Origin of the sequence: Ensifer soli, assembly GCF_041928815.1 — a bacterium.
In the GTDB taxonomy this organism is placed as follows: domain Bacteria; phylum Pseudomonadota; class Alphaproteobacteria; order Rhizobiales; family Rhizobiaceae; genus JBHFEI01.
Map to the genome: position 1 here is coordinate 115344 of NZ_JBHFEI010000008.1, position 110406 is coordinate 225749.

The 110406-nt window shown below is 65.2% G+C and carries 111 protein-coding genes and 4 tRNA genes (1 of these 115 cut by a window edge); 33 read left to right on the forward strand and 82 right to left on the reverse strand.

Annotated elements, in window-relative coordinates:
• Positions 1-5: 5 nt before the first annotated feature.
• The 5 genes from frr to ACEVQ6_RS13715 all read right to left on the reverse strand — a co-directional run bounded on the left by frr (position 6) and on the right by ACEVQ6_RS13715 (position 4451).
• Positions 6-566 carry a ribosome recycling factor gene (gene frr, locus ACEVQ6_RS13695; RefSeq protein ID WP_374889553.1) on the reverse strand — a complete coding sequence of 187 codons (561 nt, stop codon included), beginning with the start codon at positions 564-566 and terminating at the stop codon, positions 6-8.
• Between the two features lie 57 nt (positions 567-623).
• Positions 624-1346 carry a UMP kinase gene (pyrH, locus tag ACEVQ6_RS13700; protein WP_374889554.1) on the reverse strand — a complete coding sequence of 241 codons (723 nt, stop codon included), beginning with the start codon at positions 1344-1346 and terminating at the stop codon, positions 624-626.
• 139 nt (positions 1347-1485) lie between these two features.
• Positions 1486-2409, reverse strand: a complete 924-nt coding sequence (gene tsf, locus ACEVQ6_RS13705; protein WP_374889555.1) for a translation elongation factor Ts — start codon at positions 2407-2409, stop codon at positions 1486-1488.
• Between the two features lie 247 nt (positions 2410-2656).
• Positions 2657-3427, reverse strand: coding sequence for a 30S ribosomal protein S2 (gene rpsB / locus ACEVQ6_RS13710; RefSeq protein WP_374889556.1), 771 nt, complete (start codon positions 3425-3427; stop codon positions 2657-2659).
• A 196-nt stretch (positions 3428-3623) separates the two neighbouring features.
• Complete coding sequence (locus tag ACEVQ6_RS13715) at positions 3624-4451, reverse strand: cell envelope integrity EipB family protein (RefSeq protein ID WP_374889557.1); 828 nt, start codon at positions 4449-4451, stop codon at positions 3624-3626.
• A 151-nt stretch (positions 4452-4602) separates the two neighbouring features.
• Between ACEVQ6_RS13715 and ACEVQ6_RS13720 the strand changes: the two genes are divergently transcribed.
• The 4 genes from ACEVQ6_RS13720 to ACEVQ6_RS13735 all read left to right on the forward strand — a co-directional run bounded on the left by ACEVQ6_RS13720 (position 4603) and on the right by ACEVQ6_RS13735 (position 7503).
• Positions 4603-5070 carry a RidA family protein gene (locus ACEVQ6_RS13720; protein WP_374889558.1) on the forward strand — a complete coding sequence of 156 codons (468 nt, stop codon included), beginning with the start codon at positions 4603-4605 and terminating at the stop codon, positions 5068-5070.
• Between the two features lie 11 nt (positions 5071-5081).
• Positions 5082-5825, forward strand: coding sequence for a glycerophosphodiester phosphodiesterase (locus ACEVQ6_RS13725; protein WP_374889559.1), 744 nt, complete (start codon positions 5082-5084; stop codon positions 5823-5825).
• A gap of 2 nt (positions 5826-5827) precedes the next feature.
• On the forward strand, positions 5828-7018 hold the full coding sequence (locus ACEVQ6_RS13730; RefSeq protein WP_374889732.1) for a GNAT family N-acetyltransferase: 1191 nt from the start codon (positions 5828-5830) through the stop codon (positions 7016-7018).
• A 62-nt stretch (positions 7019-7080) separates the two neighbouring features.
• The gene (locus ACEVQ6_RS13735; RefSeq protein ID WP_374889560.1) at positions 7081-7503 is read left to right on the forward strand and encodes an HIT family protein; all 423 of its coding nucleotides are present in this window, start codon (positions 7081-7083) and stop codon (positions 7501-7503) included.
• Positions 7504-7736: 233 nt separating this feature from the next.
• On the opposite strand, the gene ACEVQ6_RS13740 is transcribed toward ACEVQ6_RS13735, so the two are convergent.
• From ACEVQ6_RS13740 to ACEVQ6_RS13775, 8 genes are all read right to left on the reverse strand, one after another.
• On the reverse strand, positions 7737-8081 hold the full coding sequence (locus ACEVQ6_RS13740) for an AzlD domain-containing protein (RefSeq protein ID WP_374889561.1): 345 nt from the start codon (positions 8079-8081) through the stop codon (positions 7737-7739).
• A complete protein-coding gene (locus ACEVQ6_RS13745) occupies positions 8078-8815 on the reverse strand; it encodes an AzlC family ABC transporter permease (protein ID WP_374889562.1) in 738 nt (245 codons plus the stop codon). Before ACEVQ6_RS13745 ends, ACEVQ6_RS13740 begins: the two co-directional genes overlap by 4 nt.
• Before the next feature lie 621 nt (positions 8816-9436).
• Positions 9437-11926, reverse strand: a complete 2490-nt coding sequence (gene clpA, locus ACEVQ6_RS13750; protein ID WP_374889563.1) for an ATP-dependent Clp protease ATP-binding subunit ClpA — start codon at positions 11924-11926, stop codon at positions 9437-9439.
• A 9-nt stretch (positions 11927-11935) separates the two neighbouring features.
• On the reverse strand, positions 11936-12286 hold the full coding sequence (gene clpS / locus ACEVQ6_RS13755; RefSeq protein ID WP_374889564.1) for an ATP-dependent Clp protease adapter ClpS: 351 nt from the start codon (positions 12284-12286) through the stop codon (positions 11936-11938).
• Between the two features lie 242 nt (positions 12287-12528).
• Positions 12529-12891: a phasin family protein gene (locus tag ACEVQ6_RS13760; RefSeq protein ID WP_374889565.1), complete on the reverse strand. Its 363-nt coding sequence runs from the start codon at positions 12889-12891 to the stop codon at positions 12529-12531.
• Positions 12892-13080: 189 nt separating this feature from the next.
• The gene (locus tag ACEVQ6_RS13765; RefSeq protein ID WP_374889566.1) at positions 13081-13284 is read right to left on the reverse strand and encodes a DUF3126 family protein; all 204 of its coding nucleotides are present in this window, start codon (positions 13282-13284) and stop codon (positions 13081-13083) included.
• A gap of 103 nt (positions 13285-13387) precedes the next feature.
• Positions 13388-14215, reverse strand: a complete 828-nt coding sequence (gene cysE / locus ACEVQ6_RS13770) for a serine O-acetyltransferase (RefSeq protein ID WP_374889567.1) — start codon at positions 14213-14215, stop codon at positions 13388-13390.
• A gap of 137 nt (positions 14216-14352) precedes the next feature.
• Positions 14353-15138: an alpha/beta fold hydrolase gene (locus tag ACEVQ6_RS13775; protein WP_374889568.1), complete on the reverse strand. Its 786-nt coding sequence runs from the start codon at positions 15136-15138 to the stop codon at positions 14353-14355.
• A 162-nt stretch (positions 15139-15300) separates the two neighbouring features.
• Here ACEVQ6_RS13775 and ACEVQ6_RS13780 point away from each other — a divergent pair, with 162 nt between their 5' ends.
• Together ACEVQ6_RS13780 and ACEVQ6_RS13785 are read left to right on the forward strand one after the other, a co-directional pair.
• Entirely contained in the window at positions 15301-15546 is a 246-nt protein-coding gene (locus tag ACEVQ6_RS13780; protein WP_374889569.1) for a zinc-finger domain-containing protein, read from the forward strand.
• Between the two features lie 46 nt (positions 15547-15592).
• Positions 15593-16741, forward strand: a complete 1149-nt coding sequence (locus ACEVQ6_RS13785) for an FAD-dependent oxidoreductase (RefSeq protein WP_374889570.1) — start codon at positions 15593-15595, stop codon at positions 16739-16741.
• Positions 16742-16750: 9 nt separating this feature from the next.
• Here the strand turns inward: ACEVQ6_RS13785 and ACEVQ6_RS13790 are convergent, their stop codons facing one another.
• Positions 16751-17941, reverse strand: a complete 1191-nt coding sequence (locus ACEVQ6_RS13790; protein WP_374889571.1) for a cystathionine beta-lyase — start codon at positions 17939-17941, stop codon at positions 16751-16753.
• 338 nt (positions 17942-18279) lie between these two features.
• Here ACEVQ6_RS13790 and ACEVQ6_RS13795 point away from each other — a divergent pair, with 338 nt between their 5' ends.
• From ACEVQ6_RS13795 to ACEVQ6_RS13810, 4 genes are all read left to right on the forward strand, one after another.
• Complete coding sequence (locus tag ACEVQ6_RS13795; RefSeq protein WP_374889572.1) at positions 18280-19308, forward strand: amino acid ABC transporter substrate-binding protein; 1029 nt, start codon at positions 18280-18282, stop codon at positions 19306-19308.
• A 91-nt stretch (positions 19309-19399) separates the two neighbouring features.
• Positions 19400-20593 (forward strand): amino acid ABC transporter permease, encoded by a 1194-nt coding sequence (locus ACEVQ6_RS13800; RefSeq protein WP_374889573.1) that lies wholly within the window; start codon positions 19400-19402, stop codon positions 20591-20593.
• A 1-nt stretch (position 20594) separates the two neighbouring features.
• Positions 20595-21749 (forward strand): amino acid ABC transporter permease, encoded by a 1155-nt coding sequence (locus tag ACEVQ6_RS13805; protein WP_374889574.1) that lies wholly within the window; start codon positions 20595-20597, stop codon positions 21747-21749.
• Positions 21750-21767: 18 nt separating this feature from the next.
• Positions 21768-22544, forward strand: coding sequence for an amino acid ABC transporter ATP-binding protein (locus tag ACEVQ6_RS13810; RefSeq protein WP_374889575.1), 777 nt, complete (start codon positions 21768-21770; stop codon positions 22542-22544).
• Between the two features lie 287 nt (positions 22545-22831).
• Here ACEVQ6_RS13810 and ACEVQ6_RS13815 read toward each other — a convergent pair whose 3' ends face one another.
• From ACEVQ6_RS13815 to ACEVQ6_RS13835, 5 genes are all read right to left on the reverse strand, one after another.
• Positions 22832-24274, reverse strand: coding sequence for a caspase family protein (locus ACEVQ6_RS13815; RefSeq protein ID WP_374889576.1), 1443 nt, complete (start codon positions 24272-24274; stop codon positions 22832-22834).
• Positions 24274-25818 carry a caspase family protein gene (locus ACEVQ6_RS13820; protein ID WP_374889577.1) on the reverse strand — a complete coding sequence of 515 codons (1545 nt, stop codon included), beginning with the start codon at positions 25816-25818 and terminating at the stop codon, positions 24274-24276. The genes ACEVQ6_RS13815 and ACEVQ6_RS13820 overlap by 1 nt, the downstream gene beginning before the upstream one ends.
• Positions 25819-25822: 4 nt before the next feature.
• A complete protein-coding gene (locus tag ACEVQ6_RS13825) occupies positions 25823-26737 on the reverse strand; it encodes an OmpA family protein (RefSeq protein WP_374889578.1) in 915 nt (304 codons plus the stop codon).
• Between the two features lie 4 nt (positions 26738-26741).
• Entirely contained in the window at positions 26742-29966 is a 3225-nt protein-coding gene (locus ACEVQ6_RS13830; protein ID WP_374889579.1) for a c-type cytochrome, read from the reverse strand.
• A 105-nt stretch (positions 29967-30071) separates the two neighbouring features.
• A complete protein-coding gene (locus ACEVQ6_RS13835) occupies positions 30072-31325 on the reverse strand; it encodes a ferredoxin reductase family protein (RefSeq protein WP_374889580.1) in 1254 nt (417 codons plus the stop codon).
• Positions 31326-31656: 331 nt separating this feature from the next.
• Between ACEVQ6_RS13835 and msrP the strand changes: the two genes are divergently transcribed.
• From msrP to ACEVQ6_RS13850, 3 genes are read left to right on the forward strand one after another with little or no spacing between them, the layout of a single operon-like run.
• Positions 31657-32604 (forward strand): protein-methionine-sulfoxide reductase catalytic subunit MsrP, encoded by a 948-nt coding sequence (gene msrP / locus ACEVQ6_RS13840; protein ID WP_374889581.1) that lies wholly within the window; start codon positions 31657-31659, stop codon positions 32602-32604.
• Positions 32604-33257 carry a protein-methionine-sulfoxide reductase heme-binding subunit MsrQ gene (gene msrQ, locus ACEVQ6_RS13845; RefSeq protein WP_374889582.1) on the forward strand — a complete coding sequence of 218 codons (654 nt, stop codon included), beginning with the start codon at positions 32604-32606 and terminating at the stop codon, positions 33255-33257. The genes msrP and msrQ overlap by 1 nt, the downstream gene beginning before the upstream one ends.
• Before the next feature lie 37 nt (positions 33258-33294).
• Positions 33295-33951, forward strand: coding sequence for a hypothetical protein (locus ACEVQ6_RS13850; protein WP_374889583.1), 657 nt, complete (start codon positions 33295-33297; stop codon positions 33949-33951).
• A gap of 181 nt (positions 33952-34132) precedes the next feature.
• Here the strand turns inward: ACEVQ6_RS13850 and ACEVQ6_RS13855 are convergent, their stop codons facing one another.
• From ACEVQ6_RS13855 to rpsL, 32 genes are all read right to left on the reverse strand, one after another.
• Positions 34133-34582, reverse strand: coding sequence for a GNAT family N-acetyltransferase (locus tag ACEVQ6_RS13855; protein WP_374889584.1), 450 nt, complete (start codon positions 34580-34582; stop codon positions 34133-34135).
• Positions 34583-34680: 98 nt separating this feature from the next.
• The gene (gene rplQ, locus ACEVQ6_RS13860) at positions 34681-35106 is read right to left on the reverse strand and encodes a 50S ribosomal protein L17 (protein WP_374889585.1); all 426 of its coding nucleotides are present in this window, start codon (positions 35104-35106) and stop codon (positions 34681-34683) included.
• A gap of 119 nt (positions 35107-35225) precedes the next feature.
• Positions 35226-36236, reverse strand: coding sequence for a DNA-directed RNA polymerase subunit alpha (locus ACEVQ6_RS13865; RefSeq protein ID WP_374889586.1), 1011 nt, complete (start codon positions 36234-36236; stop codon positions 35226-35228).
• A 106-nt stretch (positions 36237-36342) separates the two neighbouring features.
• Entirely contained in the window at positions 36343-36732 is a 390-nt protein-coding gene (rpsK, locus tag ACEVQ6_RS13870) for a 30S ribosomal protein S11 (RefSeq protein ID WP_374889587.1), read from the reverse strand.
• A gap of 237 nt (positions 36733-36969) precedes the next feature.
• Entirely contained in the window at positions 36970-37338 is a 369-nt protein-coding gene (gene rpsM / locus ACEVQ6_RS13875; RefSeq protein WP_374889588.1) for a 30S ribosomal protein S13, read from the reverse strand.
• Positions 37339-37649: 311 nt separating this feature from the next.
• A complete protein-coding gene (locus ACEVQ6_RS13880; protein WP_374889589.1) occupies positions 37650-38300 on the reverse strand; it encodes an adenylate kinase in 651 nt (216 codons plus the stop codon).
• Positions 38297-39637: a preprotein translocase subunit SecY gene (gene secY, locus ACEVQ6_RS13885; protein WP_374889590.1), complete on the reverse strand. Its 1341-nt coding sequence runs from the start codon at positions 39635-39637 to the stop codon at positions 38297-38299. The genes ACEVQ6_RS13880 and secY overlap by 4 nt, the downstream gene beginning before the upstream one ends.
• Positions 39638-39872: 235 nt before the next feature.
• Positions 39873-40346, reverse strand: coding sequence for a 50S ribosomal protein L15 (rplO, locus tag ACEVQ6_RS13890; RefSeq protein WP_374889591.1), 474 nt, complete (start codon positions 40344-40346; stop codon positions 39873-39875).
• An 11-nt stretch (positions 40347-40357) separates the two neighbouring features.
• A complete protein-coding gene (gene rpmD / locus ACEVQ6_RS13895; RefSeq protein ID WP_374889592.1) occupies positions 40358-40546 on the reverse strand; it encodes a 50S ribosomal protein L30 in 189 nt (62 codons plus the stop codon).
• 12 nt (positions 40547-40558) lie between these two features.
• Entirely contained in the window at positions 40559-41128 is a 570-nt protein-coding gene (gene rpsE / locus ACEVQ6_RS13900; protein WP_374889593.1) for a 30S ribosomal protein S5, read from the reverse strand.
• Between the two features lie 127 nt (positions 41129-41255).
• Positions 41256-41618 (reverse strand): 50S ribosomal protein L18, encoded by a 363-nt coding sequence (gene rplR, locus ACEVQ6_RS13905; protein WP_374889594.1) that lies wholly within the window; start codon positions 41616-41618, stop codon positions 41256-41258.
• A 12-nt stretch (positions 41619-41630) separates the two neighbouring features.
• Complete coding sequence (gene rplF, locus ACEVQ6_RS13910; RefSeq protein WP_374889595.1) at positions 41631-42164, reverse strand: 50S ribosomal protein L6; 534 nt, start codon at positions 42162-42164, stop codon at positions 41631-41633.
• 46 nt (positions 42165-42210) lie between these two features.
• On the reverse strand, positions 42211-42609 hold the full coding sequence (gene rpsH / locus ACEVQ6_RS13915) for a 30S ribosomal protein S8 (RefSeq protein WP_374889596.1): 399 nt from the start codon (positions 42607-42609) through the stop codon (positions 42211-42213).
• Between the two features lie 12 nt (positions 42610-42621).
• Positions 42622-42927: a 30S ribosomal protein S14 gene (gene rpsN / locus ACEVQ6_RS13920; protein ID WP_374889597.1), complete on the reverse strand. Its 306-nt coding sequence runs from the start codon at positions 42925-42927 to the stop codon at positions 42622-42624.
• Positions 42928-42960: 33 nt separating this feature from the next.
• Entirely contained in the window at positions 42961-43518 is a 558-nt protein-coding gene (gene rplE / locus ACEVQ6_RS13925; RefSeq protein ID WP_374889598.1) for a 50S ribosomal protein L5, read from the reverse strand.
• A complete protein-coding gene (gene rplX, locus ACEVQ6_RS13930; protein ID WP_374889599.1) occupies positions 43511-43822 on the reverse strand; it encodes a 50S ribosomal protein L24 in 312 nt (103 codons plus the stop codon). The genes rplE and rplX overlap by 8 nt, the downstream gene beginning before the upstream one ends.
• Positions 43823-43836: 14 nt before the next feature.
• Complete coding sequence (rplN, locus tag ACEVQ6_RS13935; protein ID WP_003495199.1) at positions 43837-44205, reverse strand: 50S ribosomal protein L14; 369 nt, start codon at positions 44203-44205, stop codon at positions 43837-43839.
• Between the two features lie 370 nt (positions 44206-44575).
• Complete coding sequence (gene rpsQ / locus ACEVQ6_RS13940) at positions 44576-44812, reverse strand: 30S ribosomal protein S17 (RefSeq protein ID WP_374889600.1); 237 nt, start codon at positions 44810-44812, stop codon at positions 44576-44578.
• An 11-nt stretch (positions 44813-44823) separates the two neighbouring features.
• Positions 44824-45024: a 50S ribosomal protein L29 gene (gene rpmC, locus ACEVQ6_RS13945; RefSeq protein ID WP_374889601.1), complete on the reverse strand. Its 201-nt coding sequence runs from the start codon at positions 45022-45024 to the stop codon at positions 44824-44826.
• 12 nt (positions 45025-45036) lie between these two features.
• Positions 45037-45450, reverse strand: a complete 414-nt coding sequence (gene rplP / locus ACEVQ6_RS13950) for a 50S ribosomal protein L16 (RefSeq protein WP_374889602.1) — start codon at positions 45448-45450, stop codon at positions 45037-45039.
• Positions 45451-45488: 38 nt separating this feature from the next.
• Positions 45489-46202 (reverse strand): 30S ribosomal protein S3, encoded by a 714-nt coding sequence (gene rpsC, locus ACEVQ6_RS13955; RefSeq protein WP_374889603.1) that lies wholly within the window; start codon positions 46200-46202, stop codon positions 45489-45491.
• The gene (rplV, locus tag ACEVQ6_RS13960) at positions 46202-46591 is read right to left on the reverse strand and encodes a 50S ribosomal protein L22 (RefSeq protein WP_374889604.1); all 390 of its coding nucleotides are present in this window, start codon (positions 46589-46591) and stop codon (positions 46202-46204) included. The genes rpsC and rplV overlap by 1 nt, the downstream gene beginning before the upstream one ends.
• Positions 46592-46593: 2 nt before the next feature.
• Complete coding sequence (gene rpsS / locus ACEVQ6_RS13965) at positions 46594-46872, reverse strand: 30S ribosomal protein S19 (protein ID WP_374889606.1); 279 nt, start codon at positions 46870-46872, stop codon at positions 46594-46596.
• 14 nt (positions 46873-46886) lie between these two features.
• The gene (gene rplB, locus ACEVQ6_RS13970; RefSeq protein ID WP_374889607.1) at positions 46887-47723 is read right to left on the reverse strand and encodes a 50S ribosomal protein L2; all 837 of its coding nucleotides are present in this window, start codon (positions 47721-47723) and stop codon (positions 46887-46889) included.
• A gap of 25 nt (positions 47724-47748) precedes the next feature.
• Positions 47749-48042 carry a 50S ribosomal protein L23 gene (locus ACEVQ6_RS13975; RefSeq protein ID WP_374889608.1) on the reverse strand — a complete coding sequence of 98 codons (294 nt, stop codon included), beginning with the start codon at positions 48040-48042 and terminating at the stop codon, positions 47749-47751.
• On the reverse strand, positions 48039-48659 hold the full coding sequence (gene rplD / locus ACEVQ6_RS13980; RefSeq protein WP_374889609.1) for a 50S ribosomal protein L4: 621 nt from the start codon (positions 48657-48659) through the stop codon (positions 48039-48041). Before rplD ends, ACEVQ6_RS13975 begins: the two co-directional genes overlap by 4 nt.
• Positions 48659-49354 (reverse strand): 50S ribosomal protein L3, encoded by a 696-nt coding sequence (gene rplC / locus ACEVQ6_RS13985; protein ID WP_374889610.1) that lies wholly within the window; start codon positions 49352-49354, stop codon positions 48659-48661. The genes rplD and rplC overlap by 1 nt, the downstream gene beginning before the upstream one ends.
• A 193-nt stretch (positions 49355-49547) precedes the next feature.
• Positions 49548-49856 carry a 30S ribosomal protein S10 gene (gene rpsJ / locus ACEVQ6_RS13990; protein ID WP_003507767.1) on the reverse strand — a complete coding sequence of 103 codons (309 nt, stop codon included), beginning with the start codon at positions 49854-49856 and terminating at the stop codon, positions 49548-49550.
• A gap of 118 nt (positions 49857-49974) precedes the next feature.
• Complete coding sequence (tuf, locus tag ACEVQ6_RS13995) at positions 49975-51150, reverse strand: elongation factor Tu (RefSeq protein WP_374889611.1); 1176 nt, start codon at positions 51148-51150, stop codon at positions 49975-49977.
• Positions 51151-51223: 73 nt separating this feature from the next.
• Positions 51224-53323 (reverse strand): elongation factor G, encoded by a 2100-nt coding sequence (gene fusA / locus ACEVQ6_RS14000; protein WP_374889612.1) that lies wholly within the window; start codon positions 53321-53323, stop codon positions 51224-51226.
• A gap of 30 nt (positions 53324-53353) precedes the next feature.
• The gene (rpsG, locus tag ACEVQ6_RS14005) at positions 53354-53824 is read right to left on the reverse strand and encodes a 30S ribosomal protein S7 (RefSeq protein WP_374889613.1); all 471 of its coding nucleotides are present in this window, start codon (positions 53822-53824) and stop codon (positions 53354-53356) included.
• A gap of 82 nt (positions 53825-53906) precedes the next feature.
• The gene (gene rpsL, locus ACEVQ6_RS14010; RefSeq protein WP_003507760.1) at positions 53907-54278 is read right to left on the reverse strand and encodes a 30S ribosomal protein S12; all 372 of its coding nucleotides are present in this window, start codon (positions 54276-54278) and stop codon (positions 53907-53909) included.
• Positions 54279-54815: 537 nt separating this feature from the next.
• Between rpsL and ACEVQ6_RS14015 the strand changes: the two genes are divergently transcribed.
• Positions 54816-55109: a transcriptional regulator gene (locus ACEVQ6_RS14015; RefSeq protein WP_374889614.1), complete on the forward strand. Its 294-nt coding sequence runs from the start codon at positions 54816-54818 to the stop codon at positions 55107-55109.
• 48 nt (positions 55110-55157) lie between these two features.
• Here ACEVQ6_RS14015 and ACEVQ6_RS14020 read toward each other — a convergent pair whose 3' ends face one another.
• The 14 genes from ACEVQ6_RS14020 to ACEVQ6_RS14085 form a co-directional block, all read right to left on the reverse strand.
• Positions 55158-56633, reverse strand: a complete 1476-nt coding sequence (locus ACEVQ6_RS14020; RefSeq protein WP_374889615.1) for a calcium-binding protein — start codon at positions 56631-56633, stop codon at positions 55158-55160.
• Positions 56634-56825: 192 nt separating this feature from the next.
• Positions 56826-61028 (reverse strand): DNA-directed RNA polymerase subunit beta', encoded by a 4203-nt coding sequence (gene rpoC, locus ACEVQ6_RS14025; RefSeq protein ID WP_374889616.1) that lies wholly within the window; start codon positions 61026-61028, stop codon positions 56826-56828.
• 185 nt (positions 61029-61213) lie between these two features.
• Positions 61214-65350: a DNA-directed RNA polymerase subunit beta gene (rpoB, locus tag ACEVQ6_RS14030; RefSeq protein ID WP_374889617.1), complete on the reverse strand. Its 4137-nt coding sequence runs from the start codon at positions 65348-65350 to the stop codon at positions 61214-61216.
• Between the two features lie 264 nt (positions 65351-65614).
• The gene (gene rplL / locus ACEVQ6_RS14035) at positions 65615-65992 is read right to left on the reverse strand and encodes a 50S ribosomal protein L7/L12 (protein ID WP_374889618.1); all 378 of its coding nucleotides are present in this window, start codon (positions 65990-65992) and stop codon (positions 65615-65617) included.
• Between the two features lie 63 nt (positions 65993-66055).
• Positions 66056-66577: a 50S ribosomal protein L10 gene (gene rplJ, locus ACEVQ6_RS14040; RefSeq protein ID WP_374889619.1), complete on the reverse strand. Its 522-nt coding sequence runs from the start codon at positions 66575-66577 to the stop codon at positions 66056-66058.
• Positions 66578-66918: 341 nt separating this feature from the next.
• Positions 66919-67617 (reverse strand): 50S ribosomal protein L1, encoded by a 699-nt coding sequence (gene rplA, locus ACEVQ6_RS14045; protein WP_374889620.1) that lies wholly within the window; start codon positions 67615-67617, stop codon positions 66919-66921.
• Positions 67618-67621: 4 nt separating this feature from the next.
• Entirely contained in the window at positions 67622-68053 is a 432-nt protein-coding gene (rplK, locus tag ACEVQ6_RS14050; RefSeq protein ID WP_374889621.1) for a 50S ribosomal protein L11, read from the reverse strand.
• Positions 68054-68290: 237 nt separating this feature from the next.
• Positions 68291-68821 carry a transcription termination/antitermination protein NusG gene (gene nusG, locus ACEVQ6_RS14055; protein ID WP_374889622.1) on the reverse strand — a complete coding sequence of 177 codons (531 nt, stop codon included), beginning with the start codon at positions 68819-68821 and terminating at the stop codon, positions 68291-68293.
• A gap of 16 nt (positions 68822-68837) precedes the next feature.
• A complete protein-coding gene (secE, locus tag ACEVQ6_RS14060; RefSeq protein ID WP_374889624.1) occupies positions 68838-69038 on the reverse strand; it encodes a preprotein translocase subunit SecE in 201 nt (66 codons plus the stop codon).
• Between the two features lie 191 nt (positions 69039-69229).
• Positions 69230-69305: transfer RNA gene (locus ACEVQ6_RS14065), tRNA-Trp, on the reverse strand.
• 136 nt (positions 69306-69441) lie between these two features.
• A complete protein-coding gene (locus ACEVQ6_RS14070) occupies positions 69442-70098 on the reverse strand; it encodes a hypothetical protein (protein ID WP_374889626.1) in 657 nt (218 codons plus the stop codon).
• A 300-nt stretch (positions 70099-70398) separates the two neighbouring features.
• Positions 70399-71574, reverse strand: a complete 1176-nt coding sequence (gene tuf / locus ACEVQ6_RS14075; RefSeq protein ID WP_374889611.1) for an elongation factor Tu — start codon at positions 71572-71574, stop codon at positions 70399-70401.
• A gap of 162 nt (positions 71575-71736) precedes the next feature.
• Positions 71737-71810, reverse strand: a tRNA-Gly gene (locus ACEVQ6_RS14080).
• A gap of 24 nt (positions 71811-71834) precedes the next feature.
• A tRNA-Tyr gene (locus ACEVQ6_RS14085) sits at positions 71835-71919 on the reverse strand.
• 246 nt (positions 71920-72165) lie between these two features.
• On the opposite strand from ACEVQ6_RS14085, the gene ACEVQ6_RS14090 reads away from it, so the two are divergent.
• Positions 72166-73044: a TrmH family RNA methyltransferase gene (locus ACEVQ6_RS14090; protein ID WP_374889628.1), complete on the forward strand. Its 879-nt coding sequence runs from the start codon at positions 72166-72168 to the stop codon at positions 73042-73044.
• A gap of 51 nt (positions 73045-73095) precedes the next feature.
• Here the strand turns inward: ACEVQ6_RS14090 and ACEVQ6_RS14095 are convergent, their stop codons facing one another.
• Positions 73096-73701 carry an FMN-dependent NADH-azoreductase gene (locus ACEVQ6_RS14095; protein ID WP_374889630.1) on the reverse strand — a complete coding sequence of 202 codons (606 nt, stop codon included), beginning with the start codon at positions 73699-73701 and terminating at the stop codon, positions 73096-73098.
• Positions 73702-73838: 137 nt separating this feature from the next.
• Between ACEVQ6_RS14095 and ACEVQ6_RS14100 the strand changes: the two genes are divergently transcribed.
• The 3 genes from ACEVQ6_RS14100 (at position 73839) to ACEVQ6_RS14110 (ending at position 75985) form a co-directional block, all read left to right on the forward strand.
• Positions 73839-74795 (forward strand): LysR family transcriptional regulator, encoded by a 957-nt coding sequence (locus ACEVQ6_RS14100; protein WP_374889631.1) that lies wholly within the window; start codon positions 73839-73841, stop codon positions 74793-74795.
• Between the two features lie 185 nt (positions 74796-74980).
• Positions 74981-75712 carry a YoaK family protein gene (locus ACEVQ6_RS14105; RefSeq protein ID WP_374889633.1) on the forward strand — a complete coding sequence of 244 codons (732 nt, stop codon included), beginning with the start codon at positions 74981-74983 and terminating at the stop codon, positions 75710-75712.
• 198 nt (positions 75713-75910) lie between these two features.
• Positions 75911-75985, forward strand: a tRNA-Thr gene (locus tag ACEVQ6_RS14110).
• A 4-nt stretch (positions 75986-75989) separates the two neighbouring features.
• Here the strand turns inward: ACEVQ6_RS14110 and ACEVQ6_RS14115 are convergent.
• From ACEVQ6_RS14115 to ACEVQ6_RS14125, 3 genes are read right to left on the reverse strand one after another with little or no spacing between them, the layout of a single operon-like run.
• Complete coding sequence (locus tag ACEVQ6_RS14115) at positions 75990-76427, reverse strand: hypothetical protein (protein WP_374889737.1); 438 nt, start codon at positions 76425-76427, stop codon at positions 75990-75992.
• Positions 76355-76798: a hypothetical protein gene (locus ACEVQ6_RS14120; protein ID WP_374889635.1), complete on the reverse strand. Its 444-nt coding sequence runs from the start codon at positions 76796-76798 to the stop codon at positions 76355-76357. The genes ACEVQ6_RS14115 and ACEVQ6_RS14120 overlap by 73 nt, the downstream gene beginning before the upstream one ends.
• Positions 76799-76846: 48 nt before the next feature.
• On the reverse strand, positions 76847-77065 hold the full coding sequence (locus tag ACEVQ6_RS14125; RefSeq protein ID WP_374889637.1) for a hypothetical protein: 219 nt from the start codon (positions 77063-77065) through the stop codon (positions 76847-76849).
• Between the two features lie 86 nt (positions 77066-77151).
• Between ACEVQ6_RS14125 and ACEVQ6_RS14130 the strand changes: the two genes are divergently transcribed.
• Positions 77152-77343, forward strand: coding sequence for a hypothetical protein (locus tag ACEVQ6_RS14130; RefSeq protein WP_374889733.1), 192 nt, complete (start codon positions 77152-77154; stop codon positions 77341-77343).
• Here ACEVQ6_RS14130 and ACEVQ6_RS14135 read toward each other — a convergent pair.
• The 7 genes from ACEVQ6_RS14135 to ACEVQ6_RS14165 form a co-directional block, all read right to left on the reverse strand.
• The gene (locus tag ACEVQ6_RS14135; protein WP_374889638.1) at positions 77277-77588 is read right to left on the reverse strand and encodes a DUF2934 domain-containing protein; all 312 of its coding nucleotides are present in this window, start codon (positions 77586-77588) and stop codon (positions 77277-77279) included. The two genes, ACEVQ6_RS14130 and ACEVQ6_RS14135, sit on opposite strands and share 67 nt — an antisense overlap.
• A 307-nt stretch (positions 77589-77895) precedes the next feature.
• Positions 77896-78558, reverse strand: coding sequence for an HAD family hydrolase (locus ACEVQ6_RS14140; RefSeq protein ID WP_374889639.1), 663 nt, complete (start codon positions 78556-78558; stop codon positions 77896-77898).
• A gap of 14 nt (positions 78559-78572) precedes the next feature.
• The gene (locus tag ACEVQ6_RS14145) at positions 78573-80915 is read right to left on the reverse strand and encodes a glycoside hydrolase family 65 protein (RefSeq protein WP_374889640.1); all 2343 of its coding nucleotides are present in this window, start codon (positions 80913-80915) and stop codon (positions 78573-78575) included.
• Between the two features lie 57 nt (positions 80916-80972).
• Positions 80973-81956: a carbohydrate kinase family protein gene (locus ACEVQ6_RS14150; RefSeq protein ID WP_374889642.1), complete on the reverse strand. Its 984-nt coding sequence runs from the start codon at positions 81954-81956 to the stop codon at positions 80973-80975.
• 215 nt (positions 81957-82171) lie between these two features.
• Positions 82172-83293, reverse strand: coding sequence for a sugar ABC transporter permease (locus ACEVQ6_RS14155; protein WP_374889644.1), 1122 nt, complete (start codon positions 83291-83293; stop codon positions 82172-82174).
• On the reverse strand, positions 83290-84843 hold the full coding sequence (locus tag ACEVQ6_RS14160) for a sugar ABC transporter ATP-binding protein (protein ID WP_374889646.1): 1554 nt from the start codon (positions 84841-84843) through the stop codon (positions 83290-83292). The genes ACEVQ6_RS14155 and ACEVQ6_RS14160 overlap by 4 nt, the downstream gene beginning before the upstream one ends.
• Positions 84844-84985: 142 nt before the next feature.
• A complete protein-coding gene (locus ACEVQ6_RS14165) occupies positions 84986-86041 on the reverse strand; it encodes a sugar ABC transporter substrate-binding protein (protein ID WP_374889647.1) in 1056 nt (351 codons plus the stop codon).
• A gap of 172 nt (positions 86042-86213) precedes the next feature.
• On the opposite strand from ACEVQ6_RS14165, the gene ACEVQ6_RS14170 reads away from it, so the two are divergent.
• On the forward strand, positions 86214-87401 hold the full coding sequence (locus ACEVQ6_RS14170; RefSeq protein ID WP_374889648.1) for a sugar-binding transcriptional regulator: 1188 nt from the start codon (positions 86214-86216) through the stop codon (positions 87399-87401).
• A 564-nt stretch (positions 87402-87965) separates the two neighbouring features.
• Here ACEVQ6_RS14170 and ACEVQ6_RS14175 read toward each other — a convergent pair.
• On the reverse strand, positions 87966-89294 hold the full coding sequence (locus tag ACEVQ6_RS14175; protein WP_374889649.1) for an NAD(P)/FAD-dependent oxidoreductase: 1329 nt from the start codon (positions 89292-89294) through the stop codon (positions 87966-87968).
• A 428-nt stretch (positions 89295-89722) separates the two neighbouring features.
• On the opposite strand from ACEVQ6_RS14175, the gene ACEVQ6_RS14180 reads away from it, so the two are divergent.
• Together ACEVQ6_RS14180 and ACEVQ6_RS14185 are read left to right on the forward strand one after the other, a co-directional pair.
• Positions 89723-90463 carry a cytochrome c oxidase assembly protein gene (locus tag ACEVQ6_RS14180; protein ID WP_374889650.1) on the forward strand — a complete coding sequence of 247 codons (741 nt, stop codon included), beginning with the start codon at positions 89723-89725 and terminating at the stop codon, positions 90461-90463.
• Positions 90460-90969 (forward strand): CopD family protein, encoded by a 510-nt coding sequence (locus ACEVQ6_RS14185; RefSeq protein WP_374889651.1) that lies wholly within the window; start codon positions 90460-90462, stop codon positions 90967-90969. Before ACEVQ6_RS14180 ends, ACEVQ6_RS14185 begins: the two co-directional genes overlap by 4 nt.
• On the opposite strand, the gene ACEVQ6_RS14190 is transcribed toward ACEVQ6_RS14185, so the two are convergent.
• A complete protein-coding gene (locus ACEVQ6_RS14190) occupies positions 90947-91447 on the reverse strand; it encodes a DUF2231 domain-containing protein (RefSeq protein ID WP_374889652.1) in 501 nt (166 codons plus the stop codon). The two genes, ACEVQ6_RS14185 and ACEVQ6_RS14190, sit on opposite strands and share 23 nt — an antisense overlap.
• Here ACEVQ6_RS14190 and coxB point away from each other — a divergent pair.
• The 5 genes from coxB to ACEVQ6_RS14215 all read left to right on the forward strand — a co-directional run bounded on the left by coxB (position 91442) and on the right by ACEVQ6_RS14215 (position 96563).
• On the forward strand, positions 91442-92179 hold the full coding sequence (gene coxB / locus ACEVQ6_RS14195) for a cytochrome c oxidase subunit II (RefSeq protein ID WP_374889654.1): 738 nt from the start codon (positions 91442-91444) through the stop codon (positions 92177-92179). The genes ACEVQ6_RS14190 and coxB overlap by 6 nt on opposite strands.
• Entirely contained in the window at positions 92176-94686 is a 2511-nt protein-coding gene (gene ctaD, locus ACEVQ6_RS14200) for a cytochrome c oxidase subunit I (protein WP_374889655.1), read from the forward strand. Before coxB ends, ctaD begins: the two co-directional genes overlap by 4 nt.
• Positions 94683-95000: a hypothetical protein gene (locus ACEVQ6_RS14205; protein WP_374889656.1), complete on the forward strand. Its 318-nt coding sequence runs from the start codon at positions 94683-94685 to the stop codon at positions 94998-95000. The genes ctaD and ACEVQ6_RS14205 overlap by 4 nt, the downstream gene beginning before the upstream one ends.
• Before the next feature lie 175 nt (positions 95001-95175).
• On the forward strand, positions 95176-95949 hold the full coding sequence (locus tag ACEVQ6_RS14210) for an NAD kinase (protein WP_374889658.1): 774 nt from the start codon (positions 95176-95178) through the stop codon (positions 95947-95949).
• Between the two features lie 89 nt (positions 95950-96038).
• A complete protein-coding gene (locus ACEVQ6_RS14215) occupies positions 96039-96563 on the forward strand; it encodes a hypothetical protein (RefSeq protein ID WP_374889659.1) in 525 nt (174 codons plus the stop codon).
• Between the two features lie 70 nt (positions 96564-96633).
• Here the strand turns inward: ACEVQ6_RS14215 and prfB are convergent.
• From prfB to ACEVQ6_RS14230, 3 genes are all read right to left on the reverse strand, one after another.
• Positions 96634-97765, reverse strand: a protein-coding gene (gene prfB, locus ACEVQ6_RS14220) for a peptide chain release factor 2 (protein WP_374889660.1) whose coding sequence is annotated in 2 segments (ribosomal slippage) — positions 96634-97695 and positions 97697-97765 — 1131 coding nt in all. Because the reading frame shifts where the segments join, the coding sequence is not laid out codon by codon here.
• A gap of 144 nt (positions 97766-97909) precedes the next feature.
• The gene (locus ACEVQ6_RS14225; protein WP_374889661.1) at positions 97910-100360 is read right to left on the reverse strand and encodes a penicillin-binding protein 1A; all 2451 of its coding nucleotides are present in this window, start codon (positions 100358-100360) and stop codon (positions 97910-97912) included.
• Positions 100361-100730: 370 nt separating this feature from the next.
• Positions 100731-101936, reverse strand: a complete 1206-nt coding sequence (locus ACEVQ6_RS14230) for an N-acetylmuramoyl-L-alanine amidase (RefSeq protein ID WP_374889734.1) — start codon at positions 101934-101936, stop codon at positions 100731-100733.
• A 728-nt stretch (positions 101937-102664) separates the two neighbouring features.
• Here ACEVQ6_RS14230 and ACEVQ6_RS14235 point away from each other — a divergent pair.
• The 6 genes from ACEVQ6_RS14235 to aat all read left to right on the forward strand — a co-directional run bounded on the left by ACEVQ6_RS14235 (position 102665) and on the right by aat (position 110045).
• Positions 102665-105697: an Rne/Rng family ribonuclease gene (locus ACEVQ6_RS14235; protein ID WP_374889662.1), complete on the forward strand. Its 3033-nt coding sequence runs from the start codon at positions 102665-102667 to the stop codon at positions 105695-105697.
• A 432-nt stretch (positions 105698-106129) separates the two neighbouring features.
• Complete coding sequence (locus ACEVQ6_RS14240; protein WP_374889663.1) at positions 106130-106897, forward strand: DsbA family protein; 768 nt, start codon at positions 106130-106132, stop codon at positions 106895-106897.
• Between the two features lie 178 nt (positions 106898-107075).
• Positions 107076-107510, forward strand: a complete 435-nt coding sequence (gene aroQ, locus ACEVQ6_RS14245; RefSeq protein ID WP_374889664.1) for a type II 3-dehydroquinate dehydratase — start codon at positions 107076-107078, stop codon at positions 107508-107510.
• A gap of 87 nt (positions 107511-107597) precedes the next feature.
• Positions 107598-108068 carry an acetyl-CoA carboxylase biotin carboxyl carrier protein gene (accB, locus tag ACEVQ6_RS14250; protein ID WP_374889665.1) on the forward strand — a complete coding sequence of 157 codons (471 nt, stop codon included), beginning with the start codon at positions 107598-107600 and terminating at the stop codon, positions 108066-108068.
• A gap of 9 nt (positions 108069-108077) precedes the next feature.
• Positions 108078-109427 (forward strand): acetyl-CoA carboxylase biotin carboxylase subunit, encoded by a 1350-nt coding sequence (gene accC, locus ACEVQ6_RS14255; protein WP_374889666.1) that lies wholly within the window; start codon positions 108078-108080, stop codon positions 109425-109427.
• Positions 109428-109430: 3 nt separating this feature from the next.
• Positions 109431-110045, forward strand: coding sequence for a leucyl/phenylalanyl-tRNA--protein transferase (aat, locus tag ACEVQ6_RS14260; RefSeq protein WP_374889667.1), 615 nt, complete (start codon positions 109431-109433; stop codon positions 110043-110045).
• Positions 110046-110137: 92 nt separating this feature from the next.
• On the opposite strand, the gene ACEVQ6_RS14265 is transcribed toward aat, so the two are convergent.
• Positions 110138-110406: the 3' portion of a DUF2155 domain-containing protein gene (locus ACEVQ6_RS14265; RefSeq protein ID WP_374889668.1), read on the reverse strand. The gene runs 193 nt beyond the window's last position; only the last 269 of its 462 coding nucleotides appear in the window; the start codon falls outside the window, past its right edge; the stop codon is at positions 110138-110140.

Here is a 110406-nt window from a genome sequence, read left to right on the forward strand (position 1 = left end):
GCCGACTAGACCTGCATGATTTCCTTTTGCTTGTCCGCCAGCAAGCGGTCCACTTCGGAAATCGTTTCGTCAGTCATCTTCTGAACACGCTCGGATTGCGCGCGGCTGACGTCCTGGCCAATGGCACCGTCCTTTTCGGCCTTTTTCAGGTCGTCCATACCGTCACGGCGTACATGCCGGATCGCGACCTTGCTTTTCTCCGCATATTCGTGCGCGACCTTGACCAGCGACTTGCGCCGCTCCTCGTTCAGTTCCGGCAGCGGAATGCGCAGGTTCTGTCCGTCGATGATCGGGTTGAGGCCGAGATTCGATTCGCGAATCGCCCGGTCGACGGCGCCGACCATCGACTTGTCCCAGACGGATACGGCGAGCATGCGCGGCTCGGGCACCGAGATGTTGGCGACCTGATTGAGCGGCATGCGCGAGCCGTAGGCCTCGACGGTGACCGGGTCGAGCACGTTCGCCGAGGCGCGCCCGGTGCGCAGCGATGCGATATCGCTCTTGAATGCAGTGATCGCGCCGTCCATGCGGCGCTTGATTTCCTTGAGGTCGATACCTTCGCTCATGGTTCAGCTCTCCATCTTTCTGCCTGCGGCGGTCTGACAGGCCGCCGGGAATACATCCTAGCCGTCCGTGACGATCGTCGAGCGCCCGCCGCCTTTCAGGATCGCGCCGAAGCCACCCTTCTCGTGGATCGAGAAGACGATGATCGGGATCGAATTCTCGCGCGCGAGCGCGACGGCCGACACGTCCATGACGGCAAGACCCCGTTCCAGCACCTCGCCGTGGGTAAGCCGGTCGAAGCGCGTCGCGTCCGGATGCTTCTTCGGATCGGCGGAGTAGATGCCGTCGACCTGCGTGCCCTTGAAGATCGCCTCGGCACCGATCTCGGCGGCGCGCAGCGCCGCGGCGGAATCGGTGGTGAAGAACGGGTTGCCGGTCCCGCCGGCGAAGATCACCACGCGTCCGAGCGAGAGATGGTAGAGGGTCGCGCGCTGCGAGAAGCTTTCGCAGATCTCCGGCATGGCGATGGCAGAGAGCACGACCGTGTCGATGTCGCGCTTGCGCAGCGATGTGGCGAGCGCCAGCGCGTTGATGACGGTGGCAAGCATGCCCATGTGGTCGCCGGTCACCCGGTCGCCGCCCTTCGAGGCCACCGCGACGCCGCGGAAGATGTTGCCGCCGCCAACGACGACCCCGACCTCGACGCCCATGGCGCGCGCCTCGGCGATGTCGCCGGCGATCCGGTCGGCGACCGCGACGTCGATGCCGAAGCCCTGGCTTCCCATCAGCGCCTCGCCCGAGGCCTTCAGAAGCACGCGTTTATAGAGAGGGTCTGCCGCCATCGTCGCTCCCGCATCGTCATCGCGCGGCATGCGTCATGCCGTCGTCATGCCGCCCGCATGAATGTGCTTGCCGGATACACGAAGGGCACCGCGTTGTCACGCGATGCCCTTCGGCTTTTCATCGGAAAGGATGAAGAAATCAGCCCTTGGCGACGGCGGCGACTTCCGCCGCGAAGTCGGTCTCTTCCTTCTCGACGCCCTCGCCGACCAGCAGGCGGGCCATGCCGGTGATCTCGATCGGCGCGCCGACCTCCTTCTCGGCGGCCTTGACGGCGGCCTCGACGGTCAGGTCCGGATTGATGACGAAGGCCTGCGACAGAAGGGCGACCTCCTCGAAGAACTTGCGCATGCGGCCGTCGACCATCTTCTCGATGATGTTGTCCGGCTTGCCGGAGGCGCGCGACTGCTCGATGAAGACGTTGCGCTCGCGCTCGGCGACGGCCGGGTCGACCTCGCTCGAGCGGATGGCGAGCGGGTTGGTGGCGGCGATGTGCATGGCGACCTGGCGGCCGATGGCGGTCAGCGCCTCCTTGTTGCCGGTCGACGACAGAGCGACGAGCACGCCGAGCTTGCCGAGGCCGTCGGCGACGGCATTGTGGACATAGGTCGCGACGACGCCGTCCTCGACCGAAAGCAGTGCGGCGCGGCGCAGCGTCAGGTTCTCGCCGATCGTGGCGACGGCGGCGGTAACCGCCTCGCCGACGGTGGTGCTGGTCGCCGGATAGCTGGCGGCACCGATGCCGGCAACCGTGCCGTCGGTGTTAAGCGCGACGGCGGCAACGCCGCGGACGAGGTCCTGGAAGGCGTCGTTGCGGGCGACGAAGTCGGTTTCCGAGTTGATCTCGACGACGACCGCCTTGGTGCCGGCCGAGGCGATGCCAATCAGGCCCTCGGCGGCGGTGCGGCCGGACTTCTTGTCGGCCTTGGCGATGCCCTTGGCGCGCAGCCAGTCGATGGCCGCCTCGATGTCGCCATTGGTCTCGGCCAGCGCCTTCTTGCAGTCCATCATGCCTGCGCCGGTCTTGTCGCGCAGTTCCTTCACCATTGCAGCGGTAACGCTCATCTTCTCGCCTCTTCGATTTTGGGCCGGTGTGCAGCCGGTCTGGCCGGCGCGCCTGCCGGCGCCTTGGGGGCAGGGAATGGTCCCTGAATGTAACACCGTCATGAAGCGCGGCCCCAAGGGCCTGCCTCGCATTTTCGCCTCGCCCAGAAACCGCGAAGGCCGTTCACAGACATGCAAACGGCCTCGCATGCATCCCGGCGGGGCGCACGAGGGGCGGACCGGCGTCCGCCTTCCCCGGCATGCCCGATCAGGCGTCGGCGCTCTCGTCGAGGGCCGGCTCCAGCAGTTCGACATCGGCGGAGGCGCCGAGGTCGCGGCCGGACGCGCCCTGCTGGCGGGCGATGCCGTCGAGGGCGGCGCGCGCGATCAGGTCGCAGTAAAGGGCGATGGCGCGCGAGGCGTCGTCATTGCCAGGGATCGGGTAGTCGATCTGGTCCGGATCGCAGTTCGAATCGATGATGGCGACGACCGGGATGCCCAGGCGCTTGGCTTCATCGATGGCGATCGATTCCTTGTTGGTGTCGATGATGAACATCAGGTCCGGCGTGCCGCCCATGTCGCGGATGCCGCCGAGGGCGCGGTTCAGCTTCTCGCGCTCGCGCTCGAGGTTCAGGCGCTCCTTCTTCGAATAGCCCGAGGCGTCCGAAGCGAGGATCTCGTCGAGCTTGCGCAGGCGCTGGATCGAATTGGAGATCGTCTTCCAGTTGGTCATCATGCCGCCGAGCCAGCGGGCGTTGACGTAATACTGGGCCGAACGCTTGGCGGCGTCGGCGATGATCTCCGAGGCCTGGCGCTTGGTGCCGACGAAGAGAACGCGACCGCCACGCGAGACCGTGTCGCTGACCTGCTGAAGCGCGCGGCTTAACAGCGGAACGGTCTGGGCGAGGTCGATGATGTGAACGTTGGAGCGCTCACCGAAGATGTAGGGCTTCATCTTCGGGTTCCAGCGATGGGTCTGGTGGCCGAAGTGAACGCCGGCTTCCAGAAGCTGGCGCATGCTGAAATCAGGCAATGCCATGCCTTTTTCTCCTTTTCCGGTTGAACCTCCGCAAGGCGAACAGCGCGACCGAGACCGCGCCACCGGGCGGAACAGAGCGGATGTCTCCCGCAATGCCCCAAGCCTTACGTGTGGAATGCGGGCGCCATACCCGCTTGACCCGATGAAATCAAGGCCTGGGCGGGATTTTCGCGCGTATTTTCGGGAATGAGCGTCGCTATTCGCAGCTTTCCTGCTTGAAGAGTTCCAGATCGGTCAACCGGCCGGAGAGGACGAAATCGCCATAGTCCATCGTCAGGTCGCGCGTGACACCGTTCTCGTAAAGCTTGAAGGTCATGCGGTAGATCGGCAGGGAATCGCCGCTGCTCTTGTCGTCGAAATAGGCGATCGTCACCGGCCAGTAGGCGGCGGTCGCCAGTTCGTCGGCCTTGCTCGCTTCTGCATCGTCCCCCTTCGGCGCGGTGCGCGCGCCGATCGTCGTCGTCGTCAGAAGCGTCTTGTCGCCGGCATCCGACCCGTCGAAGATGCGCTGCTCGAAGAATCGCTCGCCCTTCTTCGCCCGGTCGATGACCGCCATCATGTGCGCGGTCGGGAACAGGCCGTCGGCGAGGCTGACCTCGCGCTTTTCCGGCGCGCTCAGATCGACCTTGACGCCGTCCGGTCCGTCATGGGCGGAGCCGCGTACCTCCTTGTCCAGCGCCTCGTCGGTGAAGGTGCGGGTGAGGAAGCGGAAGTTGCGGCCCTTCAGATCCTCGTAGGTCGTCGTCTGCTGGTCGCTGAGGCGCACGCCCTCGCCATTGTCGACCTGGGTGACGAAACGGAAGGAGACGGTATAGCCCTCGCAGGGCGAGCCGTTGAATTCGTAGACCATGCGACCATACATGCCGGCGATGCCGGAGCGCTCGGAGGCGTCCTTGAGCTCCAGATCGTAGACGGCGCGATGCGGCACGAGCAGGCCGGTTGTGGCCGCGCCCGCCGCCCCCGTCAGAGCGGAAACGAAGGGAGCCAGGGCGAGGATGGCGACGATCGGGCGACGGCGAAACATCCGTTTCCTCCTGTTGGATTTGCCGCATGATGCTATATGAGCAACTGCGGCGGCGTCGAGGCGAAACCAGCGAAACGACGGCCGCACCTTGAGGGCATGCCCGCCTGCATGCCGGATTTGGACCCAAAAGACAACCGAGCGGGAGACGACCATGTCAGCAGAGATCGAGGCACGCCTTCAGGAGCTCGGCATCACCCTGCCCGTCGCGGCCGCGCCGGCGGCGAACTACGTGCCGACCGTGATCAGCGGCGCGATGCTCTACGTGTCCGGGCAACTGCCGATCGAAAACGGCAAGGTCGCCGTCACCGGCCATCTCGGCGACGGCGTCGACGTCGCGCAAGGCCAGCGTGCCGCCGAGCTCTGCGCGATCAACATCCTCGCCCAGGCCAAGGCCGCGCTCGGCGGCGATCTCGGCCGCATCGTCCGCGTGGTCAAGCTCAACGGCTTCGTCGCCTCGAGCCCGCGCTTCATCGAACAGCACCTCGTCATCAACGGCGCCTCGAACCTGATCGCCACGGTGCTCGGCGACAAGGGCGTGCATGCGCGCGCCGCCGTCGGCATGGCCGCCCTGCCCTTCAACGCCGCCGTCGAGATCGACGCGGTGATCGAGATCGCCTGAGCGGACCGGCCATGACGGATCTTTCCTGGCTCACCGCCCAGCCGATCGCCCATCGCGGCTATCACGACATGAACCGGACCGTTTGGGAAAACACGCTTTCGGCGTTTTCCCGCGCGGCCGAAGCCGGCTTCGCCATCGAATGCGACCTGCACTACGCCGCCGACAGCGTCCCCGTCGTCTTCCATGACGACGGGTTGAAGCGGCTCTGCGGCGTGGAGGGCGACGTGCGCGAGAAGACCGCGGGCGAGCTCGGCATGCTCGCGGTCGGCGGGACGGCGGACAGGGTGCCGACGCTCGGCGCGCTGCTGCGCCTCGTCCGCGGCCGGGTGCCGATCGTGCTGGAACTGAAGGGCCGCGAAGGCGACGACGAAGGTTTTGCCGCCGCCGTGCTCGAAGCGCTGGAGGATTATTCCGGCCCCGTCGCGCTGATGAGCTTCGACCCTTGGCTGCTCAAGGACCTGCGCGCGCTCGGCACGACGCTGCCGCTCGGACTGACGGCGGAGGGCGCACGACCCGAGCAGGTCGCGCAGCATGAGAAGGCCATGGCCTTCGGCCTTGATTTCATGTCGTTCTACTATGGCGACCTGCCGAACGGTTTCGTCGAGGCGGCACGGGCGCGCGGCATGAAGATCATCACCTGGACGGTGCGGGACCGGGCGGCGATGGCACACAGCTACGCAAATGCCGACCAGATCACCTTCGAGGGATTCGATCCCCGCGAGAGCCTCGATCGCCCCGAAAGCCTGATCGCGTGAGCATGGCCGGCGAGATCACCCTGCGCGTCGAGACGCACGTCTCCGCCATCGGCGCGGAACGATGGGGCGGGCTCAACGGCACCTCGCGAAACGATTCCGCAACGCCCTACAATCCCTTCATCTCGCACGCCTTTCTCTCGTCGCTCGAAGATTCGGGATCGGCGACGGCCGAAACCGGCTGGCTCGGTCAGCACCTCCTGATGGAGGATGCGGCGGGCCGGCTCCTCGGCGCCGTACCCTGCTACGTCAAGACGCACAGCCAGGGCGAATACGTCTTCGACCATGGCTGGGCCGATGCGCTGGAGCGGGCGGGCGGGCGCTACTATCCGAAGCTGCAATGCTGCGTGCCCTTCACGCCGGCAACCGGTCCGCGCCTGCTCCGGAGCCCTGACGTCGACGCCGAAAGCGCCCGCGCCGCGCTGGCCGGTGGCCTCAAGGAACTGGCCCGCCGGCACAGGCTCTCCTCCGTCCATGTGACCTTCGCGCCGGAAGACGAGGTGGAAAGCCTCGCCGGGCACGGCTTCTTCCACCGCACCGACCAGCAGTTCCATTTCGTCAACGACGGCTATCGCAGCCATGACGACTTCCTCGAGACGCTCGCATCGCGCAAGCGCAAGGCGCTGAAGAAGGAGCGGCGCGCCGCGCTCGACGCCGGCATCACCATCGACTGGCTGACCGGCCGCGACCTCACCGAGGAGATCTGGGACCAGTTCTTCGCCTTCTACATGGATACGGGCAGCCGCAAATGGGGCCGTCCCTACCTGACCCGGCGCTTCTATTCGCTGATCGGCGAGCGCATGGCCGACGACATCCTGCTGGTCATGGCAAAGCGCGACGGACGCTACGTCGCCGGCGCCATCAACTTCATCGGCGGCGACGCGCTCTACGGCCGGCACTGGGGAGCGATCGAGGATCATCCCTTCCTGCATTTCGAGGTCTGCTACCATCAGGCGATCGACTTCGCCATCGCGCGCGGGCTGAAGCGGGTGGAAGCGGGCGCGCAAGGGGAACACAAGCTGGCGCGCGGCTACCTGCCGGTCACCACCCACTCCGCCCACCACATCACCCATCCGGGCCTTGCCCGCGCCGTCGAGGCCTATCTGGACCGTGAGCGGCGTGACGTCGAGGCGATGGGCGACATCCTCCTGGAGCATGCCCCCTTCCGCAAGGGGCCGCGACAGGACGAGGATTGAGACGTTTCCGGCCGGGGGCGATCCCGCGTCGGCTCCGCATGAAGACAGAGAGGGTTCTTTCCATGGCCTATGACAGCGGCAATATTTTCGCGAAGATCCTTCGTGGCGAGATCCCCTGCCACCGGATCTACGAGACGGACGAGGTTCTGGCCTTCATGGACGTGATGCCGCAGGCGAACGGCCATGCGCTGGTGATCCCGAAGGCGGCGAGCCGCAACCTGCTCGACGCGGATCCCGCGACGCTGCCGGCGCTGGTCGCGGCCGTGCAGACAGTGGCGAATGCGGCGATGGAGGCCTTCGACGCCGACGGTGTCACGGTGATGCAGTTCAACGAGGCGCCGGCCGGCCAGTCGGTCTTCCACCTGCATTTCCATGTGATTCCGCGCGTCGAGGGCGCACCGATGAAGGCCCATTCCGGCGCGATGGAGGACGGCGCCGTGCTTGCGGCCAATGCGGAGAAATACCGCGCGGCACTTGCCGGCTGAACGCGGAAAACGGAGTCCTTTCCGTCGTTTGCCTCAAAATGCTGGCAAAATGAATCCGGTTCTTCATTGAGAGCACGTTCGGTGACGACCGGTTCACCGAACGGGCTCTCTCCTTTTGTCCTTGCCGCAGTATCCGATGCCGAAGCGATCCCGGTTCGGCTGGAAATGCTCTAAATCCTTCTTTTTATCGCATTGTCCGACGCCGAAGCGATCCCGCTTCGGCTGGAAATGGGTTAGGAACCGAGCACATAAAGCCCGGCGGCGAGGCTCGCGATCGCAGAGGCGATGCCGATCGCGGGCCGGCGGCCGAAGAGGAAGAAGGCCGTGGCACCGACCGCAACCGCGCCGAGCCGCAGCCACAGCGGCGAGGTTTCCAGCGTGCCGGTCGGATAGAGGATCAGCTTGGCGACGACCGCCGCGACGAGGGCCGTCGCCACCGCTCTCACCCAGTTCAGCGCCTCGGAATCCTCCCTGAGCCTGTTGCCGGCAATCACCCCCAGCCAGCGCCAGAGATCGGTCGCGAGCCATCCGGCTATGGCGATGAAACCATAGGCCCACCAGCCGTCCTGCCAGATCATGTGCGGGCCTCCCGGCGCCTTCGCCACGCGCGCTCGATCGCCCAGGCCGCCGTGCCGCCGATCAACCCGGCGAGCAGGATGTCGAATTCCGGCGCCAGCAGGTAGAAGACCGGCCCGGCGACAAGACCGACCGCCAGCGCGACATGGATGACCGGATGGCGGGCCGAGGTCCAGATTGAGGCGAGGAAATAGACCGGCGTCAGGAAGAACAGGCAGCCGGCGACGATCGGCGGGAAGGCGGAGACGAGATTGTAGACCAGGGCCACGAGGACCATGTTGACCAGCACCAGCGTGGTGCCGAAGCCGGCGAAAAAGCTGACCCTGTGTTCACGCGGCACGTCGCGCACCCGTTCCATGGCGAAGACCCAGGCGGTGATGGCGATGAGGTGCGAGACGAGGAGCAGCAGCCAGGTCGGCGTGCGCTCCGTGCGGATCTCGGGAACAAGCGCCGCCACCATCGGCATCAGCCGGACGGCGGAAAGCGTCACGGCGATGAAGGTCGCCGCAAGATTGCCGCCGGCCATGACGGAGCCGATCAGGATCACCTTGGACGGAAGCGCCCAGACGCTGCCGATCATGAACACCGCCTGCCCCATCGTCACCCCCGCCTCGGAGGCGAAGGCACCGAAGCCGACGAAGGAGAGCATCAGGATGATCGCGGGCAGGCTGGCGATGCCGCGCACGCCCCTGAGGAACCACGAGAGACCCGTGCCTTCCGCGCCGGCGCCCGTCACCGTCGGCCTCCGGGCGGCCGCATGAAACGGCGCCCTTTGTTCCCGCCCGGCGCTGCTACCGTCCCCGGGAAGGAGTCCGCAGATCGAACACGGCAGGACGCAGGATCGTCTTTCACGACGGCGGGCCTCATCGGACTTCGGCTGGCCCCTTCGCCAGAGGCGGCGAACGGGGACAAAGACGGCGGCGGGCCGCCTTCCAACCGGTCCCGCGCATGATGAGGGAATCGATTCAACGGCTTCGCAACCTGTCTTAACCTACAGCATGTCGCGCAAAAGCATGCAGCGCTTTTGTCATGACGTCATGCGCAAAAGCGCAGATCCGGGCGACGTCTGTCGACGCGTCGCGAATTTCGGACTCCTCGACAGCACGCCTTGCAGGATCCGCAGCGGTGTATCGGGAAGACATGCGTACAAACGCGCACGGCCGGATCCGGCGGACTGCGATACAGGATTGCGGGGAGACGCTGCGACAGGGGCGAGTGGCAGCCTTGAGGCCGGGTGCGGAGACGGAGGATTGCCGACGGGATCCATTGTCGCGGATGGGTTGCCGGTCCGGCATAAAGCGACGCCGCTCCGGTATTCCGGCGCGGCGTCGTCATGCCCGATCGAGGACGGAGGCGGTCAGGCCTTCTTGCGCGGCACCTTCGGCACGGTCTTGCCCTTGCGCGGTGCAGCGGCATCAGAAGCGCCGTCTTCGCCCCCCTTCGGCGATCCCGTCTCGGCGCCGATCACCTCGGCCTCCTTCACGGGCTTCGCCTTGGACGACTTGCGCGGCGGGCGCACGATTTCCGCCTTCGGCTTGATCGGCACGGTTTCGGGAACGAAGGAAAGCACGATGCCCTCCTTGCCGTCCGCCTTCTCGCCGATCGCCACCCGGACGACGCCGCCCTTCTTCAGCTTGCCGAAGAGGATTTCTTCCGCGAGCGGCTTCTTGATGTTCTCCTGGATGACGCGCGCCAGCGGCCGCGCGCCCATCTTCTCGTCATAGCCCTTCTCCGCGAGCCAGGCGATCGCCGCCGGATCGAGGTCGAAGGTGACGCTGCGCTCGGCGAGCTGCGTCTCGAGCTGCATGACGAACTTCTGCACGACTTGGTGGATGACCGGCGTCGGCAGCGAACCGAACGGGATCACCGCATCGAGGCGGTTGCGGAATTCCGGCGTGAACAGCCGGTTGATCGCCTCGACGTCGTCGCCCTCGCGCTTCGAGGAGCCGAAGCCGATCGCGGCCTTGGCCATGTCGGATGCGCCCGCATTGGTCGTCATGATCAGGATGACGTTGCGGAAGTCGATCTTTTTGCCGTTGTGGTCGGTCAGCGAGCCGTGGTCCATCACCTGCAGCAGGATGTTGAACAGGTCCGGATGGGCCTTCTCGATCTCGTCGAGCAGCAGAACGCAATGCGGGTGCTGGTCGACGCCATCGGTCAAAAGCCCGCCCTGGTCGAAGCCGACATAGCCGGGAGGGGCACCGAGCAGGCGCGACACCGTGTGCCGCTCCATATATTCCGACATGTCGAAGCGCAGCAGCTCGACGCCGAGCGAGCTCGCGAGCTGCTTGGCGACCTCGGTCTTGCCGACACCGGTCGGACCGGAGAAGACATAGCAGCCGATCGGCTTGTTCGGCTCGCGAAGGCCCGCCCGCGCCAGCTTGATCGCCGAGGCCAGCGCCTCGATCGCCAGATCCTGTCCGTAGACCACCGAGCGCAGTTCTCGCTCCAGATTGGCGAGCACCGCCTCGTCGTCCTTGGAGACGGTCTTCGGCGGGATGCGTGCCATGGTCGCGATCGTCGCCTCGATCTCCTTCTCGGTGATCGTCTTGCGGCGCTTGCCGACAGGCAGCAGCATCTGCGCGGCACCGGTCTCGTCGATCACGTCGATCGCCTTGTCCGGCAGCTTGCGGTCGCTGATGTAGCGGGCCGAGAGCTCGACCGCCGCCTTGATCGCGTCGTTCGAGTATTTCAGCTTGTGGTAGTCCTCGAAATAAGGCTTCAGACCCTTCATGATCTCGATCGCGTCGTCGATGGACGGCTCCGTCACGTCGATCTTCTGGAAGCGGCGGACGAGCGCCCGGTCCTTCTCGAAGAACTGGCGGTATTCCTTGTAGGTCGTCGAGCCGATGCAGCGGATCGCGCCGGAAGAGAGCGCAGGCTTCAGGAGGTTCGAGGCATCCATCGCGCCACCCGACGTCGCTCCCGCACCGATGACGGTGTGGATCTCGTCGATGAAGAGCACGGCGCCTGGATAGTCCTCGAGTTCCTTGACGACCTGCTTCAGCCGCTCCTCGAAGTCGCCGCGATAGCGGGTGCCGGCGAGCAGCGTGCCCATGTCGAGCGAGAAGATCGTCGCGTTGGCGAGCGCCTCGGGCACCTTGCCCTCGACGATGCGCTTGGCGAGACCCTCGGCGATCGCCGTCTTGCCGACGCCGGGATCGCCGACATAGAGCGGATTGTTCTTCGAGCGCCGGCAGAGGATCTGGATCGTCCGGTTGACCTCGGCATGGCGCCCGATCAGCGGATCGATCTTGCCGACCTTGGCCTTCTCGTTGAGGTTGACGCAATAGGCGGTCAGCGCATCCTGCGGTTTCTTGGCGCTGCCTTCTTCCTGCTCCCGCTGCGGCTTTTGCTCGGCCTCGGACTCCTCGGCGCCGCGCACGGGGCGCGTCTCGGAGGCGCCCGGCCGCTTGCCGATGCCGTGCGAGATGAAGTTGACCGCGTCGTAGCGCGTCATCTCCTGCTCCTGCAGGAAATAGGCGGCGTGGCTTTCGCGCTCGGCGAAGATCGCGACGAGCACGTTGGCACCCGTCACCTCCTCGCGGCCCGAGGACTGGACGTGGATGACGGCGCGTTGGATGACGCGCTGGAAACCGGCGGTCGGCTTCGAATCCTCGTCGTATCCGGTGACGAGGTTGGAGAGTTCGTTGTCGACGTAGTCGGACACCGTCTTCCGCAGCACGTCGAGATTGACATTGCACGCGCCCATGACTGCCGATGCGTCGGCATCGTCGATCAGCGCCAGCAGCAGGTGCTCGAGCGTCGCGTATTCGTGGTGGCGCTCGTTCGCAAACGTCAGAGCCTGGTGCAGCGCCTTTTCAAGACTGGGCGAAAATGTTGGCACGTTCGTTCCTCATTTCTTTTCCATGACGCATTGCAGAGGATGCTGGTGCTGGCGGGCGAAGTCCATCACCTGGGTGACTTTCGTCTCGGCGACCTCATAGGTGAAGACGCCGCACTCCCCCACGCCGTGATTGTGGACGTGGAGCATGATATGGGTCGCCGCCTCCCGGTCTTTCTGGAAGAAGCGTTCGAGAATGTGGATGACGAACTCCATCGGCGTGTAGTCGTCGTTGAGGAGGAGAACGCGGTAGAGGCTCGGCTTCTTCGTCTTCGGCTGGGTGCGCGTGATCACGGAGGTCCCGCGCCCGGGGCCCTCCCCGTCCTGATCCTTGTCCTGCATCGTGACCGGCTTGGCGATCATTTCGTCTGAATTCCCTTGCGCCGCCGGCCCGGGCCGGCATCCTTCTGCGGTCGTTGCGTGTCTGTCCACATCTAGTGGTTTGTCGACCGATTTTAAGACCCTTCCGCCGCACTGCAATCATATTCGCATGATCAGGCGTGATTTGATCGCAAATTCGAGCGGGCCGGACGACGGCAAACAAAAAACCGGCCGGGACGAGCCGCGGCCGGTTTCGATGATCGTTCGCCAGGATGGCGTCGGGCTTACGCCGCCGCTGCGGTCGCCGCCGACTTCACCACGGCCGTCGCCTTGGCGACCGGCGCCTCGTAGGGCCTGTAGGCTTCCTTGGCGAGATCGGCATACATTTCGCCGACCTTGGTCGCCTGGGCGACATAGCCCTCATAGGCCGACTTGACATAGGCCGTCTGCAGCTCGAACGCGGCCTCGACGCTCTTGACCTTGGTCAGCCGGTCGAAATGGGACAGGCTGTCCTCGAAGGACTTCTTAGAGTAGTCGGCGGCTTCCGTGGCGATCGCCTGGAAGCCGCGGGTGAGCGTGGAATAGCTCTTCAGGGCCGCGTCGACGGCTTCCTTGCTCTTCTTGGTGCTGTCTTCGAAATTGAACATGGCATTTCTCCCGTCTTGGTTTCTACGACGCAATTTATGTGCGATGCACAAATTTGTCAAGTGTCATGTTGCATTGCACAATGAACGGCTCCGTGGCGGGGCGGGCCACCCTCAGCGCCCTGGCGCGTACCGGGAGAAACTAGCGCCCGATTGAGTCGGGCGTTTGACCTTCATCAAGGAAAGCGCGGATCAAAGGTCGATGTCGAGGATCGCCATCGAGAAATTGTAGGACAGCTCGCCGTCCTCCTGGTCCTTGAAGATGACGCCGAGGAATTCGTCGCCGAGATAGACCTCCGCCGATTCGTCCTTGCGCGGCCGGGCCTTCACCACGATCTGCTGGTTCAGCGTGCGCTTGAAATAGGCTTCGAGCTTCTTGATTTCGTCGGGCTTCACGGTCGCTGTCTCCGTCGTCTGTTGATGCGGGCCGCTTCTTGCATGGCGATCCGCCCGGTGTAAACCCCGGCCGGTCGGGGAGCCATGCGCGCGCCGCGGCCCGTCAGATTTCGTAGGGCGCCAGGAGCTGGTCCATCGAGCGCGACGGCTCGGAGCATCCCGCCTCGCCGACCACCTTCGCCGGCACGCCCGCGACCGTCGTCTTCGGCGGCACCGGCTTCAGCACGACGGAGCCGGCGGCAACGCGCGAGCAATGGCCGATATGGATGTTGCCGAGGATCTTTGCGCCGGCGCCGATCAGCACGCCGTTGCCAATCTTCGGATGGCGGTCGCTGCCCTCCTTGCCGGTCCCGCCGAGCGTGACGCCGTGCAGGATGGAGACGTTGTCGCCGATCGCGGCGGTCTCGCCGACGACGAGCCCGGTCGCGTGGTCGAGGAAGATGCCCATGCCGATGCGCGCCGCCGGATTGATGTCCGTCTGGAACACGCTCGATGCGCGGCTCTGCAGGTAGAGCGCGAAATCACGGCGCCCGTGGCCAAGCAGCCAGTGGGCGAGGCGATGGGTCTGGATGGCGTGGAAACCCTTGAAGTAGAGCACCGGCTCGAGGAAGCGGATGCAGGCCGGATCCCGGTCGTAGAAGGCCTGGATGTCGACGCGCAGGATCTTTCCCCATTCCGGCATCTCGTCGCGCAGGTCGAGGAAGGCCTGGCGGATGACGCTCGCGCTGACGTCGGCGTGATCGAGGCGCTCGCTGATCCGGTGGATGACGCTTTCCTCGAGCGAGGCCTGGTTCAGCACCGTCGCATAGAAAAAGGTGGCGAGCACCGGCTCCCGCTCGGCGGCGAGCGCCGCCTCCTGCCGCAGCGCATCCCAGATCGGATCGATCGTCTTGACGATCTCGCCCGGGCGCATGTCTGTCTTGGCGACCATGGCCGCTCTCCTTCTTGCGGGTCCGCGGAAGCGGAATGGTTTCCTCTGCCGGCCGCGAATTATAGGACATTTGTTCGATGACACCAATGGGTGACGCAGCGATGACGCGGCCGCCCCCCTGAAACTTCCGCCAGGCGTCAACAGAGGGGGTGGCGCTTAAGGAATGCCAGCACCGCCGCCTTGAACACCTTGTCGCCGACCGCCAGCATATGGTCGCGTCCGGGGATGTCGAGGGCGGTCGCATCCGGGATCAGCGCCGCCAGTTGCGCAGCCGAACCGGCGATGTCGTCCTTCGTTCCGACGCCGATCAGCACCGGCACCGAAAGCTGCGACACGGCCTCGCGCGTCAGAAGCGTGCGCGAGGTCGAGATGCAGGCGGCGAGCGCCTCCCGGTCGCTTTTCGTCTGGTCGGCAAAGGCGCGGAACATGCGCCCGCGCGCATGGGTGACCGTGTCGATCGACGGGGCGAGGAGCGCGTCGGCGATCGGGTCCCAGTCGCCCACCCCTTCGACGATGCCGATGCCGAGCCCGCCGAGGATCAGCGCGCCGACGCGCCCGGGCGCGGCAAGGGCGAGAAAGGCGGCGACGCGCGCGCCCATCGAATAGCCCATGACATGGGCGCGCGCGACATTCAGGTGGTCGAGCAGCGCCAGCCCGTCGCGCGCCATCGCCTCCGGCCGGTAGAGGTCCGCCTCATGCGGCTTGGCGCTTTCGCCGTGGCCGCGATGGTCGAAGGCGATCACCCGGTAGCCGGCGTCGCCGAGCGTCTTCAGCCAGCCGGGATACACCCAGTTGACCCGGGCGGTCGAGGCAAAGCCGTGCATCAGCAGCACGGGCGGGCCGTCCGGATCGCCGGCATCGAAATAGGCGATCTCCAGCCCCTCGGAGAGGAACCGCGACTGGGGGGGCGGCGTGAGGTCCATCGGCGGCGGTGTCCTTCGTCTTTCTCTCCCCGCGCTGTCGGCGCGGGTCCGTCGTCAAGCCGGCACAGCGACATCTTTGACGCTACACATTTCGGATAAAGCCTTTTATGGTGCCGCCGCATGTCAAGCAATGACAGAAGAAGAGCGCAAGCGGAGCGATCCATGGCCGGGCACAGCATTCCCCATTTCCAGAACGACAACGGATACCGGGTCATCGAGATCGGCGTGAAGGAATTCATGTGCACCGGCGCGTCGATTCCCTTCGATCACCCGCACATCTTCATCGACATGGGGTCCGATTCGGAAAAGGTCTGCTCCTACTGCTCGACGCTCTACCGCTACAATCCGAGCCTCCACGGCGACGCCACCCAGCCGCCGGGCTGCACCTTCGCCTTCGAGGCCGCGTGATCGACGGGGCGGGCATGCCCCGACCGGTGAACCGGTGAGCGAGCGGATGCGGCATGCGGCAATCGTCGGCGCCGGCATTGCCGGCCTGACGGCGGCCCTGTCGCTGGCGCGCAAGGGCTGGCGTGTCGTCGTCATCGAGAAGGCCGCCCAGTTGAGCGAAACGGGCGCGGGGCTGCAACTGTCGCCCAATGCGACGCACATCCTCGACCGGCTCGGCCTCCTTCCAGTGCTGGCGCGGGACTGGCTGGAGCCCGAGACGATTCGCCTTTGCGACGGCGCGACGCTGAAGCCCGTCGCGGCCGTTTCGACCGGCGCCTTCGCCCGGGACAGATGGGGGGCGCCCTATGCGGCGCTGTCGCGCGCGGCCCTGCACTCCGCCCTTCTCGACGCTGTGCGCGCCAGCCCCTCCTGCCGCCTCGTCACCGGCTGCGCGATCGGCGCCTCCGATCCGGCACGCGAAATCGCGACGGTCACCGGCGACGCACCGGCGCTCGTCGTCGGCGCCGACGGCCTTCGCTCGACGCTTCGCCGCCATGTCCCGCAGGCAGGGCTGATGAAGCCGGCCGGTGTCGCCGCCTGGCGTCTCGTCGTGCCGCCGGCCGAGGCACCGGAGGTGCTCGACCGCAGCAATGTCGCGGCCTTCCTCGGGCCGGGCGCCCATCTCGTCAGCTATCCGATGGGCGGCGCCCGCGGCTTCAACATCGTCGCGATCACCGCGGCGCCAGCGGACGGAGACGATGCGGCCGGCAGAGCGACCCTGCGCGCGGCTTTTTCCAGCTGGCATCCGTCGCTGCGGTCCCTCCTCGACCGGCCGGAAAACGAGATCGGCGTCTGGCTGCTGCACGGCATCGGCGAAGGCCGGTGGCAGGATGGCAATGCCACCGTGCTGATCGGCGATGCCGCCCATGCGATGATGCCGTTCGCCGCGCAAGGGGCGGCGATGGCGATCGAGGACGCGTTCGAGCTCGCGACCTTCGTCTCCCGCGGCGACGCGGTCGCCCCGGCCCTCGCCGCGTTCGAGGCGCACCGCCGGCCGCGCATCCGCCGCGTGCGGGCGCGCGGCGACTTCAACCGCTTCGCCTATCACGCGCGCGGCCCCGTGCGCCTTGGCCGCGACATCGTCCTGTCGCTGCGCGGGCCCGAGCGGCTCGCCTCCGGCTTCGACTGGCTTTACGGCTACCGCGCCCGCGACTGAGGCGGGCGCTCAGACCCCCGCGGCAGCCGCGAAGCCTGCCTCAAGGTCACGCTTCAGGTCCGGGACGTCCTCGAGGCCGATCTGCAGCCGGAGCACCGGTCCCTCCGACGGCGCCTTGGCGATCGTGCGGTCGGAGAGGTTGACGTGGACGGCAAGGCTCTCGTAGCCACCCCAGGAATAGCCGAGCCCGAAGATCCTCAGCGCATCGAGGAAGGCATGGGCCTTGCGCTTGAAGGCGGCCTGCGTGTCGACCTTGAGCACAAAGGAGAAGATGCCGCTCGCGCCCTTGAAGTCGCGCTTCCAGAGATCGTGCCCGGGGAAATCCGGCAGCGCCGGGTGGAGGACGCGCGCCACTTCGTCGCGCTGCGAAAGCCATGTCGCCAGTTCGAGCGCCGCCGCCTGATGCCGTTCCAGCCGGAGGCCCATGGTGCGCAGGCCGCGCAGGATCTGGTAGCTGTCGTCGGGCGCGCCGCAGATGCCGAGCGTGATCGCCGCCTCCTTCAGCCGGCCGAGGCAGGCGGCATTGGCCGAGACCGTTCCCATCAGGATGTCCGAATGGCCGGAGGGGTATTTGGTCGCGGCGTGGATCGACAGGTCGACGCCATGGTCGAGGGGGCGGAAATAGAGCGGCGTCGCCCAGGTATTGTCCATCGCCACCACGGCGCCATGGGCGTGGGCGACGGTCGAGATCGCGCCGATGTCCTGCATCTCGAAGGTGTTCGAGCCCGGCGCCTCGGTGTGGACCAGCCGGGTGTTCGGCCGCATCCGCGCGGCGATGCCGGCGCCGATGCCCGGATCGTAGTATTCGACGTCCACGCCGAGGCGCGAAAGCATCGTGTCGCAGAAATGGCGGGTCGGTGCATAGACGGAATCGACGATCAGGGCGTGGTCGCCGGCCGAGAGGAAGCCCAGGAAGGGCACGGTGACGGCGGCGAGCCCCGTCGGCACGAGGATCGTGCCGGCGGAGCCCTCCAGCGCGTCGATCGCCTCGCAGAGCGCATCGGTCGTCGGCGTGCCGCGGGTGCCGTAGGTGTATTTCTGCGCCCGGCGCTCCATCGTGCCTGCATCGGGAAAGAGCACCGTCGAGGCATGGACCACCGGCGGATTGACGAAGCCGTGATAGTCGCCTGGACGGTTGCCGATATGGGCGAGCCGCGTATTGACGCCCGCCTCGTCCAGAGTTTCCGGGGACTTCGCCATGTCTTGCCTCTTCAGATCCGAATATGAGGCCGGACTTTTCGACGGGCGCGCCGCCGGGGTCAAGACAAAAGAAGGAAGAGGACGATGCGGGCCGAAGGGAAAACTGTCGGTTTTTTACGCAAGGGAATGCCCGAATCCCCTTATTCCGCCCAAAGAAATGTCAATTATATCGATTTCCCACAGATGGCACAGAATTTCGGCAGCACGGCTTGACCCTCGGCCAATTTGCGCATGTGATAGGTTTCACGCGCGCCGGGAGGTGATGGGCCGGTACACCGCCCTCAAAGTCACAAGGCGAACGTGACACAATACAAAGACAACAGAAAAAGGTTGGGAAAATGGCGAAAAAAATTCTGACAGTTCTGGCCGGCGCCGCTGTGCTGGGCCTCGGCGCCCAGGCAGCCTCGGGGGCGACGCTCGACGACGTCAAGGCGAAGGGTTTCGTGCAGTGCGGCGTGAACGGCTCGAACCTGGCGGGCTTCGGCGCGCAGGATTCCTCGGGCAACTGGTCCGGTCTCGACGTGGACCTGTGCCGCGCGGTCGCCGCCGCCGTCTTCGGGGACGCGACGAAGGTGAAGTACACGCCCCTTTCGGCAAAGGACCGCTTCCCGGCGCTGCAGTCCGGCGAGATCGACGTGCTCGCCCGCAACACGACCTGGACTGCGAGCCGCGATTCGCAGCTCGGCTTCGATTTCCGCGCGGTCAACTATTATGACGGCCAGGGCTTCATGACCCGCAAGGAACTCGGCGTCTCCTCGGCGCTCGAGCTGTCCGGCGCCGCCGTCTGCGTCCAGACCGGCACGACGACCGAGCTCAACCTCGCCGACTATTTCAAGGCCAACAAGCTCGAATACAAGCCGGTGGTCTTCGAGAAGCAGGAAGAGGTCGACGCGGCCTACAATGCCGGCCGCTGCGACGTCTACACCACCGACCAGTCCGGCCTCTACTCGATCCGCCTGTCGCTCGCCAATCCGGCCGACCACGTCATCCTGCCCGAGATCATCTCGAAGGAGCCGCTCGGGCCCGCCGTGCGCCAGGGCGATTCCAAGTGGTTCGACGTCGTCTCCTATGCGCATTACGCCATGGTGACGGCCGAGGAATTCGGCATCACCTCGGCAAATGTCGAGGAGATGAAGGCGTCGGAGAACCCGGACATCAAGCGCTTCCTCGGCGAGGAAGCCGAATCGACGATCGGCGCCGATCTCGGCCTGCCGAAGGACTGGGCCGTGCAGATCGTCAAGCAGGTCGGCAATTACGGTGAATCCTTCGAGCGCAATGTCGGCCAGGGCAGCTCGCTGAAGATCGACCGCGGCCTCAACGCGCTGTGGACCAAGGGCGGCCTGCAATACGCCCCGCCGATCCGCTAAGCGGGCACGGCACGCATTCCGGGGGCGGGCCCGCCCGCCCCCTCGACCGGAACGCCCGGACAAAAGGGCGGCCGAAAAAATGGGGAAAAACATGGCAGTGGACGACCGCAAGCGGGCCGGCAACGACCGGCCGTCGCAATCCTTGCTCTACAATCCGGAGTTTCGCTCCTACGCCTTCCAGGCGGTGACGATCCTCATCATCCTCTGGCTGGTCTACCAGGTGTGGACCAATGCGTCCGAGAACCTCGCCCGCGCCAACCTGACCACCGGCTTCGACTTCCTGAACGGTCGGGCCGGCTTCGACATCGCCCAGAGCCTGATCGCCTATACGAGCGACTCCTCCTATCTCAGGGCGCTCCAGGTCGGCCTGATCAACACGCTGGTCGTCGCCGTCATCGGCATCGTCACCGCGACGATCCTCGGCCTTCTCGTCGGCATCGGCCGCATGTCGAGCAACTGGCTGATCGCGCGGCTCTGCACCGTCTATGTCGAGGTGTTCCGCAACCTGCCGCCGCTGCTCGTCATCTTCTTCTGGTATCTCGGCGTCCTGTCGCTGCTGCCGAACATCCGCGAGGCGGTTGAGCTTCCCCTGTCGGTGTTCCTCAGCAATCGCGGCTTCTACATGCCGAAGCCGGTCTTCGGCGAGGGCAGCGGACTGGTCGCCATCGTGTTCGTCCTCGGCATTCTCGGCGCGATCGCCTTTTCGGTCTGGGCGCGCCGCCAGCAGATGGCGACCGGCAAGCAGTACCCGATCCTCTGGGTGTCGCTCGGCCTGATCCTCGCCTTGCCCGTTCTCGTCTTCCTCGCGATCGGCGCGCCGCTCTCCTTCGACGTGCCGGTGCTCGGCCGCTTCAACATGACCGGCGGAGCGGTGATCGGCCCGGAATTCCTGTCGCTCTACCTGGCGTTGTCCTTCTACACCGCCTCCTTTATCGCCGAGATCGTCCGCGCCGGGATCAAGGGCGTGTCGAAGGGGCAGTCAGAAGCCGCGCACGCGCTCGGCGTCCGCCCTGGCCTGACGACGCGGCTCGTCGTGCTGCCGCAGGCGCTCCGGATCATCATCCCGCCGCTGACCTCGCAATATCTCAACCTGATCAAGAACTCCTCGCTCGCGGTCGCGGTCGGCTATGCCGACATGGTCGCGGTCGGCGGCACGATCCTCAACCAGACCGGCCATTCGATCGAGATCATCGCCATCTGGATGATGCTCTACGTCTCGATCAGCCTGGTGACGTCGCTGTTCATGAACTGGTTCAACGCCAAGATGGCACTGGTGGAGCGCTGAGATGGCCCAGGATATCACCTTCGTCCGCCAGGACTTCATCGCGCCGAGCGCCGCGCCGCTTGGGGATTCCACCGCCGTCGGCTGGGCCCGCAAGAACCTGTTCGCCAGCGTGACCGACAGCGTGCTCACCATCGTCGCCGGACTGGCGATCGTCTGGTTCCTCTACCACGCGATCGACTGGCTGTTCATCCAGGCGGCCTGGACCGGCACGGACCGCACCGCCTGCGCCACGCTGGTGCAGGGCGGCACGAAGCCGGACGGCTGGAGCGGCGCCTGCTGGGCCTATGTCGGCGACAAGTTCCAGCAGTTCATGATCGGCTCCTATCCGCGCAACGAGGTCTGGCGGCCGTATCTCGTCGCCATCCTCTTCGTCGCCCTGCTCATCCCGATGCTGATGCCGTCGGTGCCGCGCAAGGGACTGAACGCGCTGCTGCTGCTCGTCGCCCTGCCGATCGTCGCCTATGTGCTGCTGCTCGGCGGCATGCTCGGCCTGCGCCATGTCGAGACCTCGCTCTGGGGCGGGCTGATGGTGACGCTGATCATCTCCTTCGTCGGCATCACCGTGTCGCTGCCGGTCGGGATCCTTCTGGCGCTCGGGCGCCGCTCGAAGATGCCGATCGTCAAGACGCTCTGCATCGCCTTCATCGAGCTTGTGCGCGGCGTGCCGCTGATCACCGTCCTCTTCATGGCCAGTGTGCTCCTGCCGCTGTTCATGGAACCGGGCAGCACGATCGACAAGTTCCTGCGGGCGCTCGTCGGCGTGTCGATCTTCGCCTCGGCCTACATGGCGGAGGTCATCCGCGGCGGGTTGCAGGCGATCCCCAAGGGCCAGTATGAGGGTGCCGATTCGCTCGGCCTCAACTACTTCCAGAAGATGACCTTCGTCATCATGCCGCAGGCGATCAAGCTCGTCATCCCGGGCATCGTCAACACCTTCATCGGCATGTTCAAGGACACGTCGCTCGTCTCGATCATCTCGATGTACGACCTGCTCGGCATCGTCAAGGCGAGCTTCGGCGACTCCAACTGGATCTCGCCGGTGACGCCGCTGACAGGCCTCATCTTCGCCGGCTTCGTCTTCTGGCTGTTCTGCTTCGGCATGTCCCGCTACTCCCTCTTCATCGAGCGCCGCCTCGACAAGGGCCACAAACGCTAATCCTCAGGGGAAACAACAATGGCAACAACAAGCGCAAGCCCGAAGATGCAGGTCTCCTCCACGGACGTGGCGGTCGAGATCATCGGCATGAACAAGTGGTACGGCGATTTCCACGTGCTCCGCGACGTCAATCTCAAGGTGATGCGCGGCGAGCGCATCGTCATCGCCGGCCCTTCCGGATCCGGCAAATCGACGATGATCCGCTGCATCAACCGGCTGGAGGAGCACCAGAAGGGCCAGATCATCGTCGACGGCATCGAGCTCACCAACGACCTCAAGAAGATCGACGAGGTGCGCCGCGAGGTCGGAATGGTGTTCCAGCACTTCAACCTCTTCCCGCACCTGACCATCCTGGAGAACTGCACGCTCGCGCCGATCTGGGTGCGCAAGATGCCGAAGAAGGATGCCGAGGAGATCGCAATGCACTATCTGAAGCGCGTCAAGATCCCCGAACAGGCGAACAAATATCCGGGCCAGCTCTCCGGCGGCCAGCAGCAGCGCGTGGCGATCGCCCGCTCGCTCTGCATGAAGCCGAAGATCATGCTCTTCGACGAGCCGACCTCGGCGCTCGACCCGGAAATGGTCAAGGAGGTGCTCGACACGATGGTAAGCCTTGCCGAGGAAGGCATGACCATGCTCTGCGTCACCCACGAAATGGGTTTCGCCCGGCAGGTCGCCAACCGCGTCATCTTCATGGACCAGGGCCAGATCGTCGAGCAGAACGACCCGATCAACTTCTTCGACAATCCCCAGCACGAGCGCACCCGGCTGTTCCTCAGCCAGATCCTGCACTGACAGGGACATCGCAAACGCCCGCCTGCGGCATGTCGCGACCCGGCGTCGCGACACGTTCGTCTCTTTGTTTTCTCCATGTTTTTTGGCAAAGCCGCGACGCATTTTTGCAAGGCGCATCTCGAAGACTGCCCTCGTCCGCTCCTCAGCCGGGCGCGCTTCTTATTGGAGAGGCGGGAGGAGAAGAATCACGGCGCAGTTCCAGCGGCATCGGGATCGTCTCGGCGCCGGAAAGCGCCGGCAAAAAAACGATGTGGCATGTCCGGCCATCCCGTTTTTCCGGAAACGTTCTATTCGACCGTGTAGGCAAGCGTTGCGACCGACCAGCGGATCGCCCGGTTTTCCGCGTCCCGCGTCCAGACCTTGCCGAGATCGCCGACGATCGCGCTGATCGTCCTTGTCGCGTCGAGGGTCGTGGTGATGCCCTGGGACGCGGGCGCCAGCCTTTCGAGATCGAGCGGATCGGCGACGACCAGCGCGACCAGCATGTTGCGGCCTTTCCCCGACGCTTCGAAATCGAAGCCGTAGTCGTCGTCGGGAAGGGTCAGCATGCGGCCGGGCGAAAGCGGCGTGATCTTGCGCGCGAATTCGTTCGGAAAGATCTGCGTCGCCGTGCCGTCCTCGGCGACGTCGAGCAGCACCAGACCCCCACCGTCACGGCTGGTGACGGAAATGCGGAAGATGTCGCCGGCCTTCATCGCAGGGTCGCGGTCGAGCGCGAGCGCGACGTCGCCCGTGTCGACCGTGCCAAGAATGTCACCGATCACCTCGATCGGCGGCGCGACGGCGACCTGCTCTTCCGGCTTCGAGACATCGGCACCGAGCGCCGTCTCGACGATGTCGAGCTGAGGGTCGAGCGACTGGCAGCTCTTTTCAAGGGCACAATAGGCCGAGGATTCCGTCTTCACGTAGGTCAGAAGTTCGGAATTGCTCACCTGTCCGTTGCCATTGCCGTCGCCCTGCGTATGGCCGGCGACGAAGGCGGCGGTGAAGACGCCCTGTCGATGCTCCTCCGGCAGGCGCGTATCGTCCCAGGCGACCTGGTAAGGGGCCGCGGCGCTCCAGGTGGTGACGCCGGAGATCCGCGCCTGTTCCGGCCTGTCGACCACGCCGACATCGATGCGGATGCCGCGCGTCTTCGGCCGTGCGCCCGCCTCCGCCGTGGGTCGCGGCAGGAAACGCGCGCCCGCCTCACCCGTGGCGGCAAGCGGCGACAGCGAGCGCGAGATCGTTCCCGAATGGCAGGCGTCGACGACGATCGTCACCTGCCGTCCGGCCATGCGCGCGATCAGCCCGTCGAGATCGTCGTCGAGCACGACATTCGCCCATTCGCCGTCGACCGCCTCGATGTCATAGGTCGAGATCGCCTCGTCGAGCCCGTCCGGCTCGTCGCCGTTCCGGTCCTTGACCTGCAGGCCGTGGCCGGAGAAGAACAGGAAGACGCGGTCGCCCGCTTTCGTCCCGTCGATCAGCCAGTCCTCGATGCCGCCGATCATCGCGGCCCGCGTCGCCTGTTCATCCATCAGCACGCGAATCGCGTCGGGCGCGAAGCCGAGCGTCCCCGTCAGCAGGTCGCGGATCGCCGGAACGTCGTTCTTCGGCCCGTGCAGCGTCATCTCCGGCGGCAGGTTCTGGTAGCGGCCGATGCCGATCAGCAGCGCCCGGTCGGCGGCGCCCGCGGCACCGGCGGCAAGGCAGGCAACCGCCAGGAGAAGCATGCGGATCGCCCTCATCAGAGCCGCTCCCGCGTATAGAGCGGCTGGATCGCCACCATCGTGTCGGTGCCGTCGAGACGCGCCAGCAACAGGTCGAGCAGAGCGGCGGGGCTGATCACGCCTTTCCCCATCGCCGCGCCGATGGCATCAAGCGGTTCGTTGGTCGAGAGAACGACGAGATGATCGGCGCCGAACGGTTTCGTCACCTCGAGATGCGACAGGCTGAAGCCCTTGCCGCCATCCTGCAGGTCGAGAAGCTGCACCTCGCCGGTGTTGGCGAGATTGAAGACCAGCGTGCCCTTGTAGGCGGTCGCCGGCGCGTCGAAGGCGAGCCGCGTTCCCGAGGCATAGATGTCCTGCTCCGGCGACAGCGACACGGCGCCGGGATTGTTGCTCGCCATCACCTTGAGGAAATCGAGCAGGATGAACTTGTCGACGACCTCCTGGATCTCCGCGGGGCCGACATGTTCGGCGGCGACATCGCCGTTCGGCGTGTAGACAACCTCGGTGACGGCATCCCAACGATAGGGAACGCCGCTGCCCCCGACACGCTCCGGCACCGTCTGCGACCCTTCGATCGTCAGCGCCAGCTGCCGGCTCCAGCCGGCATCCGCGACGGGCCGCTGGCGGAACGAGACGCTGGCCGCGCCCTCTCCCGAAACCCCGCCGCCGCTTTCGCCGGCCTGCGCCAGGCTCACCACCACTTCGCCCTGGGAGCGCGGCACGGCGGGCGTGAAATTCGGCACCTGCAGGGCTTCCGACTGGCTCTTCACCGTGGCGAAGACATAGTCTTCGAGCTCGATGCGCGAGATACGTCCGTCGCCGTCCCGGTCGGCGGCACCCTCGACGGCGCGGGCGAAGCTCCAGCTCAGCGCGCCGCGCGGCTTGCCGTCGATGACGACTTCCGGCGTCTGCTGGCTTTCGAGCGAGGCCGCCAGCACCGTGACCTGGCGGAAGCCGCTTTCCTTGACCGTCGCACCCGAAACCGCCTCGGCAGACGGCGCCGGCAGCTTGATCGTGACTGCCGGAGCCAGCCGCGACTTGCCGGAAAACGACCGGCTCATACCGCCGGAATGGCAACTGTCGGAGACGAAGAGAACCTGCACGCCCTTCGCGTCGGCCTCCGAGAACCAAGCGTTCAGCTCGTTGTCGACGATGATCTCGCGGCTGGTTTCGGCGGCGCGCGAGCGGTCGAAGCCCGGAAGCTGGAGGAATTCGTCGAGCCCGTCCAGCTCGTCGCCCGGCACGAGTTCGGGCATCTGCGCGCCGTGGCCGGCATAATGGAAGATCAGCGTGTCGCCGGCCAGCGACCGGCCGACCATGCCGATCCAGGCGGTGCGGATCGCGTCCTTGGTCGCCTCGCCGTCCGTCAGCGTGATGATGTCGTCCACCCCCATGGTGCGCAAGGCGGTGGCGACATCGCGCGCATCCTCGGCCGCTCCGTCAAGCCTCAGGTCGTGGGGGTAGTCGTCGATGCCGACGACAAGCGCGAAGGTCGCGGCCTTGGCCGGCAGCACCGCCATCATCGCGAGGCCGAGGCAGAGGAGCAGGCGGCGAAGCATCGTCTCACTTCTCCACATCGACATCGACGCGGCGGTGCATCTGGTTCAGCGTTTCCTCGTCATAGGCGGACGCATCGTCAGGGACGAAGGGCTCGTCCTCGCCGCGCCCCGCCGTCGTCACCCGGCCCCGATACCCCTCGGCGACCAGATAGGCGGCGAGCGCCTCCGCCCTGTGTTCGGAGAGACGCTGGTTGTCGGCAGTGGAGCCGATCGGATCGGTATGGCCGGTCAGCGTGATCGCGCTCGGCTGCACCGATTTCAGGCATTCCGACAGGTTCCTCGCCGATTCGAGCCCTTCGGGGGTGAAGTCGGCCGTGCCGAAAACGTAGCGCACCGGCGTCGTCTTCTTGCGGATGGCGATGCCGCGATAGGTGATCCTGCAGCCGCCGCGCATGGCGAGCTGGACCGGCTGCGGCGCGGCGAGACGCATCTCCGTCGCGAGCCTGTCGAGGCGCACGAGATAGTCCGGCGGCGGCGCCATCCAGTCCGGCGTCAGCGTCTCGTTGCCGGCATCTTCGAGCGCCGACTGGTAGAGCCGCGCGGCGGCCGCATAGTCCTTGCGCGCGCGCGCGATATCGGCCAGCGCGTCGAGCACCTGCCAGGGCGCGCCGTAATCCGTACGGAGGCCGGAGAGTTCCGTCTCGAAGGACGCGAGCGGCCGGCCGTCTGCGACGCCGGCGACGATGCGGTTGAAGGCGGCGAGCCCCGCGACGCGGCGCACCAGCGCCTGGTCCTCGGCGCTGCATCCCGCACTCTTCGACGTCGCGGCGCGGGCCGCCACCTCGTCCCCCGCATTGACGGCGGCGGCCGCTTCGTCCAGCGCCGGGCAGGCGGCGAGCGCCGGCCCGGCTGCGGCAAGAAGCGATAGCATCGCTGCGAAGAGCGCCAGTCCGAGCATTCCGGTTGCCCTTGTCGCCACGACCCTACTCCGCCTTGATCTCGAAGGTCACCATCTGCAGGCCGCTCGCGCCCTTGTCCTGCTCGGCCCGGTCGGCGAGCTTGATCGCGAGGCCGCGCGTCACCGGCTGGCGGGAATTGGCGACGAGCGCGCGCGCCGTCTCCTCCGTCAGCTTCTGGTCGCCGAGTCCGCCGGCGCGGCAGAAGGCGATCATCGTCTCGGCCGGTGCGGGCGTATCGAAGGTCAGCGTGCCAGTGTCCGTCTGCGGGATCAGCCGCCGTTCGCCGGGCTGAAGCGTGGTGTTGCCGATCATCACGTCGGGGATGATCTCGACCTTGCCGCCCTCCTCGACATAGAGCACCTGCAACTCGCAGGCCCTGTCGGTGGAAAGCTCGAAAGACAGGAGATCGCCGACCTTCGCCGTCGTCGAGGCGACATGGAGAGCGAGCTTCAGCGTGCCGCTCTCCTCCTTGCGATAGGCGGGCATCGCCTCGGCCACGCTTGCGGGTGTCACTGCCGGCGTCGCCTCACCGCCGGCCGCGGCCGTTTCCGCGCTGCCGGCCTGGGGCTGCTGCGCGGCGAGGAAGGGCGCGCGGTCGAGCGGCTTCACCTGCATGAGGTGCGGCAGCAGCAGCGCATATTGCTCCTCAACTTCCGCGCGCGGGATGGTGGCGCCCGCCTCCAGCGTCGTCACCCAGTCGAGGCCGAGCCGCAGCACGTCGGTGTCAGTGACCCTGCGGATCGCCTGCGAGAATTCCGGCGGCGTCATGTCGAATTCCGCGGCGAGGGCCTCGAAGTCGAGTTCGTCCTCGTACTTGTCCGAGCCGTAGGTGACGAGCTCGGCATTGCCGGGCGCCGGCATGCTCTGGGCGAGACCGTCCGGCGTCGGCTCGGTAATGCCGAGCTTCTGCAGGGCGGCAACGAAACGCTCGCGGTCCTTGTTGTAGAATTCGTCGAGCTTGTCCTGCGGCACGTACATGTCGAGCAGCACGTCCTGCTGGTCCTTGGTGAAGAGCGTCGAGGTCTGGATATGCTCGCGCAGCTGGTCGCGCTTCGATAGGATGCCGTTCGCATGGCAGTCGAAGCAGGAGCGCGCATTGACGATCTCGACACCCTTGCCGATCGGCCGCTTGCGGAAGGAGACGATCGCCGTCGGGCCGACATCGAGCTGCTTGCCCGCCGCCGTCGAGAGATAGTAGCCCTGCAGGCCGTTCGGCAGCGAGAAGATCATTTCGCCGCCGTCATGCTCGAAGGGCACCAGCCCCGCCTCGAGCGGTGCGATCTCCTTCGGGCCGTGGGGGAAACGCTTCAGCACCTGGTGGCCGAGGTCGCCGGCGAAATCGTAGGACTTCCAGTAATAGCCGCCGAAGGGCATGTCGTGCCGCTCCAGCATGCGGTTGTGATCGGAAACGCCCGACGAGCCGTCGGCAAAGCCGGCGCGCACGACCTTGCGGCGGCGGATATTCTCGTCGACATTGACCTGGAAGCGCTTTTCCAGTTCGCTGATCTCGGTCGGCAGCCTCATCAGCTTGTTGTAGAATTTCGGCTTGGCGCCGTTCGCCATGAACCAGTCGACGCGCATGATCGGCAGCTCCGTCGCGGTCTCCCTGCTCAAGGCCTGCAGCGAACCGTCGCCGGCCGGATCGAAGCCGTAGAAATATTCACCGATCAGGAAGTCGTAATCGGCGTTCGTCCATTGCAGGTCGCGCAAATCGACACGCACGAGCAGGCCGTTGGTGCCGTCCACCGCCGCCGGAAGCACCAGTTCCGGCCCGTAGGACAGCGAGTTGAGGAGCTTCTTGAAGCCTCCGGCGAGCACGTCGACCCGCTTCATGAAGGTCTTGTCGTCCTCGCAGCCCATCATGCCGTTATACTGGCTGCGATAGGAGAAATAGCGCATGAAGGCGCGGTCGGCCGGCTTGACGGCGGAAATGTCCTTCAGCGCCGCCTCGACGAAGCTGCGATAGGAGAGAATCGGGCGGGCGCGCTGTGGGCCGGACGATGCGAGCGTCTGCGGCGCCGGCTGGTCCTTCAGCCCGTTGATCCAGTCCTCGAGCGCCTTGACCTCGGCGGCGTCCGGACGCTTGCCGAGCGGCATGCGGCCGCTGGTGACCGAGGTGAAGAGCCGCGATTTCGACGCATCCCCCGGCGTCACGAAGGCGGGGTTCTTCGCGATCGAGGCGAGGTCGCCGGCCGGATAGGAGCCTTCGGAGCTTTCGCCCGGGCCGTGGCAGTTGCGGCAATATTTGCCGATGAAGGCGTCCGCCTGCTGGGCGAGACCGGCATTGTCGCCGGCAAGGGAGGCCTCCGGCGTCGTCTCCTTGCAGACGGCGGTCACGGATTGCGCCACGGGTTCCGGCGCCTTCACCTCGCGATCGGCGAGGAAGGCATAGATCGCGGTACGGTCCCTCTCGGTCAGCGCCGACAGGCCTTTGGCGATGCGCCGCATCACCGGATCGCTGATCGGCGCGCCGGAGAGTTTCTTGCCCTCGTCGATCAGTCCGGTGGTGAACACCTCGGGCGATGCGAGCGCGGCCATCACCGGCGTGCTGATATCGGGGGCGACGGCGCCCGTCAGGCCCTTCTCGCCCTCATAGGCATGGTCGAGATCGAGGCCGTAGGTGGTGGTGCGCGGCGTGTGGCAGTCGCCGCAGCCGCCGACATTTTCGACGAGATAGCGTCCGCGCTCCAGTTGCGTCTCCGCGCGCGGTTGGTAGGCAGGAACCTGGAAATGGCTGCGCTTCCAGAGCGTGATCGTCGTCTGGCGGCTGAAGGGAAAGGCGATCTCATGGTCCTTGCGCGGCGCGTCCGAGGCGGGCAACGTCTCGATATAGGCCTTGATGTCGAGCACGTCCTCCGGCTTCATGCCGCCATAGGACGTATAGGGCATAACCGGGTAGAGATGGTCGCCGTCGCGGTTGAGCCCGATCATCACCGCGTTCAGGAATTGCGCGTTGCTCCAGCCGGCGATGCCGTTCGCATCGGGCGAAATGTTTGGGGCGAAGAAGGTGCCGATCGCCGTCTGCATCTCCATGCCGCCGGAGAGAAGCTCGGTGTTGTCGCCCGAGCCGTGGCAGGCGCCGCAGCCGGCGGCGTTGAACATGTACCTGCCGTTTTCGACATTGGCCGAATAGGTGGCGTAGGCGTCATCGCTGAAGGCGTCCCGGGCCCCCGCCCCGGCGGGACAGACCGAAAGGCCGATCAGGCCCAGAGCCACGAGGCCCGCGCGGCGTCCGAACGTCGTCGCCATCTTCGTCCGCCCTCTTCCCGAATGTGCCATCGCCCCTGTCCCTTCCCGTCAAAGTTCCCGTCACGGGTGAATACACCATCCCAAGGCCGCCGCCTGTTCCCGGGGTTACCGGAACTCGAACGCCTCGAACTCGACGCGCCCCGGCGGCTTGCCGAGCCGGCGCAGCCCGGCGACGATCGCCTTGCGCAGCGCCGGCGGGCCGCAGAACCAGAGATCGGCACCGTTCGGGTCGACCTTCGACAGCCCCGCGAGCGTCTCCGCATCGAGACGGCCGTCCCTGGACGTCGCATGGAGGGCAAAATCGAAATTGGCGAGCTTTTCCGCCTGCGCCTCGAACGTCTCGAGACCGATCGCCTCGGCCGGATCGCGCACGCAATAGACGAGCTGGATCTCCTGCCCCTCGTCGCCCTTCAGCCGTTCGGCCATCGCGAGGAAGGGCGTGACGCCGATGCCGCCGGCAAGCCAGATCTGCTTCCTGCCGCCGCGCCTGTGGTTGAAATGGCCGTAGCCGCCTTCGAGCGTCAGCCGGTCGCCGGCCGCAACCCCGTCGCGCAGCGCCTTGGTGTAGTCGCCGAGCGGCTTGATGGCGAAGCGCACCGTGCCGTCCGGATCGAGGCCGGCGATGGTGAAGGGATGCGGCTCGCGCAAGCCCGGCTTGTTGACGCGGAAGAAGCCGAACTGGCCGGGACGGGCCTTCAGCGCTCCCCGGACGGGACGGGCCGAAACGATCGTCGCGCCGTCGTGACGCTCGACGGAAGAGACCTCGTAGGCGCGGGTCCTGAGCCAGGGCAGGAGCTGGGTATAGGCATAGGCCGCGATGCCGACGAGGGCGAAGATATTGAGATAGGCCGCGATCAGCGCGGTGCCGTCATAGGGCCGCTTGATGAACATCTGGTGGAAGGCGACCAGGACGAACAGGAGGCCGATGAAGCGGTGGGTGAACCGCCAGAGGTGGTAGGGAAACTCGATCCTCGTGCGCGGGACCGCCTTGACGAGGCTCAGCAGCAGAAGAACGACGAAACCGTAGAAGGCGTATTCGCCAAGGAGCCGCGCGATCTCATTCAGACCGCCGGTCAGCGCCAGCCCGCGAAAATCCGGCGTGACGACATAATGGACGAGGATGAGCACGAGGATGGCGATACCGAGCCGCCGGTGCAGGCGGTACATCCGGTCGAGCCCGCCGAACAGACGCTCGACATAGGCAGGCCGGACCGCCAGACACTGCGCGAGCGCCATCGCGACGAAGGCCATGGACGAGGCCATCAGCGAGACGGTCGTTTCCGCGTTGGTGTGGCTGACCGCGGGAACGGCCAGAAGCCCCGCCAGCACCACCAGCGTCCAGACGATGAATGCGCCCACCTTCTCCACGCTCCCCACACGCCCTGCCGGACCGGAGACTGGCCTGCTCTCAAGCCTCCGTCAACCGGCTATTCTGGGGTGAAACGGCGCGCAGCGCGGCTTTATTCAACGGCTTGCGCGCAGGGGACAAAATTTCGATCCCGCCTGTAACTTTTGCGCCCCTCGGGACGTATGTGGAGATGACCGATCCCCGTCCTCCGGTCCGTTCGTCGTCGCGCGCAGAACACGAAAACGTGGTTCGCGCGGGCCGTTGAATTCCGGCAGGACAATATATCTCTTCCTGCTGATACGCCGCCGGTATCCCGTGGCGGTTCGTTCCGGAGCCAAGACCATGTCTCTCATCCGCATTCCGAAAGTCCTCTCCTCCGAGATCACCCCGCGCGACACCTATCTGCGGCGGCGGGAGCTCTTGGCGCTCGCGGCAGCCGGCGGACTGGCGGCGTCCGGCATCGCGCCTGTCGCAGCCGCACCGATCCCGGCAAAGAAGACGGAGTTCGGCGCCGACGAGACGCCGACGCCGAAGGACGACGTCATCGCCTACAACAATTTCTACGAGTTCGGCACGGGCAAGGGCGATCCGGCCGCCAATTCCGGCGCCTTCAAGCCGACCCCGTGGTCGATCACGGTCGACGGCCTCGCGGCCAAGCCGAAAACCTTCGACATTGCCGATCTCATGGCGCGCATGCTGATGGAGGAGCGGATCTACCGCATGCGCTGCGTCGAGGCCTGGTCGATGGTCATTCCCTGGGTCGGCTTTCCGCTCGCCGCCCTCCTCAGGGAGGTCGAGCCGCTTGGCAGCGCCAAATACGTCGCCTTCGAAACGGTGGTCCGCCCCGAGGAAATGCCGGGGCAGAAGGGGTTCTTCCAGGCGCTCGCCTGGCCCTATGTCGAGGGCCTACGCCTCGACGAGGCGATGCACCCGCTGACCATCCTTGCGACCGGGCTTTACGGGGAAACGCTGCCGAACCAGAACGGCGCGCCGATCCGCCTCGTCGTTCCGTGGAAATACGGTTTCAAGGGCATCAAATCGATCGTCCGCATCTCGCTGACGGAGACGCAGCCGCCGACGAGCTGGAACATCGCCAATGCCGGAGAATACGGCTTCTACGCCAATGTCAACCCGACCGTCGATCATCCGCGCTGGAGCCAGGCCACGGAAAACCGCGTCGGCGGCGGCGGCTTCTTCGGCGCCAACCGGCGCGACACGCTGATGTTCAACGGCTATGCCGACGAAGTGGCGAGCCTTTATGCCGGCATGGACCTGAAGGCGAATTACTGATGCCGCCCCTGCCCGCTTTGCCCCGGCGCTATCATGCGGCATCGGTCTGGCTGCTCTATGCCGTGGGGCTGCTGCCGGCCGCCTGGGGCTTCTATCTCGGCGCGACCGGCCAACTGCCCGGCAATCCCGTCAAGGAGTTCGAGCATCTGCTCGGTCTCTGGGGCTTGCGCTTCTTGATCGCGACGTTGGCCATCACCCCCTTGCGCGATCTCGCCGGCATCAACTGGGTGCGTTATCGCCGCGCGCTCGGCCTGCTGGCCTTCTGGTACGTGCTGATGCATCTCGCGGCCTATCTGCTGCTCGACCAGTATCTGAACGTCGGCACGATCCTCGTCGACATCCTGCAGCGCCCCTTCATCACCATCGGCATGGCCGGCTTCCTGATGCTGCTGCCGCTCGCGATCACCTCCAACAACCGCTCGATCCGGCGGCTCGGGCGCAATTGGGTACGACTGCACCGGTTGATCTATGCGATCGCCATCGCCGGCGTCGTCCATTTCGCCCTATCGGTGAAGGTGATCGGCGCCGAACAGCTCGTCTATATCGCGCTGGTCATTCTTCTGCTCGGATATCGCCTGACAAAGCCCTATCTGCCGAAACGCAAGAGGGGGCGATATGGACATCTATCGCAGCCGGAGGCCGCCACTCGGTAGGACGACCGTAAGGCGGGCAGCAGATATTCTAGCTCTGATGCTGACGACAGCCGCCATGACAGTCTCGCCCGTCGGTTCCGCAGGGGCTTGCACCATCAGCCAGACCCCGGACTATACGCGCCTCCGCAAGGCGACCGTCATCTTGAGAGCCGAAATCATGTCCTACACGAGGCGGTCGCCAGAAGGGGGAGCCATCCTCGGGCTTCGCACCCTGGAAACCTTGCATGGCGGCCCTGACCGTTCCCGCTGGACTGCGCTCTGGAATTTGCACAGCGACGGCCCGCCCTCCCGCTGGACTACGTCCCAGCGGGTTATCCTGGGACTGACGGTGCCATCGGAAGAAGACATCGATGTCGCAATGGCGGACGTCGTGCAGCAGCACTGTACGTCATACTTCATTTTAGCCGACACATCCGAGCATCGCGAGATCGTATTGACCGCCATCGGTCCGCTGCCGCTGGAGCGCCAGCGCGAGGCCGCACGGCTTGCCGCGCGGAGCCCGGAGACCATCCGTCAGATACGCCTGCGTGCGGAACGCGCCGCGCGTCGATCTCGCGAGGCAATCCGCAGGGCGTTTGCCATGGATTCCGAAATGAGAGCAAAACTTTTGCACGTCGATCCGGATCAGCACTCTCCGAATGCACGTGATTTCGATCGTCAAGGAGATGCCGAAATACCGCGAGGAAATCGCTGAAGCATGTGGCTTCATTACGAAAAGACAGACGTGAAACAACACTTAAACCGCATGAGCGAGGAAAGACCGCCACACGCTTTGGAGAATGTTCAGCCGGTGCCACGTCGCCTCGGTGTCAACCCATGCAACACGCGCGAAAACAGGCCGCATGTCGGGGGATCGGGATTGTACCGGACGTCTTTCAGGAAAGGACCTGCTCCATCTGCACCGACCGCGCCTCAAGCCCCATGCGGCGGTAGAAGGCCTGCGCTGTTTGATTGGACGCCGCGACGTTCAGGCTGAGGAGCGTCACGCCCTTGTCGCGAAGCCACTCGCGCATGTGGCGGAAGAGCGCGGCGCCGTAGCCCCTGCGCCGTTCGGCCCGGTCGACGCCGAAGGCCACGATGAAGGCCATCCTGCGGTGCTGCATGCCGGGCAGGCGATCGGCGAGGTCGAGGACGCGGACGGCATTGAGGCCGACCACCCGTCCCTCCTCCTCGACGACGAAGGTGCGGCACTGGTCCAGCATCGCGTGCAATTCGCCATCGGGCGTCTGCGGGCCATGGGCTAGGCCTTCCGAACTGTCGGCGATCTGGCGCAGGAGCTGTAGAAGCAACCGGGCATCCGCCGGCGCGGCGTCACGAATCAGCATCGCTTGCAGACCTCCGAACGCACAGAGACAGACGGCAAAGAAAAAGGCCGGCACATCGCACTGCCGGCCTTTCCCGATAGGTGTCGCGGCCAGAAACCTTACGCGGCTTCGGCAGCCTCGGCCTCGGCGGCGACGCGGGCCAGATCCTTCGCGCCCTTGGCGGAGGTGTCGCGGTCGACGAACTCGATGACGGCCATGGCGGCGTTGTCGCCGTGGCGGAAGCCAGCCTTCATGATGCGCAGGTAGCCGCCGTTGCGGCTGGCATAGCGCGTGGCGATCGCGTCAAACAGCTTCGAGACGACGGCGACGTCGCGGATCTGCGAGATCGCCTGACGGCGGGCATGCAGGTCGCCGCGCTTGCCGAGGGTGACGAGCTTCTCGACGATCGGACGGATTTCCTTGGCCTTCGGCAGGGTCGTAACGATCTGCTCGTGCTCGATGAGCGAGGCGGCCATATTGGCGAACATGGCCTTGCGGTGGCTGGCGGTCATGCCCAGCTTGCGGCCGGCTTTGCGGTGACGCATTTACGTTTCTCCTACTTCGCAGGCTCGGCCTGCCGTTTTCCTGGCACATACAGGCAAGGCCTGCTGTTTGACGGGGAAAGGCAGCGAACCCTGCCTTCGTTCTTCTTGGTCGGACCGGCTCAGTACTGGTCTTCGTAGCGCTTGGCGAGGTCTTCGATGTTTTCCGGCGGCCAGGCAGGCACTTCCATGCCGAGATGCAGGCCCATGGAAGCGAGCACTTCCTTGATCTCGTTCAGCGACTTGCGGCCGAAGTTCGGCGTGCGCAGCATTTCGGCTTCGGTCTTCTGGATGAGATCGCCGATATAGACGATGTTGTCGTTCTTCAGGCAGTTCGCCGAACGCACCGACAATTCCAGCTCGTCCACCTTCTTGAGCAGCGCCGGGTTGAAGGCGAGCTCGGTGACCGCTTCCTCCTCGGTTTCCTTCTGCGGCTCGTCGAAGTTGACGAAGACCGAGAGCTGGTCCTGCAGGATGCGGGCGGCGAACGCGACGGCGTCCTCGCCGGTGACGGAACCGTCGGTCTCGATCGTCATCGACAGCTTGTCGTAGTCGAGAACCTGTCCTTCACGGGTGTTTTCCACCTTGTAGGAGACTTTCTTGACCGGCGAATACAGGCTGTCGACCGGGATGAGGCCGATCGGCGCGTCTTCCGAGCGGTTGCGGTCGGCAGGCACATAGCCCTTGCCGTTGTTGACCGTGAACTCCATGCGGATCTCCGCGCCGTCGTCCAGCGTGCAAATCACATGGTTGGGGTTGAGGATCTCGATGTCGCCGACCGTCTGGATGTCGCCGGCGGTAACGGTCCCCGGACCCTGCTTGCGCACGACCATGCGCTTGGCATCGTCGCCATCCATCTTGATGGCGATTTCCTTGATGTTGAGCACGATGTCGGTCACGTCCTCGCGGACGCCCGGGATCGAGGAGAATTCATGCAGCACGCCATCGATCTGCACCGCGGTGACCGCGGCGCCACGCAGCGACGACAGCAGCACGCGCCTCAGCGCATTGCCGAGCGTGAGGCCGAAGCCGCGTTCCAGCGGCTCGGCGACGAGGCTGACCTTCGTGCGGCCGGACGAGGTGAAATCCACCTTGTTCGGCTTGATGAGTTCCTGCCAGTTTTTCTGGATCATCTGTCTTGCCTTCCGTTCGTTGCCACCATCCACTCGTGGCAACCGAGCCTTGACGTGCCGGGCGGCCGGAGATCCCCCTCAAGCCCGGCCGGTCCGTATGCGGGTATCAGACGCGGCGCTTCTTGCGCGGGCGGCAACCATTGTGCGGGATCGGCGTGACGTCGCGGATCGAGGTGATGAGGAAACCGGCGGCCTGCAGGGCGCGCAGTGCCGATTCGCGGCCCGAACCCGGACCGCAGACTTCGACTTCCAGCGACTTCATGCCGTGTTCCTGCGCCTTCTTGGCGGCGTCCTCGGCGGCGATCTGCGCGGCGAAGGGGGTCGACTTGCGCGAGCCCTTAAAGCCCTTCGAACCGGCCGACGACCAGGCGATCGCATTGCCCTGCGCGTCGGTGATGGTGATCATCGTGTTGTTGAACGACGAATTGACGTGGGCGACGCCCGAGGAGATGTTCTTGCGTTCGCGACGGCGGACGCGTGCGGCTTCCTTGGCCATGGGTATCCTTTCGTTGATCTCGACACCGCCGTAATGCCAGCGGCTCCACCGGGAGGAGCGTCTCGCCCGCTCCCTGAATGTGCTCTGCGCGAGGGACGTTCCGTCCTTCGCGCGGTGATATCGTCACTGCCGTAGCGCCAGCAGCTCCACCGGGAGGGCGAGCGGACCGCCCCCTCCGAAACCACAAAAGAGGCCGGCGCGGACGCCAGCCCCTGGCTCGTGCCCGTTGAAGGACACTTACTTCTTCTTGCCGGCGATCGCCTTTGCCGGACCCTTGCGGGTGCGGGCATTGGTGTGCGTGCGCTGGCCGCGAACCGGCAGCGAGCGGCGATGGCGCAGGCCGCGATAGCAGCCGAGGTCCATCAGACGCTTGATGTTCATCGAGGTCTCGCGACGCAGGTCACCTTCGACCTGATAGTCGCGGTCGATGGCTTCGCGGATCTGCAGAACCTCGGAGTCGGTCAGCTGGTGCACGCGGCGCTCAGCCGGGATGCCCACCTTCTCGATGATCTCCTGCGCGAATTTCGGACCGATCCCGTGAATATAGGTCAGCGCTATGACCACGCGCTTTGCCGTCGGGATGTTGACGCCAGCGATACGTGCCACGTCTCTTCTCCTTGCGTTCCTGTTGCCCTCCGGCTGACGACACCCTTCAAGAAGGCCATCCCCCGGCTGAAATGATGCGTTCGGGACATATCAAAAAACGATCGTACCCGGACTTCGTGAAACTGAAGTCCGCGTCGATCGCACCCATGTCGCGAGTTGACGCGGTCTTTACCGAAAAGGGGACGAAAGTCAACCTCTGCGGCGGTTTTTCCTTGACGGAAGTCTTCCACCGGCCCTCCCGCACCGAGGCGCAGACAAGACCGGAGGTCGTCGTCCCCGCCATAGGCGGATTCGGGGACGGATGACAAATACTAAACCGCGTCGAGAATGCGGTTGATCTCGGCGGTGACCGAATCGATCTCGGCCATGCCGTCGACCGAGGTGAGCTTCTTCTTCGCCCAGTAATAGCCGATCAGCGGAGACGTGTCCTTGTAATAGGACTGGAGCCGCGTGCGCACGGTCTCGGGATTGTCGTCGGCGCGCCGCTTGAACTCGGTCGAGCCGCATTTGTCGCAGACGCCATCGACCTTCGGCTTGAGATTGTGGTCGTGATAGCCGGTGCCGCATTTCGCGCAGGTGTAGCGCCCGGAGACGCGATCGACGAGCACCTCGTCCTCGACCTTCAGCTCGATGACGACGGAGAGAGCGATTCCCTTGGCCGCAAGCATCGCCTCCGTCGCGTCGGCCTGCACCAGCGTGCGGGGATAACCGTCGAGAATGAAGCCCTTGGCACAGTCCGGCTGATCGATGCGCTCGGAGACGATCGCATTGACGATCTCGTCGGAGACGAGCCTGCCCGCATCCATCACCGCCTTCGCCCGCTTGCCGACCTCGGTCTGCTGGGCGACCGCGGCGCGCAGCATGTCGCCCGTCGACAGCTGCGGGATGCCGTAAGCCTCCACGATCCGCTGGGCCTGCGTTCCCTTGCCGGCCCCGGGCGGCCCCAGAAGTATCAGTCTCATCGTCCCCTCTTTCCTCCGCGCAGCTTCGACTTCTTGATAAGTCCCTCATACTGCTGCGCGATCAAATGACCCTGGATCTGTGCTACCGTATCAAGGGTGACGCTGACAACAATCAAAAGCGAGGTACCACCAAGGTAGAAGGGAACGCCGGTCTGGGCGATCAGCACTTCGGGCAGGATGCAGACGAAGATCAGGTAGATCGCGCCGATCACGGTGATGCGCGTCAGCACATAGTCGATGTATTCCGCGGTGCGCTCGCCCGGCCGGATGCCGAGGATGAAGCCGCCATGCTTCTTCAGATTGTCGGCCGTGTCCTTCGGGTTGAAGACGATCGCCGTGTAGAAGAAGGCAAAGAAGGCGATCATCGAGCCGTAGAGGACCATATAGAGCGGCTGACCATGGCCGAGAGCGCCGATGATCGTCGTCGCCCATGTCGGCAGGGTCGCCGTGTTGGCGAAGCCCGCCAGCGTCGCCGGAAGCAGCAGCAGCGATGAGGCGAAGATCGCGGGAATCACGCCGGCCGTGTTCAGCTTCAGCGGCAGGTGCGAAGTATCGCCCTGGAACATCTTGTTGCCGACCTGCCGCTTCGGATACTGGATCAAAAGCCGCCGCTGGGCGCGCTCGACGAAGACGATGAGCGCGATGACCAGCACGACCATGACGATGATCGCGAGAATGAGCGGCGTCGACAGCGCGCCGGTGCGGCCGAGCTCGAGCGTGCCAGCGAGCGCGGTCGGAAGGGCGGCGACGATGCCGGCGAAGATGATCAGCGAGATGCCGTTGCCGATGCCGCGCGAGGTGATCTGCTCGCCGAGCCACATCAGGAACATCGTGCCGCCGAGCAGCGAGATCACGGTGGAAATCCGGAAGAACCAGCCGGGATCGACGACGAGCCCGTTGCCGCTCTCCAGCCCGACCGCGATGCCGTAGGCCTGCATCGTGCCGAGCAGCACCGTGCCGTAGCGCGTATACTGGTTGATGATCTTCCGGCCCTGCTCGCCTTCCTTCTTCAAGGCTTCGAGCGAGGGGACGACCGAGGTCATCAGCTGCACGATGATCGAGGCGGAGATATAGGGCATGATACCGAGGGCGAAGATCGCCATGCGCTCGACGGCGCCGCCCGAAAACATGTTGAACAGGCCGAGAATACCGCCGCTCTGGCCGCGGAACGCCTGGGCGAAGGCCTCAGGGTTCAGGCCGGGCAGCGGGATATAGGTGCCGAGCCGATAGACGAGCAGGGCGCCGAGGGTGAACCACAACCGCTTCTTCAGATCCTCCGCCTTGGCGAAGGTCGAAAAATTCAGGTTCGAGGCAAGTTGTTCCGCTGCAGAAGCCATGAAATTCTCCGCGCAACCCTCATCCGGCGAGCGCGGGGAAACCCGGTCGGATCCGGAAAGAGCTATCCGTGTGTCCTGAAAACCGCATCCGCCACCCCTGCCCGCCCCGGGCCGTCGCGTCGCCGCCGTTTCCGCAATCCCGAACGCAGCCGATTCGCCTGCCCCGGACGTGAAGCTCTCATATGGGAGCAAAACCGCCCGAAGTGAAGCACTCCGGGCGGTTCAGATGCATCAATTATTCCGCTTCCGCGACGGCGGGGAGCTTGATCGACCCACCGGCCTTCTCGATCTTCTCGACCGCGGCGCGCGACGCGCCGGCGGCCTCGATCGTCACCTTCGCCGTCAGCTCGCCGTCGGCGAGGATGCGAACGCCGTCCCGCACCTGGCGGATGACGCCGGCGGCCTTCAGCGCCGCCGCATCGATCGTCTGGCCAGCATCGAGCTTCTTCGCGTCGATGGCCGTCTGGATGCGGCCGACCGACACGATGACGAAGTCGGAGGAGAAGATGTTGTTGAAGCCGCGCTTCGGCAGGCGGCGGTAGATCGGCATCTGACCGCCTTCGAAGCCGTTGATCGCGACGCCGGAACGGGCCTTCTGGCCCTTGACGCCGCGGCCGCCGGTCTTGCCGGAGCCGGAGCCGATGCCGCGGCCAAGACGCTTGCGGTTCTTGGTGGCGCCTTCGTTGTCCTTGATATCATTCAGTTTCATCGTTTTACCCCTTACTTCTCGTCAACGACGCGAACGAGGTGCTGGACGGCCCGGATCATGCCGCGAACGGACGGCGTGTCTTCCAGGGTACGAACCCGATGCATCTTGTTGAGACCGAGACCGATCAGCGTCGCGCGCTGGACGGCCGGACGGCGGATCGGCGAACCGATCTGCTCGATCGTGATCGTCTTGTTTGCCATCGACGTCACTCCTTATTCTTCAGCGGTGTCGCCGGCGGACGCGCGGCGAGCCTGGAGCGTGGCGTATTTCAGGCCGCGCTGTGCCGCGATGTCCTTCGGGTGAACCTGGTTCTTCAGCGCGTCGAAGGTCGCGCGAACCATGTTGTACGGGTTCGACGAGCCGGTCGACTTGGCGACGACGTCATGGACGCCGAGCGTCTCGAAGACGGCGCGCATCGGGCCGCCGGCGATGATGCCGGTACCGGGCTTGGCGGCGCGCAGCAGGACCTTGCCGGCGCCGTGGCGGCCGTGCACATCGTGATGCAGCGTGCGGCCCGAACGCAGCGGGACGAAGATCAGGTCGCGCTTCGCCGATTCGGTCGCCTTGCGGATCGCTTCCGGCACTTCGCGTGCCTTGCCGTGGCCGAAGCCGACGCGGCCCTTCTGGTCGCCGACGACGACGAGCGCGGCGAAACCGAAGCGACGGCCACCCTTGACGACCTTCGCGACACGGTTGATCGCGACCAGCTTGTCGACGAACTCGCTGTCGCGTTCCTCACGGCTCTGGCGATCCTCGCGCGAGCCTCTTCTTTCCTGTGCCATTGTCCTTTTCCTTTTTCTTTTCCGGGTGCAATCGGCAGATTGACAAAGGTCGCCCGCATCCTTGGAGGCATGGCGACCGCCCTCTCCAGACCCTGAAAAGCGCCCGGCTGAACCGGGCGCCCTCTGGTCAGAAGTTCAGACCGCCTTCGCGCGCCGCATCCGCGAGCGCCTTTACACGGCCGTGATAGATGAAGGAACCGCGGTCAAAGACCACGTCCTTGACGCCGGCTTCCGTCGCCCGCTCGGCGATCAGCTTGCCGACGGCGGCAGCCGCCGCCGTATCGGCGCCCGTCTTCAGAGACGAACGCAGAGACGCTTCGAGGGTCGAAGCGGCGGCAAGCGTCTTGCCGGCCACGTCGTCGATGACCTGTACGTAGATGTTCTTCGACGAGCGATGAACCGACAGGCGCGGACGACCGTTGGCGACCGCCTTGATCTGGCGCCGAACGCGGTTCGCGCGACGCGACTGAGTCTCTTTCCTGCTAGCCATATCGCGAGATCCTTACTTCTTCTTGCCTTCTTTGCGGACGATCCGCTCGCCGGCATACTTGACGCCCTTGCCCTTGTAGGGCTCGGGGCCGCGATATTCGCGGATTTCCGCAGCGACCTGGCCGACCTGCTGCTTGTTGATGCCGCTGACGGTGATTTCCGTCGGCTTCGGGACCGCGATCGAGATGCCTTCCGGCGTCTGGTAGATCACGTCGTGGCTGAAGCCGAGCTGGAGCTGCAGGTTCTTGCCCTGCAGGGCCGCGCGATAGCCGACGCCGCTGATCTCGAGCTTCTTCTCGTAGCCGTCCTTGACGCCCTTGAAGATGTTCTCGATCATCGTGCGGGACATGCCCCACTTCGACCGGGCATCCTTGCCGTCATTGGCCGGCGTCACCGAGACGCTGTTGTTTTCGAGCTTCAGCTGGATTTCGTCGTTTGCAACGAAAACCAGTTCGCCCTTCGGGCCCTTCGCGGTCACGGTCTGGCCATTGACGGTCGCCGTCACGCCTGCCGGAACCGGAACGGGCTTCTTACCGATACGAGACATTTTTTCAAACCTGTCTGTTCGCTATGGAGATCGCCTGCGTCAAGTCTTAGAAGACTTCGCAGAGAACCTCGCCACCAACGTTCTGTTCGCGTGCCTGATGATCGGCCATCACGCCCTTCGGGGTCGAAAGGATGGTGATGCCGAGGCCGTTCGCGACCTGCGGGATGGACTTGACCGAGACATAGACCCGGCGGCCCGGCTTGGAGACGCGGCCGATCTTGCGGATCACCGAGGCCCCTTCGTAGTATTTGAGCTCGATCGAGAGCTCGGTCTTGCCGCCATCGAAGGTCACTTCGGAATAGCCACGGATGTAGCCTTCCGACTGGAGCACGTCGAGAACGCGGGCGCGCAGCTTGGAGGCCGGCGTCGTGACGCTGGTCTTGCGACGGGCAGCGCCATTGCGGATGCGGGTGAGCATATCGCCCAACGGATCAGTCATGGACATGGTCGCCTCTCCTTACCAGCTCGACTTGACGACACCCGGCACGCGGCCGAAGTTGCCGAGTTCGCGCAGCGCAATACGCGACATCTTGAGTTTGCGATAATAGGCGCGCGGGCGGCCGGTGACTTCGCAGCGATTGCGGATGCGGGTCTTCGAGCCGTTGCGCGGCAGCGCGGCGAGCTTCAGGGAGGCCTTGAAGCGCTCCTCGATCGGCAGGGACTGGTTCATGATGATCGCCTTCAGCGCGGCCCGCTTGGAGGCCTGGCCAGCGACGAGAATGCGGCGGCGCTTGTTCTTTTCAACTGCGCTTGTCTTCGCCATAAGCGTTATCCTTCTATACGCTTGTCGTTACGGTTACTGGCGGAAGGGGAAGTTGAACTCTTTCAGGAGAGCCCGTGCTTCCTCATCCTTCGTTGCCGTCGTGCAAACGATGATGTCCATGCCCCACATCTGATCAACCTTGTCGTAGTTGATCTCCGGGAACACGATGTGCTCCTTGATGCCCATGGCGAAATTGCCACGGCCGTCAAAGCTCTTCGGATTGAGACCGCGGAAGTCGCGAACGCGCGGCAGCGCGATGTTGATCAGCCGGTCGACGAATTCGTACATGCGCACGCCGCGCAGCGTCACCTTGGCGCCGATCGGCATGTTCTCGCGCACCTTGAAGCCGGCGATCGAGTTGCGGGCGCGAGTGATGACCGGCTTCTGGCCGGCGATCTGCGCGAGGTCGGCGGCGGCGACCGTCGGCTTCTTCGAATCGGCCGTGGCCTCGCCGACACCCATGTTGATCACGATCTTCTCGAGGCGCGGGATCTGCATCTCGTTGGAAAACGAGAACTGCTCCTGCAGCGCCTTGCGGATGCGGGTGTTGTAGTCCGCCTTGAGCCTGGGCTCGTACTTTGCCTCAGCCATCGATCACATCTCCCGAACGCTTGGCCACGCGGACCTTCTTGCCATCCTCAAGCACCTTGAAACCGACGCGGGTCGGCTTGCCGTCCTTGCCGGCAATGGCGATGTTGGACAGGTGGATCGACGCTTCCTTGCTGATGATCCCGGCTTCCTGGCTCTGCGTCTGGCGCTGGTGGCGCTTGACGATGTTGACGCCGCGAACGACCGCGCGTCCTTCCTTCGGCAGAACCTGGAGAACTTCCCCGGTACGGCCCTTGTCCTTACCGGTCAGCACGACGACGCTGTCGCCCTTGCGAATCTTTTGCATGTTCCATCGCCTCCTTAGAGCACTTCCGGCGCCAGCGAGATGATCTTCATGTGGTTCTTGGCACGAAGCTCGCGCGGAACCGGCCCGAAGATACGGGTGCCGATCGGCTCTTTCTTGTTGTCGATCAGAACGGCTGCATTGTTGTCGAAGCGGATGACGCTTCCATCCGCGCGACGGATGTCCTTGGCGGTGCGCACGACCACCGCCTTCATCACGTCGCCCTTCTTGACGCGCCCGCGCGGGATCGCTTCCTTGATCGAGACGACGATGATGTCGCCAACGGAAGCATACTTGCGCTTCGAGCCGCCCAGCACCTTGATGCACATGACACGACGCGCGCCGGAATTGTCCGCGACGTCGAGGTTTGTCTGCATCTGAATCATGTCAGGTCGCCTTCTTGTTGTTACCGGACCGGTTGGATCCCTCCCTCGGAGGCACCCCCTGTTCCGGCTTATGAAAACTCGCGCTGCATCCGCATGAGACCCCTGCAAGCGAGGCATCACGCGTCAACAGTAATCACGCCCCAGCGAAGAGGCGACAGTCAATCGAGATCCGACAGTCGGTTCTCGTCGCGTCCGGCAAAGGGCCGGATAAAAGATCGGCGCGGGATGGATCATTGCCAGGGTGGTTTCCTGAAACCAGGACCTTCCGTGCGCTCAAAGCAAAAGACGCCCGAAGCATCGAGCGTCCCTCACGCAGCTTCATACAGATTTTCGCGCGCGGCGCAAGGGCCGGCGCGCGATTATCCGGCCATCAGGCCTGGACGGAAACGACCGTCCAGCGCTTGTCTTTCGAGATCGGCGCGCATTCCTCGATGGAAACGACGTCGCCGACCTTGTACTGGTTGGTCTCGTCATGCGCCTTGTACTTCTTGGAGCGGCGCACGGTCTTCTGGAGAATCGGGTGGGCGAAGCGACGCTCGACCCGGACGACGACGGTCTTGTCGTTCTTGTCGCTGACGACAGTGCCCTGCAGAATGCGTTTCGGCATAGTGTTCTTCCTTAAGCCTTGGCTTCTGCCGCCTTCTGGCGGGCGATGGTCTTGATGCGGGCGATGTCCTTGCGGACCTCGTTGATCCGCGCGGTCTTCTCGAGCTGGCCCGTCGCCTTCTGGAAGCGCAGGTTGAACTGCTCCTTCTTCAGCTTGGCAAGCTCTTCGTTCAGCTGGTCTGCGCTCAGGGCGCGAACATCTGCGGCTTTCATGGGCTTTACTCCTTACTCTGCGATGCGCTGCACGAAGCGCGTCTTGACAGAGAGTTTCGCAGCACCAAGGCGAAGAGCCTCGCGGGCGAGTTCCTCGCTGACGCCGTCGATCTCGAACATCATGCGGCCGGGCTTGACCTTGCAGGCCCAGTATTCGACGCCGCCCTTGCCCTTACCCATGCGGACTTCGGTCGGCTTCGCGGTCACCGGAACGTCCGGGAACACACGGATCCACACGCGGCCGGCACGCTTCATCGCACGCGTGATCGCGCGGCGGGCCGCCTCGATCTCGCGGGCGTTGACGCGGTTCGGTTCCTGCGACTTCAGTCCGAACTCGCCGAAGGCGAGATCGGTGCCGCCCTTGGCCACACCCTTGATGCGGCCCTTGAACTGCTTGCGGTACTTAGTACGCTTTGGCTGCAACATTTTTTTACTTCTCCGATATTGGCTGCCACACGCGACTGTTAAGCGTTGTCACGACGCCGGTTGTTGGACGCAGCGCCCTGGCTGTCGCTCTCCGCAGCCCGACGCTCGGACGCGGTCGGATCATGCTCGAGGATCTCGCCCTTGAAGATCCATACCTTGATGCCGCAGATGCCGAAGGCGGTCTCGGCTTCGGCCGTGCCGTAGTCGATGTCGGCACGCAGCGTGTGCAGCGGCACGCGGCCTTCGCGGTACCATTCCGTCCGTGCGATCTCGGCACCGCCGAGGCGGCCGGCGCAGGTGATCTTGATGCCTTCGGCACCAAGACGCATGGCCGACTGCACCGAACGCTTCATGGCGCGGCGGAAGGCGACGCGGCGTTCGAGCTGCTGGGCGATCGACTGGGCGACGAGCGTTGCGTCGACCTCGGGCTTGCGCACCTCGACGATGTTGAGGTGCGTCTCCGAGCTCGTCATCTCGGACAGCTTCTTGCGAAGCTTCTCGATGTCGGCGCCCTTCTTGCCGATGATCAGGCCCGGGCGGGCCGAATGGATCGTGACGCGGCACTTCTTGTGCGGACGCTCGATCACGACCTTGGCGATGCCGGCCTGCTTCAGCTCCTCGAGGATGAAGGCCCGGATCTTCAGGTCTTCATGGAGCAGCTTGCCATACTCGGCATTGTCGGCGAACCAGCGGCTGTCCCAGGTGCGGTTGATGCCGAGGCGGAAGCCGATCGGATTGATTTTCTGACCCATTATGCGGCCTCCCCTTTTTCCGCGACTTCACGGACGACGATCGTGAGGTGCGAGAACGGCTTCTCGATGCGCGAGGCGCGGCCGCGGCCGCGTGCGTGGAAACGCTTCATCACCATCGACTTGCCGACAAAGGCCTCGGCGACGATCAGATTGTCGACGTCGAGATCATGGTTGTTTTCCGCATTCGCGATCGCCGACTCGAGCGTCTTCTTGACAGTGTCGGAAATGCGCTTGCGCGAGAACTCCAGCTCGGCCAGAGCCTTGCCGACCTTCTTGCCGCGGATCATCGCTGCGACGAGGTTGAGCTTCTGCGGGCTGACGCGGAGCGTGCGAGCGACAGCCTGTGCCTCGTTGTCCTTCAACTGGCGTTCGGCTTTTGCCTTGCCCATCGTTACTTCCTCTTCGCCTTCTTGTCCGCACCGTGACCGTAATAGGTCCGGGTCGGAGAGAATTCACCGAACTTGTGGCCGACCATGTCCTCGTTGACGCTGACCGGGATGTGCTTGGTGCCGTTGTAGACACCGAAGGTCAGGCCGACGAACTGCGGCAGGATCGTGGAGCGGCGGCTCCAGGTCTTGATCACTTCGTTGCGGCCGCCATCGCGAACCTTCTCAGCCTTCTTGAGAAGATAGCCGTCGATGAACGGGCCTTTCCATACTGAACGAGCCATGTGAGACTATCCTCTTACTTCTTCTTCTGGTGGCGCGAGCGCATGATGAACTTGTCGGTCGACTTGTTCGAGCGCGTCCGCTTGCCCTTGGTCGGCTTGCCCCAGGGGGTGACCGGATGGCGGCCGCCCGAGGTGCGGCCTTCACCACCGCCGTGCGGATGGTCGACCGGGTTCATGACGACGCCGCGGACATGCGGGCGCTTGCCGCGCCAGACCGTGCGGCCGGCCTTGCCGTCGTTGATGTTGCCGTGGTCCGGGTTGGAGACGGCGCCGATCGAGGCGAGGCAGGTGGCATGCACGAGGCGCTGCTCACCGGAGTTGAGCCGAAGGATCGCCATGCCCTGGTCACGGCCGACGAGCTGCACATAGGTCCCGGCGGAACGGGCGATCTGCCCGCCCTTGCCCGGCTTCATTTCCACGTTGTGGATGATGGAGCCGACCGGGATGTACTGCAGCGGCATCGCGTTGCCGGGCTTGATGTCGACGGCCTTGTCGGAGGCGATCACCTTGTCGCCCGCGACCAGGCGCTGCGGCGCCAGGATATAGGCCTGCTCGCCATCGGCATAGGTGACGAGCGCGATGAACGCCGTCCGGTTCGGGTCGTATTCCAGCCGCTCGACCGTGCCCTCGACGTCGAACTTCCGACGCTTGAAGTCGATCAGACGATAGCTGCGCTTGTGGCCACCGCCGCGGAAGCGGACGGTGATGCGGCCGAGATTGTTGCGGCCGCCCTTCGACGTCAGGCCTTCGGTCAAGGCCTTGACGGGCTTGCCCTTGTAGAGACCGGAGCGGTCCACGATGACGAGCTGCCGCTGGCTCGGAGTCGTCGGATTGAAACTTTTCAATGCCATGTTCTTGTTCCCTTTGGGCTCGCCGTCACAGACCGGTCGAGACGTCGATGGTCTGGCCTTCGGCCAGCGTCACGATCGCCTTCTTGACGTCCTTCTGCTTGCCCTTGAAGCCGCGGAAGCGCTTCGTCTTGCCCTTGCGCAGCAGCGTGTTGACGGCCTTGACCTTCACGCCGAAGAGCGCTTCGACGGCGGCCTTGATCTCGGGCTTGGACGAGCCCTTGGCGACGTTGAAGACGATCTGGTTCTGTTCGGAAACCAGCGTCGACTTTTCGGTGATCGAGGGGGACACGATCACGTCGTAGTGGCGAAGATCCGTCATTTGAACCGCTCCTCCAGAGCTTCCACGGCAGCCTTGGAAAGAACCAGCTTTCCGCGGCGCAGGATGTCGTACACGTTGATGCCCTGGACCGGCAGGACGTCCACGTTCGGGATGTTCTGCGCGGCGAGCTTGAAGTTGCTGTCGAGCTCGGCGCCGCCGATGATCAGCGCGTTGGTGAGCCCGAGCGTCTCGAAGTGGCCGGCAAGCGCCTTGGTCTTCGCCTCGGCCGCCGTCAGCTGATCGATGATGATCAGTTCCTCGGCCTTCAGCTTGGCCGACAGCGCGTGGCGCAGGCCGAGCGCGCGGACCTTCTTCGGCAGGTCGTGCTCATGGCTGCGCACGACCGGGCCGTGCGCCTTGCCACCGCCACGGAACTGCGGCGCGCGGGCGGAATGGTGACGGGCGCGGCCCGTGCCCTTCTGCTTGTACATCTTGGCGCCGGTGCGCGAGACTTCCGCACGGGTCTTGGACTTGTGCGTGCCCTGCTGCCGGCGGGCGAGCTGCCAGCGCACGACGCGGGCGAGGATGTCCTCGCGGGGCTCGAGCCCGAAAATCGCGTCGGAAAGGGAAACCTTCCCTGCGTCTGCCCCATCCAGGGTCTTGACGATGAGATCCATTATTCGGCTCCCTCATTTGCTGCTGCACGAATGCCGGCCGGGCGCGGCGCGCTTTCCGGCGTGCCGGACTTGACGGCATCGCGAACGACGATCCACGAGCCCTTGGAGCCGGGGACGGCACCCTTGACGAGGATCAGGCCGCGGCCTTCGTCGGTGGACACGACTTCGAGATTCTGGGTGGTGATGCGGGTCTGGCCCATATGGCCGGCCATGCGCTTGCCCTTCCAGACCTTGCCCGGATCCTGGTTGTTACCGGTAGAGCCGTGCGAGCGGTGCGAGACGGACACGCCGTGGGTGGCGCGCAGGCCGCCGAAGTTGTGGCGCTTCATCGCGCCGGCGAACCCCTTGCCCGACGAGGTGCCGGTGACGTCGACGAGCTGGCCGGCGACGAAGTGGCTGGCGGTCAGTTCCGCGCCGACATCGATCAGGTTGTCGGTCGAGACGCGGAACTCGACGAGCTTCGCCTTCGGCTCGACATTGGCGGCTGCGAACTGGCCGCGCTGCGCCTTGTTCGTGTTCTTCACCTTCGATTGGCCGGCGCCGAGCTGGACGGCGGTGTAGCCGTTCTTCTCTTCGGTACGCTGGCCGACGACCTGGCAGTTTTCCAGACGCAAAACTGTTACAGGGATATGCTCTCCTGCGTCATTATAGACGCGGGTCATTCCCACTTTCTGTGCAATCACACCTGAACGCATCGGTTCATTCCTCTCGAGAGTCCCTGCCGGGGCTCTTCAACCCCGTCGTGCCTCTTGTTTAAGGTTTCTTCGCCTGCCTCACGGCAGTCGAGGTCGCCCGTTCCTGGAAGCCGTTGGGCGCGAACCCACGTACCTTCCTTGTTGTTGACGGCTTTCGCCGGACCCAACGCGGGCGCCTTGCGGCGCCCTCGCCTCAGAGCTTGATTTCGACGTCGACACCGGCGGCGAGATCGAGCTTCATCAGCGCGTCCACCGTCTGGGGGGTCGGATCGACAATGTCAAGAAGGCGCTTGTGGGTGCGCATCTCGAACTGCTCGCGGCTCTTCTTGTCGACATGCGGCGACCGGTTGACCGTGAACTTCTCGATGCGGGTCGGCAGCGGCACGGGGCCGCGAACGCTCGCGCCGGTCCGCTTGGCCGTCGACACGATTTCCCGCGTGGAGGCATCGAGGATCCGGTGATCAAACGCCTTCAGGCGGATGCGGATATTCTGGCCGTTCATACGACTTGTCCTTGCTCGTTCCCTGTGTCGCCATCGGCCGGCGCACGGGTCTGCTTGTCTTCACAGCGAAAGCCGCGACCGCCCTTCCCGAGAAGGACGGTCGCGACCTCCGGAAACATCACTCGACGATGGAGGCGACGATGCCGGCGCCGACGGTGCGGCCGCCTTCGCGGATGGCGAAGCGCAGCTTCTCTTCCATCGCGATCGGAACGATCAGCTCGACGTCGACCGTCACGTTGTCGCCCGGCATCACCATTTCCGTGCCTTCCGGCAGCGTCACGATCCCGGTCACGTCCGTCGTGCGGAAGTAGAACTGCGGACGGTAGTTCGTGAAGAACGGCGTGTGACGGCCACCCTCTTCCTTCGTCAGGATGTAGGCTTCCGCCTTGAACTTCTTGTGCGGCTTCACCGAACCCGGCTTGCACAGGATCTGACCGCGCTCGACGCCGTCACGCGCGACGCCGCGCACCAGCGCGCCGATGTTGTCGCCCGCCTGGCCCTGGTCGAGCAGCTTGCGGAACATCTCGACGCCCGTCACCGTCGTCTTCGACGTCGGGCGGATGCCGACGATCTCGACTTCCTCGCCGACCTTGACGATGCCGCGCTCGACGCGGCCCGTCACCACCGTGCCGCGGCCCGAGATCGAGAACACGTCTTCGATCGGCATCAGGAACGGCAGATTGATCGGACGCTCCGGCGTCGGGATGTAGGCGTCGACGGCGGCCATCAGCTCGCGGATCGCGTCCTCGCCGATCTTCTTGTTCGAGTCTTCAAGCGCGGCCAGCGCCGAGCCCTTGACGATCGGGATGTCGTCGCCGGGGAAGTCGTAGGACGACAGCAGCTCGCGCACTTCGAGCTCGACCAGCTCCAGCAGTTCCTCGTCGTCGACCTGGTCGACCTTGTTCAGGAACACCACGATCGCCGGAACGCCGACCTGGCGGGCGAGCAGGATGTGCTCGCGCGTCTGCGGCATCGGGCCGTCGGCGGCCGAGCACACCAGGATCGCGCCGTCCATCTGCGCAGCACCCGTGATCATGTTCTTCACGTAGTCGGCGTGGCCGGGGCAGTCGACATGCGCATAGTGGCGGGCCGGCGTCTCGTATTCGACATGCGCCGTCGAGATCGTGATGCCGCGCGCCTTTTCCTCCGGAGCGGCGTCAATCTGGTCATACGCCTTGAACTCGCCGAAATACTTCGTGATCGCTGCCGTCAGCGACGTCTTCCCGTGGTCGACGTGACCGATCGTACCGATGTTCACGTGCGGCTTGTTCCGCTCGAATTTGCTCTTTGCCATTTCCGGCTCTCCGTTCTTCTTCGCCCTTGCGGCGCTTATTCTCTGATAGGGTCAGCGTGAAATCGTAGTCCGGTCAACGCTGACCGGAATACTTCGCCTGGATTTCCTGGGCGACGTTGTTCGGAACCGGTGCGTAGTGATCGAAGACCATCGAATACTGCGCACGGCCCTGCGACATCGACCGCAGGTTGTCGACATACTTGAACATGTTGGCGAGCGGCACGTTGGCGTTGATCACCACCGCGACGCCGCGCGCTTCCTGACCCTGGATCTGGCCACGACGCGAGTTCAGATCGCCGATGACGTCGCCGACATAGTCTTCCGGCGTCACGACCTCGACCCGCATCATCGGCTCGAGCAGCTGGGCACCGGCCTTCTTCGCCGCTTCACGGAAGCAGGCGCGGGAGGCGATCTCGAACGCCAGGACCGAGGAGTCGACGTCGTGGAAGGCGCCGTCGATCAGCGTCGCCTTGACGCCGAGCATCGGGAAGCCGGCCAGCGGACCGGAGGACAGCACGCTTTCGATGCCCTTCTGCACGCCGGGGATGTATTCCTTCGGAACCGAACCACCGACGATCTTCGACTCGAACTTGAAGTCTTCGCCTTCCTCGTTCGGCTCGAACACCAGCTTGACGCGGGCGAACTGGCCGGTACCGCCGGTCTGCTTCTTGTGCGTGTAGTCTTCCTCGGTGCGGCGCGTGATCGTCTCGCGATAGGCGACCTGCGGCGCGCCGACATTCGCCTCGACCTTGAACTCGCGGCGCATGCGGTCGACGATGATGTCGAGATGCAGTTCGCCCATGCCGGCGATGATGGTCTGGCCGGACTCCTGGTCGGTCTTGACGCGGAAGGACGGATCCTCGGCAGCGAGACGGTTGAGCGCGAGGCCCATCTTCTCCTGGTCGCCCTTGGACTTCGGCTCGATCGCGATCTGGATGACCGGCTCGGGGAACTCCATGCGCTCGAGGATGACCGGCTTCAGCGGATCGCAGAGCGTGTCGCCCGTCGTCGTTTCCTTGAGGCCGGCGAGAGCGACGATGTCGCCCGCGAAGGCTTCCTCGATGTCCTCACGCGAATTCGAGTGCATCTGCAGCATGCGGCCGACGCGTTCGCGCTTTTCCTTCACCGTATTCATCACCGACGAGCCCTTTTCGAGCTTGCCGGAATAGATGCGGCAGAAGGTCAGCGAACCGACGAAGGGGTCGTTCATGATCTTGAACGCCAGCATCGACAGCGGCTCGTTGTCGTCGGGATGACGCTCGATCTCGGCCTCGGTCTTCACGTCGATGCCCTTGATCGCCGGAATGTCGATCGGCGACGGCAGGTATTCGACGACGGCGTCGAGCAGCGGCTGGACACCCTTGTTCTTGAAGGCGGAGCCGCAGAACATCGGGAAGAACTTGACGTCGATCGTACCGCGGCGGATCAGCGCGCGGATCTTGTCGTTGTCGGGATAGTTGCCTTCGAGATAGGCTTCCATCGCCTCTTCGTCGATCTCGACCACAGCCTCGATCAGCTTCTCGCGCCATTCCTCGGCGCGATCCTTCAGATCGTCCGGGATCTCGACGACGTCCCAGGCGGCGCCGAGCGACTCGTCGCGCCAGACGAGCGCGTTCATCTCGATCAGGTCGACGACGCCCTTGAATTCGCTTTCCGCGCCGATCGGCAGCTGGCAGACGACCGCCGTCGCGCCGAGGCGCGTCTTGATCATCTCGACCGAGCGGTAGAAGTCCGCACCGGTCTTGTCCATCTTGTTGCAGAAGATCATCCGCGGGACGTTGTACTTGTCGGCCTGGCGCCAGACGGTTTCCGTCTGCGGCTCGACGCCGGCATTGGCGTCGAGGAGGGCGACGGCGCCGTCGAGAACGCGCAGCGAACGCTCGACCTCGATGGTGAAGTCGACGTGGCCGGGGGTGTCGATGATGTTGAAGCGGCGCATCTTGCCGTCACGACCCTTCCAGAAGGTCGTGGTGGCGGCGGAGGTGATGGTGATGCCGCGCTCCTGCTCCTGCTCCATCCAGTCCATCGTGGCCGCGCCGTCATGGACTTCGCCGATCTTGTGCGACTTGCCGGTGTAGTACAGGATACGCTCGGTCGTGGTCGTCTTGCCGGCGTCGATATGCGCCATGATACCGAAGTTGCGATAGTCTTCGATCTTATACTCGCGAGCCATGATGACTGCCTTTCGAGACGTGTGTTCGGATTACCAGCGATAGTGCGAGAACGCACGGTTCGCATCGGCCATCTTGTGGGTGTCTTCGCGCTTCTTGACGGCACTGCCGCGGTTGTTCGCCGCATCCATGAGCTCGCCGCACAGACGATCGACCATGGTGGTTTCGTTGCGCTTGCGCGCGGCCGCGATCAGCCAGCGGATCGCAAGGGCTTGGCGACGCTCGGGACGCACGTCGACCGGAACCTGATAGGTCGCGCCGCCAACGCGACGGGAACGGACTTCGACATGCGGAGCGATATTGTCGAGCGCAGAATGGAAGATCGCGACCGGCTCCTGCTTGACGCGGGCCTGGACGGCATCGAAGGCGCCATAGACGATGCTTTCGGCCACGGACTTCTTGCCGTGCAGCATAATGGCGTTCATGAACTTCGTGACGACCAGATCACCGAACTTCGGGTCCGGGTTGATCTCGCGCTTTTCTGCTCTGTGACGACGGGACATATGTTCTGTCTCTCAACCTGTTGGCGGCGCCTTATCACGCGGAGAACCTCGCGCGGCGCCCGATCAAAACGAATTCTAAGGATTACTTCGGACGCTTGGCGCCGTACTTCGAGCGGCGCTGCTTGCGGTTCTTGACGCCCTGGGTGTCGAGAACGCCGCGGATGATGTGGTAGCGAACACCGGGAAGGTCCTTGACGCGGCCGCCGCGGATCATCACGACAGAGTGTTCCTGCAGGTTGTGGCCTTCGCCCGGAATATAGCCGATGACCTCGAAGCCGTTGGTCAGGCGGATCTTGGCGACCTTACGCAGCGCCGAGTTCGGCTTCTTCGGGGTCGTCGTGTAGACGCGGGTGCAAACGCCGCGCTTCTGGGGGTTTTCCTGCAGGGCAGGAACCTTGTTGCGCTTGACCTGTGCCTGGCGGGGCTTGCGGATCAGCTGGTTTACGGTAGGCATGGACCCATCCCTTGAATTCTTGTCACGATACCCTTTCGGGCGATTTTCGCCGTCGCCGGCAACCACGAACACGTCTCAAAATGCGCGAAAGCCGGGGCTATCGCCTATCCCGCGAATAGCCCGGCCATGGCAGAGGACGCACCGGAGACGGCGCGTCTTGCGTGCAGCATTGTCGTATCAGCGTGCGTTGCGAACCCTGTTTGAGGCGAACTCCAGAACGCGTCGTTCCGAAACAGCCAGCCTCACATAGGCTCTGATGGCGCGGGGTTTACTGGTTTCGGTCCGAGACGTCAAGGGCTCGGTCCCGACATTATCGGTTCTGGGCGGCGGATATGCCTGTATCGCAAGGCTTTTGCGCGCCTGCCGAACCCTTTTACTGTCATCGGAGCGCCCGTTGCCTGGAGAAGCGACGCAATCGCGCTAAGGCCGGGACAAGGGAATCAGCGGAGGCGATTCTCGAGGCCTCGCATGCGATTTGCCGCGCGGGACGCGGATGAATCCGATAAGACGGAGTCAGCATGAACGAAAGGATTCCGCATGCAGGTTTCGCCCGACAACGACAATGATGCCGACGAGCCGATGGTCTTCATCATCATCGGCAAGGCCTATGAGGAAAAGGGCGACGACGGCGTCGACATTCACGTGCTGCTGAGGGCACCCGACGACGACACGGCGGTGCGCGAGGCGCTGAACGCCCTCTCGGAGGAAGGGTTTCTCGAAGCCGACCTCGACCAGATCGGCACCATCGAGGAAATCCCGGACGAGGAGCCGCATGCTTCCGCCTACAAGGGAGCGCTCGAAGGGGAAGTGGCGATCATCCGCTTCGGCTGAGATCGGATCGGGGCCGTTCCCACACGACGACGGCCCCTTTTGCCCTCGTCACAGCAGGATGAAATCGGTTTCCGTCAGGGCGATCTTGCCGCGCAGGAGGAACTGGAGGTCGGCGCGTCCGTCGCCGCCGATATCCGCGCTGACAATAGTGTTGCCGTCGGTGTTGAAGGCATAGGCAAGCTGGCTTGTGCCGCCCGAGATGCCGGCCCTGCCGACGAAGTTCATCGCGCCGAGACCCGACAGATCCAGCTTGTCGCCTTCGGCCGCCGAGAAATCATCGATGAAATCGCGCTTCGTCGTCCCTGCGGCGGAATCACGCGTGCTCATGAAGATGAAGATGTCGGCACCGCCGCCACCGGCAAACCAGTTCTCGCCGGCGCCCGCGACCAGCGTGTCGTCGCCGTCGCCGCCGGTCGCATAGCCGTCGAACCGCCCAAGGATGATGATGTCGCCGGCCTGGGTGCCTTCGACGTTCTCGATGCCGCGCGCAAGCTCCCTGTTGCCGAAACCATCGTCCTGGATCTGGCCCGAGGCGAGCCTGAGGTCGACGCGCGCGCCATGATCGACACCGCCCGACGTTTCCAGCCGGACCGTGTCCGAGCCGGCGCCGCCGATATAGGTGTCCCTGCCCTTGCCGCCCTGGAACAGATTGTCGCCGCTGTTTCCGGTGAACTTGTCGTTGAAAGCGGTGCCGCGCACTTCCTCGATATTCTTGACGCTGTCGATCTGGCCGAAGCCGTCCTTTACCGTGCCCTTCAAGAGGTTGACGACGACGCCTTTCAGGCCGCCGAAATTCTCGTCGCGGTCGTAGCGGAGACGATCCCAGCCGCCGCCGCCGTCAATGACGTCCTTGCCGCCAAGACCCATGAACTGTTCGTCGCCGCCCGACCCGGTGATGATGTCCCGGAGATAGGAGCCGCGAACACCTTCGATGTTCTTCAGCGTGTCCTTGCCGCCCCAGCTGTTGGTCGCCGTGCCCTTGTCGAGGTCGACCACGACGCCCTTCGTCGCGTTCTTCTTGTCGAAGTAGGTATCCTGATAGGTGAGCACGTCGAAATCCGCGCCGCCGTCATAGCGGTTGTTGCCGGCCGACCCCTTGATGAAGTCTTCGCCGCCCTTGCCGAGGATCGTGTCGTTTCCGGCGTTCGAGCCGATGATGATCTCGTCATACCCGGCGGACCCGACGATCGTGTCGTTTCCGGCCGTCAGGAAGGTCATCAGGTCGAAAATGCTCTCGTTCTCGTCATAGGCCCGGAAGCCTTCCGTCGCCTTGTAATTGCCGCCGGTGATGGTGATCAGCTTTGCGCCGTCCACCGTCACGAAGGACACGCCCGTAACCGTTCCGGCCGTCGGACCGTCATCGTTGAAGCGCATGCCCTTGCCGGTGAAGACGATGCTCGAGCCGTTGTCGTCGCGAAAGACGACCTTGGTCGCCGACGTCGTCAGGACCTCGAGACTCTCGGTGTCGTAATAATCCTCGAGCCAGTTTTCACCGAGCGTCGCGCTGATTGCGATCCTTGCCATGGCACCGTCCCCCCGTTTGCCGACGCTGCGTCGATCACGAACCTCTCATATGCAGTAGATAGCAATTGCGCCGATTTGCAACCCGGTCGCACCGCGCAGTTTTGGGTGAATTATTGAGCCTTAAAATGCGAAGACCGCCCGGATGACTCCGGGCGGTCCAGAATTGAGGGCATCGATGCCGCAGGGCAGGTCTTACTCGGCGGCGTCGCTGCCGGCGAGATCGACGAGCATCGGGGTCGCCGATTCCGCACCCGTCGACTTGCGCCGCTCGTCGAGAATCATCTCGTCGCGGGCCGTCGCGATGCGGCGGATCTGCGTCATAGTTCCGCCGGTACCGGCCGGGATCAGCCGGCCGACGATGACGTTTTCCTTCAGACCCTGCAGCGCGTCGGTCTTGCCGGCGATCGCCGCTTCCGTCAGCACCTTGGTCGTCTCCTGGAAGGAGGCGGCGGAGATGAAGGACGGCGTCTGCAGCGATGCCTTGGTGATGCCGAGCAGAACCGGATCGCCGAAAGCCGGCTTCTTGCCCTGTTCGATCAGCTGATCGTTGACATCGTCGAGTTCGATGCGGTCGACGCTGTCGCCAACGATATAGGTCGAGTCACCGGCATCGGTGATTTCAACCTTCTGCAGCATCTGGCGAACGATCACCTCGATATGCTTGTCGTTGATGATAACGCCCTGCAGACGGTAGACTTCCTGGATTTCGTTCACGAGATACGACGCCAGAGCCTCGACGCCCTTGATCGCCAGGATGTCATGCGGTGCCGGGTTGCCGTCGAGAATGTAGTCGCCCTTCTCGATGTAGTCGCCTTCCTGAAGATGGAAGGGCTTGCCCTTCGGGATCAGGTATTCGACCGGTTCGACGCCGTCTTCCGCCGGCTCGATGATGACGCGACGCTTGTTCTTGTAGTCGCGGCCGAAGCGGATCGTGCCGTCGATCTCGGCGATGATCGCGTGGTCCTTCGGACGACGGGCCTCGAACAGTTCGGCGACGCGCGGCAGACCACCGGTGATGTCCTTGGTCTTGGCGCTTTCGAGCGGCGAGCGGGCGAGAACATCGCCCTGGCTCACCTTCTGGCCGGGCTCGACCGACAGGATCGCATCGACGGACAGCATGAACCGGGCTTCGCCACCACGCGACAGCTTGGCGACGGCGCCGTTGCGGTCCTTGATGACGATCGCCGGCTTCAGGTCGGTGCCGCGCGGTGTCGAGCGCCAGTCGATGACCTGGCGCTTGGTGATGCCGGTCGCCTCGTCGGTCGCTTCCAGAACGGAGATACCGTCGATGATATCCTCGAACTGGACCGTGCCTTCGACTTCCGTCATCATCGGGCGGGTATAGGGGTCCCATTCCGCCAGACGCTGGCCGCGCTTCACCTTGTCGCCATCGTCGACGAAGATCTTGGAACCATAGGCGACGCGCTGGGTCGACCGCTCGATGCCGCGCTCGTCGAGGATCTGGATCGCCATGTTGCGGCCCATCGCGACGAGAACGCCCTCCGAGTTGCGCAGCATGTTGCGGTTCTTGATCTGCACCGTGCCTTCATACGACGCTTCCAGGAACGACTGGTCGACCACGGTCGCCGTGCCGCCGAGGTGGAAGGTGCGCATGGTCAGCTGCGTGCCGGGCTCGCCGATCGACTGCGCGGCGATGACGCCGACCGCCTCGCCGATGTTGACCGGGGTACCGCGCGCGAGGTCGCGGCCATAGCAGACGCCGCAGACGCCGGTCTGGATCTCGCAGGTCAGCGCCGAGCGGATGCGGATCGACTGGATACCCGCCTTCTCGATCGCGACGACATCCGGCTCGAGGATCATCTTGCCGGCATCGACGATGCGCTCGCCGGTGACCGGATGATCGATGTCGTCGAGCGCGGTGCGGCCGAGCACGCGGGCGCCGAGCGAGGCGACGACCTGGCCGGCATCGACGATGGCGGTCATGGTGAGGCCGGCTTCCGTGCCGCAATCGACATGGGTGACGATGCAGTCCTGCGCCACGTCGACGAGACGGCGGGTCAGGTAACCCGAGTTCGCCGTCTTCAGCGCCGTGTCGGCGAGACCCTTGCGGGCGCCGTGCGTCGAGTTGAAGTACTCGTTGACGGTCAGGCCTTCCTTGAAGTTCGAGATGATCGGCGTCTCGATGATCTCGCCGGACGGCTTGGCCATCAGGCCGCGCATGCCGCCGAGCTGGCGCATCTGGTTCGGCGAACCGCGGGCACCCGAATGCGACATCATGTAGATGGCGTTCATCGGCTTCTGGCGACCGTTGTCGTCGAACTCGACGGCCTTGATGCGGGCCATCATGTCTTCGGCGACCTTGTCGGTCGCCTTGCCCCAGGCGTCGACCACCTTGTTGTACTTCTCGCCCTGGGTGATCAGGCCGTCATTGTACTGCTGCTCGTATTCCTTCACCAGCGCCTCGGTGTCGCCGACGATCTTGGCCTTCGAGGCCGGGATGACCATGTCGTCCTTGCCGAAGGAAATACCGGCGCGGCAGGCATGGGCGAAGCCGAGCTGCATGATGCGGTCGCAGAAGATGACCGTGTCCTTCTGGCCGCAATGACGGTAGACCGTGTCGATCATCTTGGAGATGTTCTTCTTGGTCATTTCCTGGTTGCAGACGTCGAACGGCACGTTGACGTTCTTCGGCAGAAGCTCGCCGATGATCATGCGGCCGGGGGTCGTCTCGTGGATCTTCGACACCGGCTTGCCCTCGGCATCGACGGTCTTGAAGCGGCCACGGATCTTCGCATGCAGGGTGACGGTCTTCGTCTCCAGCGCATGGTGCAGTTCGCCCATGTCCGAAAACGCCATGCCTTCGCCCGGCTCGTTCTGGTTGAGGATCGAGAGGTAGTAGAGGCCGAGAACCATGTCCTGCGACGGAACGATGATCGGTGCGCCGTTCGCCGGATGCAGGATGTTGTTCGTCGACATCATCAGCACGCGGGCTTCGAGCTGGGCCTCGAGCGAGAGCGGCACGTGAACGGCCATCTGGTCGCCGTCGAAGTCGGCATTGAAGGCCGTGCATACGAGCGGATGCAGCTGGATCGCCTTGCCCTCGACCAGCGTCGGTTCGAAGGCCTGGATGCCCAGGCGGTGCAGGGTTGGCGCACGATTGAGGAGAACGGGATGCTCGCGGATGACCTCGTCGAGGATATCCCAGACTTCCGGCTTTTCCTTCTCGACCAGCTTCTTCGCCTGCTTGACGGTCGAGGAATATCCCTTGGCGTCGAGGCGGGCATAGATGAACGGCTTGAACAGTTCGAGCGCCATCTTCTTCGGCAGGCCGCACTGGTGCAGCTTCAGTTCCGGGCCGGTCACGATGACCGAACGGCCGGAATAGTCGACGCGCTTGCCGAGCAGGTTCTGACGGAACCGGCCCTGCTTGCCCTTCAGCATGTCGGACAGCGACTTCAGCGGGCGCTTGTTGGCACCGGTGATGACGCGGCCGCGACGGCCGTTGTCGAAGAGGGCATCGACCGACTCCTGAAGCATGCGCTTCTCGTTGCGGATGATGATGCCCGGCGCGCGAAGCTCGATCAGCCGCTTCAGGCGGTTGTTGCGGTTGATGACGCGGCGATAGAGATCGTTGAGGTCGGACGTCGCGAAGCGACCGCCGTCGAGCGGCACGAGCGGACGCAGGTCCGGCGGGATCACCGGGACGACCTTCATGATCATCCATTCCGGCCGGTTGCCGGATTCCATGAAGTTCTCGACGATCTTCAGGCGCTTCATCAGCTTTTTCTGCTTCAGTTCCGACGTGGTGTCCGCCATGTCGGAGCGCAGGTCGCCCGCGATCTTCTCGAGGTTCATCGAGGCGAGCATCTCATAGATCGCCTCGGCGCCGATCATCGCCGTGAACTGGTCCTCGCCGAACTCGTCGACGGCGAGCATGTACTCCTCCTCGGTGAGGAGCTGGTTCTCCTTCAGCGAGGTGAGGCCGGGCTCGGTGACGATGTAGTGCTCGAAATAGAGCACGCGCTCGACATCCTTCAGCGTCATGTCGAGCAGCGTCGAGATGCGCGACGGCAGCGACTTCAGGAACCAGATGTGGGCGACGGGGGCTGCGAGCTCGATATGGCCCATGCGCTCGCGGCGAACGCGCGACAGCGTCACCTCGACGCCGCACTTTTCGCAGATGATGCCCTTGTACTTCATGCGCTTGTACTTGCCGCACAGGCACTCGTAGTCCTTGATCGGCCCGAAGATGCGCGCGCAGAACAGGCCGTCGCGCTCCGGCTTGAACGTGCGGTAGTTGATGGTTTCCGGCTTCTTGATCTCGCCATAAGACCAGGAAAGAATCTTCTCCGGCGACGCGATCGAGATCCGGATGGAATCGAAGGTCTGCGCAGGAACCTGCGGATTGAAAAGATTCATGACCTCTTGGTTCATGCCTGTCTCCTTTGCGGGCCGTGGCCCTCGGCTTGGGGCAGGTCGATCCGGCTTTTAACCCGGGCGCCGGATCGCTCCCCTTCAAACAGATAAAACCGCATGCGGATGCGGTGCAAAGCCGGTCCCTGCCCTTCCGGGCGGCCGGCGAAGGGCGCGTCGCCGAAAGCGACGCGCCGCTTGTGGCCTTACTCCGCCGCGTCCGGCAACTGGACCTGGCCTTCTTCGGGCTTGGTGTTCTCCAGTTCCACCGACAGGCCGAGCGAGCGCATTTCCTTGACGAGAACGTTGAAGCTCTCCGGAATGCCCGCCTCGAACGTGTCGTCGCCGCGCACGATCGCCTCGTAGACCTTGGTGCGGCCGGCGACGTCGTCCGACTTCACCGTCAGCATTTCCTGCAGCGTATAGGCGGCACCATAGGCTTCGAGCGCCCAGACCTCCATCTCGCCGAAGCGCTGGCCGCCGAACTGCGCCTTGCCGCCGAGCGGCTGCTGGGTGACGAGCGAGTACGGACCGATCGAACGGGCGTGGATCTTGTCGTCGACCAGGTGGTTCAGCTTCAGCATGTAGATGTAGCCGACGGTCACCTGTCGGTCGAACTGCTCGCCGGTCCGACCGTCATAGAGGGTCGACTGGCCGCTGATCTTCAGCCCCGCCTTTTCCAGCATTTCGTTGACGTCGGCCTCGACGGCGCCGTCGAAGACCGGCGTCGCGATCGACACGCCGCGACGCGTCTGCTCGGCAAGCCGGACGATCGACGGATCGTCATAGTCCTTGATCGGCTCGCCCTTCGGGCCGGTGCCGATGACGCTGTCGATGGTCTGGCGCAGCGGCTCGATGTTGCCGCCCTGACGGTAGGCGTCGAGCATCGCGCCGATCTTCCTGCCCATGCCGGCGCAGGCCCAGCCGAGATGGGTCTCGAGGATCTGGCCGACATTCATGCGCGAGGGCACGCCGAGCGGGTTGAGCACCACATCGACATGCGTGCCGTCCTCCAGGAACGGCATGTCCTCGACCGGCACGATGCGCGAGACGACACCCTTGTTGCCGTGGCGGCCGGCCATCTTGTCGCCCGGCTGGATCTTGCGCTTCACCGCGACGAAGACCTTGACCATCTTCATCACGCCCGGAGGCATCTCGTCGCCGCGCTGGACCTTCTCGACCTTGTCCATGAAGCGCTGCTCGAGGCGCGACTTGGATTCGTCGTACTGGCCGCGCAGCGCCTCGATCTCGCCCTGCGCCTTCTCGTCCTCGACGGCGAACATCCACCACTGCGAGCGGGGATATTCCGAGACGACGGCGTTCGACAGTTCGGTGCCCTTCTTGAAGCCCTTCGGCCCCGCGACGGCGACGTGGCCGCGCAGCATGTCGATCAGGCGGGCATAGACGTTGCGGTCGAGGATCGCCTGCTCGTCGTCGCGGTCCTTGGCGAGACGCTCGATCTCCTCGCGCTCGATCGCCATCGCGCGCTCGTCCTTCTCCACGCCATGACGGTTGAAGACGCGCACTTCGACGATCGTGCCGAAGGTGCCCGGAGGCATGCGCATCGACGTGTCGCGCACGTCCGAGGCCTTCTCGCCGAAGATGGCGCGCAGAAGCTTTTCTTCCGGCGTCATCGGGCTTTCGCCCTTCGGCGTGATCTTGCCGACGAGGATGTCGCCCGGCTGCACTTCCGCGCCGATATAGACGATGCCCGCTTCGTCGAGGTTCTTCAGCGCTTCTTCCGAGACGTTCGGAATGTCGCGCGTGATTTCCTCCGGACCGAGCTTCGTATCGCGGGCCATCACCTCGAATTCCTCGATGTGGATCGAGGTGAAGACGTCCTCGGCGACGATCCGCTCGGAGAGCAGGATCGAGTCCTCGTAGTTGTAGCCGTTCCACGGCATGAAGGCGACCAGCGCGTTGCGGCCGAGCGCCAGATCGCCGAGGTCGGTCGAGGGACCGTCCGCGATGATGTCGCCCTTGTTCAGAACGTCGCCGACGGTGACCAGCGGGCGCTGGTTGACGCAGGTGTTCTGGTTCGAGCGCTGGAACTTCTGCAGCCGGTAGATGTCGACGCCGGACTTGCCGGGATCGAGATCTTCCGTCGCGCGGATGACGATACGCGTCGCATCGACCTGGTCGACCACGCCACCGCGGCGGGCGGCGATCGCGGCACCCGAATCGCGGGCGACGACCGGCTCCATGCCGGTGCCGACGAAGGGCGCCTCGGCGCGCAGCAGCGGCACGGCCTGACGCTGCATGTTCGAGCCCATCAGCGCGCGGTTGGCGTCGTCGTTCTCGAGGAACGGGATCAGCGCGGCCGCGACCGAGACGAGCTGCTTCGGCGACACGTCCATCAGGTTGATCTGATCGCGCGGGGCGAGCATGACGTCGCCGGCATGGCGGCAGACGACGAACTCCTCCACGAACGAACCGTCGCCGTTCAGCTCCGAATTCGCCTGGGCGACGTGATACTTCGCCTCTTCCATCGCCGAGAGGTAGACGACGTCCGTCGTCACCTTGCCGTCGACGATCTTGCGATACGGGCTTTCGATGAAGCCGTATTTGTTGACGCGGGCGAAGGTGGCGAGCGAGTTGATCAGGCCGATGTTCGGGCCTTCCGGCGTTTCAATCGGGCAGATACGACCATAGTGCGTGGGATGAACGTCGCGAACTTCGAAGCCGGCGCGCTCGCGGGTCAGACCGCCCGGGCCAAGGGCCGAAAGACGGCGCTTGTGGGTGATTTCCGACAGCGGGTTCACCTGGTCCATGAACTGCGACAGCTGCGACGAGCCGAAGAATTCGCGAACGGCAGCAGCAGCCGGCTTGGCGTTGATCAGGTCCTGCGGCATGACCGTGTCGATCTCGATCGACGACATGCGCTCCTTGATCGCGCGCTCCATGCGCAGGAGGCCCAGGCGATACTGGTTCTCCATCAGCTCGCCGACCGAGCGGACGCGGCGGTTGCCGAGATTGTCGATGTCGTCGATCTCGCCCTTGCCGTCGCGCAACTCGACCAGCATCTTGACGACCGCCAGGATGTCCTCCTTGCGCAGCACGCGCACGGTGTCGGCGACGTCGAGGTCGAGGCGCATGTTCATCTTCACGCGGCCGACCGCCGAGAGATCATAGCGCTCGGCATCGAAGAACAGCGTGTTGAACATGGCTTCCGCGGAATCCATGGTCGGCGGCTCGCCCGGCCGCATGACGCGGTAGATGTCGAACAGCGCGTCCTGGCGGTTCTCGTTCTTATCGACCGAGAGCGTGTTGCGGATATAGGCGCCGACATTGATGTGGTCGATGTCGAGCACGGGAATCTCGTCGAAGCCCGCCGCAAGGATGACAGGCAGGGTCTTCTCGTCGATCTCGTCGCCGGCTTCGAGGAAGATCTCGCCGGTCTGCAGGTTGACGAGGTCCTCGGCGAGGAAGTTGCCGTAAAGCTCGTCATCCGTCGACTTCAGCGCCTTCAACCCCTTGTCGGAAAGCTGACGCAGCAGGCGCGGGGTGAGCTTTTTGCCGGACTCGACGACGACCTCGCCGGTATCGGCGTCGACCATGTCGGCGAGCGTCTTCTGGCCGCGCAGGCGGTCCGGCTGGAACGGCACGCGCCATCCCTTGCCGTCGCGCTGGTAGAACGACTTGGTGTAGAAGGTCTCGAGGATCTCCTCGCCGTCCATGCCGAGCGCCATCAGCAGCGACGTCACCGGGATCTTGCGGCGGCGGTCGATGCGCGCATGGACGATGTCCTTGGCGTCGAACTCGATGTCGAGCCAGGACCCGCGATAGGGGATGACGCGGGCGGCGAAGAGTAGCTTGCCCGACGAATGGCTCTTGCCCTTGTCGTGATCGAAGAAGACGCCCGGCGAACGGTGCATCTGCGAGACGATGACGCGCTCGGTGCCGTTGACGATGAAGGTCGCATTGTCGGTCATGAGCGGCATGTCGCCCATGTAGACATTCTGTTCCTTGATGTCCTTGATCGACTTCGCGCCCGTATCCTCGTCGATATCGAACACGATGAGGCGCAGCGTCACCTTGAGCGGCGCCGCATAGGTGAGGTCGCGCTGGCGGCATTCGTCGACGTCGAACTTCGGCGGCTCGAACTCGTAGGACACGAATTCGAGCATGGAGGCGCCGGAGAAATCCGTGATCGGGAAGACCGACTTGAAGACGGACTGCAGTCCCTCGTCGGGACGGCCGCCGGCCGGCTCCTCCACCATCAGAAACTGGTCGTAGGACGCCTTCTGGACCTCGATGAGGTTCGGCATTTCCGCGACTTCAGGGATCTTTCCGAAAAACTTGCGTACGCGCCTGCGACCGTTGAACGAAAGCGTCTGAGCCATCGTCGCTCCTTGTCAAATGTGCACCCGGGCCTGCAGATGACGGCGGCCGCTGGCCAGTCGGCGCCGTCGCATCATGGTCTCAAATCCCGTTCCTCTGGCGAAGGCGGCCGGCCGGATTGCCTGGCGACCTGCGCGGGAACCATCCTCTTGAGAACCCATTACCCAAAGGCCTGATCAGAGGCCTTTGGGTAATAGTTTCCGAAAAAGACCAAAGAGAGGCGGCCGTCTTCCAGGCCGCCTCCCCTGTCATAAAGTCAGAACGACTTACTTGACGTCGACCTTGGCGCCGGCATCTTCCAGCTTCTTCTTGAGGTCGGCGGCTTCGCCCTTCGAGACGGCTTCCTTGACCGGCTTCGGAGCGCCTTCGACCAAGTCCTTGGCTTCCTTGAGGCCGAGACCGGTGATGGCGCGGACTTCCTTGATCACGTTGATCTTGTTGGCGCCGGCCTCGACGAGGATGACGTCGAACTCGGTCTTCTCTTCTTCGACCGGGGCAGCGGCAGCAGCGCCGCCGGCAGCGGCGACGGCGACCGGAGCCGCAGCCGAAACGCCCCACTTCTCTTCGAGAAGCTTCGAAAGCTCGGCGGCTTCCAGAACGGTGAGGGCGGAGAGGTCTTCTACGATCTTGGCGAGATCAGCCATTGTCTTAATCCTTGATTGCTTTTCGGTTCGAACCGGTTGGATGAATTACAGCGAAAAACCGCCTCACGCGGCTTCTTCGTCCTTCTTGGCATAGGCCGCGAACACGCGGGCAAGCTGGCTTGCCGGTGCTGCGACAACCCCTGCGATGCGGGTGGCCGGCGTGTTGATCATGCCGAGCAGCTTCGCGCGCAGTTCATCGAGCGAAGGCAGGGTCGCGAGCGACTTCACACCTTCCGCATCGAGGTTGGTTGCCCCCATGGCGCCGCCGAGAATCACGAGCTTGTCGTTGGTCTTGGCGAATTCCATGGCGATCTTCGGAGCGGTCACCGGATCATCGCTGTAGGCGATGAGCGTCTGACCCTTGAAAAGGGAATCGATCCCTTCCGACTCCGTGCCCTGAAGAGCAATTTTGGCCAGGCGGTTCTTCGCGACTTTGACGGTACCGCCCGCGGCGCGCATCTTCGACCGGAGGTCGTTCATCTGCGCGACGGTGATACCGGCATAGCGGGCCACGACAACCGAACCGGACGCCTTGAAGACTCCGTTCAGCTCCGTGACGAATTCGCGTTTTTCCGCTCTTTCCACTGCCTATCTCCAGTTGACAGGTCTGGCGAGCCAGCCCTGCCGGGTTTGCCTTTGCCGCACGGGATCATATGAGAGATCCCGAGCGACGCTCGAGGATCCTGTCCCCTGCCCGTCATCCCTCTGAACGGAAAGACACCGGTACAAGGCAAGCCGAGGTTCGAACCGGACACCGACGCCAATGGCGCGACGAATTCCGGGACTTACCCGTCTCATGCAGGCAAAGTGATTAAGGACGACCACCTGCAGTCTCGGACAGGAATTCCGGCCCTTGCGGACCGGTCTTCCCGGCCCTTGCGGGCCGGAAAAGCACCGTCCCGCGGAAGTCTTCCGCGGGAAAAACATCATGCGACGCTCAGCGTCGCGGGATCGATCTTCAGGCCCGGCCCCATGGTCGAGGAGATCGCCACGCGCTTGACGTAGTTGCCCTTGGCACCCGTCGGCTTCGCCTTGACGACCGCATCGGCGAAGGCGCGGATGTTCTCTTCCAGCGCTTCCGCGCCGAAGGACACCTTGCCGACGCCGGCATGGACGATGCCGGCCTTCTCGACGCGGAACTCGACGGCGCCGCCCTTCGACGCCTTGACGGCGCCCGTGACGTCCATCGTCACCGTGCCGACCTTCGGGTTCGGCATCAGGCCGCGCGGGCCGAGGACCTTGCCGAGACGGCCGACCAGCGGCATCAGGTCCGGCGTGGCGATGCAGCGGTCGAATTCGATCTTGCCGCTCTGGACGATCTCGACGAGATCCTCGGCACCGACGATATCGGCGCCGGCAGCCTTTGCCTCATCGGCCTTGGCGCCGCGGGCGAAGACGGCGACGCGAACGGTGCGGCCGGTGCCGTTCGGCAGATTGACGACGCCGCGGACCATCTGGTCGGCATGGCGCGGGTCAACGCCGAGATTGAAGGCGACCTCGACGGTCTCGTCGAACTTGGCGCTGGCGCGCTCCTTGACGACGGCGATCGCGTCGGTCAGGCCGTAGATCTTCGCCGGATCGAGGCCGTCGCGGGACTTCTGTACACGCTTTGCAATCTTTGCCATGGTCTTAGGCCACCACTTCCAGACCCATCGCGCGGGCGGAGCCCTCGATCATGGTCATTGCACCTTCGAGATCGGCGGCATTGAGGTCCTTCATCTTGGCCTCGGCGATCGACTTGATCTGCGCCTTGGTGAGCTTGCCGGCGGTCGCGCCCTTGCCGGGCGTCTTCGAACCGGACGAGATCTTCGCTTCCTTCTTCAGGAAGTAGCTGACCGGCGGCTGCTTCATAACATAGGTGAAGGACTTGTCCTGGAAATAGGTGATGACGACCGGGATCGGCATGCCCTTTTCGAGTTCCTGCGTCGCCGCATTGAACGACTTGCAGAATTCCATAATATTGATGCCACGCTGACCGAGCGCAGGACCGATCGGCGGGGACGGATTGGCCGACCCTGCCTTCACCTGCAGCTTGAGGTGACCCATAACTTTCTTAGCCATAGTCTCTCTCTGCCTTTACGACGGCTCCAGCCTCATGGCCGAAGCGCTCAGGCCGGTTGCCCGGCCGATGGGCCGGCCCTCGACGGGAAGACCGGCGGCTGCGTTTGCGTGGTGCGGGCAAGACGACCGCCGGCTTGCGGCCACCGCCCTTCCACGCTTCGATGCGGGAGTGTTCCCGCCATGCCGCCCCTTGCGGGGCAGCAAAGCCATTCGGCGGCGGACGCCGCCCTGATCGCGTCAGACCTTCTCGACCTGCGCGTATTCGAGCTCGACCGGGGTCGCGCGCCCGAAGATGGAGACCTCGACCTTGAGGCGCGAACGCTCCTCGTCGACATCCTGCACGGTGCCGTTGAACGAGGCGAAGGGACCGTCCGAAACGCGGACCTGCTCGCCGATCTCAAACGAGATCGAGGGCTTCGGCCGCTCGACGCCGTCCTGCACCTGGCCGAGGATGCGCTCGGCCTCGTAGTCCGGAATCGGAACCGGCTTGTTGTCCGTGCCGAGGAAGCCCGTGACCTTCGGCGTGTTCTTGATGAGGTGGTAGGCCTCGTTCGTCAGGTCGGCGCGCACCAGCACGTAGCCCGGAAAGAACTTCCGCTCGGAATCGACCTTGCGGCCGCGGCGCACCTCGACGACCTTCTCGGTCGGCACGAGGATCTTCTCGAACAGATGCTCGAGGCCCTTCTGCCTCGCCTTCTCTTCGATCGATTCCGCCACCTTCTTCTCGAAATTCGAATAGGCGTGAACAATGTACCAGCGCGCAGCCATGTCTACCCCCGCCCGATCAGAGACCGACGTTCAGGATGAGGCCGATGACCCATCCCAGAAGCTGGTCCGCCGCGAAAAAGAAGGCGGCCGCAACGATCACCATGACGAAGACCATCAGCGTCGAGATCATCGTCTCGCGCCGGGACGGCCAGGTGACTTTCGACGCCTCGGCGCGAACCTGCTGCAGAAACGTGAATGGATTGGTTTTCGATGCCATTGAATGCTCACGCCATAACGGCGCGTAAAGCTGACAGGTCAGCTCCACGCACCGCGTGTCTGTTTTGCCCTACATAAAGGCCGATTCTCTTTTTAACAAGAGGCAACCGGGCCTTTCGCGAATTCAGACGGTCGATCCGTCTTTCCATTCCGGTCCGTCGCTGCAAGGTGACTGCGCCGTGCGGCCGGAAATGGCAGGGGCAGAGGGGCTCGAACCCCCGACCTGCGGTTTTGGAGACCGCCGCTCTACCAACTGAGCTATACCCCTTCACGCCTGCCACCGTCGAAGCCGCAAGGCCCGTCTCCGGCAAGGCATGGCGTCTTTACGGCGAAGGGGGCCGCTTGGCAAGGGCGAAGGCCAGATTTTTTCACGACGAGACAGGAGCCGCGCCGCGTCCCCCCGCCTACCAGTCAAGGCGGAGCCGTGCCTGCAGCGCCCCCGTCGTTGCCGCCTCCTGCCGCCGGAATGCGGCACCGAGACTGAGGCCGTCGAAAAGGCGCTGCTCCACGCCGAGTTCGGCGCCGATTCCGCCCTTCCGGGTTATCGCCGTTCCGGATGCCGTCAGCGACGTTCCGGTTCCGACGGCGCGGATCTGCGCCTTCTGCGTCATCCGCGCGCGGCCGATCCGGCCATGGGCCACGTCGAGGTCGAGGGCAACCGAAGGCGCGAGGACGATGTCGAAGGAGGGGCTGATCGCCCACCGCCGCGAGACACCCGCATTGGCGGAACCACGGCCGGTCATCGGGTTGTAGCCCGCTGCGGCGCTGCGCTCGCGGCCGCCCTTCGTCTTGTCGGCGACCTCCGCCCAGAGCCGCGTGCTGTCCCGGATCTCGCGGATGCGGCCTGAGGTCGAGGCGCGCAGCGACAGGTCGACCCCGGCGCTGATGTCGGCCGCCGTCGGCGTCCGCATGCCCATGCGCAGCCGGTAGCCCTGGCTCGCGATTTTCGACGGCGACCAGATCAGCAGCGGCTCGTCCGCCCTCGCCCGGCCCGCCGGCATCGCGAGGACGGTCGCGGTGATGAGAAGCGCGGTGCCTGCCGCGCGCACGGGCCTTTTCATCGGATGGGTCTGCCTCGTCGTTTCGGGAGTCTTGACGCACCCTGCCGGGGTGCGCCGCATTCCGTCCACCCTGGCAAGCGGATCCCGCGGATCGACGCATCAAGGCCCGGACCGCTTCGGCGGGGCCATACTTCAAGGGCGACACGGAAAGGCTTACGCGGAAACGCGTCTTCGCTCCATTGGCAGATCTGGGGAGGTTATGCCCTATCCCTAAAACAGCAGGGCGACACGCCCTCTTCGCAACGGAAAAGGCCCCGCGGTCGCCCGCGAGGCCTTTCTTTTATCCGATCAGGTGATCGCTTACTCGACGATGGAGGCGACGATGCCGGCGCCGACGGTGCGGCCGCCTTCGCGGATGGCGAAGCGCAGCTTCTCTTCCATCGCGATCGGAACGATCAGCTCGACGTCGACCGTCACGTTGTCGCCCGGCATCACCATTTCCGTGCCTTCCGGCAGCGTCACGATCCCGGTCACGTCCGTCGTGCGGAAGTAGAACTGCGGACGGTAGTTCGTGAAGAACGGCGTGTGACGGCCACCCTCTTCCTTCGTCAGGATGTAGGCTTCCGCCTTGAACTTCTTGTGCGGCTTCACCGAACCCGGCTTGCACAGGATCTGACCGCGCTCGACGCCGTCACGCGCGACGCCGCGCACCAGCGCGCCGATGTTGTCGCCCGCCTGGCCCTGGTCGAGCAGCTTGCGGAACATCTCGACGCCCGTCACCGTCGTCTTCGACGTCGGGCGGATGCCGACGATCTCGACTTCCTCGCCGACCTTGACGATGCCGCGCTCGACGCGGCCCGTCACCACCGTGCCGCGGCCCGAGATCGAGAACACGTCTTCGATCGGCATCAGGAACGGCAGATTGATCGGACGCTCCGGCGTCGGGATGTAGGCGTCGACGGCGGCCATCAGCTCGCGGATCGCGTCCTCGCCGATCTTCTTGTTCGAGTCTTCAAGCGCGGCCAGCGCCGAGCCCTTGACGATCGGGATGTCGTCGCCGGGGAAGTCGTAGGACGACAGCAGCTCGCGCACTTCGAGCTCGACCAGCTCCAGCAGTTCCTCGTCGTCGACCTGGTCGACCTTGTTCAGGAACACCACGATCGCCGGAACGCCGACCTGGCGGGCGAGCAGGATGTGCTCGCGCGTCTGCGGCATCGGGCCGTCGGCGGCCGAGCACACCAGGATCGCGCCGTCCATCTGCGCAGCACCCGTGATCATGTTCTTCACGTAGTCGGCGTGGCCGGGGCAGTCGACATGCGCATAGTGGCGGGCCGGCGTCTCGTATTCGACATGCGCCGTCGAGATCGTGATGCCGCGCGCCTTTTCCTCCGGAGCGGCGTCAATCTGGTCATACGCCTTGAACTCGCCGAAATACTTCGTGATCGCTGCCGTCAGCGACGTCTTCCCGTGGTCGACGTGACCGATCGTGCCGATGTTCACGTGCGGCTTGTTCCGCTCGAATTTGCTCTTTGCCATGAATGCGTTTCCTGTCGTCACTCGGATGAGGGACCGGACCTAAGCCGGTTTGCGCAGGCGTGTAAGGCTTTCGAAGCCATTGCGCAAGACCTAAATGGAGATGCCGCTGTGCGCGTGCAAGCAGCGCTTGCTGCCCGATATTTTGCGGAGCTTCGGTCGCGCTGGAGCGGGTAGCGGGAATCGAACCCGCGTATTCAGCTTGGAAGGCTGCTGCTCTACCATTGAGCTATACCCGCTTGACCCAGGTCCTTCGCAACGGATGGTGGAGGGAGTTGGATTTGAACCAACGTAGGCTGAGCCAACGGATTTACAGTCCGTCCCCTTTAACCACTCGGGCATCCCTCCATGTTCCGTCGGGACCGTGCGATCAAGCATTGCATCGAGACCTTTTCGGGCGGCGCCCTCTCGGTCTGCGCCGGCTATATGACCGCCCAATCCGGTCCTGTCAACACGCAGGCGCGCAAAAAGATGAGGGAAAATCGCACCCGTTCCCGACATCCCGGGGTGGGCGATCCCCCCTGCCCGCACGACACGCGCCGCACGGGCCATGCCGGCGTTTCCTTTGCCGCGCGGCCGCATTATAAGGCGGGAATGAGCAAGGACATTCCGGGCGACAAGAGCGCCAAAGACACCCATTACGCCAATCTGCGCCGTGCCCACCGCGACGCCAGGCGCGAGCGCGGCGAAATCCCGACGCCGGCGCCGGACAAGAGGCGCCGGACGGCGCAGAAGGATGTCCGGCCCGAGCCGCCTCCTCCCGGGCAGGTGCTGCTCTACGGCCTGCATACGGTGCGCGCGGCGATCCTCAATCCGGAGCGCCGGATCGGCGCGATGAAGGTGACGGCCAATGCGGCCCAGCGCCTCGACGTCGACATTCCGGCCCTGCCCTTCCCCGTCGAGACGGTCTCACCGCAGGATCTCGACCGCATCCTCGGAGCGGACGCGATCCACCAGGGCGTGATGATCGAGGCCGAGCCGCTGCCGGTACGCCGGCTGGCGGCGCTGAAGGATTGCCCGCTGGTTCTCGTGCTCGACCAGGTGACGGATCCGCACAATGTCGGCGCCATCATGCGCTCCGCCGTCGCCTTCGATGCCGGCGCGCTGATCACCACCCAGCGCCACAGCCCGCAGGAATCGGGCGTGCTGGCGAAATCCGCCTCCGGCGCGCTCGAACTCATCCCCTATGTGCAGATCACCAATCTCGCGAACGTGCTCGAGGAACTGCACGGGCTCGGCTTCGTCTCGATCGGGCTCGATTCGGAAGGACCGGCACCGCTCGAGGGAACGCTTGCCGGCGAGAAGATCGCGCTCGTCCTCGGCGCGGAGGGCAAGGGACTGCGGCAGAAGACGCGCGAGACCGTCACCCATCTGGCGCGGCTCGACATGCCGGGCGCGATCCGGTCGCTGAACGTCTCGAACGCGGCAGCGATCGCGCTTTACGCCACCCGCCGGTTTCTCGCGAGAGCGTAAGGACGCGGAGGCGCCGGAGCGGACTCCGGCGCCGTCGACATTCCTCTCGCCTCAGCTCGCGAGCTTCAGCGCCGGAACGGCGGCCACGGCGCTTTCCGCGGCGGCGATGCCCGCCTCCTTGCTTTCGGCGCTGATCGCCAGGCCCTCGGCGCGGACGAACTCGACATCGGTGATGCCGATGAAACCGAAGACGGTCGCGAGATAGCTCTCCTGATGGTCCATGGCGCTGATCGGCGAGCCGGCGGTGTAGAAGCCGCCGCGCGTCGAGGCGACGATGACGCGCTTGCCCTTCGCAAGGCCGTCGACGCCGTTGGCGGTGTAGCGGAAGGTCTGCCCGGCGACGACGACGCGGTCGATCCAGGCCTTGAGCTGGCTCGGAATGGTGAAATTGTACATGGGCGCGCCGACGACGATCACGTCGGCGGCGAGGAATTCGGCCAGCGCCTCGCGGCCGGCCTTGACCTCGGCCGTGCCGTCCTCGGCGGAGGCGGCGAGATGGGCGCCGGTCAGATGGACGATCGGCTCGGCGGCAAGGTCGCGATGGGTGACGGCGGCTTCGGGATGCTCACCCTGCAACCGCGCGACGATAGCCGCCGTCAGCCGGCGGGAGACCGAATGGTCGCCGAGGATTCCGGAATCGATGTGGAGGATGTTCATGGGGCTGCACCTTTCGTCGCGTGCGGTTCTGTGATTGGGTGCTCCTGATATGAATTCAAAACAATCGAGCGATAAGCCGCGCATTTTCCAACATTGCGTTTCCCGGCGGAAACGATGATGCCGGCGCTGGAGGCAGGATGCAGGACCTGAACGACCTTGCCCTCTTTGCCGCGGTGGTCCGCCACAACGGCTTTTCCGCCGCCGCCCGGGCGCTGAACATGCCGAAGTCGCGGCTGAGCAAGCATGTCGCCCGGCTGGAGGAACAGCTTGACGTGCGCCTGCTCGAACGCTCCACCCGCAAACTGCGCGTCACCGAAATCGGCCAGGCCTTCTACGAGCGATGCGAGGGCATCCTCGCCGGCGTCGAGGATGCCGAGGCGCTGATCGCCGCTGCCCGGCGCGAACCTTCCGGCGTCGTGCGCGCCGCCATCCCGCCGGGCTTCAGCCCGATGATCGCCCTGATCCTGCCGGAGTTCTATCGGCGCTACCCGCAGATCCGCCTGCTGCTGACGATGACCAACCGCCGGGTCGACCTGATCGAGGAGCGGATCGACATCGCGCTCCGCGCGCGCAACCAGCTCGACAACGACCAGACGCTGATCGTGCGCAAACTCGGCGAGGAGAGCAGCGCGCTGGTGGCGAGCCCCGCCTTTCTCGCACGGCACCCCCCCGTCACGATCGACACGCTCGGTTCGCTGCCGACGCTGTCGATGAACGAGCGGCATCTGACCGACCGCTGGACGCTGCATCATGCCGACGGGCGCACCGTCGAGGTGAGCCATGCGCCGGTGCTCGGCTGCAGCGACTTTACCATCCTGGAACGGGCGGCGGTCGAAGGCGTCGGCATCGGGCTTCTTCCGGGTTCGATTTCCGACCGTGCCTTCCGCGCCGGGATCCTGGCCCCGGTCCTGCCGGACTGGGCGGCGCGCGACACGATCGTCCACCTGGTCTTTCCGTCCCGCATCGGCCTCCTGCCGGCGGTGCGGGTTCTGATCGACTATCTCGCCGAGCAACTGCCGCCGACCCTGGCACGCTGCCGCGAACGCGACGTCGAGCCGCTCGACAGCCGGTGGCTCAGCCGCGCGATCGCCTGAGCCCTTCCGGCTTGGCCCTTCGGAAAGCCGGTGCTTGGGGCGCTTGTCCGCCCCCCTCTCGCCACAGCGATCCGAAAGGGGGTCCCGCACGGGATGTTTCCGCCCCCGACGGGGCAAGGGCGCCCGCGCCTCGGCGGCCCCGAATCAGCTATCGTCGCGGCCTGAGGGCTGACGGGGACCAGGGCATGACGCACGCACGACGACGCAGGCTGGTGGAGCGGCGGCGCAAGGCGCTCGGCCTCGTGCTCGTCGCCGTTCTCTCCTTTCTCGCGGGAATGACCGATGCGCTCGGACTGCTGATCGGCGGCAATTTCGTGTCCTTCATGAGCGGAAACACCACGCGCGCCGCCGTGGCCGCGGCCGGCGGCGATGGCGCGGCGGCGCTGCTCCTGGCCGGGGCGCTTCTCGTCTTCGTCGCCGGCAACACGCTCGGCATCGTCATCGCGCACGGCGCCGAGCGCAGGCTGTTGCGGGTGATGATCGGCGTCGCGCTGCTGCTCGCCGGCGCGGCCGCGATCCCGCCCGGCACGGCGCCGGAGGCCCGCTTCTATCTCCTCGTGCTGGCCATGGGCGTCGTCAACGTCGCCGTCGAACAGGTGGAGGGCCTGCCGGTCGGACTGACCTTCGTCACCGGCGCCCTGTCGCGTTTCGGCAAGGGGCTTGGCGGGTGGCTGACCGGAGAACGGCGTGCGGACTGGCTGATGAATTCCGCGCCCTGGCTCGGCATGGCTGCGGGGGCGCTCTCGGGGGCCACGATCGGCCACCTGATCGGCCCCGGTCCGGGCCTCTGGTTCGCAACCGCGATCGCCACGCTTCTTGCCGTCGCCTCGCTGTTCGTCCCGCCGCACATGCAGCGCCGTCTGGCGAACGCGCGCCCGCGCAGGGCCACATTGCGCCTGCGCTCCCCCCATCCTTGACGCGCGCGTCGGCGGCTTTTTCCTTTACAGCACGGCAGAATATGGTAACTCCCTGCTGCGGTTGCCTTGAGAGGTCGATCGGCAGCGCCCCTGATGTGTCATCGGATGCGCTGGGGACGAGAAGGTGAGCCGGATCATGCGCTTAAGGCGCACGGTCTGCGTAAGTACCGAACAGGCACCCGAGGCCAATGTCGAAGGGCCGGATTAGCTCAGCGGTAGAGCAGCGGTTTTGTAAACCGAAGGTCGGGGGTTCAATCCCCTCATCCGGCACCATTAATCAGAAGATGACAGTCTCTCCCTTGGAAACCGCATCCAAAAACAAGGCTCCAGCCATATAGCCCAAAAAATTGGGGTCATAGGCATGCGGCCACCAATAGATGTCTTCGCGACCGGGCAGCGGATCAAGACCAAGATGGCCGGTGCGATTTGCCCAGACCTGTACGCTACCTGCGAGCAAATCTCGCATTGCGACCTTATCACGACCGATGAGGCGATCACGTAACACGGAATCAACGACAACGAGTCGGTTGTCAGAATCAATGACGCGACCTTGCTCTGCCACATCGGGGTAGCGGCGCTCATTTTCCGCGTCGACGAGCAGGCCGATGCGGCCGCCCGAGTTTCTTTGTTGCATCTCCATTCTCATCGCCAGCGTGACCAACTCCGCGGGATCGATCTGTCCGCGAAACTTTCCCTGTTCGAAAAGGCGCGCCAAGATATTTGCCGGGATATTGGCGGCCGGATGTGCTTCAGTCTGTCACTATGAGAGATGGTGAAATCATGAACCGTAACGCCCTCGCTCCACTCAGCATTGCGGTTGCCTCGGCCGCTGATCTGGATGAGCGAGGCAGCGGAAAAACGTTCTCGAAATGGGGTGCGGAACGAAAGATCGACGCCGGCTTCCATCAAGCTCGTCGCGACCAACGTCCAGTCGCTGGATGGACTGTTCGCGTCGAGCCGCGTCTTGACCACTTCGAGAATCCGTTCCCGGTCGCGTGGCGCGAGAGCCGTCGACAGATGCAGGACGTCATGCTCACCCTGTCGCATCGATAGAGCCAGGGCAGCCGCGCTCTGAACTGTGTTCATGATAACCAATCGCGGCCCCGGCGACGCTGCAACCTTTTCGATCAACGCCTACGGACCATCGAGATGACCCTCCGAGACATAGAAGACTCGCTTGGCCTCAGCCTGTCGCAGTGGAGCGACCAGTTCTTCAGGCACCAATTCAGGAAGCTTTGCCCGCGCGTCAGCGAGGCGAGCCTGCGTGACGAAGAGCGCCACCGTACGGGTGATGAAGCCATAGGAGGCTTGGGAGAACGGCCAGGATTCGGGGAGTACGTCGAGATCAAGCATTGAGAGGCGGCATTCATTGAAAAAATAAAGATGAATAATGCAGGTATCTTATGGACACTCTGACCTTAAGGGAACGTAGCCAACGCATGGGCCGCATCAAGGGCCGGGATACCGTACCCGAGATAGCGGTTAGACGGCTTCTTCATCGTCCATGTTACAGATATCGGCTACATGCCCGCGGGTTGCCGGGGCGTCCGGACACTGGGCCTGCTCAACGACGGTCCACGCCACCTTCCTTCGCTTCAGGATGGCGTCCGTCGGAGAGTGAACCCGGGTGAGGATCCGAGGGTGGGGCCCGATCTTCCCCGGGAACGGCACCTGCTTCTCCTGCCGCGGCATATTTCTCGCCCGTTCCGGCTTCCAGTTCGGCCGAAGCCGGGGTGTCGGCGTGAACATGGCGGATTTCAGCATTGAACTCTTCTTCTGCTTGCTGCCAATGATGCTCGTGCCGGCCGTCCGGTCGCCCGTCATCTTCCCAAAGTGCGTGGGCCCGCTTGCGGATACGGTGTTCCCTGTCGTCCATGGCGTCCTCCAAACCGGGTGCGGATGCGGGTCGGACAGGTCGGGCGCTCGTCTGCCATTTCGTTGGCCAGGGTGAGAAAGCCGAAAAACCACCCTGTTCGCCATCCCTGCCGCGTCGGCTTGACACGACCCGCATCACGACAGACGAACCAGGGGGAGCCCGATTGGTTCCCGTTCGCGCAGCGCATTGTCGTGCCGAAAATCAGTTGGGGAGTGTCGCCGTCCGTGGCTCCACCACGTCCGTCGGGGGAGACGAGACGGATGGGAACAGTGGCAACGGGTTACGCCGGTCCGGCGTGTCGCGCCGATCAGCCGTCCTTCGCCTCGAAGGCGGTGCGAAGCTGTTCGAGGTCAAGCTCGGCGAGGTCGCCAACGATCAGGTCCGCGCCAGCCAGGCGCGCCGGGTGGCCGTGGCGGTCGATGCCGAGGCAGAAGAAGCCACCGGTCTTGGCAGCGGTGACGCCCGAAATCGCGTCCTCGACGACGACGCAGTGGCGGGGCGTAAGCGCGATGCGCTTCGCCGCCGTCAGGAAGATGCTGGGATCGGGCTTGCCGTGTTCCACGTCATCGCCGCCGACCACCGCGTCGAACCTGTCGAGAAGTCCGACCTTGTCCAGGATGTAGCGGGCATTCCGGCTGCTCGAGGCGGTCGCGAGCCGCAGACCGGCCCTGCAGGACGTGTTGACGAAATCGACCGAGCCCTCGAACACCTTGAACTGGCCCTTTTCGATCAGTTCGAGGAAATAGCCGTCCTTGCGCTCGGCCGCCGCATCGATCCTGTCCGCGGGCGCCCCGATCATCACCGCCGCCACGCCGTCCTGCCGGCGGCGGCCGTCGACCTTGTCGTGATACACCCCCTCGTCGAAGGGATAGCCCTCTTCCTTGAAGAGCCGTGCCCAGGCGGCGAAATGCGCCGGCACCGTGTCGACGAGAACGCCGTCGAGGTCGAAGATCACGCCCTTGAGCGTCATGGAACATCCTTCCGTCACGAGAGATCGATGCGCTCGGCCGCGCCGGACCGCAGCGTGACCGCCATGCCGCGCACGACGACGGTTTCCTCAAGGCCGGGCGGTCCGTGAAGCACGAATTCGATGTCGGTGTGGCGGACGCAGACGGAGAGGATCGCGCCGCGCCACCTCAGCTTGAAACGCAGGGACTGCCATTCCTGCGGCACCCAGGGCTGGAACGTCATCCGGCCCTCCCTCACGCGGAAGCCGCCGAAGCCGAAGACGAGCGCCTGCCAGGTTCCGCCGGCGGAGGCGGCGTGGATGCCGTCCTGGGTGTTGCCCTGGTTGTCGGTGAGGTCGACGAAGGCGGAGCGGCGGAAATACTGCAGGGCGCGCCTCGGATCGCCGACCTCAATGCCCATGATCGAGTGGATCGCCGGGCTCAGCGAGGACTTGTGCAGCGTGCGCGCCTCGTAGAAGTCGTAGTTCGCCCGCTTGACCGCGTCGCTGAATTCATCGGGAAGGACATAGGTCAGCATGACGACGTCGGGCTGCTTCAGTAGCGTCGTGCCGCCGGCGTTGAAATGGTGGTAGCCTTCCGGATAGCAGGGCATGCCGTTCAGGTCCCATTCGGTGAGCGGAACCTCCCTCAGCGCGAAATAACCCTCGAACTGCTCGATCAAGCCGCGCTCCGCGTCGAAGGGGATCAGGATCTTCTCGGCGATCACCTGCCAGCGCTCGACCTCGTCCGGATGCAGGCCGAGCCTGCCGGCGACCTTGGCGAGCTCCCTTGGATGGTGGCGCGCCAGATCGGCATGGATCCTCACCGCCTGCATCAGGTGCCACTGCGCCATCCGGTTGGTGAAGGCATTGTTGTCGACATGCTCGTGGAATTCGTCGGGGCCGATGACGCGGGTCAGGACATAGGCGTCCTCGGCACCCTTATATTCCAGCCGGTCGGCCCAGAAGCGGCTGGTCTCGAACAGGATCTCGGCTCCGGCATCGAGCAGGAAGCCGGTGTCTCCCGTCGCCGCCACATAGGTCAGGACACCGTAGGCGACATCGGCCGAGACATGGATCTCCTCCTCGCCAGTCCAGATCCGGTGGACGCCGTCCGGCGTCCATTTCGGCGTCGTCTCGCGGCCCGTATCGGCCGATTCCCAGGCATATTGCGCGCCGGCGAAGCCGTTCTCCGCGGCATTCGCCCGCGCGCCGGCGAGCGTGTGGTAGCGATAGCGCAGCAGCGCCCGCGCGGTCTCCGGCCGGGTGTAGATGAAGAAGGGCAGCATGAAGATCTCGGTGTCCCAGAAGACATGGCCGCGATAGCCTTCGCCCGAGAGCGACTTGGCGCCGATATTGACGGTCGGGTCGTTCCCGTTCGCCGCGATCAGGAGATGGTAGATGTTGAAGCGGATCGCCCGCGTCGCCGTCTCGTCGCCGGTGACGGAACAGTCGCAGTCCTCCCACATGTCCGCCCAGGCCGCGCGGCTCGCCGCAAGCGCCGCCTCGAAGCCCGATGCGCGGTGGCGGCCGAGCACTGCGCGGCAGCGCTCGCGCAGGGGGTCGACGTCCGGGTCACGCGTGGTGCAGATCGCCACCAGCTTGTCGATCCGGATCCTCCGGCCTGCAGGCGGCGCGAAGTCCAGCCGTTCGGCGATCCGCTCATAGCCCTCCTCGACCACGCGCGCGCGCGGTGCAACCGAAGGCAGGGTCGCAGCAGCATAGCCGATGCCGATGCCGGTCGCGATCGTCGTCATTTCGAGATAGAGCTGGTCCCCGGTGCCGATCCGCGCGACCTCTTCAAGATGCCGGGCTTTCGCCCATTTCTCCCATTTGACCTCCGGATCGAAGGCCGGGCTGCCGGCATAGGCCGGCAGCCGGTCGAGATTGAAACGGCGGCCGTCGATCGCGCTCTCGACCGTCAGCGGCGCGTCGTGGTTCTCGGGCGTAATCTCGAGACGCAGCCCGCAAAGATGCTGATCGTCGAAGGAGGCGAATCGCAGCGTCTCGAGCCGGGTCCGCCGCCCCAGCCGGTCCTCGAACGTGGTGCTGCGCCACAGCAGGCCCTGGCGCATGTCCAGCGCGCGGCGATGGGAGACGACGGTGCAGGACTGCATGTCGAGGCGCTGCCCGTCGACCCTGACCGAGACCGACAGCCAGTCCGGCGCATTGACAAGATCGATGACCGGCGAATCGTGCCCGTCGAAGACGCCGTTGAGAAAGGTGCCGGAACGCTCGCCCTTGTGGCCCTCCTCCAGCGTTCCGCGGGTGCCGAGATAGCCGTTGCCGATGGTGAACAGCGTTTCGGCGACATTGGCGCGGTCGCGCTCGAAGCCGCGTTCCTCGATCAGCCACTCGTCCGGGCTCAATAGGTCGCGCATGGTCGTCTCCCGTCGATGACGTGGATGGAAGTGGGAAGAAGAGGCGCGGCCGCCGGCTCAGACGCCATAGGCGTCGGCGATCTGCCGGTCGGTTTCCTCGAGCGATTTGTAGATGGCGAGCTCGGAGCCGACGCAGCGTTGCGCGCCCATCGCGTTGCCGTACTGGCAGGCTTTGATGAAATCGCGATGCTTGAGGTAGCCGAAGGCCATGCCGGCGGCGAAGGAATCGCCGCAGCCGGTGGTGTCGACCACGTGGTCGACCGGCACGCGCTTGACGACATGCTCCTGCATCCGACCGGAGGGGCCGTTGAAATAGACGACGCAGCCATGCTGGTCGAGCGTGACGCAGACGGCCTTGACGCCGCGCTCGAGGCAGTGGCGGGCGAATTTCGGCAGTTCGTCCATGGCGAGCTGGCCGACGGCGCCGAGCTCGGAAACATCGTATTCGGAGGCGAACCAGGAGCAGCCGGCCTCTTCCAGGTTCATCTTGAGGATATCGATATAGGGAAGCCAGCTGTCGCGCTCGACCCAGAAGCGGTGAAACCGCTCGCCGGTGCGCGTCAGCGTGTTGGTCGGGCCGTGCGCGTCGAGAAGGACGACGCCGCTGCTGTTTTCCTTGATGTATTTGAGCGTCGCGCGGCTGACCTCGTAATCCGTGATCGGCACGCAGACGAAGGCGTCCGCGTCGGTCAGCCCTTCCATGTCCTCCGGCAGGATCGGATCCATGAAGCCGGTCTGCCGTTCGATCCGCCGGTTCTGGTCGACATAGTCGAGCTGGACCACGTCGCCCTGATCGAGCCGCGAGGTGATGCCGGCGACGTCGACATTGGAAAACTGCGACAGGATCTCCTTGATCGGTACTTCGTCGCGCTTGCGCACATGGCAGACGGGCAGGACCGCGCCGTCGTTGCCGAGCAAGGTGGACAGCGCCGCGACCGTGTAGAGCGCGCAGCCGTATTTTTCCAGCGTGTCGCCCTGGTAGGTCCGGATCCGGTCGCGCGGGATCGGTCCCAGCACCGCCACCTTGAAATTGCCTGCCATCCGTCCCGTCCTCCCGCGTCGAGGGTCGTCCGCCCCGCCGCTCTCCGCGACCCTGCCGGGTTTTTGCGTGATCATAGTTCGCATTGCGTGTAAAGTGCCGGCTGACCGCCGGCGGGGAAGCCTCGTCGCCCTGACGAAAGGCTGCCTTTGCCCTCCGCTTCGTCAGTCATCCCGCCGCGGGCCGGGAGGCAACCCGCGGCGGGACCGGTTCGCCCTTACTTGCGCTTCTGCAAGACGTCGAACCAGACGGCGACGATGATGATGAAGCCCTTGATGATGAGCTGGTAGAAGGTCGAGACGCCGAGCAGGCTCATGCCGTTGTTGAGCACGCCGATGATCAGCGCTCCGATGACGGTGCCGCCGATCGTGCCCGACCCGCCAGCCAGCGACGTGCCGCCGATGACGACCGAGGCGATGGCGTCGAGTTCGAACATGGTGCCGAGGTTCGGCGAGGCGCCGTTGAGGCGGGAGGCGAGCAGGATGCCGGCCAGCGCCGAGAGCACCGAGACCGTGATGTAGACGAGGAGCTTGGTGCGGTAGACGTCGATGCCGGAAAGCCGTGCCGCGTCCTCGTTGCCGCCGAGCGCATAGAGACGGCGGCCGAGCCGGGTCTGGCTGAGGATGAGGATGCCGGCGGCGGCGATGACGGCGAAGATCGCGACCGGAACCGGGATGCCCTGATAGCTGCCGAACATGTAGAGCGACAGGACGAGGCCGGCGCAGGCCATCAGCAGGCTGGTGGCGATCTGCACGGTGTCGACCGGCGCACCGACCTTGCGGGCCCGCGCCGCGGAGCGGAAGGTGGCGTAGAGCATCACCAGGAACACCGCGACGATGATGACCACGGAGGCCATCGGCGGGATGTAGGCGCCGCCGATCAGCGGGAAGGTCGTGTCGGTCACCGGCACCGAGGAGCCGTCCGAGATGGTCAGCGCCAGGCCGCGGGCGATCGTCAGCATGCCGAGTGTGATGATGAAGGGCGGTATCCGGTAATGGGCGATCCAGAACCCGTTCCAGGCGCCGATCAGGCCGCCGACGAGCACGAGGGTGATGACGATCGACACCCAGACATTGACGTCGTGCTGCATCAGCGTCGTCACGACGATCGCCGCAAGCCCCGCCACCGAGCCGACCGAGAGGTCGATGCCGGAGATCAGGATCACCATCGTCATGCCGACAGCGATGATGCCGATGATCGTCACCTGGCGGGCGAGATTCGACAGGTTGCGGGCGGTAAAGAAGGAATCGTCGGCGAAACTTAAGCCGACCGCCAGCACGATCAGCGCGATCAGCGTCGCGTTGTTCTTGATGAAGCCGAGAACGGCGTCCTTGTTCATGCCCCTTGCCCCCCCTTGGCGCTTCCCGTGGCGTATTCCATGATTTTCTCCTTCGTCGCCTCGTCGCGGGAGAATTCCGAGACGATGCGCCCCTCCGACATGACCAGGATGCGGTCGCTGAGGCCCAGCACCTCCGGCAGTTCCGATGAAATGACGATGACCGCCACGCCCTGATCGGCGAGGCTGTTCAGAAGCTTGTAGATCTCGACCTTGGCGCCGATGTCGATGCCGCGCGTCGGCTCGTCGAGGATGAAGACCCGCGGACCGGCATTGAGCCACTTGCCGAGGATCACCTTCTGCTGGTTGCCGCCCGACAGCGTGCCGATCACCGTGCCGATCGTCGGCGTCTTGACGTTGAGCCGCCTGACGTAGTCGGCCACCATCTCGCGTTCGCGCGCATGGTTGATCACGCCGAGCAGCTTCGAGGACACCGTCTGCAGCGAGCTGATCGTGGTGTTGAAGGTGATCGGCTCGGACAGGAACAGGCCGAGCGCCTTCCTGTCCTCCGTCAGGAGCGCGATGCCGGCATCGATGGCGTCGCGCGGCGATCTGATCGTGAGCTTCTTGCCGTCGAGCACCACGTCCGCGCGGGCCTGGCCCGGATAGGCGCCGAAGATCGCGCCGACCAGTTCCGTCCGCCCGGCGCCCATCAGCCCGGAAATGCCGAGGATCTCGCCCTCATAGGCGACGAAGGACGATTTCTTCACCCGCTTCTCGCCGGGAAGCGTCGGGTGGTCGACCTCGGCGTCCGTCACCTCGAGGATCTTGCGGCCGCGCGTGGCCTGGCGCACCGGGAACATGTCCTTCAGCTCACGGCCGACCATGCGCGCGATGATCTGGTCGAGCGTGATCTCCGCGATGGGGGTGACGTCGCCGATCGTCTGCCCGTCGCGCAGCACGACGATCCGGTCGGCGATCTGCTGGATCTCCTCCATCTTGTGGGAGATGTAGCACATGCACACGCCGTCCTTCTTCAGCTTGCGGATGATGCGGAAGAGATCGGCGACCTCCTTGTCGGTCAGCGCCGAGGTCGGCTCGTCGAGGACGAGGATGCGCGCCTTCTTCGACAGCGCCTTGGCGATCTCGACCATCTGCTGCTTGCCGACGGTGATGGACGACACCTTGTCGGTCGGGGAGAAATCCCGGATGCCGAGCTCGTCGAGCAGCTTCTTGGTCTCGTGATTGAGCCTGACCCAGTCGATGCGCCCGAGCGCGTCGGTGTGCTGGCGGTCGAGGAAGATGTTCTCCGCCACCGTCATTTCCGGGATCAGGTTCAGTTCCTGGTAGATGATCGCGACGCCGGCATCCTCGGCCTGCTTCGTGTTGGCGAACTGCTTCTTCTCGCCGTTGACATAGATGTCGCCGGCATAGGTCGGATACGGCCAGACACCGGAAAGCACCTTCATCAGGGTGGATTTTCCGGCACCGTTCTCCCCCATCAGCGCGAGCAGCTCGCCGGCCCGCGCTTCGAAGTTCACATGGCTGAGCGCTTTCACGCCAGGGAACTCCTTGGTGATGTCCACCATCTTCAGTACGATTTCGTTTGACATCGCTGTCGACCCTTCCGGACACGGCTTCCCGCACCGGCGGCCGATGCCGCCGGGGACAAGCATGTCTGCGGTGTTTTCTTGTGGAACCGCATGTCCGGGCCGGTCGGCGGGACATGCGGCCGTCTGGCATGGCGCCGGCGGATCAGCCGCCGTACACCTGTTCCTTGGTGTAGAAGCCGCCCTCGATCACGGTCTGCTCGACATTGTCCTTGGTGACGAGCACGACGGGCGTGACGATGGTCGGCACGTCGACCTGGCCGTTGTTGACCATGCGGTCGACCTTGATGACGTCCGCGGCCGGCTTGTCCGGCTCTCTGGCGAGGTCGACGGCGACCGTGGCGGCGGTTTCGGCCAGCGGCTCGATCTTCTTCCAGATCTCGACCGCCTGCTTGCCCTGGGCGACGAACTGGATGTTGACGAGGTCGGCATCGGAGCCGGCGACGAACACCTTGTCGGCGCTCGCCAGCTGCTGGGCGTTGAGCGCGGCGATGACGCCGCGCGCCATGCCGGAATTGTTGCAGATGAAGGCGTCGACCTTGTTGGCGTATTTGGTCAGCACGTTCTCGGTGGTCGCCATCGCCTTTTCCGACGACCAGCCCTCATGCGCCTGCTCGGCGACGAGTTCGAGGCCCGGATTGGCGCTGATGATCTCCAGCGCGCCGGAGGACATGGCGATCGCGTTCGAATCACCCGGCTGGCCCATGATCAGCGCCACCTTGCCCTTGACCTCGCCGCCGTTTCTCGCCTTCAGCCATTCGACCATGGCCTCGCCCTGGAGCTTGCCGACCGCCCAGGAGTCCTGCATGACCATGGCGTCGAGCGGCCCGTTGACCAGCATGGAGTCGTAGCCGACCACCTTGACGCCCTCGGCATTGGCCATCGACACCATCGAGCCGGCGGTGCCGGTGTTGACCGGCTGCATGACGATGACCTGCGCGCCCTTCGAGATCATGTTCTCGAACTTGGCGAGCTGGGTCTGCTCGTCATTGTTGGCGGCGTCGAAGATCACTTCGGCGCCGAGTTCCTCCGCCTTCTTGATGAAGACGGCCTTGTCGCGCTGGTAGCGCTCCTCTTCCATCGTCTTGAGCAGGAAGCCGATCTTGATGTCGGCGGCCCGGGCGATGGCGGGCAGGCCGAGGCTCGCCGCGACGACGGCGCCGGTTGCGACGGTGATGAGGGTCCGCCTGTGAATGTGCATGAAGAGTCCTCCCGAAGGTTGAAGACGGGCGGTCCGGCCTGTCGGGCCACCCGGGATATCTGCTCCCGGAACAAACTCTAGCGACGGCTTTTCATGCTTGCCATGTAAATAACAATACAGCATATTCATGTCAGGATGATCATCTCGATGGGGCACGCAGCGGAGAACGACGATGGCCGGGCATGACGACGGCACTGTCAACGAGCGCGACAAGCGGGCGCAGCAGGCGGCCTATCTGCGGGCGCGGCACAATTTCTCGCAGGAGCAGATCGGCAGGATGCTGGGCGGCGTCTCCCAGTCGCACGTCTCGCGCCTGCTCGCCCATGCGACCGACATGGGCTGGCTGGTGACGGAACTGCACTTCAACGACCGCAACGTCTCCGCCGAGGCGATGCGCGAGATCCAGCAGCTGATGGAGCCGCGCCGCCTCGTCGACCGCTTCGAGGAGATCCGCGCCCGCACCGGCCGCATGACGCCGAATGTGCGCGTCTTCGACAGCGGTTCGGATTCGCCGACGAGCGGCGCCTTCGAGATCCGCATTCGCCGGTTCGGGCGCTCGGCGGCGGGCCGGCTGGAGGAATTGCTGCGCCAGTGCAGCGCCGTCGGCCTGACCTGGGGCCGCACCGTCAGCGCGCTGATCGACGGGCTCGGCGCCACCCACCGCCACCACCATCCCGACAGGTCCTTCCTCGTCGCGCCCGTCTGCGCCGAACTGATCACGCTCGCCGCCCCCGACTTCTCCTCCTCGCTGCTCGCCGCGCGCCTGAACGGGCTCTTCAACGACGGCCAGGGCGAGACGCTGCGGCTCGGCGGCGTGCCGGCCTATATTCCGCGCCGCTACGAGGCGACGAAGGCCCAGGCGATTCGGGAATACCTGCTGGACGCTGCCTCCTACCGGAAGATCTTTTCAGGCGAGGCGCCCCTGATCAACCGCATCGACACGATCATCACCAGCGTCGGCTCGGTCCACAGGCTGCTCGGCGGGGCGATGGAGGAAGTGGTGACGGCGGGCGATATCCCGGCCGCCGAACTGAAGGAACTGATCATCGGCGATATCGGCGGCATCCTCATCCCGAAGCGCGGCCTGCCGGAGGACAAGGTCGCGGACGTCGAGGCGCTCAACGCCATGTGGACCGGCATCAGCCGGGAACGCCTGTCGCGGCTCGCCATGCGCGCCGGCGCCACCGGCGGCGCCGGCGTCATCGTCGCCGCGATCGGCCGGGAACGGGCGGCCATCATCGCGGAACTCATCCGGCTGGAGATGATCAACGAACTGATCATCGACTGGGACCTCGCCAATGCCCTTGAAGATCTTCTGTCGCGCGAACGCGAGATGCCGGACGGTCGCAACTCTCGGTGAGCTCGCAGACGCGTCGACCCGATGCCATGCCCTTCCGCGACGACAGCCTGCCCTGCGCCGCCTGGAAGACGCAGGCCGAACACGCCCCGCCCCTGAAACAGGCGGCGCTCACCGGCGAGGTTGAGCGGCGTGAGCGGCGCGGCGAAAGGCCGACACGGTCTTCCGACCCGCCGCCACGATATGCACCGGCACGAATGTCGCGGCGGGGACCGTGCCGGCCTCGGCATGCCGGTGGCGCGGAACGAGGATGTCGCCTTTGCGACCACAGGCGCGACAAAAGCCGGCCGGACTGTCAGAGGGGACCGGCGGCGGGCCCGGCGGCGATCGTCCGACGTTCACTGGGCAAAGACGCTCAAGACCATCACCGGCATTCCCCCGGCGATGCCGGATCGCGGCATGTCGCAGGCATTGAAGAAGATGCGGCGCTTCCCTGCCGCGCCTTTATAGCAGTGGCGATACGGCGGTCGATATCGAGCGGGTCGAGGAGGTTTCCCCTGATCCGAGATGGGGTGTATGCGCGGCCTCAGGCGGGCCTTCTCACCCTGAGCCGCCGCTCGCGCCCCCTCATTCTCCATGCGCGGGATTTCGCGGGTGGGCGGGGGCGCGGCGATGGCGGTAGTCCTCGTCGATGAGGCGCGCGCCGCGCTGGCGCGTGGCGTAGCGCCAGATCCATTGCAGCGACACCAGCATCCGCTTCTCGAAATTGACGAGGAGCAGAACGTGGACGATCGCCCACAAGAGCCAGGCGAAGCGCCCCTTCAGCGTCCAGCGCCCGAAATCGAAGATCGCGGCATTGCGGCCGATCACCGCCGTATTGCCGCGATTGTGAAAGCGGAAAAACGGATCGCCGGGGGGCTTGCCCTGAAGCTGCCGCCGGAGTCGGCGGCCGAGATAGGTTCCCTGCTGCTTGGCGACCTGGGCAAGCGCCGGCAGCGGCTCTCCCGCGCTGTCTGCCGCATGCGCGGTGTCGCCGAGAACGAAGACATCGGGGTGGCCCGGCAGGGACAGATCCGCCGAAACCTTGACCCTGCCCTGCCGGTCGGGCGCAACCCCCAGCCAGTCCGCCGCCGGCGAGGCCCGGACACCGGCGGCCCAGACGACGCAGCCCGCCGGAACAGGCCCTTCCGACGTGACGATCCCATCCTCCCCCACCTCGAGAACCTCGGTTTCCAGCCGGACATCGACGCCGAGATTTTCGAGGAAATCCTTGGCATAGGCGGCGAGATTTTCGGGGAAGGCCGGCAGGATGCGCGGTCCGGCCTCGATAAGGACCACGCGGAACGCGGCCGGCGACAGGTTGCGGAAATCCGAGCCGATCATCGACCGACCGAGCTCCGAGACGGAGCCGGCCATCTCGACGCCGGTCGGCCCGGCACCGACAATGACGAAGGTCAGCGTCTCGCGCTGCGCGCGGGGATCGCTCATCCGTTCCGCCCGCTCGAAGGCGCTGAGCAGCCGGTGGCGGATCAGGCGGGCCTCGTGCACGGTCTTCAGACCCGGCGCATGGTCGCGCCAGTCGTCATGGCCGAAGTAATTGTATTGCGACCCCATCGCCAGCACGAGCGTGTCATAGGAGAGGGACGGCGCATCGCGCATGGACACGGTCTTCCGGTCGAGGTCGACACCGGTCGCCTCGCCGAGGATGACGGTGACGTTCCTTGCGCGGGCGAGCGTGCGGCGGATGGGCTCGGACACATCCGCCGGCGAAAGCGCGGCGGTCGCGACCTGGTAGAGCAGCGGCTGGAAGAGATTGTGGTTGCGCCGGTCGATGACCGTCACCTCCGCCGGCGCATTGGCAAGGACCCGCGCACAGGCAAGACCGGCAAAGCCGGCGCCGACGATGACGATGCGGGGACGCGTCTCGGCAGGGGCGGCCGTCCGGTCTGGAAGCATGGTCTCCGTTCTCCTTCTTTCTCGCATTCTCTGGCCAAACCCGCGCGGGCGGCGGAGGAGGCCCGGCGCATGGACGGGCCGTCCTTTGGGCAAGGCAACCGGGCCAAAGGACCGTCAAGACAAGCCCTTGGGTCGATCATCGCGCGTACCACCCATTTTCCCGAACGCGTCTCCGGCACGAAGGTTCTCAAGAAAATCGCTGGGTAGGCCGAACGCGCCGGCGCGACGAGGCATGGCGCTGCCCCCGCCGTCCGGTCGCGACGCTTTCGGGCCGTACAGGCAGCGAAGGGCGCCTTTCCGGCGGAAAACGCGATTGGCGATGGACGTGCGGCCGCCGCGACCTATCTCCGGGGGAAACCGGAGCGCGCGGCCTGGGAACGCCAGACAGCGCAAATTCGTCGCGACCAGCGGAGAGAAAGGGGAGAACGATGCCCGAGCTCGACATCTATTGCGGCCCCGCGCCCGATCCCGCGTCGCTCCTGTCGCGGTGGAACCTCGATCCTCTCGTGCTCGCGATGCTGGCAATCCTTGCCGTCGCCGCCTGGCACGTCGCACCGGACCGCCGGGCGCGGCTCGTCTCCCTCCTCGGGGTCGGCGTGCTTGTTCTCGCCTTCGTCTCACCGCTCTGCGCGCTGTCGTCGGCGCTGTTTTCGGCGCGCGTGCTGCACCATGTCCTGCTCGTCGCCGTCGCGGCGCCGCTTCTCGCGGCCTCGTTCCGGGGGATAGCACCAAGGGTGCCCGCGCCGCGGCTCGCGCTCGCCGTTCACACGCTCCTGTTCTGGGCCTGGCATCTGCCGGCCGCCTATGGCTTCGCCCTTTCCTCCCATGGCGCCTACTGGCTGATGCAGGTGACGCTGCTCGGCTCGGCGCTCTGGCTCTGGGCCGCAGCCCTCGATGCCCGGACACCGGCCGGCAGAGCCTGTGCGCTGCTCTTCGCCACGGTGCTGCAGATGGGAATGCTGGCGGCCCTCCTCACGTTTTCCCGCGCTCCGCTCTATGACACCCACATCACCACGACGATCGCCTTCGGCATGACGCCGCTCGAGGACCAACAGCTCGCCGGCGTGCTGATGTGGGTGCCGGCGGCAGGCCCCTACCTCGTCGCGGCGCTCTGGCGCGTGCGGACCCTGCTGTCGCCTGAGGGCGGCCTCGGCGGACGGACGCCATGACGGGCCTGATCGCGCTTGCCAAGTTCGTGCACATCGCCGCCATCGCGCTCTGGGCGGCCGGCATCGTCAGCCTGCCGGGCCTTTACGTGCAGCGCGCCCATGTGCGCGAACGCGATGCGCTGCTGCGCCTGCAACGGCTGGTCCGCTTCTCCTATATCGCGGTCGTGTCCCCGGCCGCCTTCGTTGCCGTGGCGAGCGGAACGGCGCTGATTTTCCTGCGCCAGACCTTCGAGCCCTGGTTCTCCGTGAAGCTCGCTTTTGTCGGCCTGCTCGCCGTCATCCATGTCCTGACCGGCCTCGTCGTCATCCGGCTCTTCCGCGAGGGCGAGATCTATCCCGTCTGGCGCTTCGTCACGGCGACCGTCGTGAGCGGCGGCGTGGTCATCGCCATCATCTTCGTCGTGCTCGCCAAGCCGGCGTTCCACCTTGCCCTCTTCGACGTGCTGTCCGAGCCGGGCGGCCTCGGCCGCCTTTACGGCGAGGTCAGTCCTTGGGGGAAACCATGAGGCCGATGCCGTGATCGAAGATGAGCTTGCCGCCATGCCAGCCGGCGATCCCCGTCAGCACCGCCGACAGGGCCGAAAGCAGCAGGCCCTGCGGCAGGACGGCGATGAGGTCGGTGGCGCGCAGGCCCCAATTGGTGCCCATCACCGCGATCAGGGTCATCGCCGCGATCGCATGGGCCCAGCTCGCCGCCCGCGCCCGGATGCCCGGCACGAGCAGCAGCTCTGCCGTGCCGACGGCACCGGCGGCAAGGCCGAGGAAAAAGGCGCCGCCCGAGGACCACAGTCCGACGCGAAGCCAGAACGGATCGGCCCCCCACCAGTAGAGCAGATCGGCGCCGAGCGTGGCGAAGACGAAGGCGATCGGGAAATGCACGCTCATCGCATGCAGCGGGTGGCCGCTGATCGCGACGAAAGACTGAACGTCCTTTTCCTCGACCTTGCGGATGACCGGATTTTCCGCGTCGCGTGTCTCTTGCATCGGCGATCTCCCTTCGGAACCATAACCCTGCATAATGGCTTAAGGTTCCGCAGCATTGCGGCCGCGGGCGCGGGGCTCGCGCTCACCGGCTGCGGCGGCGATCTTTCGGCGCTCGATCCGGCCGGGCCCTCCGCCGCCGCCATCGCCGATCTCTGGTGGCTGATGCTGTGCGGCGGGGCGGCGATCTTCCTTCTCGTGCTCGGGCTTTTCCTTCTTCTTCTTTTCAAACCCGGGTCGGGACGACGGATCGCGCCGTCGCGCTGGATCTGGGCCGGCGGCGTCGCCTTTCCGCTCGTCACGCTGGTCGCGCTCGTCGGCTACGGGATGGTCCGCGGCGAAGACATCCTCAATCTTCAGGGCGGCGGGGCTCCGGTCGCGATCGAGGCACGCGGGACAATGTGGCGATGGGAGTTCCGCTACGACGGGGGCGCCCGGGCGAGCCGCGACGTGCTCCACATCCCCGCCGGCCGCACCGTCGTCGTGACGGCGACCAGCGACGACGTGATCCACAGTTTCTGGGTGCCGAGGCTCGGCGGCAAGATCGACGCGATCCCCGGCCATGCCACGACCTTGCGCATTCTCGCCGAGCGGCCCGGCGTCTATGGCGGCATCTGTTCGGAATATTGCGGCACGGGCCACGGGGCGATGCTGTTCACGGTCGAGGCGCATGCGCCGGATGTCTACGAGGCCGTGCTTGCCGGCCTCGACAATGACGGGGAGCAAAGCCGATGACGCCGCCGACACCGCGCCGGTCGGCGCTTGGCCTCCACCGCGAGCTGACGGCGATCTGGGGCACGCCGCCGGGATGGGGCCGGCTCCAGGCCGTCAACCACACAGTCGTCGGCAAGCGCTTCATGGCAACGGCGCTCGTCTTCTTCGCCATCGGCGGCGTGCTGGCGATGCTGATCCGCACGCAGCTCGCGACGACGGAGAGCGCCTTCCTCGACGCCGCCGCCTATGCGCAGGTCTTCACCATGCATGGCGTGGTGATGATGTTCCTCTTCGCCATCCCCTTCTTCGAGGGGCTCGCCATGTATCTGCTGCCGAAGATGCTCGGCAGCCGCGACCTCGCCTTTCCGCGCATGTCGGCCTATGGCTACTGGTGCTACCTCTTCGGCGGCACCTTCCTCGTCGGCGCGCTCGTTGCAGGCGTCGCGCCGGATGGCGGCTGGTTCATGTACACGCCGCTTTCCTCCTCGACCTATACGCCCGGCATCAATGCCGACGTCTGGCTGCTCGGCATCACCTTCGTCGAGATCTCGGCGCTGTCGGCCGCCGTCGAGATCCTCGTCTCCGTGCTGAAGCTGCGCGCGCCGGGCATGTCGCTGACGCGGATGCCGATCTTCGCCTGGTACATGCTGGTCGTCGCCGGCATGATGCTGATCGGCTTTCCGCCACTGATCCTCGGCTCGATCCTACTGGAGGCCGAACGGGCCTTCGGGCTGCCCTTCTTCGATCCGCTTCGGGGCGGCGATCCGCTCCTGTGGCAGCACCTCTTCTGGCTGTTCGGCCATCCGGAGGTCTATATCATCTTCCTTCCCGCCGCAGGTGCCCTGTCGACGATCATCCCGACGCTCGCCCGCCGCCCGCTCGAAGGCTACGAGATCGTCGTCGCGGCGATCATCGCCATCGCCTTCCTCTCCTTCGGCCTCTGGGTGCATCACATGTACACGGTCGGCATCCCCCATGTGGCGCTGTCGTTCTTCTCGGCGGCGAGCGGGCTCGTCGCCGTCCCGACCGGCGTGCAGATCTTCGCCTGGCTTGCGACGCTCGCTCATGGCAAGCCGCGCCTGTCGGTGCCGATGCTGCATGTGTTCGGCTTCTTCTTCGTCTTCGTGCTCGGCGGCCTGACCGGCGTCATGCTCGCCATGGTGCCGTTCGACTGGCAGGCGCACGACACGCATTTCGTCGTCGCCCACCTCCATTACGTGCTCGTCGGCGGCTTCGTCTTCCCGATGCTCGCCGCCGCCTATTACTGGCTGCCGCACATGGTCGGCCGGCAATCCGTGCAGCACCTCTCCCACGCCGCCTTCTGGATGATCTTCATCGGCTTCAACGTGACGTTCTTCGCCATGCACCTGACCGGCCTTCGCGGCATGACGCGGCGGATCTCCACCTATCCGCCGGAGGCCGGCTGGGAGACGCTCAACTTCGTCTCGTCGATGGGCAGCTTCGTCATGACGACCGGCTTCGCCCTCGTCGCGCTCGACCTTCTTCTGCTCGCGCTCTTCGGCAAGCCGTTCCGCCGCAATCCCTGGCGGGCGGAAACGCTGGAATGGGCGATGCCGACGCCGCCGACCGCCTATGCCTTCGCGGCACTTCCGGAGATGCCCACGCGCGCCGACCGGATCGATCCCGACCGGCTGGGTGCAAGGCTCGCCGCCGGCGATGGCTATCTCGGTTTCACCCGCAACGGCTGGATGGAGGTGATCGGCGTCGACATGGTGACGGGACGGCCCGAACAGGTGATCGTGCTGCCGCGACGGACCTGCCTTCCGCTCCTGACGGCGATCGCGACGGCAAGCATCTTCGCCTTGCTGCTCGCCAAGATCACCTGGCTCGTGCCGCCGGCCCTTCTGGCGGTGGTCGCGCTGTTCCTCTTCTGGACGCGCGACTGCGGGTTGCGCGCCGATCTTACCCCCTTGCCGGTCGGCCGCGGCCCCGACCTGCCGCACCACTACCAGTCGGAACGGCCGCCGTCCTACTGGGCGATGGTCTTCACGCTTGCCGCCGACGCGACGCTCTACACATCGCTCCTCTTCGGCGCGCTCTTCCTCTGGCTCTCCGCCCCGAACTGGCCGCCCTACACCAGCATCCCGCTCGACGGCGTCACGGCCCTTGCCGTCACGGTCTCGCTGGGGGCCGCCGTTGCCCTCGGCCGGCTCTTCTCCCCCGGCGATCCCCGCGTCGTCCTCGGGCCGGCGATCGCGGCGCTCGCCCACGGCGTCGCCCTCGCCTTCCTTCTCGTCTTCCTCGTGGAGATCCGCGAGGAGGCGACCCGCCACGCCGCTCTCGCCAGCATCTTCGCGGTGAAGGCCTATGCGGCGCTGCATGTCGCCGTCGGCCTCGTCCTGTCGCTCTTCTGCGTCTTCCGGGTCAGACGCGGCTATGTCTCGGCGGGACGCGATCTCGACCTGCGGCTCGCCCGGCTCTTCGATGTCTACACGCTCGTTGCCGGGCTCGCGGCCGTGGGGTTCCCGTTCCTCCTGAAACTGCTGACCGCGGGGGCCGGCGCATGACCAGGCATCCGCTCCTTGCCCTTCTTACGGTCTGGATCGTCTGGGCCTTCGGCTTTCTCCTGCTCTATGCGCTGCAGGCCACCGGCTGCAGGGCGGGCCTCGACATCCGGATGATCGGCCCCGTCTCTGCTCTGCGCCTCCTGCTGATCGTCGCGACAACCCTTCTCCTCCTCGCCCTCACGGTCCTGACCCGCCGGGTCACGGCAGGATCCCTGGGCTCGCCGCTGGCGCGCATTACCGCCCTCGCCAACGGCGCGGCCATCATCGCTGTCCTCACCTTTGCCGGCGTGGCGTGGCTGAGCCTGTGCCGATAGAAAGGGAGAGGAGCGCCTGCCGCGGCACGGGAGTGCACGGTGTCACGCCGACGTGTCACCCGACGTTTCCCGTCTTCCGCCTGCCGGACATTTATGCATGATGGCGCGACGAGCGCGGCGCAGGGGCGTTGCGCCCGGCTCCGGTCGCGGAGCCAACAGCAGACAGGCCTATGTGATGGTGCGTAGCTTCGATTCGGTCGCGTTCCTCGCCTCCCCGACGGCGGAGGCCCAGTCGGCGGCGGAGGAACTGATCGCCCTTCACGGCAATTGCGATCCGGCCGATGCGGACGTGATCGTCGCGCTTGGCGGCGACGGCTTCATGCTGCAGACGCTGCACCGGACGATGAATTCCGGCAAGCTCGTCTACGGCATGAACCGCGGCTCGGTCGGCTTCCTCATGAACCGCTACAGCACCGAGCGCCTGCGCGAGCGGATCGAGGCTGCGGACGAGAACGCGCTCCATCCCCTCGAAATGCAGACGACGGACGCCGACGGCAACCGTTTCAATGCCCTGGCGATCAACGAGGTCTCGCTGCTGAGGCAATCCTACCAGGCCGCCAAGCTTCAGGTGGTGATCGACGGGCAGGTGCGGCTCGAGGAGCTGATCTGCGACGGGCTGCTCCTGTCGACGCCGGCCGGCTCGACCGCCTACAATCTCTCGGCGCATGGTCCGATCCTGCCGCTCGAGGCGCCGCTGCTGGCGCTGACGCCGGTGAGCCCGTTCCGCCCGAGACGCTGGCGCGGTGCCCTGCTTCCGAACCGCGTGACCGTCGAGATCGCCATCCTCGAGCCGGAGAAGCGGCCGGTCAACGCGGTCGCCGACCATGTCGAGGTCAAGTCCGTCGTCAGCGTGCGCATCGCCGAATCGGAAAACACCACCGCCCGCATTCTCTCCGATCCGGATTATTCCTGGTCGGACCGCATTCTCAGCGAACAATTTTCCAATTGAGCCTTTGCATCGTCAACACATGCATGTGTTAAGGTTTCAACGTTCGAAGACATGGCAGGCACGGCAGAGGGAGATGCAGGATGCGACGCATGATCAGGCGCCTGGCGCCGCTTCTCTGTCTCGCCGTGATCGATCCGACCTTCGCGCATGCGCAGACGGCCGACGCGTCGCAGACCCTGTCTCCGTCGGTCATCTTTGTCACCAGCACGGGATACTGGGAGGAAAGCGGCGATCCGGCGGTGCTGCTCGACCCTGAAAATCCGCCCTCCGGGGCCGCCGGCGCGGCCCCTGAAAAGCCGCAGCCGGCGCGGCGCGGCTACTACAAGCTGATCGCCGAGCGCCAGCCCGACGGAACGGCCCATATCTATCTGCAGCAGATCGCGCTCGGGACGGAGGGACCGGAGGTCGTTTCCTCGGCCGAGCTGGAGGAATTCTCGCAGCGCTCCGTCTACGTCACCGATATCCGGCCCGAGACCTCCTCCGGCGTGACGACCGAGCCCGGCATGTTCGCGACCGTCTATCTGAGAACCGATCCGGCCGCGAGCGAGCCGGAAAGCTGGACCGTGCTGATCGACGACCTCGGCGACATCAAGGTGGAACGCGCCAGCAACTGACGGCGCCTGCCACGATCCGTTAGGCGCCTCACCGAATGGGAGACGCCTGACTCATGGAAAGTCCCCGCTTCTATGCCAGGTCGGCTGACTCGACATCCGCCCCGCCATTGACGCGGTGGGCAAGGGCGGCCTCCATGAACTCGTTGAGCTCGCCGTCGAGCACGTCCGAGGGCGCCGTGCTTTCGACGCCGGTGCGAAGGTCCTTGACCAGCTGGTAGGGCTGCAGAACGTAGGAGCGGATCTGGTGACCCCAGCCGATGTCTGTCTTGGACGCGGCTTCCGCGTTCGCCGCCTCTTCCCGCTTCTTCAGCTCCGCCTCGTAGAGGCGGGCGCGCAGCATGTCCCAGGCCTTGGCGCGGTTCTTGTGCTGCGAACGCTCCTGCTGGCACTGCACGACGATCCCGCTCGGCATGTGGGTGATGCGCACGGCCGAATCGGTGGTGTTGACGTGCTGGCCGCCGGCGCCCGACGACCGATAGGTGTCGATGCGGCAGTCGCTCTCGTTGATGTCGATCTGGATCGAATCGTCGACGACCGGATAGACCCAGATCGAGGAGAAGGACGTGTGCCGGCGGGCGTTGCTGTCATAGGGCGAGATTCGGACGAGCCGGTGCACGCCCGATTCGGTCTTCAGCCAGCCATAGGCGTTCTGGCCCTTGACCAGCAGGGTTGCCGACTTGATGCCCGCCTCCTCGCCGTCGTGGATTTCGAGGAGTTCGACCTTGAAGCCCTGGCGCTCGGCCCAGCGCGTATACATGCGCAGCAGCATGTTGGCCCAGTCCTGGCTCTCCGTGCCGCCCGCGCCGGAATGCACTTCGAGATAGGTGTCGTTGCCATCGGCCTCGCCGGACAGCATCGCCTCCACCTGCTTCTTCGCCGCCACCGACCGGAGCTCGCGAAGGGCGTTTTCCGCGTCGGAAACGATCTCGGCGTCGCCCTCTTCCTCGCCGAGCGCGATCAGCTCGATGTTTTCGGCAAGTTGCCTCTCGATCGTCCGCAGTCCGTTGACGCCGTCATCGAGCTGCTGGCGCTCGCGCATCAGCTTCTGCGCCTCGCCCGCATCGTTCCAGAGAGACGGGTCTTCCGCCTTGTTGTTCAGCCAGTCCAGCCGCCGGATTGCCTGATCCCAGTCAAAGATGCCTCCTCAGCAGGCTTATGGCCTGCCTGATCTCGTCGACGATGTTCTCGATTTCGCTGCGCATGATCCTGCTTCTTGATGGTGAGTGCCGGCATGCCCGCTCAGACGGCACCGTGCGGGCGGGACGTGCCGCCGGGAATAGCTCCGGCCGCCGGCAATGTAAAGCCGGCGGCCTCCAGCACCGTCCTCGACGGTGCTGGAGGCCGCGTCAGAACAGGCCGGCCCCGGAATTGACCGCCTGGTTCGCCTGCGGCGAGGTCCTGAGGATTTCCTCCGGCGAAACATAGTTGTCCATGCCGCCGATGACGGAGAAGGTGTCCGCCGGCCCGGTCCCGGGCTTGAAGGCCTCGATGATCGTATCAGGGTCGCCCTCGCGCGCGGCCATGCCCGTCTTCCGGTTGACCGGGATCAGGCTCATGCCCTCCGGCACGACGAACTTGGTCGGCCGCGCGCCGACGAGGGCGGCCTGCATGAAATCGTTGAAGAGGGGCGCCGACAGGCTGCCGCCCGTCGCGCCGCGGCCGAGCGGCGCGGGCGTGTCGAAGCCGATATAGAGGCCGGCGACCAGTTCCGGCGTGTAGCCGACGAACCAAGCATCCTTCTCGTCGTTGGTGGTGCCGGTCTTGCCGGCGACCGGGCGGTCAAGCTGGATCTTGCCGGCCGCCGTGCCGCGCGACACCACGCCCTCCATCATCGAGGTGATCTGGTAGGAGGTCATCGGGTCGAGCACCTGCTCGCGATTGTCGGTCAGGACCGGCTCCTCCTGGTTTTCCCAGTCGGCGACGTTGCAGGTGTCGCAGGTGCGGTCCTCGTGGCGGAAGATCGTCTTGCCGTAGCGGTCCTGGATCCGGTCGATCAGCGAGGGCTTGATCTGCTTGCCGCCATTGGCGAGCACGGAATAGGCCGAGACCATGCGCAGCACCGTGGTCTCGCCGGAGCCGAGCGACATGGCGAGAACCGGCATCATCTTGTCGTAGATGCCGAAACGCTCGGCATATTCGGCAACGAGGTTCATGCCCATGTCCTGGGCGAGACGCACGGTCATCAGGTTGCGCGACTTCTCGATGCCGAGCCGCAGCGTCGAGGGGCCGGCGGCACCACCGCCATAGTTTTCCGGCCGCCACACCTGGCCGCCCGAGACGATCTCGATCGGCGCGTCGAGGATGACGGAGGCCGGCGTGTAGCCGTTGTCGAGCGCCGCGGCATAGACGAAGGGCTTGAACGAGGATCCCGGCTGGCGCATCGCCTGGGTCGCACGGTTGAATTCCGACTGCGCGTAGGAGAAGCCGCCGGCCATGGCGAGCACGCGGCCGGTCTGCGGATCCATGGCGACGAGGCCGCCCTGGACCTTGGGCGGCTGGCGCAGGCGATACTCGCCCTCCGCCTCCAGCGGCTCGACATAGACGACGTCGCCGGCGTTCAGGACGCCTTCGGGAGAACGGGCGGTGCGGCGCGCGCCGGTGGCGGAGCGATAGGCCCACTGCATCGCCTTCGCGCCGATATGGCCGGTCACGCGTTCGGCGGCAACCTTGCCGGCGACGTCCTTGTCCGGCTGCAGGCCGATATCGGCACCCTTGCCGTCGACGGCGAGCACGACGGCGAGCTTCCATTCCGGCACGTCGCTGAGCGCGTTGACCTTGGCGAGCTCGACACCCCAGTCTCCGCCGACCGGGATCGTGCTGATCGGCCCATGGAAGCCACGGCGCTCGTCATAGCTGATCAGGCCGTCCTGCAGCACCTTGCGCGCGATCACCTGGATGCGCGGGTCGAGGGAGGTGCGCACCGAAAGCCCGCCCTCGTAAAGGGCATTGTCGCCGTAGCGCTGGATGATCTGCCGGCGCACTTCCTCGGCGAAATAGTCGGAGGCGAAGAGATGCGAACCGCCGCGGCGCGGCTTCACGCCGAGCGGCTGGGCCTTGGCCTCCTCGCCGTCCGCCTTGGTGACGTAGCCGTTCTCGACCATGCGGTCGATCACCCAGTTGCGCCGTTCGATCGCCGCCGCCTCGCGGCGGAAGGGGTGATAATTTGCCGGTCCCTTCGGCAGGGCAGCGAGATAGGCGGTCTCGGCGATCGTCAGTTCCGTCACCGACTTGTCGAAATAGGTGAGCGCCGCGCCGGCGATGCCGTAGGAGTTCAGGCCGAAGAAGATCTCGTTCAGGTAGAGTTCGAGAATGCGATCCTTGGAATAGGCCTGCTCGATGCGGAAGGAAAGGATCGCCTCCTTCACCTTGCGGTCGATCGTCTGGTCGGAGGTCAGCAGGAAGTTCTTCGCCACCTGTTGGGTGATGGTCGAGGCGCCGACGGGGCGGCGCCCGGAACCGAACTGCTGGATATTGACGACGATGGCGCGGGCAAGGCCGGTGATGTCGACGCCCGGATGCTGGTAGAAATTCTTGTCTTCCGCCGAGATGAAGGCGGCCTTCACCCGGTCGGGGATCGCCTGGATCGGCAGATAGAGGCGGCGCTCGCGGGCAAATTCGGCCATCAGCTGTCCGTCGCCCGCGTGAATGCGCGTCGTGACCGGCGGGGCGTATTTCGCCAGGACCTCGTAATCGGGAAGATCCCTGGTGACATGTCCGAGATAGACGGCGAGCGCGGCGGCGACGCCGAGCAGGAGAAATGCGCCAATCCCGAAGAAATATCCAATCAGTCTGATCATCGGCGAAATACCGGACCTTTCCCGAATCAATCGGTCCGGACCGCAAGCCGCCGCTGCCGCGCGCGCGCCCCGAACCGTCCCTGGTCAATCTGCACGTCGCGGCCTCGATGCCGCCGCATCCATGTCGGCGCCACTCGGCGCTCGTGGTGGCATCGAATCCCGATCCACAGGCGAAAACAGTGGCCGCTGAATAGCGGCGGGATTATGCGCAAAATAGGGCCTCGCGGCAATTTCGCCGCTCATCCCCTTGAAAAGCATACCGGTGTGACGACGGAGACACAAATCACACGATTGTCTGTCCGCTTCCGGCATAGAGCCAACGGCCGAATCCCGCAACGCCGCCGGCCGCCATCACGCCCGGGGCGCGGCCTCAGCCGCCGTTTCCGGCGACGGTCGTGCGATAGGTGCCGACGGCCGCACTGATCAGCCCCGCCACCTTCTCCCGCCAGGCCGCGTCGAGCAGCAGCTTTTCGTCATCCGGGTTCGACATGAAGCCGAGTTCGAGCAGGATGGAGGGGACGTCGGGCGCCTGGAGGACGCGGAAGCCGGCATGGCGGTGCGGATTGTTGATCAGGTTGATCTGGCCTTCGAAGGAGGAGACGACCGAGCGCGCCATGGCGATCGAAAACGCCTGGGTTTCGCGCCTCGTCAGGTCGATCAGGATGTCGGCGACCTCCGGCGGCCCGCTTTCCGCTGGCACGCCGGCGATCTGGTCGGAGAGGTTCTCGCGTTCGGCAAGGCTCGCGGCGAGATGGTCGGAGGCCCGGTCGGAGATCGTGTAGACGGTCGCGCCGCGAATGTCCTTCTGCTTCAGCGTGTCGGCATGGATCGAGATGAAGAGGTCGGCGCCGTTCTGGCGCGAGAGCTGCACCCGCTGCGACAACGACAGGAATGTGTCCGAATCGCGGGTCAGGAAGGCCTTGATGCCGGGCTCCCGGCCAAGCCGCTCGGCGAGCTGGCGGGCGAAGGCAAGGGTGACGACCTTCTCCTCGGTGCGGCTCGTCGCGCCGAGTGCGCCGGTGTCGATCCCGCCATGGCCGGCATCGACGGCGACGACGAAGCTGCCGTCCTCTTTCGGCTGGCGGATCGAGGCGAGCGTCGCCGGTGCCTCCCAGGTCTGGCCGGCCATCAGCGCGGAAAACTGCGCCTCGTCCGCCATCTCCGTATCGATGACCAGCCGGTAGCCGCGCCCCTCCTCGTCCGGCCGCGCCTGCGCGAAACTGACCGCGACGGGCCGGCGCGCTGTCAGCACGATGCGCGCGGCCCCCTCGCCCATGCCGCCATAGCGGATATCGGAAAAAAGCCCGCGTGGGCCGAGAGCGCCGTCCTTGAAGCCGAAATGGGTCTCCTGCAGGTCGATGACGATGCGATAGGGATTGGCGACGTAGTGCAGCGAAAAATCGGGCCGCCCGTCGAACTCGATGACGACACGCGTGCGCGCGTCGTCTCCGGCGATGCGGGCGCCGTAGGCGAGAAGCGGCCCGTCCGCCGCCAGGGCCTGCGCCAGGGCGAAGACCATCAGGATGCAGGCGCCGAACCCGGCGCCGATCTGTCGCGCGGCGCGGCGCCAGCCCATCCCCGTCGCTGTCGGGCCCTTACTCTGCCTCACGTGCCTCACCGGGTGAACCTCGCGATTGAAACCGTGCCTTGCATCCATTCTGAAAGACATGGCCCCATCTTGGTTAACGATCCCTTTCCAAATTAAGGACTGCATCTGGCGGACACACCTGCGCAAGGCTTCGCAAAGCCAGGAATCGATCAATAATATGGCGGGTTTGGCTTTTCCCTTGCCATTGTGACATGAAAACCATAAAAGCGTCCTGGGGAGAAAGTGTTGTCGAGTTGGAATCGAAAATTGGGCAGCCACAGCGTTTCGCCTGGCGCCGGATCAGCGCAGAACAGACCGTCTGTCGACCGCGTTTCCGCTTCTCAGATGCCGTTTTCCATTCATCCTTCGACGGTCACCTTCCCCGGCTGTTGGATGGTTCGTCATAGCCGGCGGTTGCCGGTCGCATTCGGAGCGTCGGCGCTCCAGCCCGGCTTGCTGCCGGGCATGTTTCATCGGGCCTGCAAGGGTCCAGTATTTTGGCATTCCCGTTTGGTCATGACGTTGACGAAGAGACACCGGCAAGAGGTGAAAGGGCCCTGGAACGGATCCGTTCCACGCATCGCCCCGCTCTTGGGACGTGATCGGCGCCGGACGGGAACTTTCACATCCGGCACAGGACGCCTGGCGTGCGACGGCTCTTCCCGAGGGAAGAGAGCGGACGCCTGCGCGACGGCGTGCCGAGGAGTTTACCTTACATGGCAGAGAAAATGCTCATCGATGCGTCTCACTCGGAAGAGACGCGCGTGGTGGTCGTCCGCGGCAACCGCATAGAAGAATTCGATTTCGAGTCCGAGCACAAGAAACAGATCCGCGGCAACATCTATCTCGCGAAGGTGACGCGCGTCGAGCCGTCGCTCCAGGCCGCATTCGTCGACTATGGCGGCAACCGTCACGGCTTCCTCGCCTTCGCCGAGATCCATCCCGACTATTACCAGATCCCGCTGGCGGATCGTCAGGCGCTGCTGAGGGCGGAAGCCGAGGACGCCCGGCGCGAGCGTGACGACGACGTCGAAAGCGTCGAAACCGCGCCGATCGCAGCCGCGAAAACGGCCGAGCCCTCGATCGCCGAACTGGCGGAATCGTCCCCCGCAACGACCGAGGCGAGCGACGCCGCTGCCGCCGGCATCGAAGCCCCGGTCGCCGACGACGTAACGCCGGCGGACACCGCCGAGGTCGCAGCCGAGGAAGCGCCGAAGCCGGCGAAGCCGAAGCGCGTGCGCAAGCCGCGGGCCAAGGCGGCACCCGTCGAGGCCCCGCCCGCGGAGGTCGAGGTCGCGGCAACGCTAGAGCCTGCCGCCGCGCCGGAAGGCGAGGCACAAGCCGAGGCGGCATCCTCGAGCGAGGTCGCCGATGCCGGCGACGGCGCCGTGCAGCCGCCGGCCGCCGACATCGACGATCCGGGCCCGGGCGGCACGATCGCGGCGATGGTCGACGTGGACGAGGTGTCCGAGGAAGCCGGCCGCCGCCGCGGCCATGACGACGACGAGGACGACGAGGACGACGGTCCGAACGGCGAGAAGGAAGTGATCGAGTCCGTCGGCGCGGAAGACGCGATGGAGGAGGTCCCCGACCGGCAGGTCCGGCGCCCGCGCAAACAGTACCGCATCCAGGAAGTGATCAAGCGCCGCCAGATCCTGCTGGTGCAGGTCGCCAAGGAAGAACGCGGCAACAAGGGCGCGGCGCTCACCACCTACCTGTCGCTCGCCGGTCGCTATTCGGTGCTGATGCCGAACACGGCGCGCGGCGGCGGCATTTCCCGCAAGATCACCAATCTTCCGGACCGCAAGCGCCTGAAGGAAATCGCCCGCGAACTCGAAGTGCCGCAGGGCATGGGCGTGATCCTGCGTACCGCCGGCGCCAACCGCACCAAGGTCGAGATCAAGCGCGATTTCGAATATCTGATGCGGCTTTGGGAAAACGTGCGCACGCTGACGCTGAACTCGACCGCCCCCTGCCTCGTCTACGAGGAAGGATCGCTGATCAAGCGGTCGATCCGCGACCTCTACAACAAGGACATCAACGAGATCATCGTCTCCGGCGAGGAAGGCTATCGTGAAGCGAAGGCCTTCATGAAGATGCTGATGCCGAGCCATGCCAAGGTGGTCCAGCCCTATCGCGACCTGCATCCGATCTTTGCCCGCTCGGGCATCGAGGCGCAGCTCGACCGCATGCTGCAGCCGCAGGTGACGCTGAAATCCGGCGGCTACATCATCATCAACCAGACGGAAGCGCTGGTGGCGATCGACGTCAACTCCGGGCGTTCGACGCGCGAGCATTCGATCGAGGACACCGCGCTCCAGACGAATCTCGAGGCGGCGGAAGAGGTGGCGCGCCAGTTGCGCCTGCGCGACCTTGCCGGCCTGATCGTCATCGACTTCATCGACATGGAGGAGAAGCGCAACAACCGCTCGGTCGAAAAGCGGCTGAAGGATCATCTGAAGAATGATCGCGCCCGCATCCAGGTCGGACGGATCTCGCATTTCGGCCTGCTCGAAATGTCGCGCCAGCGCATCCGCGCCTCTGTGCTCGAATCGACGACGCAGACCTGCCCGCATTGCAACGGCACCGGCCATGTGCGCTCGCAGTCCTCGATCGCGCTGCATGTGCTGCGCGGCATCGAGGAATATCTGCTGAAGAACACGACGCACGACATCACCGTTAGGACGACGCCGGAGATCGCGCTCTACCTCCTCAACCAGAAGCGCGGCACGATCACCGATTACGAGCAGCGGTTCGGCGTCTCGATCATCATCGAGGCCGACGCCCATGTGGGCGCAACCCATTTCGCGATCGATCGCGGCGAAGCAGTCGAAAACCCGGTGAAGATCGAGTCGATCCTGCATTTCGAGCCGGAGATCGAGGAAGAGGACGACATCGTTCCCGAAGAGGACGAGAGCGAAGAAACCGAGGAGGCCGTCGCGGCAACGGTGTCGACGCCGCGCGACCAGCAGATCTCCGGCGACGACCAGAACGGACGCAAGCGCAAGCGCCGCCGCCGCCGTCGCGGTGGCCGCGGCTCCGAGGGCGGTTCGGCAGGTGCCGATGAGGCGGCCCTCGGCGACGACGACGGCGACGAGGATCTCGACGCGGCGGACGAGGACGACGAGGCGGCAGCCGCGACCATCGAATCGGTCGCGACGCCTGCGGCGGATGCGGATGGCGACGGCAAGCGCAAGCGCCGCCGTCGCGGCAAGCGCGGCGGCCGGCGCAGCCGTTCCGACGAACTGGGTGGCGACGAGCATTCGGCCTCCGCCGACGACGACGGCCAGGGCGACGAGGGCGACGGCGAGGATGACGAGCCGGTCGCGACCGTTGTCGGCGACGAGGTCGGCGAGGACGAGGCTCCCGAAAGCGCCGAAGCCGTCGCACTCGACGGGACGGCCGGGGATGCGGGCGAACCTGCCCGCCCGCGCCGGCGCCGCAGGTCGTCCGGCACGGAGACGGTCGACAGCGCGCCCGCCGCCGACAGCGCCGAGGCAGGGGAAGAAACGCCCGACGGCGCCGCCGTCGACGCGCAGGAGGATCGCGACCTTGCCGAGGCGGAGGCCGCAGTGGCTGTCGAAGCCGAGGTCGAGCCGGAAGCACCCGCAGCCCCGGTTCGCGCCAATCGCGACATCACGGCGATCGCCAGCGAACCGGTGGTCCGCTCCTCGTCCGTGACCAGCGACGAAGGTGAGGCGGACAAACCGAAGAAGGGTGGCTGGTGGCAGCGCCGCGGCTTCTTCTGATCGGTCGCATGGCGCAAGCCGGCATACCGCCCGACGGGAAGGCCGCCCGGCCTTCCTGATCGCGGAAGCTTCTTGCTCCTGAAAAGGCCCAGAGACGAAAAACCCGTCATCGCGCGATGGCGGGTTTTTTCATGACGGGCGTCATTCCGGCGAACGACGGGCCCCTGCCGCTCCACCTCCCTCAGCGATGCAGGCGTGCCCTCCCCGCGCAGCATGCGTCCGGGGGAAAGGATGAGAATGAAGCGCTTCATGCGCGCAATCCGCCCTTCGCGACGAATCCCTGTTTTCCCGACTGTAGCCCGGTGCGGCGGTGTTCGATGCGGACGTCCGCGCGAGCGCCGCATTTCCGCCGGCTTTTGCGGTTTCGTCGGCGGCGGTCCCGGCGTATGGTCGGCGCCACAGCTTGTTTTCGCGAAAGGCATCGAGAGACCCATGAGACACTGGACCGTCCGGCGGATCGCCGCCCTCCTGCTCGCCGCCACGGCCCTCGCCAGCTTGCCCCGGGCGGCGCTGGCCCTTGATCCGGCGGAGAAGGAGGAAATCGGCGCCTTCGTCCGGGAATACCTGATCGCCAATCCCGAGATCATGCTCGAGGTGCAGCAGGCGCTGAAGACGAAGCAGGAAGCCGACCAGAAACAGGCCTCCGCCGCCGCGATCGACGAGAACAGCCAGGCGATCTTCCATTCGGTCCATGACGTGACCCTCGGCAATCCAAAGGGCGACGTCACCATCGTCGAGTTCTACGACTACAATTGCGGCTACTGCAAACGGGCGCTCAGCGACATGGACCAGGTCATCAAGAGCGATCCCGACGTGCGTTTCGTCCTGAAGGAACTGCCGATCCTCGGGCCCGATTCGCTCGATGCCCACAAGGTCAGCGCGGCCTTCCGCCTGATCGCGCCGGAAAAATACGGCGATTTCCACAGGCAGCTGCTCGGCAACGAGGAGCGCGCCACCGAGGCGTCGGCGATCGCGGTCGCGACCGGTCTCGGCGTCAGCGAGGCGGAGATCCGCGCCAAAATGGAAACCGATCCCCATGACGAGGCCGTCAGCGAAGCCTATTCGCTCGCCAACGCGCTCGGCGTCAGCGGCACGCCGTCCTATGTGATCGGCGACGAGGCCGTGTTCGGCGCCGTCGGTGTCGATGCGCTGAAGGCGAAGGTCGCCAATATCAGGGCCTGCGGCAAGAGCACCTGCTGACGACCATCGCCGCGCGGCCGGGCGCCGGCACGTCCCGGACGGTCGCTCCGGGAACGGCGCGCCCGAACCGAAGGTGGTGTCCCTTGCGCGTCGAGCCCGCCAAGGCGGCCGGACCTCGCGGCAAACACCCTCCGACCATCCACTGCTTCGATCCCTTTCTCTTGCGGAACCTTTCCTGATGGCGACCCTCTTCATCCTCAACGGCCCGAACCTGAACGCGCTCGGCAAGCGCGAACCCGGCATCTATGGTGGCCAGACGCTCGCCGACATCGAGACGCTCTGCCGCGCGGAAGCCGAAGGCCTCGGCTTTTCCGTCGATTTCCGCCAGTCGAACCACGAAGGCGTGCTCGTCGACTGGCTGCATGAGGCGGGAGACACGGCCGCAGGCGTCGCGATCAATCCCGGCGCCTACGGCCATACCTCCATCGCGCTGCATGACGCGATCCGCGCGATCCATGTGCCGGTGGTGGAGTTGCATCTCTCCAACATCCACGCCCGCGAGGAATTCCGCCACCGCTCGATGATCGCGCCGGCGGTCAAGGGGGTCATCTGCGGTTTCGGCGCCCAGAGTTATCTCCTCGCGATCCGCGCGCTGCGCGGGCTGATCGGATAGAGCGGGCAAAGCGCCGTCACCGCTGGCGATTGCGCCGGCTTGCGACATGCATTAGACCACAGAACAAGAAAACGAGGTTCGAATCCCATGGCTGACAAGAAACCCGGCATCGACAAGACGCTCATCCGCGATCTCGCCAACATCCTCAACGACACAGACCTGACGGAAATCGAGATCGAGCAGGAAGACATTCGGATCCGCGTTTCGCGAACGATCGCGACCCAGTACGTCCAGGCCCCGGTCGCAGCCCCCCTGCCCGTCGCGGCAGCGCCGGTCCAGGCGGCCGTCGCCGCTCCGGCCGCCGAGGCCGCGGCCGCCGCCTCCAAGAACGCCGTGACCGCGCCGATGGTCGGCACCTGCTACCTCGCCCCTTCGCCCGGCGCGCGCGCCTTCGTCGAGGTCGGCGGTACGGTCAAGGAAGGCCAGACCATCCTCATTATCGAGGCGATGAAAACGATGAACCAGATCCCCGCGCCGCGTTCGGGCAAGGTCGTCGAGATCCTCGTCCAGGACGGCACTCCGGTCGAGTATGGCGAAGCCGTCATGATCATCGAGTAAGGCGGCGCCATGATCTCCAAAGTCCTGATCGCCAATCGCGGCGAAATCGCCCTCCGGGTCCTGCGCGCCTGCAAGGAACTCGGCATCGCCACCGTCGCGGTCCATTCCACCGCCGATGCCGACGCGATGCATGTGCGCCTTGCCGACGAAAGCGTCTGCATCGGCCCGCCGCCCTCGCGCGACAGCTATCTCAACATCCACCAGATCGTCGCGGCCTGCGAGATCACCGGCGCCGATGCCGTCCATCCCGGCTACGGCTTCCTGTCGGAAAACGCCAAGTTCGCCGACATCCTCGAGGCACACGGCATCACCTTCATCGGCCCGACGGCGGAGCATATCCGCATCATGGGCGACAAGATCACGGCGAAGAAGACGGCCGAGGAACTGGGCATCCCCGTCGTTCCGGGCTCCGATGGCGAGGTGAAGCCCGAGAACGCGCTGGAGATCGCCCGCGCGATCGGCTTTCCCGTGCTGATCAAGGCGACGGCCGGCGGCGGCGGGCGCGGCATGAAGGTGGCGAGATCCGAGGACGACCTCGAGGAGGCGCTGCTGACGGCGCGCTCCGAGGCGGCCTCCGCCTTCGGCAACGACGCCGTCTACATGGAAAAATATCTCGGCAAGCCGCGCCATATCGAGATCCAGGTGGTCGGCGACGGCGAGGGCAACGCCATCCATCTCGGCGAGCGCGACTGCTCGCTCCAGCGCCGCCACCAGAAGGTATGGGAAGAGGCGAATTCGCCGGCACTGAATGTCGAGCAGCGCATGGCGATCGGCAAGATCTGCGCCGATGCGATGAAGAAGCTCAAATATCGCGGTGCCGGCACGGTCGAGTTCCTCTACGAGGACGGCAAGTTCTACTTTATCGAGATGAACACCCGTCTGCAGGTCGAGCATCCGATCACCGAGGCGATCACCGGCATCGACCTCGTGCACGAGCAGATCCGCGTCGCCTCCGGCGGCGGCCTCTCGGTGAATCAAGAGGATGTCGTCTTCCAGGGCCACGCCATCGAATGCCGCATCAATGCCGAGGATCCGCGCACTTTCGTCCCCTCGCCGGGCACGATCACGCATTTCCATGCGCCGGGCGGGCTCGGCGTTCGCGTCGATTCGGGCGCCTATCAGGGCTACCGGATCCCGCCCTATTACGACAGCCTGATCGGCAAGCTCATCGTGCACGGGCGCACCCGCGTCGAATGCATGATGCGCCTGCGCCGCGTGCTCGACGAATTCGTCATCGACGGCATCAAGACGACGCTGCCGCTGTTCCAGGACCTGATCAACAATCAGGACATCGCCAATGGCGACTACGACATCCACTGGCTGGAACACTATCTCGCCAGTACGACGCCCTCGGCCTAGGCGATGATCGGGTCGCGCAGACGACGGCAGGACATCACGCCGGACCTGCTGCTGCGCGCCTATTCGATCGGCCTTTTCCCGATGGCCGATTCGGCGGACGACCCGGAGCTCTTCTGGGTCGAGCCGGAACTGCGCGGCATCATCCCGCTCGACGGTTTCCACGTGTCGCGAAGCCTGCAGAAGCTGATGCGGTCAGCCCCCTTCGACATCCGCGTCGACACGGCCTTTACCGAAGTGATGCGCGGATGCGCCGCCCCGGCACCGGACCGGCCGACCACCTGGATCAACGGCAAGATCCTCGACCTCTACACGACGCTGCACGGCATGGGCTACGCCCACAGCGTCGAGGCCTTCGAGGGCGACACGCTGGTCGGCGGCCTCTACGGCATTTCGCTCGGCTCGGCCTTCTTCGGCGAAAGCATGTTCTCGCGCCGCGCCAATGCCTCGAAGATCTGCCTGGTGCATCTGGTGGCGCGGCTTAAGCAGAAGGGCTTCACCCTCCTCGACACGCAGTTCACCACCGACCACCTGAAGACCTTCGGCGCGATCGACGTCCCGAAGGCCCGGTACCAGACGCTGCTGGCCGCCGCGATGGAAGGCCCGGATCTCGTTTTCTGAATTTTCGAGTGTTTCCGTTTCAACGCCTCGTCCGGACGTCAGAGCGGTCCAGCGTCGGTTGGACACGCCTTAGAAAACCTGAGCCGGCGCCCTCACTCGGCCTGGGCTGCATCCGGCGGCGGCAGGTCTGATTTCGCCTTGCAGTCCTTCAGCCAGACGTCATAGACGGGGTGCTCGACGGCGTTGAGGCCGGGGCTGTCGGCGAACATCCAGCCGGTGAAGATGCGGCGGATCTTGCGGTCGAGCGTGATTTCGTCGACCTCGACGAAGGTCGTCACCTTCTGCGCCTCGGTCTCGTCGCGGCTGTAGCAGACGCGCGGCGTCACCTGCAGCGCGCCGAACTGCACCGTCTCGCCGATAT

Excerpts from the sequence above, each read along its gene's own strand:
- ACEVQ6_RS14225 (WP_374889661.1), bottom strand. The coding sequence starts at position 100,360 with ATGATCAGACTGATTGGATATTTCTTCGGGATTGGCGCATTTCTCCTG.
- ACEVQ6_RS13725 (WP_374889559.1), top strand. The coding sequence starts at position 5,082 with ATGACGGATCTTTCCTGGCTCACCGCCCAGCCGATCGCCCATCGCGGC.
- rplO (WP_374889591.1), bottom strand. The coding sequence starts at position 40,346 with ATGAAACTGAATGATATCAAGGACAACGAAGGCGCCACCAAGAACCGC.
- rplV (WP_374889604.1), bottom strand. The coding sequence starts at position 46,591 with ATGGGCAAGGCAAAAGCCGAACGCCAGTTGAAGGACAACGAGGCACAG.
- ACEVQ6_RS13760 (WP_374889565.1), bottom strand. The coding sequence starts at position 12,891 with ATGTTCAATTTCGAAGACAGCACCAAGAAGAGCAAGGAAGCCGTCGAC.
- ACEVQ6_RS14235 (WP_374889662.1), top strand. The coding sequence starts at position 102,665 with ATGGCAGAGAAAATGCTCATCGATGCGTCTCACTCGGAAGAGACGCGC.
- ACEVQ6_RS14015 (WP_374889614.1), top strand. The coding sequence starts at position 54,816 with ATGCAGGTTTCGCCCGACAACGACAATGATGCCGACGAGCCGATGGTC.
- ACEVQ6_RS13720 (WP_374889558.1), top strand. The coding sequence starts at position 4,603 with ATGTCAGCAGAGATCGAGGCACGCCTTCAGGAGCTCGGCATCACCCTG.
- ACEVQ6_RS14135 (WP_374889638.1), bottom strand. The coding sequence starts at position 77,588 with ATGGACGACAGGGAACACCGTATCCGCAAGCGGGCCCACGCACTTTGG.
- rpmD (WP_374889592.1), bottom strand. The coding sequence starts at position 40,546 with ATGGCAAACAAGACGATCACGATCGAGCAGATCGGTTCGCCGATCCGC.
- ACEVQ6_RS14240 (WP_374889663.1), top strand. The coding sequence starts at position 106,130 with ATGAGACACTGGACCGTCCGGCGGATCGCCGCCCTCCTGCTCGCCGCC.
- rpsC (WP_374889603.1), bottom strand. The coding sequence starts at position 46,202 with ATGGGTCAGAAAATCAATCCGATCGGCTTCCGCCTCGGCATCAACCGC.
- fusA (WP_374889612.1), bottom strand. The coding sequence starts at position 53,323 with ATGGCTCGCGAGTATAAGATCGAAGACTATCGCAACTTCGGTATCATG.
- rpoC (WP_374889616.1), bottom strand. The coding sequence starts at position 61,028 with ATGAACCAAGAGGTCATGAATCTTTTCAATCCGCAGGTTCCTGCGCAG.
- ACEVQ6_RS14100 (WP_374889631.1), top strand. The coding sequence starts at position 73,839 with ATGCAGGACCTGAACGACCTTGCCCTCTTTGCCGCGGTGGTCCGCCAC.
- ACEVQ6_RS13865 (WP_374889586.1), bottom strand. The coding sequence starts at position 36,236 with ATGATCCAGAAAAACTGGCAGGAACTCATCAAGCCGAACAAGGTGGAT.
- rpsS (WP_374889606.1), bottom strand. The coding sequence starts at position 46,872 with ATGGCTCGTTCAGTATGGAAAGGCCCGTTCATCGACGGCTATCTTCTC.
- ACEVQ6_RS14190 (WP_374889652.1), bottom strand. The coding sequence starts at position 91,447 with ATGCAAGAGACACGCGACGCGGAAAATCCGGTCATCCGCAAGGTCGAG.
- ACEVQ6_RS14120 (WP_374889635.1), bottom strand. The coding sequence starts at position 76,798 with ATGAACACAGTTCAGAGCGCGGCTGCCCTGGCTCTATCGATGCGACAG.
- ACEVQ6_RS14125 (WP_374889637.1), bottom strand. The coding sequence starts at position 77,065 with ATGCTTGATCTCGACGTACTCCCCGAATCCTGGCCGTTCTCCCAAGCC.
- ACEVQ6_RS14205 (WP_374889656.1), top strand. The coding sequence starts at position 94,683 with ATGACCAGGCATCCGCTCCTTGCCCTTCTTACGGTCTGGATCGTCTGG.
- rplQ (WP_374889585.1), bottom strand. The coding sequence starts at position 35,106 with ATGCGTCACCGCAAAGCCGGCCGCAAGCTGGGCATGACCGCCAGCCAC.
- ACEVQ6_RS13775 (WP_374889568.1), bottom strand. The coding sequence starts at position 15,138 with ATGGACCTCACGCCGCCCCCCCAGTCGCGGTTCCTCTCCGAGGGGCTG.
- ACEVQ6_RS13810 (WP_374889575.1), top strand. The coding sequence starts at position 21,768 with ATGGCAACAACAAGCGCAAGCCCGAAGATGCAGGTCTCCTCCACGGAC.
- rplN (WP_003495199.1), bottom strand. The coding sequence starts at position 44,205 with ATGATTCAGATGCAGACAAACCTCGACGTCGCGGACAATTCCGGCGCG.
- rpsG (WP_374889613.1), bottom strand. The coding sequence starts at position 53,824 with ATGTCCCGTCGTCACAGAGCAGAAAAGCGCGAGATCAACCCGGACCCG.
- ACEVQ6_RS14150 (WP_374889642.1), bottom strand. The coding sequence starts at position 81,956 with ATGGCAGGCAATTTCAAGGTGGCGGTGCTGGGACCGATCCCGCGCGAC.
- ACEVQ6_RS14140 (WP_374889639.1), bottom strand. The coding sequence starts at position 78,558 with ATGACGCTCAAGGGCGTGATCTTCGACCTCGACGGCGTTCTCGTCGAC.
- rplL (WP_374889618.1), bottom strand. The coding sequence starts at position 65,992 with ATGGCTGATCTCGCCAAGATCGTAGAAGACCTCTCCGCCCTCACCGTT.
- ctaD (WP_374889655.1), top strand. The coding sequence starts at position 92,176 with ATGACGCCGCCGACACCGCGCCGGTCGGCGCTTGGCCTCCACCGCGAG.
- ACEVQ6_RS13815 (WP_374889576.1), bottom strand. The coding sequence starts at position 24,274 with ATGAGGGCGATCCGCATGCTTCTCCTGGCGGTTGCCTGCCTTGCCGCC.
- ACEVQ6_RS13805 (WP_374889574.1), top strand. The coding sequence starts at position 20,595 with ATGGCCCAGGATATCACCTTCGTCCGCCAGGACTTCATCGCGCCGAGC.
- ACEVQ6_RS14185 (WP_374889651.1), top strand. The coding sequence starts at position 90,460 with ATGACGGGCCTGATCGCGCTTGCCAAGTTCGTGCACATCGCCGCCATC.
- ACEVQ6_RS14180 (WP_374889650.1), top strand. The coding sequence starts at position 89,723 with ATGCCCGAGCTCGACATCTATTGCGGCCCCGCGCCCGATCCCGCGTCG.
- rplD (WP_374889609.1), bottom strand. The coding sequence starts at position 48,659 with ATGGATCTCATCGTCAAGACCCTGGATGGGGCAGACGCAGGGAAGGTT.
- ACEVQ6_RS13715 (WP_374889557.1), bottom strand. The coding sequence starts at position 4,451 with ATGTTTCGCCGTCGCCCGATCGTCGCCATCCTCGCCCTGGCTCCCTTC.
- ACEVQ6_RS13975 (WP_374889608.1), bottom strand. The coding sequence starts at position 48,042 with ATGACGGATCTTCGCCACTACGACGTGATCGTGTCCCCCTCGATCACC.
- ACEVQ6_RS14020 (WP_374889615.1), bottom strand. The coding sequence starts at position 56,633 with ATGGCAAGGATCGCAATCAGCGCGACGCTCGGTGAAAACTGGCTCGAG.
- ACEVQ6_RS14095 (WP_374889630.1), bottom strand. The coding sequence starts at position 73,701 with ATGAACATCCTCCACATCGATTCCGGAATCCTCGGCGACCATTCGGTC.
- ACEVQ6_RS14160 (WP_374889646.1), bottom strand. The coding sequence starts at position 84,843 with ATGTCAAACGAAATCGTACTGAAGATGGTGGACATCACCAAGGAGTTC.
- ACEVQ6_RS14170 (WP_374889648.1), top strand. The coding sequence starts at position 86,214 with ATGGCCGGGCATGACGACGGCACTGTCAACGAGCGCGACAAGCGGGCG.
- aat (WP_374889667.1), top strand. The coding sequence starts at position 109,431 with ATGATCGGGTCGCGCAGACGACGGCAGGACATCACGCCGGACCTGCTG.
- accC (WP_374889666.1), top strand. The coding sequence starts at position 108,078 with ATGATCTCCAAAGTCCTGATCGCCAATCGCGGCGAAATCGCCCTCCGG.
- cysE (WP_374889567.1), bottom strand. The coding sequence starts at position 14,215 with ATGGTCGCCAAGACAGACATGCGCCCGGGCGAGATCGTCAAGACGATC.
- rpsB (WP_374889556.1), bottom strand. The coding sequence starts at position 3,427 with ATGGCATTGCCTGATTTCAGCATGCGCCAGCTTCTGGAAGCCGGCGTT.
- pyrH (WP_374889554.1), bottom strand. The coding sequence starts at position 1,346 with ATGGCGGCAGACCCTCTCTATAAACGCGTGCTTCTGAAGGCCTCGGGC.
- rpsL (WP_003507760.1), bottom strand. The coding sequence starts at position 54,278 with ATGCCTACCGTAAACCAGCTGATCCGCAAGCCCCGCCAGGCACAGGTC.
- tuf (WP_374889611.1), bottom strand. The coding sequence starts at position 71,574 with ATGGCAAAGAGCAAATTCGAGCGGAACAAGCCGCACGTGAACATCGGC.
- accB (WP_374889665.1), top strand. The coding sequence starts at position 107,598 with ATGGCTGACAAGAAACCCGGCATCGACAAGACGCTCATCCGCGATCTC.
- ACEVQ6_RS13855 (WP_374889584.1), bottom strand. The coding sequence starts at position 34,582 with ATGCTGATTCGTGACGCCGCGCCGGCGGATGCCCGGTTGCTTCTACAG.
- frr (WP_374889553.1), bottom strand. The coding sequence starts at position 566 with ATGAGCGAAGGTATCGACCTCAAGGAAATCAAGCGCCGCATGGACGGC.
- rplB (WP_374889607.1), bottom strand. The coding sequence starts at position 47,723 with ATGGCATTGAAAAGTTTCAATCCGACGACTCCGAGCCAGCGGCAGCTC.
- rpsE (WP_374889593.1), bottom strand. The coding sequence starts at position 41,128 with ATGGCACAGGAAAGAAGAGGCTCGCGCGAGGATCGCCAGAGCCGTGAG.
- rpsK (WP_374889587.1), bottom strand. The coding sequence starts at position 36,732 with ATGGCCAAGGAAGCCGCACGCGTCCGCCGTCGCGAACGCAAGAACATC.
- rpsJ (WP_003507767.1), bottom strand. The coding sequence starts at position 49,856 with ATGAACGGCCAGAATATCCGCATCCGCCTGAAGGCGTTTGATCACCGG.
- ACEVQ6_RS13740 (WP_374889561.1), bottom strand. The coding sequence starts at position 8,081 with ATGATCTGGCAGGACGGCTGGTGGGCCTATGGTTTCATCGCCATAGCC.
- ACEVQ6_RS13780 (WP_374889569.1), top strand. The coding sequence starts at position 15,301 with ATGGCCGGGCACAGCATTCCCCATTTCCAGAACGACAACGGATACCGG.
- ACEVQ6_RS13800 (WP_374889573.1), top strand. The coding sequence starts at position 19,400 with ATGGCAGTGGACGACCGCAAGCGGGCCGGCAACGACCGGCCGTCGCAA.
- ACEVQ6_RS14145 (WP_374889640.1), bottom strand. The coding sequence starts at position 80,915 with ATGCGCGACCTATTGAGCCCGGACGAGTGGCTGATCGAGGAACGCGGC.
- ACEVQ6_RS13830 (WP_374889579.1), bottom strand. The coding sequence starts at position 29,966 with ATGGCGACGACGTTCGGACGCCGCGCGGGCCTCGTGGCTCTGGGCCTG.
- msrP (WP_374889581.1), top strand. The coding sequence starts at position 31,657 with ATGTCTCTCATCCGCATTCCGAAAGTCCTCTCCTCCGAGATCACCCCG.
- ACEVQ6_RS13880 (WP_374889589.1), bottom strand. The coding sequence starts at position 38,300 with ATGAGACTGATACTTCTGGGGCCGCCCGGGGCCGGCAAGGGAACGCAG.
- ACEVQ6_RS14175 (WP_374889649.1), bottom strand. The coding sequence starts at position 89,294 with ATGCTTCCAGACCGGACGGCCGCCCCTGCCGAGACGCGTCCCCGCATC.
- ACEVQ6_RS13850 (WP_374889583.1), top strand. The coding sequence starts at position 33,295 with ATGCTGACGACAGCCGCCATGACAGTCTCGCCCGTCGGTTCCGCAGGG.
- ACEVQ6_RS13820 (WP_374889577.1), bottom strand. The coding sequence starts at position 25,818 with ATGCTTCGCCGCCTGCTCCTCTGCCTCGGCCTCGCGATGATGGCGGTG.
- ACEVQ6_RS14165 (WP_374889647.1), bottom strand. The coding sequence starts at position 86,041 with ATGCACATTCACAGGCGGACCCTCATCACCGTCGCAACCGGCGCCGTC.
- ACEVQ6_RS14215 (WP_374889659.1), top strand. The coding sequence starts at position 96,039 with ATGATCAGGCGCCTGGCGCCGCTTCTCTGTCTCGCCGTGATCGATCCG.
- msrQ (WP_374889582.1), top strand. The coding sequence starts at position 32,604 with ATGCCGCCCCTGCCCGCTTTGCCCCGGCGCTATCATGCGGCATCGGTC.
- rpmC (WP_374889601.1), bottom strand. The coding sequence starts at position 45,024 with ATGAAAGCCGCAGATGTTCGCGCCCTGAGCGCAGACCAGCTGAACGAA.
- rpsN (WP_374889597.1), bottom strand. The coding sequence starts at position 42,927 with ATGGCGAAGACAAGCGCAGTTGAAAAGAACAAGCGCCGCCGCATTCTC.
- tuf (WP_374889611.1), bottom strand. The coding sequence starts at position 51,150 with ATGGCAAAGAGCAAATTCGAGCGGAACAAGCCGCACGTGAACATCGGT.
- rplP (WP_374889602.1), bottom strand. The coding sequence starts at position 45,450 with ATGTTGCAGCCAAAGCGTACTAAGTACCGCAAGCAGTTCAAGGGCCGC.
- aroQ (WP_374889664.1), top strand. The coding sequence starts at position 107,076 with ATGGCGACCCTCTTCATCCTCAACGGCCCGAACCTGAACGCGCTCGGC.
- ACEVQ6_RS13795 (WP_374889572.1), top strand. The coding sequence starts at position 18,280 with ATGGCGAAAAAAATTCTGACAGTTCTGGCCGGCGCCGCTGTGCTGGGC.
- rpoB (WP_374889617.1), bottom strand. The coding sequence starts at position 65,350 with ATGGCTCAGACGCTTTCGTTCAACGGTCGCAGGCGCGTACGCAAGTTT.
- tsf (WP_374889555.1), bottom strand. The coding sequence starts at position 2,409 with ATGAGCGTTACCGCTGCAATGGTGAAGGAACTGCGCGACAAGACCGGC.
- ACEVQ6_RS13735 (WP_374889560.1), top strand. The coding sequence starts at position 7,081 with ATGGCCTATGACAGCGGCAATATTTTCGCGAAGATCCTTCGTGGCGAG.
- ACEVQ6_RS14090 (WP_374889628.1), top strand. The coding sequence starts at position 72,166 with ATGAGCAAGGACATTCCGGGCGACAAGAGCGCCAAAGACACCCATTAC.
- ACEVQ6_RS14210 (WP_374889658.1), top strand. The coding sequence starts at position 95,176 with ATGGTGCGTAGCTTCGATTCGGTCGCGTTCCTCGCCTCCCCGACGGCG.
- rplE (WP_374889598.1), bottom strand. The coding sequence starts at position 43,518 with ATGGCTGAGGCAAAGTACGAGCCCAGGCTCAAGGCGGACTACAACACC.
- ACEVQ6_RS14155 (WP_374889644.1), bottom strand. The coding sequence starts at position 83,293 with ATGAACAAGGACGCCGTTCTCGGCTTCATCAAGAACAACGCGACGCTG.
- clpS (WP_374889564.1), bottom strand. The coding sequence starts at position 12,286 with ATGATCGCCAAGCCGGTCACGATGCAGGACAAGGATCAGGACGGGGAG.
- rplA (WP_374889620.1), bottom strand. The coding sequence starts at position 67,617 with ATGGCAAAGATTGCAAAGCGTGTACAGAAGTCCCGCGACGGCCTCGAT.
- rplK (WP_374889621.1), bottom strand. The coding sequence starts at position 68,053 with ATGGCTAAGAAAGTTATGGGTCACCTCAAGCTGCAGGTGAAGGCAGGG.
- rpsQ (WP_374889600.1), bottom strand. The coding sequence starts at position 44,812 with ATGCCGAAACGCATTCTGCAGGGCACTGTCGTCAGCGACAAGAACGAC.
- secE (WP_374889624.1), bottom strand. The coding sequence starts at position 69,038 with ATGGCATCGAAAACCAATCCATTCACGTTTCTGCAGCAGGTTCGCGCC.
- ACEVQ6_RS14230 (WP_374889734.1), bottom strand. The coding sequence starts at position 101,936 with ATGGGCTGGCGCCGCGCCGCGCGACAGATCGGCGCCGGGTTCGGCGCC.
- ACEVQ6_RS13730 (WP_374889732.1), top strand. The coding sequence starts at position 5,828 with ATGGCCGGCGAGATCACCCTGCGCGTCGAGACGCACGTCTCCGCCATC.
- ACEVQ6_RS14130 (WP_374889733.1), top strand. The coding sequence starts at position 77,152 with ATGGGCCGCATCAAGGGCCGGGATACCGTACCCGAGATAGCGGTTAGA.
- ACEVQ6_RS14105 (WP_374889633.1), top strand. The coding sequence starts at position 74,981 with ATGACGCACGCACGACGACGCAGGCTGGTGGAGCGGCGGCGCAAGGCG.
- ACEVQ6_RS13790 (WP_374889571.1), bottom strand. The coding sequence starts at position 17,941 with ATGGCGAAGTCCCCGGAAACTCTGGACGAGGCGGGCGTCAATACGCGG.
- nusG (WP_374889622.1), bottom strand. The coding sequence starts at position 68,821 with ATGGCTGCGCGCTGGTACATTGTTCACGCCTATTCGAATTTCGAGAAG.
- rplR (WP_374889594.1), bottom strand. The coding sequence starts at position 41,618 with ATGGCTAGCAGGAAAGAGACTCAGTCGCGTCGCGCGAACCGCGTTCGG.
- ACEVQ6_RS13785 (WP_374889570.1), top strand. The coding sequence starts at position 15,593 with ATGCGGCATGCGGCAATCGTCGGCGCCGGCATTGCCGGCCTGACGGCG.
- rplX (WP_374889599.1), bottom strand. The coding sequence starts at position 43,822 with ATGCAAAAGATTCGCAAGGGCGACAGCGTCGTCGTGCTGACCGGTAAG.
- secY (WP_374889590.1), bottom strand. The coding sequence starts at position 39,637 with ATGGCTTCTGCAGCGGAACAACTTGCCTCGAACCTGAATTTTTCGACC.
- ACEVQ6_RS14070 (WP_374889626.1), bottom strand. The coding sequence starts at position 70,098 with ATGAAAAGGCCCGTGCGCGCGGCAGGCACCGCGCTTCTCATCACCGCG.
- rplF (WP_374889595.1), bottom strand. The coding sequence starts at position 42,164 with ATGTCTCGTATCGGTAAGAAGCCCGTTCCGGTTCCGGCAGGCGTGACG.
- rpsH (WP_374889596.1), bottom strand. The coding sequence starts at position 42,609 with ATGTCCATGACTGATCCGTTGGGCGATATGCTCACCCGCATCCGCAAT.
- rplC (WP_374889610.1), bottom strand. The coding sequence starts at position 49,354 with ATGCGTTCAGGTGTGATTGCACAGAAAGTGGGAATGACCCGCGTCTAT.